This window comes from Chromobacterium sp. CCUG 30098 (genome assembly GCF_059916605.1).
The window spans coordinates 167,969-279,364 of the sequence record NZ_JAUCGS010000004.1 but is presented as its reverse complement, the minus strand read 5'-3'; the positions used below and the strand labels follow the sequence as shown (position 1 = coordinate 279,364).

Sequence of the window (111,396 nt, the reverse complement as noted above, 5' to 3'; positions counted from 1 at the left end):
TGAACAAGGCGAACACTTCGCCGGCGTCCAGGTCCGCCATGGCGAAGCCGGCCGGCTGGCCGTCCTGTTCCGCGATCCAGGCGCAGGGCGCGGCGGCGATGGTTTCGGCGATGGTCTCGGGCGTGATGCCCAGGTCGGCCAGTTGCTCGATGGAAAGATGGTTTTGCCGGACGCTGGTGCGGATGTCGAACAGCGCGGCGATGTCGGCGCGGACGGCCGGACGGATGGTGGAACTCATATGCTTCCTTGCGGGCCGCCGCCTCCCCGGATCGGCAGGCGGCTCTAAATTAAAGAACATAACCGGGCCGGGTGGGACCGCCCGCCGGCGGCATAGTTCACCCACCACGGCCCCGCGCCGGGAACCAGCGTCCGGCCAGCCGCTCCATATTGCTATTCCGTCCGCAAGCGCGGGCGGCCCTCTGCCAAGGAACCGTGTCGATGCGATTGATTGCGCTGCTGTTGTTTGCCCTGCTGGCCTACTGGCTGATCCGCCGGGCGCTGAGCCCGACGCGGCCGGACGCCCCGCCGTCCGGCGCCGTCTCCGAGACCGAGCGCGCCTGCCAGGTGCTGCAAGTCGCCTGGCCCTGCTCCGCGGAAGAACTGAAAGCCGCTTACCGGGCGCGGATGGCGGAATACCATCCGGACAAGGTCAGCGCTCTGGGCCTGGAACTGCGCGAACTGGCGGAACGCAAGAGCAAGGAGATCAACGCCGCCTATCAGCGGCTGCTGCCGCTGTGCGCCGACCGGCGCTAAGAACCTGTTTACGATCTCGCGAGCTAAAGCGAGACAAGGCGAAAACGGCTGAGAAAGCGGAATGTACAAATGCTACATGAGCATTTCGAAGGTGTGCTCACCGTGTAAGGCTCCACGACGCGCAGCAGATCGTAAACAGGTTCTAAGCGCGCCCCGCCAACGCCGGCCCCGGCCCGCCGGTTGACCCCGCAACAAAATCTTCATCAAACCCTCTCCTGGCCGAAACATGCGCCCACTATGCTGTGCCGGTTTTTTTCATGCCCGGAACATAACATCATGCGCATCCTCAGCCTGACCCTGGCCGTGACGGCCGCCATCGGCCTGGCCGCCTGCGGCAGCAGCGGCGGCACCGCCAGCGGCTCCGCCAACAACAACCAGGGCCTCCGTCCCGCCGCCAAGAACGTGATCTTCTTCCTGGGCGACGGCATGGGCATCAACACCACCACCGCCGCCCGCATCTACTCCGTGGGCGAAGACGGCGAGCTGACCATGGACACGCTGCCGGAGAGCGGCTTTGTCAAAACCTTCTCCAACGACGCCCAGGTCACCGACAGCGCGCCGTCCATGTCCGCCTACATGACCGGCGTGAAGATGAACAACGAAGTCATCTCCATGTCCACCGACACCCAGGCCAAATCCCCCACCGCGGACTTCACCTCCAACTGCGGCAGCGGCAACGGCCAGCCGGTCAGCACCCTGCTGGAGCTGGCCAAGGCCGGCGGCAAGGCCACCGGCGTGGTCACCACCACCCGCGTCACCCACGCCACCCCGGCGGCCACTTACTCCCACGTCTGCCACCGCGACGCCGAATCCGACATCGCCGCCCAATTGGTGCCGGGCGGCGCGCTCTTCAACGCCAAGCTGCAAGACGGCGTGGACGTGGTGTTTGGCGGCGGCCGCCAGTTCTTCCTGCCCAAGGCCGCCGGCGGCAAGCGCGCCGACGGCCGCGATCTGGTGGCGGAGCTCAAAGCCAAGGGCTACGGCTACGCCGCGGACAAAACCGGCTTCAACGCGCTGGACCCGGCCAAGACCACCCGCGCCGTGGGCCTGTTCACCAGCAGCCACATGAGCTACGACCTGGACCGCGACGCCTCCAAGGAACCCAGCCTGGCTGAGATGACCGCCAAGGCCATCTCCATGCTGGCGGACCGCAAGGACAAGCAAGGCTTCTTCCTGATGGTGGAAGGCGGCCGCATCGACCACGCGCTGCATGAAACCACCGCCAAGAAAGCGCTGCAGGACACCGTGGCCTTCGATCAGGCGATCAAGACCGCCATCGACGCGATGAAACAGCGCGATCCGGACCTGAAAAACACCCTGATCGTGGTGACCGCGGATCACGACCACACCCTGGTGCTCAACGGCTACGCCCAGCGCACCGGCAAGACCACGGCCGGCAACCCCGGCGTGCTGGGCCTGGTGAAGAACTACAGCAACGGCAGCCTGGCCACCGACGCCGACGGCATGCCCTATTCCATCATCGGCTTCGGCAACGGCGAAAACCGCGTCAACGGCAACCGCAACGCCGCCGCCGCGCTGACCGACGCCGTGGTCTCCGCCAACGACTACCACCAGGAAGCGGCGGTGCGCATGCCGGCCGGCGGCGAAACCCACGGCGGCACCGATGTCTACATCGGCGCCATCGGCCAGGGTTCGGACGCCTTCCACGGCTTCCTGGAAAACATCGACGTGTTTGGCCTGGTGAAGAAAGCGGCCGCGCTCTGAGAACCTGTTTACGATCTCGCGAGCAAGGGCGAGACAAGGCGAAAACGGCTGAAAAAGCGGAGTGTACACACGGTACACGAGCATTTTGAAGACATTTTCAACGCCGTATCGCTGACGCGCAGCAGACCGTAAACAGGTTCTGAGCCGCCGCCCCCCAAACGCTACACAAACCCATACAAGAGAACCGCAATGAAACCGATGATGAAACCGCTGCTCAGCGTCGCCGCGCTGGCCGCCGCCCTGCACGCGCTGCCGGCCCAGGCCGCGGGCGAAGCCAAGAACGTGATCTTCTTCCTGGGCGACGGCATGGGCCCCACCACCGTCACCGCCTCGCGCATCTACAAATACGGCGAAGCCGGCAAGCTGAACATGGAACAGCTGTCCCGCACCGCCCGCGTCAAGACCTTCTCCAACGACGCGCAAACCACCGACAGCGCGCCGTCCATGTCCGCCTATATGACCGGCGTGAAGATGAACAACGAAGTCATCTCCATGTCCGCCGACACCCGCGCCATCGACCCCAATAGCAACGGCACCGGCAACTGCGGCAGCGGCAACGGCCAGCCGGCGACCACCCTGCTGGAACTGGCCAAGGCCAAGGGCAAGGCCATCGGCGCGGTGACCACCACCCGCGTCACCCACGCCACCCCGGCCGCCACTTATTCTCACGTCTGCCACCGCGACGCCGAATCCGACATCGCCGCCCAGGCGGCGCCGGGCGGCGCCGGCTACAACGCCAAGCTGGGCGCCGGCCTGGACGTGCTGATGGGCGGCGGCAGCAAATTCTTCCTGCCCACCGCCTCCGGCGGCAAGCGCCCGGACGGCCGCAATCTGCTGACCGAAATGCAGGCCAAGGGCTACACCCTGGTGAGCAGCGGCAGCGAGCTGGCCGCCTTCAACCCGCAGTCCGGCAACAAACTGCTGGGCATCTTCAACAAGGACCATATGGACTATGAGCTGGACCGGGTGAAGAACAGCCTGAACCAGCCCAGCCTGGCCGACATGACCGCCAAGGCCATCGACACCCTGGCCCGCAACGGCAACGGCTATGTGCTGATGGTGGAAGGCGGCCGCATCGACCACGCGCTGCACGGCACCAACGCCAAGCGCGCGCTGGAAGACACCATCGCCTTCGACAACGCCATCAAGACCGCGCTGGCCAAGGTGGACCTGAACAACACCCTGATCGTGGTCACCGCGGACCATGACCACACCATGACCATCAACGGCTACGCCAAGCGCGGCAACCCCATCCACGACATCGTGCGCGGCTACGCCGACGGCAAGGAATCCAAGGACGCGGACGGCGCCACTTACACCGCGCTGGTGTTCGGCAACGGCCCCAACCGCAAGGCCAGCCGCGTGTCGGTGGACTCCGCCACCGCGATGGGCGACGACTACCAGCAGGAAACCGGCATCCGCCTGTCCAGCGAAACCCACGGCGGCGGCGACGTGATGCTGATGTCCGGCGGCGCCGGCTCCAAGGGCTTCAAGGGCGTGATGGACAACACCAAGGTGTTCGGCCTGGTGAAAAACGCACTGGGCCTCTAAGAACGTGTTTACGATCTCGCGAGCTAAGGCGAGACAAGGCGAAAACGGCTGAGAAAGCGGAATGTACTCGTGGTACATGAGCATTTCGAAGCGGGCACTCATCGCACAATGTCTCTACCGACACGCAGTAGATCGTAAACAGGCTCTAAGCCCCCGCCCCCGCGACGAGCTCCGCGCCGGCGCCGCTCCAGGCCCGGCGCGGCCGTCCCGGATGCCCCCCATTCGGCTTGCCCACGGGCAAGCCTACTTTTACGCATGAAGAAAGACCGCGATGAAAATCCTGCTGCCGCTGGCCCTGCTGGCCCTGTCCCCGGCGCTGCGCGCCGCCGCGCCGGATCTGGTGGCCACCATCCGCTACGAAACCGTCACCATCGGCAAGGACGGCGTGGAAAAAACCATACGCTATCGGGAAAAACTGACCCGCCAGGGCAAGCACGTCTGGCGCGAACGGCTGAACGCCCCCGCCGACGACCACGATCACGACGACGGCCACGGCCATGAGGACGGTCACGACCACATCGACTACGCCGCCGCCAGCCGCCACGTCTGGCTGGACGCCAAAGGCCAGCCACGGCTGGAGTTCGCCCTGCCGCAACAGCGGCTGCTGGTGCAGGTGGGGCAGCGCGAATGGAGCGACGTGGGCTTCGACGGCTCCTGGATCCTGGCCAGCCAGCTGGTGGACATTGAAAAACTGAAAGGCTTCACCGTCAGCCCCGGCGCGGACGGCAGCCGCTGGTATCGCAAAACCGCCAAGGGCCACAGCAAGCAATTGCAATGGAGCGCGCGCTGGGCGATGCCGCTGCGGGTGGAATCGCGTTCGCAGGACGGCCGCCATCGCGAAAGCATGCGCGTGGAGATCCGCCCGCTGGCCGCCGGCCAGCCGCTGCCCTGGGCGCAAACCGGGCGGCTGCGCGGCAAGGACTATATGGACACGCTGGACTGAGCCCTTGCCCGCGCCGTCCTTCCGGGCCAGGCATCCTGGCCTTGGAGTCCGTTCGCGGTCCGCTGCGCGCGGCGCAGCGCGCCATGCGAGCAAGCCGCTTTCCCAAGCGGCCTCGCCCTAGCTCGCGGGAGCGTGAACGCGCTCCAGCAGCTGGCAGGGCCAGCCGTCCACATCGAATGCGGCGATGCGTTCATAACCGCAGGACTCGTAAAAACGCGCCAGGGCCCCCGTGCCCCCGCCATAGCAATCCACGCGCAAGCGCTTGACGCCGGCCAGCCTCGCCTGTTCGTCCGCGAAAGCCATCAAACGCCGGCCGACGCCCCGCGCGCCGGAGCGGCGGGAGGCGACCAGCAAGCGCACGTAGATTTCGGGCTCCGTCGCGGCCGGCGCATAGGGCATGGCCTCCCCCAGCACCAGGGCGGCCAACACGGCGCCGCCTTCCTCCTCCGCCACCCACGCTCCCGGCAGCGAGCACGCCTCGACCACCCGCTCCACTTGTCGCGGCTGGCTTGACCACGGCTCGCTTCCCCATTGCTCCGCGTTGCCCATGGCGACGAACCAGGCGATGATTTCATCGAAAATTTTCAATACCGCGGGCGCGTCGGCCGCGCTCGCGCGGCGGAAGATCAGCCCGTTCCACTCCACATTCGCCATCTGGCCGTCCTTCACTGAATGCCCGTCAAGCGGGAGGCGGCTTCTCCGCCTCAAGCCCTTTTTTAAACGCCTGCTCAAAGCCTCGCGCACAAGGGCGAGACAAGGCGAAAACAAGCGGAAAAGCGAAGTGTACAAGAGGCAATGAGCATGTTGAGCTTGTTCTCAACGCCGTATCGCCGACGCGCAGCAGATCGTAAACAGGTTCTAAGGCAACACCCCCAGCAGGGACCACAGCCGCCGCGCCTCGGCGTCGCTGTCTATCAGCTCCGCCAGCAGCTCCCGCAAAGGCTTCTCCCCCCACTCCACCGCGCGGTAGATCAGATAGGGCACCGGGCTGTGCGGCTCGGTGCGCGCCAGATAATCGGCGATGCCGCGCAACTGGCGGTAAGCGTCCTCCCGCCCCTGCGGCTCGCGCTGGGCGAAAACGGGCGCGGACGCCGGCGGCGGCGCGCCGTGGCCGGCTTCGGCCAGGGCCGGCGGCGCGGCGGTTTCGGCCTGGTCGACGGCGGCGGCTTCCGGCTCCGGCGGCGGGCCGGGATGCAGGACGGCCAGCTCCTGCAAGGCTTGCGCCGCCTGCTCCAGCGTCTGGCTCAAGGGCGCGTAGGACGGCGCGTCCGCGCCCATGCGTTCGTCGCACCAGCTCTGCAGCCGCGCCAGCCATTGCCGGCTGCGCGCCAGCGCGCCGCGGCTCTCCTCCAGCGCGGCCGGCGGCAGCGCGCGCACCCAGTCGTTCAGCTTCTGCTGCTCGTGGCGCGCCTGTTCGCGCTCCAGCTTGCCCTCGTCGCCGCCGGCCAGCAGCCGGCGGTTGAGGTCCTGCCACTGCCACAGGGTCAGCGGCTGCCGCTCCTGCGGCGGCGGCGTGTTCAGCAAGGGCACCTGGGCCGCCAGCGTGGCGGCGTAGGTTTTGGCCAGCCATTCCAGCGGGCCGGTGCGAAAACTCAGATCGTCTTGCTGCGGCAAGGGGTGCAGGCTATCCCAGTACTGCTCGCAGCACTGCGCGCTCAACGCCAGCGCCGCTTCCAGGCCGGGCAGGCCCAGCAGGTGCAGCCAGGATTCCCCCAGCCAGCCGGCCACCATCAAATCCTTGCTGCGCTCGGCCAGCAGCGCGGAGGCGAGGCGCTCCACGCCGGACCAGTCCGCGCGCTTCAAATCGCTTTCCCAGATGCCGGCGGGCAGGCTGGGGTCGTCCTCGCGCCGCAGTTCGCGCAGTTGGTCGTATTCCGGCGCGTAGCGCAGCGGCTCGCCGCCGGGATTGTCCGCGGCGATGGGTTGCAACAGGGTTTCCAGACGCGACATGGCGCTCATGGCCGTTTCCTCAAGGTGTTCAAAGCGCGCATCAGCTGCCCTCTATCGCGGCCAGCCGCGGATTGGCGGCCGCGCGGAACGGCGACGGCGGCGCGGCGTACGGCAGGCTGGCCACGGCCAGGCCGCTCTTGCCGCCCGGCGCCTGCAAGGTCAGCCGCAAAAACATCTGCGCGTCGCCGTTGCCCAGCAAGGCCGGGTTGCGCACCGGCAGCGCCAGCATCAGGCCCACATCGTTGACGCCTTCCACGCTATTGGTGCGCAGCGGCGAATTGTTCTCGCGCAATAAGCGCAGCAAGCCCCATTGTCCGCCGTAGTTCCAGCTGGCCAGCCGGTCGAACACGGTCAGCCCGCTTTGCGTCGAATCCTCCACCGGCGCCTGTTGCGATTCCTTGGCCCAGCGCAGGGTCGCCGTCACCGGCTGGCCGATGTTCCAGTGCAGGCGCTGGCCGTCGCCGCCGGGGTAGCGCAGGCGCTGGCCGCCGCTGGCCAGCGTCCATTCGATCACCTGGTCCGCCGCCTGTTCGTGTTCGCGGTCGGTGCGCCAGCGCACTTCCACGTCCACGCCCTGCCACGGTCCGCCGCCCTCGCGGGCGAACATCGGGCCCAGCCAGGCGCGCGCCGCCTTGGCCGCGTCCAGGAAGCGCCGCGCCGCCTGGGCCTGGCCAGACTTGAGGTCCTGCAGGCCGGCGGCCGCCAGCCCGCCGCTGTCGTCCATCAGGCGCATGAATTCCGCCACCCGCTCCGGCGCGGCGTCCGGCGCCGCCAGCTTGGCGGCGAAGGGGAAGCGGTTGGCCAGGTATTGATTGAAGAAGGCGCTCAGCTTCTGGTAGGCGGCGGCGCCGGCCTGGGTGCGCAGCGCGCCGCAGCGGTCGCTGGCCAGGCTGACCAGGGTCTGGGCGCGGTCGGAGAAGACGTTGCCGGCGGCCGGCAGCTCCACCTGGTCCAGCACCGCGCGGCAATTGCCCACGTCCATCTCGTTGAAATCCTTGACGATCATGGTTTCCAGCACCGCCGGCGCGCTGTTGGCGGCCTTTTCCTTGTAGTGGCGCAGTTCGACGGCGGCGCTTTGCCAGCGTTGCTGCAATTGCTGGTCGCTGACCGGCAACGAGGATTTGTGCGAGGCCAGCCAGCTCAGCGCCGGCGCCTGGGCCTGGGTCAGATTGCCCACCAGCTCCAGCTGCGCGCCCAGGTATTGCTGCAGCTCGCGCGCGCCGCCGGCGCGGAAGGCGCGGGCACCGGCGTTGCGCGAGCCGTCCCACCAGCGGAAGCTGCCCTGCAGCGGCTGGTACAAGCCCAGCCCTTGCAGGCTGCGCTCCGCGTGGCGCAAGGATTGCAGCGCGCGCCGGTCCATCTCGCGCAGCACGCTGTCGCGGAAGGCGGGCTGGGCCAGTTCGTCCAGCGCCGCCAGCACCGGGGTGGCGGCCTTGGCCTGGGCGTCGAAGGCGTTGCCCTCGTCGATGGAACCGCCGTTCAGGCCAACCGACGGCTCGGCGCGGCGGCTGCTCAGGGCGGCCCACATCGCCCGCGCCGCGCTGTCCTGCAAGGCGCGCTCCAGGCCCTTGCGGTAGGCCGGCGGCATCTGGCCGGCGCTGCCGGCCAGGTATTTCTGGTAGCCGTCGTAATGACGCAGCGCCGCCGTCATCGCGTCGGCGTCCATATTCGCCAGCCCGCCCGCCGTCGGGCCGCTTTCGCCCTGCACCCGCGCGCTGGCGACGAAATCCTGCTTCAGCAGCGAGGCCAGGGTCACGTTCAGCTTGAGCACCTGGTCCTGCAGCTCCAGGCCGCCGGACGGCCCTTGCGCCAGCAGCGCCGAGCTGGCGCCCACGCCGCCCAGCCAGCGCTTGCGGAATTCCTGGCGCGCCACCGCGGAATGGTCCACCACCCGCGCCACCGCGTCCCGCCCTATCAGGCTGGAGCGGCGCGCGCCGTCCAGCATCGCGCTGTAGCCGGGCACCAGGTCCTGGCCGGCGGCGCGGCTCCAGGCGCTGTTGGTGGCGTTGACCAGGCTTTGCAGCAGGCCGATGTGGCCGGCCACGCTGTCCAGTTCCGGCAAGGAGTTGCCTTGGCCGGACTCCAGCATCAGCAGCTGTTTCTGCAATTGCTGGGCGGTGAGGTCAAAGGTCTGATTGGTGTAGAGCTGGCCGAGCCAGGCTTGCATCAGGCCGCTGAAGTGTTCGCCCACCTGCGGCCGGATCTTGGAGAGGTCGATCGGCGCGGCCACCAGTTGATCGCTGGACAGCAGGATGCGGCGCAGATTGTCGCGCTGGGCGTTCTGCGGCGCGCGCAGGCTGAGGCCGAACAGGCCGTTGGCCAGCTCCGCCGCCTCGTCCAGCGTGGTGTTGCCGTCGCGCACCGCGTGGTTGAACTGGTTGACGCGCTGTTCCAGCTTGACCGCGTCGCCGGCCAGTTGCCGCGCCAGCAGATAGGCCGGCCATTTCTCCGGCGCGGCGGTGTCGTCGCTGACGCTGTCCGCGCCGGCCTCGCCCAAGCGCCGCACTTGTTCGGCGTCGCGCAGCAGCCGCTGTTGCAAGGGCAGCATCACCGAGCGGCGCAGCGCGTATTCGATGGTGTCGTCGATGCGGCCGTCCACCGGGGACATCAGCGAGGTGGGCAGCAGCAAGGTGCCGAAACGGCGCGAGGGCGCGTCCTTGAGCGCGCGCCAGAAGGCGGCGACGCTTTGCCGCGCCGCCGCGTCGTTGCCCAGTTCCGGCCGCGGCCCGCCGCGGTCCAGTTGCAGAATGCGCAGCTGGCGGCCCAGCGCGTCGGCGTCGTCGGTGGCCGCGTGCCAGTACCAGCTGATGCCGGCCAGCCACAGGGCGGCGAACAAGCCCATGCCGGCCAGGGTCCAGCGGTGCCAGCGCTGGCGCAGCCGCAGGATGCGCGGCACCGGTTGGGCCAGGCCCTGCTCCGCCAGCACCCGCTGGCGCAGCAGCCGGCCGGCGAACAGGGGCAGCGCCGGCGGCGCGACGGTTTCTTCCAGATCGTCCTGCGGCGCGGCCTGGGCGCCGGTGAAGTAGATGCCGCGCAATTGCGGCGCCTCGCCCAGCGCGTTGCCGCGGAACACCGGATCGCACAACGCCTGCAGATTGGCGCGCACCGCCTCGAAGCTGCGCGGCAGCAGGTACAGATCCGTGGACACGCCGCCTTGCAGGGCGCCGAATTCGGCTATGGTTTCGCTCAGGGTCAGCCGCAGCCGCGTCAAGGCCTGTTCTATCCAGTCGGATTGATAGGCGGCGCTGGCGGCGTAGGGCGAGGACCAGCCCAGCATCGCGTCGCGCGCTTCGCGCGGCAGCGCCTGCGCCAGCTCCAGGAAGCCCGGCGCCTGCTCGGTCTCGGTCACCACCAGATAGATGGGCAGGCTCAGGCCCAGCCGTCTTTGCAGATCGGAAAACTTCTTGGCCGCGGCCAGACCGGCGCTGACCGCCAGGTGCTCGCTCCACAGCTGGCCGGCGGACACGGTCCAGATCAGCGCGTCCAGCGGCCGCGCGGCGCGGCTGCGCAAGAGCACGCCCAAGAGCCGCCGCCAGGCCGACAGCGGCGCCAGCGCGCCTTCCGGATGGCTGAACATATCGTCCGGTATCACCAGCACCGCGCCGTCCCCGCCGTACCACCAGCGGCCGAACCAATTGGCCTCGCCCTCGCTCTTCAGCTGCAGCGAGGCGCACAAGGCCTCCACATTGCGCACCCGGTCGCCCACCGCCAGCACCCAGGGGGTCTGGTAGCGGTCTTCCGCGCCGATCTCGCGCTCAAAGCGGCGCACCGAGCCGCGGAAGCTGCGCCGCGCCGGATCGGCCTCGCGCCGCAGCCACCAGATCAGCGCCGCCAGCGCCAGCAGGATCAACAGGGTCAGCAGCACAATGCCGGCTAGGGTCTGTATCGTCATTTGCTCTGCCCGTCCCCGTCCGCCCCGCGGTACAGCATGGGCTCCACCCGCGACACGATGTCGTGCCAGAAGGCGTGCCCCACCACCGACATGCCCACCAGGATGGCGGCCACGCCCACGGCCAGCCGGAAGCCGTCCGGCAGCATGCGCCGCACCGTCAGCCGCAGCGGCGGCACATTGCTGCTGCGCTCCAGCGCCGGCGCCAGGCTGCGGATGTCGGCGTCGCGCTGGTAGGCGAAGGCGAACAGCTCGCGCCGCCATTCCTCGTGCTGGGCCAGCCCGCCCGGCCCGCGCAGCCGGCCGTAGAAACCCAGGGTCAGCGTTTGCAGGCAGACATTGGCCAGATCGCGCCCGGCCGGATCGCGCTCGCGCAAGACCCGCTCGATCAGCGCCGGCACCTTGTCGCCGGCGGCGCGGCTGCCGAACAGCCGCTGCTCCAGCGGCGTGGCCTGCCACAGGCTCTGCCCCGGCCAGTCGTCGAACAACAGCCGCTCGTCTATCAGCGCGACGAACAGATACTGCAAGGCCTCGATCTGGCTCTGCCCGGCCGCGCCCACGCGCGCGCCGGCGGCGCGGCTCAAGCGCCGCGCCAGCAGCCCGCCCTGCTCGGCCGCCAGTTCGGCGGCGGCTTCGGCCTTGTGGCCGCCGCCGGCCAGTTCCCGGAACACTTGCAGCCATTCGGCGTAAGCGTCTTCGAAAGTGGCGCTCAGCGGCGCTTGCGCCAGCGCCCCCAGCGGCTGGGACAGCGCGCTATCCAGCATGGCGTTCTCCCTCGGCGTCCTCGCGCGGGTCCGCGACGAAGAGCAGCGCCTCCCACGGCTCCAGCGCCGCGCCGCCGGCCGGCAGCGTCATCCTCAGCGGCTGATCCGCTTGCAGCCAATCGCCGTTGGCCAGCACGGCGAACAGCCGGGTGTCGTCGCCCACGCTGTAAGCCACTTGTTCGGCGCGGTCCAGCGGCTGGAAGGACAAGCCGCGCATGCGCTGGCGCGCCAGCGTGGCCACATGGGATTCGGAGGCGATGATGGCCTGGCCCAGCCATTGCTGGGCGGCGGAATCCGGTGCGCCGCCGGGCATGCGCAGGCCCACGATCAAGCGCCCGCTATCGCGCGCGGCCTCCGGCAAGACGATCCAGAAACCTTCTTCGTCGCGGTTGAACGGCAGGCTGCGGTAACCGGCGCGCACCCGGTCCAGCGCGGCGGACAGCCAGTTCAGCAGCGGCTCGTAGCTGGCCAGCAGTTCCTGGTAATTGAAAGCCGGGAACACCGGCGCGCCGGCGCCCGGGTCCAGCGCGGTCAGCGAGCCGGCCATGCCGGCCAGCAGGCCGAACAGGGCGGCCGGATGGGCGGCGCGGCTGCCCAGCGCGGCTTCCGTCTCCGGCAGCCGCGCCCACAGCGCCGCCAGCTGGCGGCGGATTTCGTCGATATCGTCGTCCTTGCCGGCCTCCTTGGCCTGGCGCAGACGTCCGCTGAGGAAGACGCATTTTTCGCGCGCCTTGGCGCACAGCGCCGCCACCTTGCGCCCCAGCAGGCTGTCCGGCAGCAGCCGCGGCGACGGCGGCGCGTAGGCGCGGCGGGCAAAGCCGCCGCCTTGCTGGGCGATGCGCAACAGCGGCAGGCAGATCATGTCGGCGCGTTCGGCCTCGGTGACCAGGCGGATGTCCGGCCGCCACAGCGTCAGGCTGGCCGGGTTCTCCCCGCTGCTCAAATCCGGCACCGCCTCGCTGTTTTCCGAGCGGAAACGCCCGGCGGCCGGGTCCAGCCGGCCGGCGCGCCACAGGGGCGGCAAAGCCAGGTAAACCGTCACCGTGCGGCCCGGCGCCTCCGCCGCGGCCGCCGTCACGTCGCAGCTGAGCGCCGCGCCGTCGCCGGCGTCGAAGCGCAGCGGCAAGCCGTCCGGCAACACCGCCTCCAGCGCGGACACCCGCGCCACGCCGCCGGCCAGCGCCGCCTCGTCCAGCTCCAGCTCCAGCACGCCCCAATACAGCGGCTGGGCCGCCGCCGCCAGCGCCGCGGACACCCCGTCCGCCCTCAGCGCCTGCCATTGAAAATGCTGGGGCAGCAACTGCATCCCCTCGTACCAACACACCGCCTGTGGCACTGCTTTCAAACCGCTCTCCCCCCGCTACGGCTCCATCAGCCGCATATTCTTGCTTTCAAAGCGCAGCCAGACCTTCTTGCGCGCGTCCAGGCTCAGCCGGTGCATGCCCGGTCCGGCGTAGCTGGCGTACACCAGCAGGCCGGCCGCGGATTCGCCCCGTATCGGCACGTCCTCGGTTTCCAGATGCTGGCCCGGCACCAGCTCCAGCTCCCACACCTTGAGATCCGCCGGGTAGTCGCGCAGCAGCTGCTCGCGCTGCTCAAACCACTTGGCCGCCGGCAGCCCCAGCAGCAGCTTGTACAGCTCCGGGTCCTTGGCGGCGACGAAGTCCACCGCCAGCGGCGTGTCGTCGTTGGCCATGCTGACCACGTCCAGCGTGGCCGCCTGCAATTTGACCGAGGGGCCGAAGCCCAGCGACGAGCACCCGCCCAAGCCCAAAGCCAAAGCGCAGAACAGCCCAGCCAGATACCCGTTGCGCATCCGCATCACCCCGACGCCATTATCCATTGCAAATAATATTGGCAAAAAAACGCCGACAGTTCTATAGGAATTGTTAAGCCATGGTCATTGAAAAATGCAAGTTGCAAGCATTTGTCAGCAAAAAGGGCTTCCATGCGGCGGCTTGAGCCGGCTTCAATGGAAAAGAACGACCAGGCCCGGCCGGGCAACAATGGTCTGACAATCATGCAGTTTCGCCCAAGCGGACCGGATACGCGGCCCGCCGTCGGCGTCCCCAGCTTCCCAACCGATCGAGGTCTGTTATGGCAGAGAGCACACAGCACAAGCTGGACCGGATTCGTCCGCCCCGCGTGCAAATCACGTATGACGTGGAAATCGGCAACGCCCTGGAAAAACGGGAGCTGCCGCTGGTGGTAGGCATCATGGCGGACCTGGCCGGCAAGCAGGAGCAGCCGCTGCCCAAGCTCAGCGAGCGCCGCTTCGTGGAGATAGACCGCGACAACTTCAACGCCGTGCTGGCCTCGCTGACGCCGCGCGTCACCGCCCAGGTGGACAACGCGCTGTCCGACGACGGCAGCAAGCTCAATGTGGAGCTGAAGTTCAACCACTTCGACGACTTCGACCCGGTCAACATCGTCAAGCAAGTCACCCCGCTGCGCCGGCTGTACGAAGCGCGCCAGAAGCTGCGCGACCTGCTGACCAAGCTGGACGGCAACGACGAACTGGACAAGCTCTTGCAGGACGTGGTGGCCAACACCGAGGAACTGCAAAAGATCAAGAGCGCCCGCCCGGAGGCCCCGGCCGCCGCGGAAGCCGCGCCGGCGCCGGACGCGCCGCCGGCCGCCTGACGCCCCGCCCGACCCCCTGATACCGGAGACATCTCATGGCTAAGACCCAAGCCGAAGCGCCCAGCGGCGACGCCGCCTCGCTGTCGCTGCTGGACCGCATCATCCAGGAAGGCCGCATGGCCCACGACGACATCCAGCAGGAGTACGCCAAGGACCTGCTGTCCGAATTCGCCACCCAGGTGTTGGACGAAGGCATGGCCATCGACAAAGACACCGTGGCCATGATCAACCACCGCATCGCCATCATCGACCAATTGCTGAGCAAGCAGCTCAACAACATCCTGCACCACCCGGACGTGCAGAAGATGGAAGCCTCCTGGCGCGGCCTGCACTTCCTGGTGATGAACACTGAAACCAGCAGCCGCCTGAAGCTGCGCCTGCTCAACGCCACCAAGGACGAGCTGCAGAACGATCTGGAAAAAGCGGTGGAATTCGACCAGAGCGCGCTGTTCAAGAAGATTTACGAGGAAGAGTACGGCACCTTCGGCGGCCACCCCATCAGCCTGCTGATCGGCGATTACGAGTTTGGCCGCCATCCGCAGGACGTGGCGCTGCTGGAAAAGCTGTCCAATGTGGCCGCCGCCGCGCACGCGCCGCTGATCTCCGCCGCCAGCCCGCGCCTGTTCGACATGAGCAGCTTCACCGAACTGGCGGTGCCGCGCGACCTGTCCAAGGCTTTTGAAAGCGCCGAGCTGATCAAATGGCGCTCCTTCCGCGCCAGCGAGGACTCCCGCTACGTCAGCCTGGTGCTGCCGCACATCCTGCTGCGCCTGCCCTACGGCCCGGACACCAAGCCCACCGAGGGCATGAACTACGTGGAAGACGTCAACGGCACCGACCACGGCAAATACCTGTGGGGCAACGCCGCCTACGCGCTGGGCCAGCGCATCACCGACGCCTTCGCCAAATACGGCTGGTGCGCGGCCATCCGCGGCGTGGAAGGCGGCGGCGCGGTGGAAGGCCTGCCGGCCCACACCTTCGGCACCGTGTCCGGCGACATCGCGCTCAAATGCCCGACCGAGATCGCCATCACCGACCGCCGCGAGAAAGAACTGGACGGCCTGGGCTTCATCGCGCTGTGTCACAAGAAAAACACCGATCTGGCGGTGTTCTTCGGCGGCCAGAGCGCCAACCAGCCCAAGGTCTACAACACCAACGCCGCCAACGCCAACGCGCGCATCTCCGCGATGCTGCCCTATGTGCTGGCCGCCTCGCGCTTCGCCCACTACATCAAGGTGATCATGCGCGACAAGATCGGCAGCTTCCTGACCCGCGACAATGTGGAAACCTATCTGAACAACTGGATAGCGGACTACGTGCTGGTCAACGACAACGCGCCGCAGGAAGTGAAGGCCCAGTACCCGCTGCGCGAAGCGCGGGTGGACGTGACCGAAGTGCCGGGCAAGCCCGGCGCCTACCGCGCCACCGTCTTCCTGCGCCCGCACTTCCAGCTGGAAGAGCTGACCGCGTCCATCCGCCTGGTGGCGGAGCTGCCGCCGCCGGCCGCCGCCTGACGCCACACCAAGGGCCCGCCGCGCGGCGGGCCCAATACTTCTCATAACACGGAGAACACATAGCAATGGACGCCATCATTCTGGACCTGGGCAGCGACATCAAGGGCGAGTGCAAGCTGGAAGGCTACACCGACAAGATCGAAGTGCTGTCCTACAGCCACAACGTGGCCATGCAGGTGACCAACGACGTCAGCAACACCGAACGCACCTCCGGCAAGCCGCATATCGGCGAATTCAGCCTGACCAAGTTCACCGACAAATCCACGCCGGAACTCAACGCCTACTGCTGCCAGGGCAAGAACATCCCCGAGGTCAAGATCACCATCGGCCGCAACGCGGCGGACAGCAGCGGCAAGGTGCTGCCCTACATCGTCTACACCCTGACCAACGCCATCCTGTCCAACGTCAGCGTCAGCGGCGGCACCGGCGGCAAGCCGGTGGAAAACCTCTCGCTCAACTTCACCAAGATCAAGTGGGAGCTGACCACCCAGAAAGACACCGGCGCCAAGGACGGCAACGCCGCCGCGGTGTGGGACCTGGCCGCCAACAAGTACTCCAAATAAGTCGATTGAATCCGCCGCGGAAGCCCATAAGCACAGCGGGCGTTCCGGGGTCTTTTGGCCACGGCAGCACACGGAAGAACACGGACAAACCCAAAGGAAGCATCGGGCTTGCATGGACTTCATGACCACGGGTGTTGTCTTGTTCCGTGCTTTCCGTGCGCTTCCGTGGCAAAGAAGATTTTTTCGTGTCTTTAACGTGGGTTTTGTGGCTTAGCCACGGAAAAACACGGACAAACCCAAAGGCGGCGCCTGGCTTGCGTGAGCGATGACCACGGCTGTTGTCTTGTTCCGTGTTTTCCGTGCGCTTCCGTGGCAAGAAAGATTTCTTTCCTGTCTTTACGTGGGTTTCGGGGCCAAGCGTTTTTCCATGGCCCATGCACTTTTAGGATACCGCGATGCGCCAAGCCGCCCAGTTTCGCCCGGGTCTGTTCGAACTGCTGGCCGACGCCGAACCGCGCCAGCGGCTGGAGGCCGAGCCGCTGCTGCGGGTGGACCGCCGCCGGCTGCAAGAATCGGTGCGGGCGGAACTGGCGCGGCTGCTGTCCAGCCGCCGCGCGGCACAGCCCTACCTGGCCGAACTCAGCGTCATCGACTACGGCGTGGCGGACTGGAGCGCGCTGCACCCGGAGCGCGCCGAAGACCGCCAGCGGCTGGCGCGCGAGATCCGCCAGGCGATACGCAGCTTCGAACCCCGGCTGGCCGCGCCGCGCGTCAGCGTGGACACCGTGCCGGGCCGCGGCCTGCTCCTCAGCGTGCGCATAGACGGCGAACTCCAGGCCGAGGGCAGCCGCTGGCCGGCCGCCTTCGTCGCCGAGCTGGACCCGTCCGGCGCGCGGCTGACCGCCTGCGAGGACGCCGGCTGATGGAATCGCTGGACCCGCGCCTGCTGGACTACTACCAACGCGAACTCGCCTACCTGCGCCACGCCGGCGGCGAATTCGCCCAACGCTACCCCAAGGTGGCCCACCGCCTGCAACTGAGCGACGGCGAATGCCCGGACCCGCAAGTGGAACGGCTGCTGGAAGGCTTCGCCCTGCTGTGCGCTCGCCTGCAACGCCGGCTGGACGACGACTACTCCGAACTCACCGACGCGCTGCTGGAACAGCTCTACCCGCACGCGCTGCGGCCCATGCCCTCCTGCGCCATCGCCCGCTTCGAACCGGACCCGGACAAGGGCAAGCTGGACGCCGGCTACCGCATCGAGCGCGGCACCCCGCTGTTCGTGGCCACCACCGCCGGCGACAGCCTGCGCTTTCGCACCAGCGCCGCCGTCACCCTGTGGCCGCTGCGGCTCGCCGCCGCCAGCCTGCTGACCGAGGACGAAGCCCAGGCCGCCAGCGGCCTGGCCCAGGCGCGCGCCGCCCTGGTGCTGCGGCTGGAGAAACTGGGGCCGGAACCGCTGGGCGCGCTGCCGCTGAACAGCCTGCGCATCCACCTGGCCGGCTCCCCGCTCAACGCCGCCGCGCTCTACGACCTGCTGTCCGCCCACAGCCTGCAAATCAGCTGCCGGCTGCCGGAGCGGCCCGGCCTCGCGCCCTCCATCCGCCCCGGCGCGCTGCCGCGCGCCTGCGGCTTTGGCGCCGACGAAGCGCTGCTGCCGGCCGAAGACGGCGTGCATCCGGCACACGCGCTGCTGGCCGAATACTTCGCCTGCCCGGAAAAATTCGCCTTCTTCGACCTGCCGCTGAGCCTGCCGCGCCAGGCGGAACGGCAGCTGGAAATCGTCATCGCCTTTGAGCGCGCGCCGGCCGGCCGCCTGGGCATCCAGCACGGCGACATCGCGCTGGGCTGCGCGCCGGTGATCAATCTGTTTCCGCACACCTCGGAGCCGCTGCGCCCGGACGGCAGCCGCAGCGAATACCTGCTGGTGGCCGACGCCCACCGCGACCACAGCGTGGAAATCCACTCCATCCGCCAGCTGCGCGCCGCCGGCCCGGACGGCGCGCGCCGCATCGCCCCCTATTTCGCCTGCAGCCACGGCGAGGGCGGCGACGGCCGCTACTGGCACGCGCGCCGCGTGCGCGGCCTCAACCGCCTGCGCCCCGGCAGCGACATGCTGCTCACCCTGGTGGACGCCGATTTCGACCCGCTGGCCGCCAGCGAGCTCAGCCTCACCGCCGAGCTGCTGTGCACCAACCGCCACCTGGCCGAGCAACTGCCGGCCGGCGCGCCGCTGATGTTCGAACTGCCCGGCCCGGTGGGCCAGGCGCGGCTGCTGCGCCCGCCGCGGCCGCAAACCGAAGCCGCGCTGGACGGCGCCTCGCGCTGGAAACTGGTGTCCCAGCTCAGCCTCAACCACCTGTCGCTGAGCGAAGGCCCGCAAGCGCTGGCCGCGCTGCGCGAAATGCTGGCGCTGCACAATCTGGGCGAACAGCCGGCCGCGCGCCGCCAGATCGAAGGCATCGTCGCGCTTGGCAGCGAACGCATCGTCGACCACGTCGGCGCCGACGCCTGGCGCGGCTGGCGCAACGGCCTGCTGCTGACGCTGGAGCTGGACCCGGCCTGCTTCGCCGGCGGCAGCCGCGTGCTGTTCGCCGCCGTGCTCGCCCACTTCTTCGCCCTCTACGCCCACGCCAACCGCTTCGTGCGCACCCGACTCGTCCACCAGCAACAGGAGATCCAGACATGGCAGCCCCCGCCCGGCCCCAGCCTGGTTCTGTAGCCGAGCGGCTGCTGACGCGGCCGCAGGGCTTTGAATTCGCCCAGGCGGTGATGCTGCTGGAACGGCTAACGCCGCAAGCCGCGCCGCTGGGCCAGGGCGCGGACCCGGCGCGCGAGGCGCTGCGGCTGCGCGGCCCGCTGCTGCCCGCCTTCGCCGCCAGCGAACTGAGCGCGCTGGAACCGGGCGCGCTGGGCGGCGACGCGCAAGACGGCCAGCCGGCGCTCGATGTCGAATCCTTCGGCCTGGGCGGCCCGGACGGCCCGCTGCCCTACGCCTACCAGGAATGGCTGCAACAGCGCCGCCAGGACAAAGACCACGCGCCGGCGGAATTCCTGCAACTGTTCCAACACCGGCTGCTGGCCCTGCTCTACCGCGCCCAGCGCAAATACCGGCTGGCGCCCAGCTTCGCCGCGCCGCGGCTCAGCCCGGCGCGGCCGCTGCTGCTCAGCCTGTGCGGCCTGCTGCCCGCCGGCCTGCAACAACGCCAGGCGGTGCCGGACGCCGCGCTGCTGGCCCGCGCCGCCCTGCTGGCGGACCGCCGCCGCTCGCTGGCCGGCTTCGCCGCCTTGGCCAGCCGCCACCTGACCGCGCCGGTGCAAGCCAGCCCCTACGCCGGCGGCTGGCGCGAGATCCCGCCGGCCAGCCGCACCAGCATCGGCTCCCACGGCCGCAACGCCGCGCTGGGCCAGGGCGCGCTGGCCGGCCGCCGCGCCTGGGACGAACACGCCGGCATCCGCCTGACCGTGGGCCCGCTGGACCCGGCCGGCTACCGCGCCTTCCTGCCCGGCGGCGAACGCCACCGCGCGCTGGCCGCGCTGGCGGACTTCTACTTCGGCCCGGACCTGGACATCCAGCTCAGCCTGCTGTGGCAAGCGCCGGCCGCCGCGCTCAAACTGCAAGCCCGCGCCGCGCCGCGGCTGAGCTGGGACAGCTGGCTGGGCGGCCCCGGCGGAGCGCGACAGCTGGACACCCGGCTGCAACGGCCGCCCCCGGCCGGCGAGGACCCGGCATGAGCGCCGAACTGTCCGAACTGGTGGCCCGCCTCAACCCCAGCTGCCGCAAGGCGCTGGAGCTGGCCGCCCAGCGCTGCCTGCAACAAAGCCACTACTACGTGGAAATCGAACACGTGCTGCTGGAGCTGCTGGAACTGCCCAACGGCGACCTGCCGCTGCTGCTGCCCAAGCTGGGCCTGAGCACAGACCAACTGAGCGCGGAGCTGCGCCGCAGCCTGGACCAGTTCAAGCGCGGCGAAACCCGCGCCCCGGCCTTCTCCAGCCACACCGTGGCCTGGCTCAAGGAAGCGCTGCTGCTGGCCACGCTGCGCCAGCAGGCCAGCATCCGCTCCGGCCTGCTGCTGCTCACCCTGCTGGAGCGCGACGAGCTGCGCAATCTGCTGCTGATCGGCGCGCCCTGCCTGCTGCGCGCGCCGCGCCAGCCGCTGAGCGAACAACTGGACGCCTGGGCCGCCGCCTCGCGCGAAGCCCCGTCCGCCGCCGCGGCGGAACCGGCCGGCGCGCTGGCGCGCTTCACCCACGACCTGGTGGCCGACGCCCGCGCCGGCCGCATCGACCCCATCGTCGGCCGCGACGGCGAAATCCGCCAATGCCTGGACATCCTGCTGCGCCGCCGCCAGAACAACCCCATCCTGGTGGGCGCGCCCGGCGTGGGCAAAACCGCGGTGGCGGAAGGCCTGGCGCTGCGCATCGCCCACGAGGAAGTGCCGCCGGCGCTGGCCGGCGTCGGCCTGCTGGCGCTGGACCTGGGCCTGCTGCAAGCCGGCGCCGGGCTCAAAGGCGAGTTCGAACAAAGGCTGCAAAGCGTGATGGACGACATCCGCGCCGCCGCCCGGCCCATCATCCTGTTCATCGACGAAGCCCACACCCTGGTGGGCGCCGGCGCGGCCGAGGGCCACAGCGACGCCGCCAACCTGCTCAAGCCGGCGCTGGCGCGCGGCGAACTGCGCACCGTGGCCGCCACCACCTGGCAGGAATACAAGAAATACTTCGAACGCGACCCGGCGCTGGCGCGGCGCTTCCAGCCGGTGCAAGTGGAAGAACCGGACGAAGACCGCGCCGTGGCCATGCTGCGCGGCGTCGCCGCCCGGCTGGAACAACACCACGGCGTGCGCATCCTGGACGCCGCCATCCACGACGCGGTCAAGCTGTCCCACCGCTACATCTCCGGCCGCCAGCTGCCGGACAAGGCCATCAGCGTGCTGGACACCGCCTGCGCCCGCGTGGCGCTGGCCCAGCACGACCAGCCGCCGCAGCTGGAAAACCTGCGCCACCGCCAGGCCATGCTGGACGAGGAACTGGAGCGGCTGCTGAACGAACAGGCCACCGGCCTGGACCACGCCGCCCGCATCGCCGCGCTGCGCCAAGACAGCGCGCGCCAGCTGCAAGCCATGCGCGAACTGACCGTGCGCTGGCAGGACGAATTGCGCGCGGTGCGCGAAATCCTGCGCACCCGCCAGCAACTGCTGGACTTCCTGGCCAACGAACCCGAGCTGCCCGCCGGCGAACCGCCGCTGCTGCTGGAAGAAGCGGAAGACGAGACCGCGACCGCCGACGAGGACGAAGCCGCGGACCCGGCGCTGCGGCTGGCGGAACAACTGGCGCGGCTGGAAGCCGGCCTGGACGCGCTGCGCCAGGACGACCCCCTGGTGCCGGAGCATGTGGATTCCAAGGCCGTGGCCGCCGTCATCGCCGGCTGGACCGGCATCCCGGTGGGCAAGATGCTGGCCGACGAAGCCTACGCCATCCGCACCCTGGCCCAGCGCATGGGCCAGCGCGTGATCGGCCAGCAAGCCGCTCTGGGCAAGATCGCCCAACGCATCCAGGCCTACCGCGCCGGCCTGACCGACCCCGGCAAACCGGTGGGCGTGTTCCTGCTGCTCGGCCCCACCGGCGTGGGCAAAACCGAAACCGCCTACGCGCTGGCCGACGCCCTCTACGGCGGCGAACGCAATCTGATCGTGGTCAACCTGGCGGAATACCAGGAAGCCCACAGCGTCAGCCAACTCAAGGGCGCGCCGCCCGGCTACGTCGGCTACGGCCAGGGCGGCGTGCTGACTGAAGCGGTGCGGCGCAAGCCCTACAGCGTGGTGCTGCTGGACGAAGTCGAAAAAGCCCACCCGGACGTGCTGGAAGCCTTCTACAACGTGTTCGACAAAGGCCAGATGGAAGACGGCACCGGCCTGACGGTGGACTTCAACAACACCATCATCCTGGCCACCAGCAATGTGGGGGCGGAGCTATTGCAAACCACGCCAGGCGAACAACTCGCCACCCAGCAGTTCGACGAACGCCTGCGCAAAACGCTGTTACAAGCCTTCCGCCCCGCCTTCCTCGCCCGCATGACCGTGGTGCCCTATCCGCCATTGGCGGAACGCACATTGGAAAACATCGTGATCAATAAGCTGGAAAAACTGCAAGCCCGCTATAAGGCGGCGACAGGGAAACAATTCGACTTCGACCCGGCCATTGTGAAAGCGGTTTTGGCTAAATGCAGCTCTGCCGGCGCGCGGGATATCGAGAACGTGTTGATGGCGCAGGTGACGGGGAAGTTGGCGGAGTGGGTGTTGGAACCCTAGGAGATATGCACATGAACTTACTCAGAGGACTGAATAGTTACGCTGAAGCTGTGGCAATACTGACCTACAAAACTGCTGGCGGGTTCGCCCCCATACCCAATGAAGTTCCAGCCAAGCCGCCTAAGGACGCCTGTGATGTACAAAAAGGAACCGATGGCGAAACCCGTTACTCCCAAGACTCCGCCTGGATCTACTTTATGCAGAAGAATCACACAGGAGACAACGCGATAGTTGAATACACCACGAACCCAAACATGGCGAATCAGTTTAGTCGTCCGCTTACGATTGGCATCGAGATAGCAGATGCATGGTGCTATTCATGCGAAAAAGACTCATTTGAAAGTGGAGTAATGATTTTTCGAAGAGCCCCATTTATAAAAATACACGGCCTCATGATCAGCAAGCCCCAAATGCATGCTAGTCGTTCGGAAAAAGACACAATTTTCTTTACGTAGCTAGTGCAGTTGGCCTCGATGGCACAGATAGATATTTCTCACTTATGAGACAAACCAATGCCTCACCCTATCGACACTAAAGCTACCCTACCCGCCCCTTTGACTATCAAGAACAGGCTATTTAGATAGAAACAGCAAGGGCAATGAAGGCTTTTTATTTATCCACGAACACTGACCAGTGAAATACAATTCACCAACATTTTTCTAGAAAGAACAACATGGATGATGACTTCTTTTTTTCAGGCATAGGTAGTACGCGCGAAAAAAATTCTACACTTCTTAAGGCTAAGCAGTCACGCTACCATGCAATAAAAGAAGTGCCCATAAACAAAATACAACTACGAGGAGACTCCTACACAACCGGCGTTCATCATGAGCTAATGATTTTTCTAGAAAATTCAATAAATATAAGGGTATCAAGAACAAATGGGGAGGACACCCTTCAATTAGATGCTATAGATACAGGGAAATATGCAAAAAATGTACTACATGAAAAGAAAATAACCGACAAAAAAATAAACACAAAAACCGTTTTTATTGCATTTTCAGAAACAAAAAATGCTAGACCATACTACGACCAAGCAGATTGCCAAACCTTTGCGGCAGAAGTCTACAAAAAAATAACCGGAGAATCGCTCAACTCGAATTTAGGTGACGATGACTTCATTTAAGACGAGCCAACTATGCCAACTCAAATTAAGATAGAACACAAAAGAAGCTCCTGTGCTAGAGGCGGACATATACTCACCACCAAGAACCTGAAATACGCTCCACTCAATTTATTTATTTTTATAGCCTACGGAAATACTAAGGGCCGTAGGTTGGGCTAAATGCAATGAAGCCCAACGTTTACCATTCACCATCCAAAAGCGACATAACCTTGGGCTTTCCTATTCACGCATAAAATAAACGCAATCCACTAAACCACCATGCTCCGCCCCTCCGACAAAACCACCCCGCTCTCGCTCAGCGCCTCCGTGCTGAAAGAGCTCTACCCGGACAGCCTGTCCGGCGACGAGGCGCTGAACGCACTGGGTAGTTTCACCTTGGCCGGCTTCAGTTACAGCATGCTGACGCTAAACAAAGCTCTTCCACCCTAGTTAGCAAGATGGCAGAACAAATTTAGAACCGATGTGATGGTTTAAGCAGCACCCAGCTGAGTATTAGCTCATTGGAAGCAAACACAGGGAGGCCGCATGATTACTGTTATGACCCTCAGTGGTGGCTCGGGCACCATGTTTTGCAGTTGCAAGAATGGGGACTGCCAAGACCACAGCCTCATTTCCATTACCACTCAAAACCATGAGGTCTATCAGTTTCAATACTCCGCCGGCCATCAAACAATGCATCTCAGAACCGCCAAGGATAAGATCACCCAGTTTTGGGCCAACACCAAAGCCGCGCACATCCGGGTCCGGCATGTGATTTACATCCCCAGCAAGAATGAAGTGGCGCACATTCTAAGAAGCAAGCCGCCGGAAATCGGCATCCCGCCAACCAGCGCCATCAGCAGGCCGCCGCCAGCCCATCAGAGCATGGGTTCGGTAGTGGAGATGAAGCCGCCCACCATGACCATGCGTCGCGGCGATGATGTCTTGATTGACATTGGCGGCAGCCATGGCGATGAAAAGACCTTCTCGCATAAGCCGCTATTAAAAAAAACGCCAACGGCGCTGGGCTTGGATCAAGACAGAATGATCCAATTCATGACGGAGAATAATGGAAAAAACCTGGGCAACTGCGCGGAGGTGGTGGCGGCGGTGCTTGAGGCCGGCATCACCGACGCTCGGGATAGGCCGCTGACCACCGGCTACACGCTGCCCTTATGCGCTTGCATCTGCTGCTGCCATTCGCCTACCTCGGTGAGCAAACTGGCCTTTAACATCCAGAAAAACACCCTGGCGCAACTCAGCGAACAAGGCCTGCTGAGCACGGACTTGCTGGGCTACGCCCCCAATAAAATCTCCCAAGCCGGGAAAAGTCAACGTGACGAATTCGACTTATTCGATATCGACTTTGACTCGCTGTCTTACTACCAGAAAGATGACAATTGCTGTACCTCCCTGATTAAAATCATCTGGGACACTTTATCCATGTGCACCTTCAGCACCTACTCCAGAGCGCATGGCGGGGGCCAAGACAAGCAGCACTAACACCGCAGCATTAATTTGGAAGCTGTTTACCATCTGCTACGCGGTCAAGATCAAAGCGACTTGGCTTGCCAGCCGCACTGGAAACCGCGTATTCGATGCTCCCCAGGTCCCTTCAAGCCTGCCGTCGGGTGGCAGGCCCGAGGTCTTAAGCGGCTGCTTGTTCGAGCACCGCGACGTTAGCGCGGGGCGAGTTCAGCCGCGCCTCGGGCCTGACGGGGCCCGACGGGAAGCCGTAGGCCAGGCTTGCAGGGCGGCCTTTGGGGTGAAGGGGAATTTGGCCGAGCAAATTCCCCTTCCTGCCCGCCGGGCAGCCCCGGCAATGCAAACCATCATCCGCATAGCGGATTCAATGTATTGGGCAATACCTGAAAAGATCGTGAACAGACGTTTAGAGCCGTCAAGGAGCAACGATGCGCGTAGCCAGCTTCAATCTGGAAAAGAACGGCGAATCCTCGCCGCTGGATAAAAAGGCGCAGGTCGAGACCTTCATCCACCAATGCTGCTCCAACGACAGCTGGGACGTTGACGTGGTGTTTCTGTGCGAAGTGCACTCCGCCAGGCTGGACGACTATTACGATTATTTACGCGGCGTGTATCAAAACTATGATGTCCACGCCTTTGCCGGCGGCCACTCCAACGGCTACATCGTGATAACCAGAAAAGGGCCGCATCTCGAAGTTGTCAGCCAGGGGCACTTGAAAGGCCTGAACCGGGACTTGATCGCGGTCGTGGCCCAAGGCGTCAACGGCTACACCGGCCTCTTGTTTCTGGCTCACTTCAAATCCGGCCAGGGCGGGCTGACCAAGAGCCAGCTGCGGGACTGCACCAGCCTGGACGGACACTGGGTGGCCACCGGCGATCTGAACCTGGACTACACCCGAGTAGAGGAACTGGACACCCCCGGCGTGGCCTATGAATGCTGGCAAGGACAGGCCACCCACGCCAAAGGCGGCATCCTGGATTGGGTGCTGGCCTCGGTCGACGTCAAAGTCGCGCCTTTCGACATCAGCGGCTGGGCGGACGCGTTCGACATGAGCGGCCCGGACCATCGCCCCATCGTCTTCGACGTCCTCAGCTGAACGCCGCTGCCGCGAGATCCCATGCCCCGCCATCAGCCTGACTGATTATTCGACAAAGCAATACTAAGCCCACCTTTTAGGAGCATAGCGATGAGTCTAAGGTTGAGATTTGAATTGCTGAAGAGCCTGGTGAATGTCACATCGATAGAAGGCGACGGCAAGTTTCCCGGCAATGCCAACAGCAGCTGCACCGGTCAGGTGCTGACCTGGTTTCGCGCCTTGAGCGGCAACTTGAAAAGCGGCACCGGGCTCAGCGAATCGCTATTAAGCCCGCAACAACAGGCCACCCAATTGCATTTTGAACAGCTGAATAACGGCAACACCAGAATACTGGCGTCGATAGCGGAGAAAACCGTCAATATGCGCGGGCAAAACTCCGCGGAAAACATCAAAGACAAAACCCCATGGTCAGGCAAATACAAGCTCTACATCATCGCCAGCTCCAAAGGCAGCGGCCATGCGTTGGGCGTCTACTTTCCCTGGACGGGCAGAGTCCAGTTTTACGATCCCAACCTGCTAGTGTGCGAGATGAAGAAAGACGACGACATTTACCCTTTATTATCGCAATGGGTCAGGATGTACGACGGGCTGGACGCGCCGGACTCGATATGGGGGCACGAAGACCTGTACGTCATTCCCGAATCCAAATTAAAAACCACCTATATCGTATGACGCGGCAATCGCAAGCATCGATGCGCGCCAGCCCCCGAGCCGGGGCCAGAGGGAAAGTGCACATGAAACACCGCACCCCATTCACCGCCTCAAGCCGGCCTGGCCAGCGGCAAGCCGCCCTATTGGCCGTCTTGCCGCCAGAGACGCCCAGGCAGGAGCAGAGTCAATCCCGCCGCGCCGCTCATGCTCTATTTCCCAATATTTGAGAACCGTCATGCCCCGCCCCTCCGATAAAACCACCCCGCTCTCGCTCAGCGCCCCCGCGCTGAAAGAGTTGTACCCGGACAGCCTGTCCGGCGACGAGGCGCTGAACGCGCTGGGCAGCTTCACCCTGGCCGGCTTCAGCGACAGCGCGCTGACGCTGGACAAGGCGGTGGCCTCCCACCTGACGCTGAGCCTGCGCCGCGACGACAAGACCCGGCCGCTAGACGGCCTGTGCTCGGCGATACGCCAGCTGCCGGGCGACGCCACCGCGGACCGCTACAGCGTGACGCTGCGGCCCTGGCTGTGGTGGCTGAGCCTGGCCGGCAACAACCGCATCTTCCAGAACCAGAGCGTGCCGGACATCGTAAAAGCGGTATTCGCCGGCCACGGCTTCAGCGACTACCAGCTGAAGCTGGATGCGACTTATCCCAAGCGCGAGTACTGCGTGCAGTTTGGCGAGAGCAATCTCAATTTTGTGATGCGGCTGCTGGAAGACGCCGGCATCTTCTGGTTCTTCACCCACGCCGACGGCAAGCACACCCTGGTGCTGGCGGACGGCAACAGCCATTTCCCGGACTGCCCCAATAACGCCAAAATCCCCTACCTGGGCCAGGACCTGGGCGGGCGCGAGCTGGAAGGCGTGCGCAGCGCCGGCATCAGCCGCCAGGCGGTGGCCGGCGGCTACCGCGCCGGCGATTACGAATTCACCACCGCCAGCGCCTCGCTGTACGCGCAGGCGCTGGCCAAGTCCGATCTGCCCAATCTCTACCAATACCCGGGCGGCTACGCCAAGAAGGCGGACGGCGACGCGCTGGCCAAGCAGCGCAGCGACGGTCTGCGCGCCGAGGAAGTGGAACTGGTGGGCGACAGCGACTGCCGCTGGCTGATCCCCGGCCACTGCTTCACCCTGAGCGGCCACCCGGACCCGGCCTGCAATATCGCCTGGGTAATCACCCGCGTCAGCCACGAAGCCGGCCAGCAGCATTACCGCAACCGCTTCGCCGCCATCCCCAAGGCCACCCCCTACCGCCCGCCGCGGCTCACACCCAAGCCGGTGATGCACCCGCAGGTGGCCAAGGTGGTGGGCAAGGCCGGCGAGGAGATCTGGACCGATAAATACGGCCGCGTCAAAGTGCAATTCCCCTGGGACCGCGACGGCAAGGACGACGAATCCAGCTCCTGCTGGCTGCGGGTGATGCAGCCGTGGAGCGGCAAGGGCTTTGGCATGCAGTTCATCCCGCGCATCGGCCAGGAGGTGATTGTCAGCTTCATCGACGGCGACCCGGACAAGCCGCTGGTCAGCGGCTGCGTCTACAACGGCGACAACGCGCTGCCCTACGAACTGCCGGCCAAGCAGGCGCAGTCCGGCCTCAAGACCAACTCGACAAAAGGCGGCGGCGGCTTCAACGAACTGCGCTTCGACGACAGCAAGGACAAGGAAGAAGTGTTCTTCCAGGCGCAGAAGGACTACACGGTGAAAGTGCTCAACGACGCGGCCGCCGACGTGGGCCACGACGAAACCCTGGTGGTGAAGAACGAGCGCAAGCGCAGCGTCACCGAGGGCAACGACAGCCTCAGCGTGGACAAGGGCAACCGCACCGTGGAAGTGAAAACCGGCAATGAAACCCTCAACGTCAAGGGCAAGCGCACGGTCAAGGTGGAGGGCGACCAGAGCCACAGCACCGGCGGCAATCACGAACACAAGGTCAGCGGCAACTACACGCTGACCGTGGACGGCAACCTCACCATAAAGGTCAGCGGCACCCTCACCCTGCAAAGCGGCGGCGCCTTCAGCGCCAAGAGCGACGCCGCCTACACCGCCCAGGCCGGCACCAGCCTGACCAACAAGGCCGGCACCGGGCTCACCAACCAGGCGGGCACCGAGCTGACCAATAAAGCCGGCACCACCCTGACCAACGACGCCGGGGTGTCGCTGACCAACAAGGCCAGCGCCAGCCAGACCGTGGACGGCGGCGGCATGCTCACCCTCAAGGGCGGGCTGATCCAGCAGAACTGACGCGATGGCGGAACCGATAGACCTCCAGCAAGACCAGCAGCGCTTCGTCGGCCAGCTGGCCGACGGCAAGCTGCAAGGCCCGGCGCGCATCGACCAGGCCGGCGCGCCGCTGGCGCGCTTCCACTACCAGGACGGCCAGTTGCACGGCCCGGCCACCCTGCTGCACCCCGGCGGCCAGCCCTCGGCCCAGCTGCATTACCAGCGCGGCCAGCTGCACGGCGCCGCGCAGTACTGGTCGCCGGAGGGCGCGCTGCAACGCCAGGCCCATTACCGCCACGGCCTGCCGCACGGCGAAACCCGCACCCTGTTTCCCAACGGCCAAGCGGCGGAGCTGGCGGTCTACCGCAACGGCCTCAAGCACGGCCTGCAACAGCGCTACCACCCCAACGGCGCGCTGGCGGAACGGCAGAACTTCATCGAGGGCAAACCGCTGGGGCCGCCGGAACGCTTCGCCGACGACGGCCGGCCGCTAAACGCGGACGGCAAGCCGATGGCGCGCTGGCGCTGGTGGTGGAGAAAGATGATGGGGTGAGCGCGGGGCCTAAGAACCTGTTTACGATCTGCTGCGCGTCGGCGGGATGGATAGAAATGGGCGTTGAAACCAAGCTCAAAATGCTCATGTACCACGTGTACATTCCGCTTTTTCGCTCGTTTTCGCCTTGTCTCGCTCTTGCTCGCGAAATCGTAAACACGTTCTAAGAGCGGCTAATATTGTCAGTTTCACGTCTTTCGACAATCAGGACGGCTCTACATTTCTTGAACGAACATCACCGTGTTTCCGGCTGGATCGCTGACTTGCGCAAGCTTTATGAATCCTAGGTCCTGTGTTTCGCTGGCGGCAATACCAGCGTCTTGACAAACGACCCTCTGTGCTTCGATATCGTGGACACCGCATACCACAGATGATTTACCCGCAAGGCTAGGGTCAGGAGCCAGCGAAACTTGAATCCAAGCATTTTCCGCCAGTTGCCATTCGGCGACGCCCTCATAAGGGGTCACATCTGGCTTGCGCCCAAGCCATTTGGCGTACCATTCAATGGCTCCGTCGAAATCATTCACGTGAAGAACGGAAACTACACTCGTAAAGTTGTTATTCGACATTTCCTTATTCTCCTTATCAAATTAAAACATCCGTTTTTGAACTGGCAGGCTCATATTACGAATTGCAGTGCGTGAAGTGCTGCGTAGATACACAGGAAAACGCGCTCCGGGTCCCTTCAAGCCTGCCGACGGGTGACAGGCTCGAGGTGTTAGCGAGGCAGAAACTTCGCTACGCTCGGTCTTGGGCAGCCCCGGCAATCAAGACCGTCATCCGCGCAGCGGATTCAAGGCTTTGAACAAGACTTCCCGTCAGCAAAGACCATGAACAGGCGAGCGCTACACCTGCCGCCCCAGCCACACCACCCGTCCCAACACCGAGAAATCCGCCGGCGGCGCGGCCAGGTCCACCTCGAACGGCGGATAAGCCTCATTGGCGCTGGACAAGCCCAGCTTGCCGCCCGGCAGCCTCTGCGCCCGGCGCACCACCACCTCGCCGTTCAGCTCCAACGCGTACAAGCCGCTGCCCGGCTGCGTCTCCGCCCGGTTGACCAGGGCCAGATCGCCGTCGTTCAACACCCCGGCCATCGCGTCGCCGGCCACCGCCACCACCGCCAGCTGCTCGGCCGGCAGCTTGAGCCGGGACGCCAGCCAGCCCTGCGCCAGCGGCAAGGCCGCGCCGGCGCCGTAACACGGCACCTCCACATGCGCGCCCTGCGGCGCATAGCGCTCCGCCGTCTCGCCGGTCCGCGGACCGGCCTCGCCCGGCAAGGCCTCGCCCTCGCCGAACAGCAGCCAATCCGCCCGCACGCCGGTCAAACGCGAAAACTTGGCCACCAGCACGGCGGACGGCTGGCGCGCGCCGCCTTCGTAGTTTTGCAGCGACACCAGCGAGATGCCCAGTTTCTGCGCGGTGACGTCGCGCGCTTCTTTCAGCACCGTATCGCGGATAAACCTCAGTCGTTTGCCAAGAGATTCCACTGCCCACCCCCTCAGATTCAACAACGGACCCAGCTGATAGACGGAAAAACAACATTCGCGGTCCATGCAATGCATTGACTTTATTGAATATCTTTATTTTTCCGCATGACGGACCACGCTCGCATTTGCAATAAACCTCAATCGTGGTCAGATGTTTCCATGCCGATGACAAGAAGCGGCCGACGCCGTCAAGGCTGAGCCGGCCCAGGCCCGGCGGCCATCCGCCAGGCCGCGCTTGCGTCAAGGCCAAACCAGGCGCCGACACGATTCGTGCATTCTAAGCCCGCCCTCTGGAAAGCGCGAATCCGGCCGGTCCAGCCCCGGCCGGCGCGCCGGCGGCAAGCCGGCCGCGCCGCTGGCCCCCTTTAGGAGCAGCCATGCCGATACGCACCCTCCTCACCCGATTCGCCAAGCCGCCGCCGGCCAAGCCGCTCGCCCGCCTGATCAAGACCGTGCAGCAATTGCACGCGCAGCGCGCCGACAACCCCGCCCTCGCCGCCATCGATCTAGAGCTCGCCTATCTGTCCCGCTGCTGCGAGCATTACGACGACATCGCGGACGAGCTGCGCCAGTGCTGCGAGGCGCTGAGCGCGCTGCTGCTGATGCTGCGCCACACCGAGAACGCGCAACTGCGCGGCAAGGCGCTGTGGGCTTTGCTGGAGCCGCTGCAGCAACGTTTGCAGCTGGCGGCGGCCAAGCTGGAGGCGGTGACCTCCTGAGCGGCGGCGTGACCGTCGCGCCAGCCAGCGCGAGACTAGCGCTTGCGGCCGAGACGGCGGCCTGCGCAAGCGGCGCCCATGCGTTTTAGAAGCCGTGCTCGCCGCGCCGCGTTTCACGAATAGCGGCAGACTGCGAACAGGTCCTAAAGCGGCGCCGACTCGCCGCCGCCCTCTGCCCGCAGCCAATCGAACAGATTCGCCATCGCCTCGCTGCGCAGCGCGTCGCGCGGCCGGGACAACCACCATTGCGCGCCGGGCCGGCGCGGGTAGCCGGCCAGCTCGCGCAGCCTGCCCTCGGCCAGCGCCTCCTCCAAGGCCGGCGACGGCAGACAGGCGATGCCGTGGCCGCGCAGGGCCGCGTCCAGCGCCAGCTGCGGCGCGTCGTAAACGGCGGCGACGCCGAAACGCGGCGACAAGGCCCGCACCGCGGCCTCCGCCTCCTCCGGCATGCGCGTCTTTTCCAGGCAGATCAAACGCGCCAACTGCGGATGGCGCTCGGCCGGCAACGCCGCCAGCTGTTCCGCCAAGGCCGGCGCGGCGACGAAACGCCAGTCCTCGCGCAGCCAGGCCGCGTCCTCCCAGCCGGCCGTCGCCATCGGCTGCCGGCCGATGACGATGTCCACGTCGATCTCATCGGCCTGGCCCGGCTCCTCGTCTATGGACAACAAGGGCACGATGTCGGGATGGGCGGCGCGCAGCCGGTCCAAGCGTCCCTGCAGCCAGCCGTGCAGTAAAAAAGCCGGCCCCACCAGCACCACCAGGCCCGGGTCCGTGTAGACCGCGATGCGGTCCAGCCCGCGCCGCAGCGTGTCCAGCGCGCGCCGCACGCTTTGTTGCAGCATTTCGCCGGCAAAGGTCAGTTCGATGCCGCGGCCCACTCGCTGGAACAAAGGCTGGCCGACAAAGGCCTCCAGCTGTTGAATCTGATGACTGACCGCGGACTGCGACAGATGCAGCGCCTCGGCGGCGCGGGAAACGCTGCCCAGGCGCGCGGCGGCTTCGAAGCCGGTCAGCAGCCGCAGCGAGGGCAGGCGGCCAAGCGCGCCCGTCGCCGGGTCTTCCCGCTCGGCCGCCTGCGGCCCGCCGCTGTTATCGCCTCTCTCCATCCGAATATGTCCTCCTGATTTCCGGTCGGCGCGGACGCGCAGCGGGCTGTGAACGCATGCTCAAGCCGGTTGCTGCTGGGTCGCGCAATGAATGCCCCCGCCGCCTGCGGCGATGCCGTCGATGTTCAACTGCACCACCTCGCGTTGCGGGAAGAGCTCGCGCAAGGCCGCGCCCGCGTTGCGGTCCGCCTTGGCGTCGCCGAACTCCGGCGCGATCACCGCCCCGTTGCAGACGTAGAAATTGATATAGCCGGCCGCCATCTCGTGGCCCTCGTACTCCGGCCTCACCCGCTCCGGCCCCGGCAAGACCACCACCTCCAACTTGCGGCCGCGCGCGTCCCGCGCCTGGCGCAGCAGGCTCAGATGACGGCGCGTCACCTGGTAATCGTAAGACTGCGGATCCGTCTCCAGGCCGGCCACCACCACGCCGGGGCGGGCGAAACGGGCGTAAAAATCGGTATGGCCGTCGGTGATGTCGCGGCCGGCGATGCCGGGCAGCCAGATCACCTTGTCCACGCCCAGCAGCCGGCGCAGTTCGCGCTCGCACTGCGCCTTGCTCAGGCCCGGGTTGCGATTGGGGTTGAGCACGCAACTTTCGGTGATGATGGCGGTGCCCTCGCCGTCCACCTCGATGCCGCCGCCCTCCAGCACCAGCGAGGTCCGCACGACCGGCGCGCCGCTCTTGGCCGCCACCGCGGCCGCCACCTTGGCGTCCCTACGGTGCGCCTGCTTGCCGCCCCAGCCGTTGAAGTTGAAATCCACCGCCGCCGCCCCGCCCTTGCCCTTGACGAAGATCGGGCCGCTGTCGCGTATCCACAGATCGTCCAGCGGCTGCTCCACCAGTTCCACCTTGGGGCCGCACAGCTTGGCCGCCAACGCCATGTCCTCGGCGCGCGTCAGCATGCGCACCGGCTCGTGGGCGGCGATGGCCTGGGCCACTCGCGCCAGATCCCGCCGCACCACCGGCAGCAAACTCGTGCCCCACACCTCCAGGCTGGGACCGAAGGCCATCCAGGTGGCGGCGTGGCCCTCGCCCTCGTCCGGCATGCGGTAGCCGGCCGCGCTCGGCTCCGCGCTCCAAGCGCGGGCGGCCATCATGCCGCCCGCCGTCAACAGGCTTGCGCCCAGGAATTGTCGTCTAGTGCTCATCGCCGTGTCTCCAAGGCCGGTTTCCAGCCACATGGCCGTGCTTGGCATTGTGCAAGCGGACATGCATTTGAAAAAGCGATGAATTTTGCGGAAACCTATCTATTTCTATCATGTATTTGTCGCCGCCGCGCGCCGGCGGGAAGAATGACATAAGCTGAAGACGGAATACAGGAGGGGCCGGCATGCGTCTCGCGCTTTGCATCATCATCGCCGTCATCGCGGCCCAGGCCCGCCTGGCCCTGGCGCAGGATCCGGAACTGGTGATGGGCTACCGCACCAATGAACGGCGTCCCTATATCGACGACGACAACGACGAAGGCATCTATAAAACCCTGTACAGCCGCGCCTGCCAAAAAATCGGCTGCACGCTGAAAGTGGTGCGCCTGCCAAAGAAGCGCGTGCTGCAAGCGCTGGCGCAGGGCGAGGTGGACTTCTATCCCGGCTACACCTACAACGCGGAGCGCGAGCCCATCGCCCTGTTCCTGCCCAACGGCCTGCGCGAGCGCCATGTCGTCATTACCCGCGCCAGCCACCCCGCGGTACGCGGCTACGCCGATCTGGACAATAGCGTGGAACTACGCAGCCTGGGCAACCCGGACCTGATTCCCCTGCCGTGGCAAGCGCGCATCAAGGTGCTGCAAGTGCCGGAAATGGATGTGGAGCGCGCCTTTCGCCTGATCAGCGCCGGCAAGGCGGATTTCTACATCTACGACGAACTGACGCTGCGCTTCTACTGGGAGCGGCTGCGGCCGGCCGGACTGACGCTGCACCCGTCGCTGGAGCCCTGGCAAGCCATGCATATGGGCTTTTCCAAACACTCCCGCTTTTACCGCGCGCAGCCCAATCCGGATTACCGCGCCGACCAGCCCTTAAACCCGGACAACTACCCGCTGCGGCTGGACCCGGCCTCGCTGGCCGGCAGACTGACGGCCGCCTTGCAGGCGATGAAGCAATCCGGCGAAACCGAACGCATCGTCGAACACTTTCTCCAGACGCCGGCCCGGTAAATGGAAAGCCACCGGCTCCCACCCCCATAAACAAAACCCCTGACGCCGCCGTACGGCGCGTCAGGGGTCCCTGCGGCAGACTTTAAGAATCTGTTTACGATCTCGCGAGCAAGGGCAAGACAAGACGGAAACGAGTGAGAAAGCGGAATGTACAGGTGGTACATGAGCATTTCAAAACCATTTTCAACGCCGTATCGCCGACGCGCAGCAGATCGTAAACAGGTTCTAAGGCGTGACCCGCATATAGGGCGTGGTACTCAACGTCGCGCTGATGGAGCAACCGCCGGACAGCTGGGCCGCGTCCAGGCCGATCACGGTTTCGCTGCCGTTGTCGGCAACGCTGCCGACTATCTTGGTGGGCCCGCACAGGCCGCCGGCGATCGGCGATTTCACGTTCACCGCCACATTGTCCAAGGTCAGCTGGGTGGCGGTGTCCACATGGCCGGTCCACGGCGAGGCGAGCGAGGCGGAGGGCTTGATCACCTTGCACAGCGCGCCGCCGCTGAACGAGGCGCTGGTGATGGCCACATTGCCGTAGCCGTCCACGGTGCCGCTGAACACCGCCTTGCAGTCCAGATCGATGCCGAACTTGCCCACCTTGGCCGGCCCCACCGCGGAAAACGGCATAGGCGCGCCGCCGGGACCGGGCGGAGTGATGGTGACGGCGAAGGCGGAAGCGGCGGCCAGGCTGAGTGCCAGAGCGGCGCCATGAGAAAACAGTGCGAATCCTTGCATGAATGCCCTTTCAATATCGGCGTTGAAAACAACAGGCATTTTTCGTCAAACAAAAAATGACAAATTGATATTTATCAAATTCGCCATTGCCACATTACGGACAACTGACATTTAGGCTGATAAAAAATGCCTGCACACCTAAAGGCTTCCTTTATTTGCTACTGATTCTTAAAATCATCTCGCTCACCCGTCAATTAAAAGCCAGCGCTTTCCATTGGATAAATCAACCACAAAACTGTACTACAGCAAATATTCTTAGTAATCGCACGTAGTCATTTAAACTTGATCTAATTAGAACAATGTGACTATACCCAATAAGCCAAGCCGCCTCACGGTGCTGGCTCGGCAATCATCTCTTCTGTTAAAACACTCACCATGCGTCAAAAAAGTGCTTAGAATTTTCATCAAAACCATTTTTGAATTTTATAAATATCGAAACAATACACTATGAAATACCAAAAGATGGGAACGGCTCTTATTAAAAAACACCATGGCGATGCTATTTAACTTGTCATGTTTTGATTTTTACAGTCCCTTGTATTTTCCACCAGCCATAAGTCAGCCCGCACCGAAGCCCCCTTCACACCGTTCTATGGCAACGGAGCGCGCGTGTTTCTTTGGGAGAACACCATGAGCGACTCGATTTTCGTATCCAACGAACAGTATGAAGAAACCATGTCCATGCCGGCCGATAAAACCCGGTCACAAGTGGACTTAAAGCAGAACAACGTGTTTGAAATCGGCCTCTGTCTGGCCGGTGCGGTGTCGGCGGGCGCGTATACCGCCGGCGTGCTTGATTTTTTGCTGGAGGCGCTGGAGGCGTGGCAGCAGGCTAAAGCGGACCCTGCGCAAAACCCTCCCTCCCACAGCGTCAAACTCAGCGTGATGGCCGGCGCTTCCGCCGGCAGCGTCGTGGCCGCGCTGTTGGCCTGCTCCTTGCACAAGAATTTCGCTCACGGCCCTCGCTCCGACAACCCGCTGTACCACAATTGGGTGGAAGCCGTGGACATCCTGAATCTGCTCGGCACTCAGGACTTGCAAGACCAAAACTCCGGCTTTCCTTCTTTACTGGATTGCAGCCGACTGGATCAATTGGCCGAGGAGGCACGGTCTCAAACCACACTCGGTGCGCCGTATCGGCGCGATCATGTAGCCGACACCCTGCGACTGGCGTTTTGCCAAGCCAATCTGTCCGGCGTGCCTTACGACTTGGCCATGTCCAGTGACTCCGACGCGCCAGGAGCCCATGGCCTGGATATGACAGCGCACGCCGATCACATCCTGTTTGCGCTGAACACTCGGCCGGACAGCGCGCAGACGCCTCTGCAACCCGATGAATATCCGCTTTCCACGAACACGCCAGACCAGAACTGGCGCAAAATGCTGCAACACGCGCTAGGTTCCAGCGCCTTTCCTGGCGGCCTGCGCCACCGCTTGCTGGAACGACACGCCAGCGACTATTTATATCGCTTCATCCCTCACAATGGACGCTTGATTCGGCTGCGGCCTTCCTGCCAACTGACGGGCAATTACTCCTATCTATGCGTCGATGGCGGAACCATGAACAACGAACCGGTGGCGCTGACACATCAGTTGCTCTGCGGCCCGCTGGGGCATCTAGAAACCTCGGATGGCATCGCCACCCGCGCCATGATAATGATCGATCCCTTCCCGGAGAGCGCCGCCTATCACGCGCCGGAGAAAACCGACGATTTGTTCTCCGCCTTGCCCAAACTGCTGACGGCCTGGAAAGATCAGTGTCGCACCGACAGCGCTGAAAGCATGCTCGCCGATGATGACCATGTTTACAGCCGCTTCCTGATTTCGCCTAACCGGGGAGCAGCCTGGCAGCAGCAAGACCCCAAACTGCCACACCTCGCCTCCTCCAGCCTCGGCGCCTTCGGCGGCTTTCTGCACCAAGCTTATCGCCATCACGACTTCATGCTGGGCCGCCGCAATTGCCAGCAGTTTCTGAAGCAGCATTTCACCCTGCCGGCCGGCCACCCCTTGTTCCGCTCGGGTGAACAGCAGCAAGCCAGGGCGCAGCAAGGTCAAGGGCAGGAAGAATGGCGAATCCTTCCTTTGCTGGGATCCGTCGGTGAAGAGCTGCCGGCACCTCAGCCGGAGTGGCCGGTCGACGCGCTGGATCAAGCCCGGCTGGGGCAGATTCGCGATGGCGTCAAAACCAGGTTCAAGGCCCTGCTCCAAGCGGACAAGCTGCCCCTCTCCAATGCGCCCCGCTGGCTTTCATCTTTGCTGCCCATCCCGCGAGCGCTGTTTGGCTGGTTGGTCTACGACAAAGTAATGGATACCATCATCGCGGCTCAACACACAGCCGGCTTGCTTAGTCCAAATCAGTCAGCGCCAACCCGGCAGGCCGCTTCGCCGGTCCAGCCTTTAGGCCGAGCCACTCCGACCGCTTAAACCTGCTCAGGGAATCATCACCGTGAACTGACCGGGCGCGTTGATCTTGATCACCCCGCCCCAGTTGCACATCAGCATGCTGTTGCTGTCCAGCGCCGGCATATTGCCTATCAGCACCGTGGGCGCGCCCGGCGTCCACGGCGCGGCGGTGACCGGGATGCAGGGCATGGGCGTCAGCACGCCCATGGCGGCGGCGGTGGCGGCCGCCACCATCGGGTTGGCCGGGCTTTGGCACATGCCGAAGGGCATGACGTTGAGCATGGGCACGTTGTCCATGATGTTGGCGGCCGGCACGCCGCCGGCCATCACCCGGTTGGCGGGCAACACCACCAGGCTGCTGGGGGCGACGCCGAAGCTGCATTGCAGCATCGCGCCCATGCACACTTGCGGACATCCCATGCGCGTCTCCTCACTCCGGCGGGCCAAGACATGACATCGTCACGCCAAAGCAAACCGCAGTCAAGCGCGGCCGCGCCAGCCCTGCCCGCGCCGGCACAAGAGCCGTTCCAGCCCCAGCAGCAAGAGCGAAACCGCGGCCGAACTCAAGGCGATCAGCGTGGCCATCGCCGCCGCCGCCGCGGTGTCGCCGGCGTCGTCCATGGTGACGATGGCCACCGCGGCCAGGCTGTTGTCCGGACTGGCGATGAAGATCAGCGCCGACAGCGTGGTCATCGCGGACACGAAGAGATAGCGCATCACATCCAACAGCGCCGGCAGGCACACCGGCAAGCTCACCCGCCGCAGCGTCACCCAGAACGGCACTTTGAGCGAGGCGGCCACCGCTTCGAACTCCCCGTCCAGCTGCTTGAGCGCGGTGCTCATGGTCAGGTGGCCGGTGGTGTAGAAGTGGGCGATGGTGCAGGCGGCCATCAGCGTCATGCCGCCGTAAAGCGCATGCAGCGGATTGTCCGGATGGTTGAAGAAGAACACATAGCCCAGACCCAGCACCAAGCCGGGCACCGCCATCGGCAGCATGGCGAAGAAGCGCAGCAGCGCGCGGCCCAGCGGCGCGGCCGGCAGCTTCTCGCAGGCGTAAGCGCCGGCGAACACCAGCAGGCTGCCCGCGCCGGCGGTGAGGCAGGCCAGCTTCAGGCTGTTGAAATAGGCGCTCCAGCCGCCGCCGTCCACGCTGTCGAACTGATAATGCGCCAGCGTCAGGCTCAAGTCGTAAGGCCAGTATTTGATGAAGGAGGCGGCGACGCCGACGCCCAGCAAGGCCAGCAGCGGCAGCGAGATCGCCGCCAGCAACAGCCAGGCGGCCAGGTCGCGGCCCGGCGACGGCCCCGGCGAAAACGGCACCGCGCGCGCGCCGAGCGCCGCCTGCTGGCGACGCGCCATCCGCCGCTCGATGAAGAAGGAAAACACCGCCGGCAACAGCAGCATCAGGCCCACCACCGCGCCGCGCGGGAAGTTCTGCTGCCCCACCACCTGCTTGAAGGCTTCCACCGCCAGCACGTTGTAGTCCCCGCCCACGATCTTGGGCACGCCGAAGTCGGTGATCACCAGGGTGAACACCACCAGGCCCGCCGAGACCAGACCGTAGCGCGCGCCCGGCAGGGTGATGGTGAGAAAGCGACGCAAGGCGCCGGCGCCCAGCGCGCGGCCGGCCTCGTACAAACGCGCGTCCGACGCCGACAGCGCGGTCAGCAGGATCAGCAGCGCATGCGGAAAGGTATAGAAGGCTTCGCCCAAAACCATGCCCCAAAAGCCGTAGACGCTGCCGCCGGCCAGCCAGGATTTGAGCAGGCCCTGGTTGCCGAACAAATACACCAGAGAGATGGCCGGCATCAAGGACGGCGCCAACAGCGGCGACAAGGCGATCTGACGAAACACGCCGCGGCCCCAGACGCGGCTGCGGCTCAAGCCCCAGGCAAAGGCGAAGGCCAGCGGCAGCACCAGGGCGGTGACGGTCAGCGCCAGCCACAGGCTGTGGCGGGCGGCGCGCATCAGGCCCGGGCTGTCCAGCACCTGGACGAAGTTGGCCAGGCCGACGAAGCCCCCGTCCATGTCCAATACCGATTTGCCGAAGATGAACAGCAGCGGCAGGCCCAGCGCCAAGGCCAGCAAGGCCGTCAGCGTCCATACCAACGCGGCGGCGACGCGGCGCTCGCCGTCGGCCGGCGCCGCGCGCCGGCCTGGCAAGGCGCGGCTCAGCATGCGCCCTCTCCGGCATAGGCGCGCAGCAGCGCGGCCGGCAATTCCACCGGCACCACCTCGCCCGGCGTCAGCGGCTGGCGTTGCAGCATGGACGGGCAGATTTCAGCGTGCAGCAGTTGGCCGGGCATGCCTTCCGGCTGCAGGCGCAGCCGGGTCATCGCGCCGCCGAAGCTGATGTCGGCCACCCTCGCCAGCAAGGTGTTGGGCGCGCCGTCCCAGCGCGCCTTGACGATGATGTCTTCCGGCCGCAGGAACAGGGTCAGCGCCTCGGCCTGCGGCAAGGGCGCGTCCAGCCGCAGCAGGCAGTTGCCGACGGCGGCGCCGTGGGCGTCCCGCCGCCGCGCCGGCAGCCAGTTGGCGGCGCCGACGAATTCGGCGACGAAGCGGCTGGCCGGCCGGCGGTAGATTTCGGCCGGCGTGCCGATCTGCTCGATGCGGCCGGCGTTCATCACCACCACCCGGTCGGCGATGGCCAGCGCCTCGGCCTGATCGTGGGTCACCATCAGCGTGGTGACGCCCAGCCGTTTTTGCAGGCCCTTGAGTTCGTCGCGCAGCTTGTCGCGCACCCGCGCGTCCAGCGCGGACAGCGGTTCGTCCAGCAGCAGCAGGCCGGGCGAGGTGGCCAGCGCCCGCGCCAGCGCCACGCGCTGCTGCTGGCCGCCGGACAACTGGGCCGGGTATTTGTCCTCGGCGCCGGGCAGGCCCGCCAGGTCCAGGAGTTCGCGCACGCGGCGGGCGTGGCGCGCGCCGCCGCCGCGCGGCTTGAGGCCGTAGGCGATATTGTCGGCGACGCTGAGATTGGGGAATAGCGCGTAGCTCTGGAACACGATGCCGTAGTCGCGGCGCGCCGGCGGCTCGTCGGTAATATCGCGCTCCAGCAAATGGACGCTGCCGGCGTCCGGCCGTTCCAGCCCGGCGATCAGCCGCAGCAAGGTGGTCTTGCCGCAGCCGGACGGGCCCAGCAGGCAGACGAATTCGCCTTTGCGGATGGACAGCGATACGCCGTCCAAAGCGGTAAAGCCGCCAAAACGGCGGCTGAGGCCGCGGACGGACAGGTGTTCGGACAAGCCGTCCAGGCTATCGGCCGGTTTCATGCGCAACTCCAGGGTGTCTTAGAACCTGTTTACGATCTCGCGAGCAAGGGCGAGACAAGGCGTTGCGGCTGAAAAAGCCGAGCGCACACGGTATATGAGCATTTTGAAGACGCACTCACCGTGTAACGCTCCACGACGCGCAGCAGATCGTAAACAGGTTTTTAAAAAGAAACGACGCCGCCCGGCGGGCGGCGCAATGACGGAAGCCGGCTCAGCTCTTGGGTTCGGCCTTGCTTTCGTAGCGGCGCGACCATTCGCGCAGGATGGCCTCGCGCTGCTTGGCGGCCCAGGCGAAGTTGTTCTTGCTCAGACGCTGGGCGTAATCGGCGGGGATGAAGGGATTGGGCTTGGCCACGCCGGGCATGGCCAGCACCGCGTAGTTCTTTTCATACAGGCGCATCGCCGGCAGGCTGACCGAGAAATCCGCCAGCTTCTGCGCAGCGGCCAGCTTCTTGCTGCCCTTGATGATGGCGGTGGCTTCCAGATCCCAGCCCAGGCCCTCCTTCGGGTAGATCAGGTCGATGGGCGCGCCCTTCTCCTTGAGCTGAGCGCCGCGGTATTCGAAGGAAATGCCTATCGGATACTCGCCGGCGGCGGCCATCTTGCACGGCTTGGAGCCGGAGTGGACGTACTGGGCCATATTGGCGTGCAGCTTGTCCATATAATCCCAGCCCTTTTTCTCGCCCATCATCTGCAGCCAGGCGGACACGTCCAGATAACCGGTGCCGGAGGACGCCGGATGCGGCATCACAATCTGGCCCTTATAGACCGGCTTGGCGAGGTCGGCCCAGCTCTCCGGCTTGGGCAGGTTTTTCTTGGCGGCTTCCACGGTGTTGAAACAGAGGGCGGCGGCCCACACGTCCATGCCGGTCCACTTGGGCGGCTTAGCCTTGTCGACGAATTCCGGGCTCAGCTTTTCCACGCCCTTGGGCGCGTAAGGCTGCAGCATGCCCTGCTGGTCCAGAATCATCAGGCTGGTGGCGGCCAGGCCCCATACCGCGTCGGCTTGCGGATTGTTTTTCTCGGACAACAGCTTGGCGGTGATGATGCCGGTGGATTCGCGCACGAAACGGATTTCGATGTCCGGGTTGGCCTTCTCGAAAGCCTCTTTGTATTCCTTGACCTGGTCCGCCTCCAGCGCGGTGTACACGGTCAGGGTGGTGGCGGCCTGCGCCAGCGGGGCCGTCAGGCCGGACAGGGCCAGGCCGGCGGCCAGGACAATCAGCTGTTTCATCGACATCGCTCCAATGGGTTTAGACGTATAGACCTCATGGTCCATGCGCCGTCCGTCAATCAGCCGCCACCTTACGACGCGCCGATGACAGCGCGGTGACGGCCGGGTGAAGCTTGTCTTGCGCGGCTGGATGTCCTGCCCGCCGGCGCGGCGGCCTACCAGGCCAGCGGCCCTTTCTCGCCGTTGGCGTGCTCGCCGTAATACAGCGACGGCAAGAACCGCGCCAGGCAGCTGAACTCGTTGTAGCAATGGCGCATCAGCTCCAGGCCCAGGCGTTCCGGCACCGGTTCGCCGCTGCCGTCGGCCGCGCCCAGCAAGAAGCGGCTGCGCAGCACCGCGCCGTGGGCGGTGTCCCGCGTCAGGTGCACCATCTCGCCGTCCAGCGGGTCGCCGTCGGCGCTGAGCCGCGGTTCGTTGCCGAAAGCGATGCGCGCGCACACCGCGGCCGAGGCCTCGCCGCGCGCCAGCGCCGCGCTCAAGCGGCCGGCGCCGAAGAAGGTTTCCGGCGGGTGGAACTTCAACACCGCCGCCACCGGCGGAATCTCGCCCAGCGCCTCCACCGCGCGCACGGTGGAGCCGATATAGCCGCGGCCGGCGCGGCGGCGGCCGTCCCAGCCGCGCAGCTCCACATGGTCGTGCGGATGCCACCAGCGGATATGCCGGGTGGAATCGAAGAAGGTGAACCACCAGTCGAACATGCGGCCGGCGCAGCCGGGCATTTCGGTGCGCGCGGCCACCAGCAAGCGGCCGTCGTCCAGACGGCGCACGCCGGTTTCCAGCATCAGCGGGCCGGGCTGCAACAGCTCATCGTAAGATGTTTCATAGTGAGAATTCACAGTACACTCCTTGGCTTGAAGATCAGCGCGGCGCGACGCCGGCGCTGGTTAATTAAGAAACGCATTGCGTTTCCATATTGAGGAAACCTTACCCCGATGTCAAGCCAGGATCAGGCCTCGCCGCGCGCGCGCGGCCGCCCCGCCGCGCCGGAACACGCTTTGAAGCAACAGGTGCTGGACGCCGCCACCGAACTCTTGCTGAGCCAGGGCTACCAGGCCGCCACCATGGCGGCGGTGGCGCAGCGGGCCGGGGTGGCCAAGAAAACGGTGTACCGCTTCGCCGACAACAGCGAGCAGTTGCTGGGCGCGGTCATCCACGGCTGGACCGACGCCTTCGTCGCGCCGATGAGCGAGCCGCTGACGGAGGCCGCCGCGCTGCCGCAGGCCTTGGAAGCGCTGCTGAACACCGTGGCGGCCAAGGTGCTCACGCGCGAGGCGGTGGGATTGTTCCGCCTGCTGATAGGAGACTTTCCCGGCCGGGAACAGGCGCTGGCGCAGTACGCCGAGCACGGCGTGCAGCGCTGCGCCGCGCTCTTGGCCGGCTGGCTGGAACGCCAGGCGGAACAGGGCTTGATCCGCTGCCCGCAGCCGGCGCAAACCGCCGAACTGCTGCTGGCGATGACGATAGCGGAGCCGCTGCGCCGGATGGCGCTGGGCCTGACGCCGCCGCTGCCGGAGCACGACCCCGGCGAGCGCATCCGCGCCGCGGTGGCGCTGTGTTGCGCCGGTCTGCTGCCGCGCTGAGCCACCCCGCCGGGCCCGGGCATACAAGGCCCGAAACCTTGACTAAACTGTCTTGAAGACAACCTTATTTGCGACCATGAGCCTGCGCCGCGTCCTTGATAGCATCGTTACCCGCTTGCTGCTGCTGGCGCTGGGCATCGTGGTGGCCGGCGCAGTGGCGCGCTACTACGCGCTCAGCCAGTTTCTGCGCGAGGATTTGAGCAAGGTGGTGCAGAACCAGCAGATGGCGCTGGCCAGCTACGTCGCCCGCGACGTGGACTTCAAGATCCAGCAGCGCCAGGCCCTGCTTCAGCGGCTGGCCGCCAGCCTGCCCCAGGAGCTGCTGCAACGCCCGGCGGAGCTGCAAGCCTGGCTGCGCCTGCATTGCGACTTCCAATGCCCGTTCTCGCAAGGCCTGTACGTGGTGACGCCGGACGGGCGCGCCATCGCCGACTATCCATCCATGCCCGGCCGCGTGGGCCGGGACTATTCCGACCGGGACTATATCCGCGTCGCCCTGTCCAGCCCGCCCAATCTGGACCGCGTCGTCATCGGCCGCCCGCTTATCGGCCGCATCAGCAAAAAACCGGTGCTGCCGATGGCGGCGGCGCTGCCCTGGCGCGACGGCCGCCCGCAAGGCGCGCTGGCTGGCATTACCGCGCTGGCCGCGCCGGGCTTCATGGACTTGCTGCTGGCCTCCCACATCGGCGGGCCCAATAGCGGCTTTTTGCTGATCTCGCCGCAGGACAAGATCTTCGTCGCCTCCTCCCAGCCGGACATGGTGCTCAAACCCACGCCGCCGGCGGGGATCAATCCCTTGCACGACCGGGCGATGACGGGGTTTCGCGGCGTGGGCATCACCGTCAACGCCCAAGGGCGCGAGGAAGTCTCCGCCATCGCCTCGGTGCCCAGCACCGGCTGGTTCGTGGTGGCGCGGCTGCCCAGCAGCGAGGCCTTCGCCACCGTGGGACGGGCGCAAGCCTTTTTGCTGAAAAACGCGGTGATCGCCGTGCTGGTGTTCGCTCTGGCCGCGGGCGCGGGCCTGTATCTGCTGTTCCGCCCGCTGTTCCGCGCCGCCAGCCACGCGGACCGCATGACCCGCGGCGAACTGCCGCTGGAACCGCTGCCGGTCAAGCGCAACGACGAGGTGGGCTATCTGCTGGCCGCCTTCAACCGGCTGCTGAGCAAGCTGGACCAGCATCAGGCGGAACTGGCGCGCATGGCCCATCACGACACCCTGACCGGCTTGCCCAACCGCGCCTTGCTGGCCGACCGCCTGACCATGGCGCTGGCGCGCGCGCAGCGCAATGCAAGCCGGCTGGGCTTGTTGTTTCTGGATCTGGACGGCTTCAAGCAGATCAACGACGGCTACGGCCACAAGGCCGGCGACAAAGTGTTGTGGCAGGCGGCGCAGCGCCTGGGCGGCATCGTGCGCCAGACCGACACCCTGGCGCGCATCGGCGGCGACGAGTTCGTGCTGTTGATCGGCGATCTGGGCGAGGATGCGGAGGAAGCGGCCCGCATCGTGGCGGCCAAATGCATAGAGACGATGCAAACGCCTTTCGACATCGGCGGCGAACAACGCCAGCTGGGCATTTCCGTCGGCATCGCGCTGGGCAACGGCGACAGCAGCGCGGACAGCCTGCTGCAGGCGGCGGATCAGGCGATGTACCGGGCCAAGAAGTCCGGCCGCAGCGGCTGCGAAAGCATCACGCTGTAAAACCCGTTTACGATCCCGCAAGCCGTCCGGCGGCCCTGCCAGGCCGCCGTGACTGCCGCTGTCTATACAATTTCGGGGATGGGCTCGATATAAGCCACCCGCTCGTTATTGTGCAGCACTTCCACCGCCGTGTACTTGGGCGCGCCCGGCGGCAGCACCCTGTCGTAGTGGGCGTGCGCCACCGCCAACACCTGCGGCCACATGCCGGGCTTTTGCACCAGGTGCAAGTCCAGCATCAGGATGGCCGGGTTGATGCCTTGCGGCTCGCGCATGCACAGCAGCGCCTCCACGCCGGGGTTGGCCACCACCACGTCGCCTGCCACATGCAAGCTCTTGGGGTGACCCGGCATCACGTTCAGCCAGGCATGCCAGTTTCTCGATTGCAAAGCCATATCCATTCTCCTGCCAACGGCGGGACGACCATTGCATGCGCACCGCTCAGAACCTGTTTACGATCTGCTGCGCGTCGGCGATACCGCGTTGAAAACCACTTCGAAATGCTCATGTACCACCTGTACATTCCGCTTTCTCAGCCGTTTTCGCCTTGTCTCGCCTTAGCTCGCGAAATCGTAAACACGTTCTCCGGCGTCCCGCCAGCCGGAGACGGCGCGCGGCTCGCCGCCACGCGGCCGGCGAACTGCCCCGGTTATAGCAAGCGGCGGCGGCTTCGCCGGCGCGGTTTTCCAGGCATTAAGGACAGTCCGCCTCCCTGCCCCGCGTCAGCAGCCGCAGCAGCCGCTCGCCGGCCTCGGCCAGTTCGCCGTCGTTTTGCAGCACCGCCGCGTCCGGCGGCGGCGTCAGCGCGGCGGCCTCCTCCAGCCGCAGGACGACGCGCTCGGCCGATTCGCGGCCGCGGCCGGCCAGCCGCGCCGCCAGCGCCGCCGGGCTGGCGACGACCCACACCGGCCGCAGGCCGGGAAAACGCCGCGCCGCCAGCGGCAGCGCCGAGCGGGAGCCGTTGACCACCACGTCCAGCCCCTGTTCCAGCCACAGCGCCACTTCCATGCCCAGGCCATAGGCCAGACCATGCCGCCGCCAGCTCAGGGCGAAACAGCCGCTGCGCTCGCGCTGTTCAAACTCCTCCCGGCTCAAGGCCACGTGGTTCTCGCCGCCGGCGTCGGCCGGCCGGGTGATGTAGCGGTGGGCGAACACCAGCCGGCCGGAGGCCGGCAGCCGCGCCCGCGCATAAGCCAGCAGGCTGTCCTTGCCCGCGCCGGACGGGCCGATCACATACCACAGCGCGCCGGGCTCAGGCTTCATAGCGCGCCACCTGTCCGTCAAAGCCGCAATGCGCGAGGTAGCGGAAAGCCTCGCCCGCCGCCGGCTCGACAAACACCGCCACGCCGTCCACCCGCGCGCGGGAGAAAGCGGCGAAATGCCGGCGCGCCGCCTGTTCCAGTGCCCGCCCCGTCGCGCTGTCCAGCCTCAGCCGGCCGCTCAGCGTCAGGTGAAAGCGGTAGTGTTCGAACACATAGGGATAGCCCCAGCGCAAGCTTAGCTGCTCCTGGCGCGGGTCCAGCCCGGCGCGCGTTTTCCGCGGCGATTCGCGATCGGCCAAGGGCTCCAGCTCCACCACGCAGGCGGCGGCCAGCTCGGCCAGCTCCGGCGGCGGCGCCGGCGGCCGCAGCGCCAGAAAATCTGCCAGCCAGGCCACCTCCAGCGCCAGCTCGAAGGGCTGGAAGCGTTGCGCCAAGGCCGCGGTCCGCGCCAGCAGCGCCGCCTCGTCCGCGCCGGCGCGCAAGGCGAACGGCGCTTTCAGCGTGGCGTGCCATCCGTAACGGGCCGGCGCCGCGGTCAGCTCCGCCCAGACTTCGGCGTCCAGGCCCGGCGCGTGCGGCGGCAACACTTGCAGGCCGCTGTGCGCGTCCTGGCCCAGCCAGCCGCTGCCGGCGCGCCAGAAGGCGCTGTCCGGCCGCGGCGCGTAATACAGCGCGTAACGCATCAGGCCTCCTCCATCACCAGTTGCACCAGATCGCCGTTGAAACAGGTGATCCCGTATTGCACCGGCCGCCCCTGCGGGTCCACGTTCAAGGACTTCACATGCAGCACCGGCCGGTTCTTGGGCAGCCCCAGATAGTCCACCGTCTCGCTGTCCGGCAGCCGCGCGCTGACGCGGGTGAAGCGCCGGGTGTAATCGTCTACGCCGAAATGCGCCAGCGCGCGCGTCACCGAGCGCTCGCGCCGGTAAATCTCCGGCAGGCCGGGAAAACGCGCCGCCGGAAAGAACAAGATCGCCCAGTCCACCACCCGCAACTCCACCCGGCTCAGGGTCTTGATGCGCAGCAGCGGCTCGCCCACCGCCACTTGCAGCAAATCGGCCAGTTCGGCGTTGGCCGGCACCGTGTCGCTGGCCAGGACGTCGATGTCCGAGTTCAGGTTCTGACTGGCCATGTTCTGGGAAAAACGGGTGCGCTTGCTGATCGCGTAGTCGATCGCATTGTCCTGGACGAAGGTGCCGCGCCCCTGTTCCACCCGCAACAGGCCGCGCTCCACCAGCGTGGCCACCGCGCGCCGTATGGTGTGGCGGTTGACGCGAAAGCGCTGGGCCAGTTGCAGCTCGGTGGCCAATTGCTCGCCGGCGCGGATCGCGCCGCTGGCGATCTCCTCCGCCAGGCTGTTTTCTATCTGCCGCCAGACGGCGACCCCGGAACCGCGTTCAATCATCGTTCACGCCCTCTCGTTCCCATGGCGGCCAAGGTCTAGCCCCGCCACCCAATCGTCACAAAACCTTCATCGCCGCATGCTGTTTGCGCCTTATCGCCGGCCATTATCATGGATACGTCTATACGTTTATATGAATTTTTGTTGAAACCGCACAGGGGAATACCCAATATGGAAACCTCGACCCGACAAGACTGGCTCAGCGTGCTGGCCCACACCCCGCCGCCGCGGCTGCGCCGGCTGCTGGGCCCGCAATTACCGCCGGCGCCGCAAGTGGAATGGCTGCGCCGCGCCGAAACCGGCCTTGTCATGCTGCAGGGCCGCGCCGGCGGCGGCGGCGCCCGCTTCAATCTGGGCGAAGCCAGCGTCAGCCGCGCCAGTTGCCGGATCAACGGCCGCCTGGGCCACGGCTGGGCGCTGGGCAGCAACGGCGAACACGCCGAATTGATCGCCCAGGCCGACGCGCTGCTGCAAGACCCGGCGCGGCGGGACGGTTTGCTCGCGCAATGGATAACGCCCTTGCGCGCCGAACGCGCCGCGCGCCGCGAACAGGCGGCGCGCGAAGCCGCCGCCAGCAAGGTGGAATTCTTCACCCTGGTCAGGGGGGAATGAGATGAATGAAATGCGCGCCGCCTTCTCCGACCCGGTTCACGACAGTCAGCGCTGCTTCCGCGCCGCGCTGGCCGCGCTGGCCGAACCCTTGCTGCCGCAAACGCTGCCGGCGCTGCCGGCCGAGCTGCCCGGCCTGATGCCGGCCACCGCCGCCCTGCTCTATGCCCTGTTGGACCAGGACGTCAGCGTCTGGCTGCCGCCGCTGCCGGCGGACACCCTGGCCAGCCTGCGCTTTCATACCGGCCTGCGCCTGGCCGCCGCGCCGGAACAGGCCGACTTCGTGGTGCTGCCGCTGGGCGCGCCGCCGCCGCCGCTGGCCGCGCTCAAGGCCGGCGAGCCCGAATACCCGGACCGCTCCGCCACCGTGCTGCTGGAAACCGCCGGCTTCAACGCCGAACAGGTGGAAGCCGACGGCCCGGGCTTCGCCGCGCCGCGCCGTTTCGGCGTGAACGGCGCGCCGGACGATTTCTGGCGGCAATGGCGGGACAATCACGCCCGTTTTCCGCTGGGCGTGGACATTTTTCTGATCTGCGGCGAGCGCGTGGCCGGCCTGCCGCGCAGCACCCGCGTCAAGGAGGGTTGAGATGTACGTAGCCGTCAAAGGCGGAGAAACCGCCATCGCCCGCTCCTGGGACTTGCTGGCCGCCAAGCGCCGCGGCGACGCGGCGACGCCGGAACTGAGCCTCGCCCAGATCCGCGGCCAATTGCGGCTGGCGCTGGCCAGGACGATGCAGGAAGGTTCGCTGTACGACGAGGAGCTGGCGGCGCTGGCGCTGAAACAGGCGGCCGGCGACTGCGTGGAGGCGGCCTTCCTGCTGCGCGCCTTCCGCACCACCCTGCCGCGCTTCGCCGCCAGCCGGCCGCTGGACACCGCGGCGATGCGGGTGCGCCGACGCGTGTCCGGCACCTTCAAGGACGTGCCCGGCGGCCAGGTGCTGGGCCCCACCGCAGATTACACCCAGCGGCTGCTGGACTTCGGCCTGGCCCAGGCCGGCGAGCCGCCGCTGCCGACGCTGGCGGACGCGCCGCTGCCGGAACGGCTGCCCTGCGTGCTGGACACCCTGGCCCAGGAAGGGCTGATCGAACCGGAAACGCCGCCGCCGGGCGATCCGGAACCGGCCGACCTGACCCGCGAGCCGCTGCTGTTCCCGGCCGGCCGCGCCGCCCGGCTGCAAAACCTGGCGCGCGGCGACGAGGGCTGGCTGCTGGGCCTGGCCTACTCCACCCAGCGCGGCTACGCCGAAAGCCACCCCTTCGCCGGCGAAATCCGCATGGGCGAAGTCAGCGTCGTGGTCTGCCCGGAAGAACTGGGCTTCGACGTCGACATCGGCGAAATCACCCTGACCGAATGCCAGATGATCAACCAGTTCGCCGGCAGCCGCAGCGCGCCGCCGCAGTTCACCCGCGGCTACGGTCTGAGCTTCGGCGAGGCCGAACGCAAGGCGATGGCGATGGCCTTGGTGGACCGCAGCCTGCGCGCCGCCGAGCTGGGCGAAACGGCGCACGCGCCGGCGCAGCAGCCGGAATTCGCGCTGTGCCACAGCGACAACGTCGAAGCCTCCGGCTTCGTCCAGCATCTCAAGCTGCCGCACTACGTCGACTTCCAGGCCGAGCTGTCGCTGATACGCCAGCTGCGCCGCGAACACGCCGCCAAGGAGACACAAGCATGAGCACCGCCGCGCCATGGGCGTACAACTTCGGCTTCCTCGACGAAAACACCAAGCGCATGCTGCGTCGCGCCCTGCTCAAGGCCGTGGCCGTGCCCGGCTATCAAGTGCCCTTCGGCGGCCGCGAAATGCCGCTGCCCTACGGCTGGGGCACCGGCGGCATCCAGGTGACGGCCAGCGTGATCGGCCGCGACGACGTGCTCAAGGTCATAGACCAGGGCGCGGACGACACCACCAACGCGGTCAATATCCGCCGCTTCTTCGCCCGCGTCGCCGGCGTGGCCACCACCACCCGCAGCGCCGAAGCCAGCCTGATCCAGACCCGGCACCGCGTCCCGGAAACCCCGCTGCGCGCCGGCCAGGTGCTGGTGTTTCAGGTGCCGGAGCCGGAGCCTCTGCGCACGCTGGAGACCAGCGAACAGGAAACCCGCAAGCTGCACGCCCACCAGGATTACGGCCTGATGCACGTCAAGCTGTACGAGGACATCGCCCGCTACGGCCACATCGCCGCCAGCTACGACTACCCGGTGCTGGTCAACGGCCGCTACCTGGCTTCGCCCTCGCCCATTCCCAAGTTCGACAATCCCAAGCTGGACATGAACCCGGCGCTGCTGCTGTTCGGCGCCGGCCGCGAAAAACGGCTGTACGCGATCCCGCCCCACACCCGGGTGGAAAGCCTGGCCTTCGACGACCATCCGTTCCAGGTGCAGCGCTGGGAACAGGCCTGCGCGCTGTGCGGCGCCGGCGACAGCTATCTGGACGAAATCATCACCGACGACGCCGGCGCGCGCCAATACGTCTGCTCCGACAGCGACCACTGCCGGCAGCGCCGCGACACACAGGAAAGCCCGCAATGAACCCGCCCCTACTCAGCGTCCGCGGCCTCGGCAAGGACTACGGCAACGGCAACGGCTGCTTCGGCGTCGATTTCGACCTCTACGCCGGCGAAGTGCTGTGCGTGGTCGGCGAATCCGGCTCCGGCAAATCCACGCTGCTGGCCGCGCTGGCCGGCAAGCTGGCCGCCGGCGCCGGCAGCGCGCGCTTTCGCGAACGCGACGGCCGCGAGCACGAACTCACCGCCATCGCCGAATCCGAGCGCCGCCGGCTGGCGCGCAGCGAATGGGGCTTCGTGTCCCAGCACGCCCGCGACGGCCTGCGCATGAACGTCTCCGCCGGCGCCAATATCGGCGAGCGGCTGATGGCGCTGGGCCAGCGCCATTACGGCCGGCTGCGCCAGACCGCCGGCGACTGGCTGGAACGGGTGGAAATCGGCCGCTCGCGGCTGGACGATCCGCCCAGCGCCTTCTCCGGCGGCATGCAGCAGCGGCTGCAGATCGCCCGCAGCCTGGCCACCCATCCGCGGCTGGTCTTCATGGACGAACCCACCGGCGGCCTGGACGTCTCGGTGCAGGCCCGCTTCCTGGACCTGACCCGAAGACTGGTGCGCGACAGCGGCATCGCCGTCATCATGGTCACCCACGACCTGGCCGTGGCCCGTCTGCTGGCGCAACGCACGCTGGTGATGCAAGGCGGCCGCGTGGTGGAAGCCGGCCTCACCGATCAAATCCTGGACGATCCGCAGCATCCGTACACCCAGCTGCTGGTATCCTCCATCCTGCAGGCCTGAAGCCATGAAGCTATTGATAGACGCAAGGCAAGTGAGCAAGACTTTCACCCTGCACCAACAAGGCGGCCTGACGCTGCCGGTGCTCGACGAGGTCTCCCTGCAGGCCGCCGCCGGCGAATGCGTGGCGCTGGCCGGCCCTTCCGGCGCCGGCAAGAGCACGCTGCTCAAGGCGCTGTACGCCAATTACCTGGTGGAGCGCGGCAGCATACGCATCCGCCACCGCGACGCCTGGCTGGACATGGCCGCCGCCTTGCCGCACGAGATCGCAGACGCCCGCCGCCACACCCTGGGCTACGTCAGCCAGTTCCTGCGCGCCATCCCGCGGGTGCCGGCGCTGGACATCGTCGCCGAGCCGCTGCGCGAATGGGGCGTGGACGCCGACGCGGCGCGACGCGAGGCCGGCGCTTTGCTCGCGCGGCTGAACATCCCGGAACGGCTGTGGCGGCTGCCGCCGGCCACTTTTTCCGGCGGCGAACAGCAGCGGGTCAATATCGCGCGCGGCATGATCGCGCCGCGGCCCATCCTGCTGCTGGACGAGCCCACCGCCTCGCTGGACGCCGCCAACCGCGCGGTGGTGATTGAACTGATGCGCGAAGCGCTGGCGCGCGGCGCGGCGCTGGTGGGCATCTTCCACGACGAACCCACCCGCGACGCCGTCGCCGACCGCGTGTTTGAAGTCCCGCTGGCAAACAAATCGGAACACCTAGCATGAAACGGATATTGAACAATGCCCGGCTGATCCTGGCCGACGGCGTCGTCGAACGCGGCGCGCTGGAAATAGACAACGGCGTGATCGCCGCCGTCCATGCCCAAGCGCTGAGCGCCCCCCCGCCCCACAGCGAAGACCTGGACGGCGACGACCTGCTGCCCGGCCTGGTGGAAGTGCACACCGACAATCTGGAAAAACACCTGATGCCGCGCAACGGCGTGCTGTGGCCGACGCTGCCGGCCGTGGTCACCCACGACGCGCAATGCGTGGCCGCCGGCATCACCACCGTGCTGGACGCGCTGTCGGTGGGCGATCTGGAAGGCGACAGCGTGCGGCTGGACACCCTGCAAAGCGCCTTCGAGGCGATAGACGCCGGCATGCGCCGCCGCGTGTTCCGCGCCGAGCACCTGTTCCACCTGCGTTGCGAACTGGCCTATCCCACGCTGCTGGACGCGCTGTCCCCCTTGATCGGCCATCCGGCGGTGCGTCTGGTGTCGCTGATGGACCACACCCCCGGCCAGCGCCAATACCGCGACCTGGCGCAGTACAAAAAGTACTACGCCAAGAAAAACGTCAGCTGGAACGACGACACCTTCCTCGCCGCGGTGGAGCAACGCAAGCTCAAGCAAGACCGCTACGCCGAAAGCCACCGCCAGGCGGTGGTGGAACTGGCGCGCGCGCGCGGCATCGCCCTGGCCAGCCACGACGACACCGAGCTCAGCCATATCGACGAGGCGGTGCGCGACGGCGTGGCCATGTCCGAATTCCCCACCACCCTGACCGCCGCGCGCGCCGCGCGCGAACAGGGGCTGATGACGGTGATGGGCGCGCCCAACATCGTCCGCGGCGGCTCCCACTCCGGCAATGTCGCCGCCCTGGAACTGGCCGGCCACGGCCTGCTGGACATCCTGTCCTCGGACTACGTGCCGGCCAGCCTCTTGCACGCCGCCTACCTGCTGGGCCGCCAGCCGGGCTGGGACCCAAGCCGCGCCGTCGCCACCGTCACGCGCAACCCGGCCCGGGCGGTGGGATTGGCGGACCGCGGCGCCATCGCCGTCGGCCAGCGCGCGGACCTGGTCCAGGCGCGCGAGCGGGACGGCATTCCGCTGGTGCGCCAAGTGTGGAGCGCCGGCCTGCGCGTATTCTGATAAACAGCGTCCACGCCAAAAGGGCCGCGTTATCGCAACGCGGCCCCATTTCATTTCAATCCGACAATCCTCATTTCGCCCGCTCCGGCGGGGCGAGGAGAAGCCCGCGCCTGACTTTGCTGCCACAAACCAGGCGCAGGCGCTCACTCGCGCCGCAAGGGCGCATTCAAAGCCTTCTCCTTGCCAATATGCAAGAGCAGCATCAAAACGCCTATGCCCAGCGCCTTCATCCCGCACCAGAACAAAGCGATGCTAAATACGCGACAACATACAAAACCGATCAGCGACACAATTGATTTCCCAATCCAAAAATAAACGCCACTACTGACCAATAATCAAATGGAAAACGCTTCCGACTTCACCGCCCAGTAAATATCCAAACGCTCCTTGCGCGTCAGATACACCTTGCCGCCCACGCCGCCGCCTTTCAGGGCGACGCTGCATATTCTCAAAGCGCGATAGAGTCCAGGCACCACCGCGCCCATGGCGGAGGTTTTTCTAATCAGGTTTTCGATATAAACCGTCAAACTCTCCAAATCCTGCCGCCAAATCATCTCCCGCTCTTGGGCCAAGCCTTCCAATACTTTTTCATTTCCCGCCATTAACACGGCCACTGCCTCCAAAAAACATCAGCGGCCAGCTTAACCCTGTTGATACTAAATGTCTTTATCCAAACCAGTACAATTTATTATCAGCCATTAGAAATGATTATCGTTTTGGCCGCCGCCCCAGGTCCGATATCGGCCCGAATAGGGCCAACAACGGCCGCAACAATCATTATCATTCCTTACCACCCCTGGCAAAAAGCTTAATTCTCAAGGCTTGCGCCCCCGCTCACCCAAACTGCATGCTATGATCTCCGCTCTGTTCCGTGGGCGCGAAATCCACTTTCGACTGCCTAAATGTATTGAATAACAACACACATCATTCAGCATGCAATATAAAAACAAAGACCACGCCAACGCCGGCAATCCTTTAATGGAGCAACTCGCCAACAGCGCCAAACTCTCCGCACTGATCCTATGTCTGGATCAGGCGCAATTGCTGAGCGAGCAACTGTTAAACGAACTTAACAGCAGAGATAAAAGAATTAATGCGATAGAGCAGGAGCTGCTGCGAGCGCAACAAGAAATCACACAGCTTAAATCCACGCATTAAGCCAAAAGCGCCGCTGGTTTTAACAAGCGGCCGCAGCCATTTGCCAGAGCCGTCAATTCCACTCAGTCCTCAATAGCAAGCGACAGGCCATCTTATTGGCGGCTCCCTTATCCCGGTTTTTCATGCGCGCTTCGCGCCGGACTCGCCTCGGCGGGCGTTTCGGCTCCGTTCCGGCGCCGGCGCGCTGTAATCGCGTCGCTACAATTCCGTAGTCATCGCCGGCCGCTCCGGCCTTTCGCCAAATCCATGGTTTTCGTTGCGGGCCGGTCACGCCGAATACGCCGGACTCCCCGACGCCGCCATCCCGGCGGCAATGCCCTACAGGCCTGAGTTCCAGCGGACTTCGCCGTCCGCTCGCGCATGCGGTCCGCGCGGCGAACGCGGCCATCCTCTTGAAAAGAAGCGGATTCTGTTGGAAAATATTTGACGTCAAATCAAGAGCGCACCCGGCGCTCTTGTCATTTCCGCTTACCTTTCGGCTCCCCCGCAACATCACTTGGCAAGGCCAGCTTGGCAGTTGGGTATTGCTACCTATAATCGATTTAGAGCAAATTACCTATGGGGTAATTTAAAATATCGCCGAACCCGTCCTGGCCGTAATATCAAATGCCGCAAGGCGTTTCCAATACCGGCCGCGGCGTGGGAAGAAAGATTATAAAAATGAGATTCCATATTGAAGACAAAGTCGTCTTCGACCCTGACGAGGGCAGCCTGCTGCCCGGGGATCAAGACAAGATCATCCTGAAATACAATGAAGCGCTGCTGCTCAAGCTCTTGCTCTCCGGACTGTTCGAAAAAAACGAGCTGATTGAAAACGTATGGGGGAAAACCATCGTCACCGACTCCAGCTACCACAAGCTGGTATTCGATCTGCGCGCGCAGCTTGAGAAAAGCGGGCTGGATCCCAAGATCATCAAGACCATTCCGAGGCGCGGCTGCCAATTCGTCGGCGCCTTCGCCACGCTGGAGCCGCGGGAGGACGCCGACGGCGCCCTGCCCGCGCCGGAAAGCCCCCCGCCCGCGGCCGGAGCCGCGCCGGCGCCCAAGCGGCGCATGGCGCGCTGGTGGCTGCCGGTCCGTGTCGATCGCCGCCAGGCGCTGGCCCTGCTGGCCATCACCGCCGCGGGTCTGCTCTTGGGCTGGCACGCCTCTTGGTGGATTCCGCAAATGAACATTCATAAAATGCGCGACGGCGCGCGCAGCCTGTTCGTGGTGGGCAATGTCTACCGCGACGCGCCCAAGCTGCCGGAAAGCGGCGGCGACGCCTTCTACATCAAGAGCGGCAAATGCACGGCGAGTTATCTGTGCGACAAGAAATACGGGAGCGATCTCAATTGCAAAAACAAAATCGTGTTCTGATCGCTCTCGGACTGTTTCTGATCGCGCTCTATCTGGGCTATGCCGGCCACAACTACATCATGGACAGCCGCACCATCTGCACCGCCCGCATCTCCGAACTCAAATTCCCGCGCAATAGCGGCGAGACGGCGATCACCAGCGGCTTCATCGATCTGGACATGAAGAACGAGACCATCCACTTCTTCCTGCATTCGCCCACCGGCGACTACATCAACCGCCTGCTGCAGTTCAACACCAGCTACGGCTGGAACGGCGAGGCCAACGCGGTCACCATCGTCAAAAAGACCAAGTCGCCGTCCGAGTACGGCAGCCTGGCCAGCGAATACCATATCTTCGACATCGGCACCCGCCACCTGATCAATATGGTGCCGGTCACCAACCATGTCACCCAGGTCAATTTCGACTCGATCAGCTTCTTCTGCGAAAACCAGGAAATCCTGTAAGCCCGGCCCGGCGCGTCCACGCCGCCGGGCCTTGAGCCAGGTTCTCAGAACCTGTTCACGATCTCAGAAATACGCCATCGCGTAAGTCATCGCCCCCACCAGGCTGCAAAAGATCAGGCTGTGCTTGAGGGTGAAGCGGAACAGGTCCGCCTCCTTGCCCACCAGGCCCACCGCCGCGCAGGCCACGGCGATGGACTGCGGCGAAATCATCTTGCCGGTCACGCCGCCGGTGGTGTTGGCCGCCACCAGCAGAATGTCCGACACGCCCAACTGATGCGCGGTGGACGCCTGCAAGGCCGAGAACAAGGCGTTGGACGAGGTGTCGGAACCGGTCAGGAACACCCCCAGCCAGCCCAGGAAGGGCGAGAAAAAGGGAAAGGCCTTGCCCGTATTGGCCAGGCACAAGGCCAGCGTGCTGGACATGCCGGAATAATTGGCGACAAAGGCGAAGGCCAGCACCATGCCGATGGACAGGATGGGCCGCTTCAGTTCCAGCAGGGTTTCGCCGAAAGCGGCGGCGGCCTGCGCCGGACGGAAACGCAGCAGCGCGATGGACAGCAAGGCCGCGACGAAAATGGCGGTGCCCACGGCGGACAGCAGGTCCAGCTTGTACAGCGCCTCGTAAGGCTTGTCCGCGGCCACGATGGGCGCGGTCTTGATCACCAGATTGTCCAGATACGGCACATGGAACTTCAGCACCCAGTGCTCCAGCGCGCCGCCCTTGGCGAACAAGGCCTTGAACGGTTTCAGGCTCCACAGCGTCACCAGCGCGGTCAGGATCAGGAACGGCCCCCAGGCGCGGGCGATCCGGCCCAGGCCGAAGCCGGATGGCTGGCGCGGGCTGGGCGCGCGCCGGCCGGCGAAGGTGAAGATCTCGCGCGGCTGCCACACTTTCAGGAACAGCGTCAGACACACCAGGCTGACCAGGGCCGAAGTGATGTCCGGCAGCTCCGGCCCGATGTAGTTGGAGGTGAAATACTGGGTAACGGCGAAGGAGCCGCCGGCCACCAGCACCGCCGGCCAGGTCTGACGCACGCCCTTGAGGCCGTCCATCATCATCACCAGCCAGAACGGCACCAGCACCGACAGAAACGGCAGTTGATGTCCGGCCTTGGCGCCGATGACGAAGGGGTCCAGCCCGGTGACCTGACCGGCGACGATGATGGGGATGCCCATGGCGCCGAAAGCCACCGGCGCGGTATTGGCGATCAGGCACAGGCCGGCCGCGTACAGCGGATTGAAGCCCAGGCCCACCAGCAGCGCGGCGGTGATGGCCACCGGCGCGCCGAAGCCGGCGGCGCCCTCCAGGAAGGCGCCGAAGGAGAAGCCGACCAGCAGCATCTGCAGGCGTTGATCCTCGGTCACCGACAACACCGAGGCGCGGATGATGTCGAACTGTCCGGTCTTGACGGTGATCTTGTACAGAAACACCGCGGCGATGATGATCCAGGCGATGGGCCACAGGCCGTAGGCGAAGCCGAAACCGGCGGCGGCCAGCGCCATGTCCGCCGGCATGCCGTAGAACAGCGTGGCCACCAGCAGCGCCAGCAGCACGGTCAGGCTGCCGGCGACATGGCCCTTGAGCCGGAACACCGCCAGCGCCAGGAAAAAGAAAATAATCGGCAAGGCCGCCATCAGCGCCGACAGCGCCATGCCGCCGGACGGAAAGTAGTTTTGGGTCCAGATCATGATGTCTCCTCTGTAGTCTCTCCTTCTTCTTGCGCGCACAAACATCCGCGCGGCGGCGGGCTAGCCGCGGCCGTGTGGACGGAATGCGTTCAGGGAAGGATGTTTACCGGCGTTTCAACTCGGCGCCGGCCGCCCGGGCGGCGGCGCCAACGATGCGGCCTTCATAGCGGGCCGCTTTTAGAGCCTGTTTACGATCTGCTGCGCGTCAGCGATACGGCGTTGAAAACACCTTCGAAATGCTCATGTACCATCTGTACATTCCGCTTTCTCAGCCGTTTTCGCCTCGTCTCGCCTTAGCTCGCTAGATCGTAAACACGCTCCAGGGGTGGTGCAAAAATCCAGCAGCGCTTCGATGCTGCGGTATTCAAAGCCGGCGTGCTCGCTCAGGCCGATCTGACAAGTGCGGCTCATCGACACGCCGTGGCGGCAGCCCTGGGGCAAGGCCGGCGGCAGCCGTCGCAAGCTGTGCGCGTTCAGTTCCGGCACGGTGAAGCCCTTGTCGCCGGCGAAGCCGCAGCAGGCGATGTCCGGCACCGTCAGCCGCTCGGCGCAGCGGCCGGCCAGCCGCTTGAGCGCGTCCGCCGCGCCCATCTCGGCGGCGCTGCAAGGGATGTGCAGCGCCAGTTGCGCCAGCTTGCGCGTCACCGCCAGCCGCGGCGCGACGAAGGCGTCCAGGAAGCGGGCCGCGTCGAACAGACGCAAGCGCGCGTCCAGCCGGCCTTGGCGCTGGGCGGACAGAATGCGCGCCGCGCACGGCCCGTTGTCCAGGTAAACCGGATGGCGACCGTCTTCGCTAGCGGCCAGCAAGGCCAGGTTCAGCGCGTTCTGACTGATGTCCAGCGCCTCCGCGGCATTGGCCGAGGCGAAGGGCTGGCCGCAGCACAGGCCATCCTGGCCGGACGGATAGCGAGGGCTGAAACCGGCGCGACGCAGCAAGGCCAGCGTGGGCGCGGCGGCGTTGCCGCCGGCGGCGTCCGCGGCCAGCGCGCGGTTGACGCAGCTGAGGAAGAGCACCACCGGCTCGCCGTCGCCGCCGGCGGCGGGCAGACGGCCGGCCGGCCGCGGCAGATGCGCGGGCAGCAAGGGAATCACCTTGTGGCGGCGGCGCAGCCGCAAGCTGATGCGGTGTAGCCGCTCCGGCCCGAATAGATGCGCCAGCGCCAGGCCGGCGCGGACGGCGGACGCGGCGGCGCCGATATGGCGGGCGGCGAAGCGCGCGGCGCGCGGCCGCGGCGACGGGCCTTGCAAGCGCTTCATCAGATCGCCGGTATTGATGCCCACCGGACAGCGCGTCGCGCACATGCCGGTGGCGGCGCAGGTGTCGATGGCGCGGTAGCGGAAATCGGCGCGCAGCGCGGCCAGCTCTTCCGCCGCGCCGCCGTCGCGGCTCAGTTGCTGGATGCGGCGCCAGGCGACGATGCGCTGGCGCGGGCTCAGCGTCAGCCCGTGCGACGGACAGGCCGCCTCGCAAAAGCCGCATTCGATGCAGCGGTCGACGATGGGATCGGCCGCCGGCAAGGGCTTGAGGTTTTCCAGGTGCAGCCGCTCGTTGTCGGTGATGATCACGCCGGGATTGAGCAGGCCGTCCGGGTCGAACAAGGCCTTGATGCGGCGCATGATGTTCCAGGCGGCGTCGCCCCACTCCTGGCGCACAAAGGGCGCGACATTGCGGCCGGTGCCGTGCTCGGCCTTCAGCGAGCCGTCGTATTCGCCGGCCACCAGCGCGCTGACGTCCTGCATGAAGGCGTCGTAACGCGCCACCTCGCGCTCGCTGTCGAAGCTGGGCGCGAACACGAAATGCAGATTGCCGTCCAAGGCATGGCCGAACAACAAGGCCTCGTCATAGCCGTGGCGGTCGAACAAGGCCGTCAGCCTGGCCACGCCGTCGGCCAGCTGCGGAATCGGAAACGCCACGTCCTCGATCACCACGGTGCTGCCCAGCGGCCGTACCGCGCCCACCGCCGGAAACAAGCCCTTGCGCAAGGCCCAATAGCTGTCGCAGACCGCGGCCTCGCGGCTGAAGCCGCTGGACAGACGCGGCGCGAAACCGGCCAGCAGCTGGTCTATCGCCGCGCAATGGCGCTCCAGCTCCGCCTCGGAACCGGCGCGCGCCTCGATCAGCAAACAGGCCTCCTCCGGACCGAACGGCCGCGCCAGGAAATCCGGCAGCCCCGGCTTGCCGTGCAAGGCGCGCAGGCTGCGGCTGTCTATCAGCTCCACCGCCGCCACGCCGTGGGCGTTTGCGGCCGCGCTCAGCGCCGACACCGCGCGGCAGCACGGCTCCAGCGCGTCGAACAGCAGCAAGGCCGAGGCCTTGTGCGGATGCTCGACCACGCTGTGGAAGGTGATCTCGCTGATGAAGCCCAGCGTGCCCTCGGAGCCGATCAACACATGGCTGAGCATGTCCACCGGGTCGTCGAAATCCAGCAAGGCGTTGATGCCGTAGCCCGTGGTGTTCTTCAGCCGGTATTTGCGGCGCACCCGCTCGGCCAGCGCCGCGTCGGCGCGCAATTCGGCCGCCAGGCCGGACAAGCCGGCCAGCAGCGCGGCGTGGGACTGGCGGAAAGCCGCCACGCTGGCGGCGTCGCCGGTGTCCAGCGCGGCGCCGTCCAGCAGCAGCAGGCGCATCGCCGCCAGCGTGTGATAGCTGTTGTCGCGGGTGCCGCAGCACATGCCGCTGGAGTTGTTGGCGGCGATGCCGCCGATCTTGGCGCTATTGATCGACGCCGGGTCCGGGCCGATCTTGCGGCCGTAAGGCGCCAGCAGGGCGTTAGCGTGGCTGCCTATCATCGCCGGCCCCAGCCGGACGCGCGCGCCGTCGTCCAAGACCTGGCCATGGTTGAAGCCATCGCCCAGCAAGACCAGCACCGAATCGCTGACCGCCTGGCCGGACAAGCTGGTGCCGGCGGCGCGGAAGGTCAGCGCCACCCGGTGGCGGCGCGCCAGCGCCAGGATGGCCGCCACTTCCGCCTCGCTGTCGACGCGGGCGACGATTTGCGGCCGCAGCCGGTAGAAGCTGGCGTCGGTGCCGTAAGCCAATGTGGACAGCGGGTCGGTGTAAATGCGCGCCGCCGGCATCGCCGTCAGCAAATCGCTATGGAAAGCCTGATGCGCCGGGCTCATGCTCATGGCCGCTCCCCGGCGGCGCGGCGCGCTTCGCGTTCGCGCACCAGTTCGTGCAGGGTCTTGGGCGCCGGCGTCAGCGGCGCGTGGTTCTGGGTCCAGCCCAACTGGCCGCCAAGCGCGAGCTTGCGCAGCCGGGTGGCGCCCCAGCCAAACCAGCGGTACAGCCGCGGCGAGGCGTGGACCTGGCGCCAGCCCTTCCAGGCCAGCCGCTCCGCCGCGCTCGCCGCCGCGCCCTGGCCGCGCAGCGGATGGCTGACCGCCTCCCCGGCCGGACGCTGGCTTTCCTCGCGCAGCCGCATCAGCATCTCGGGGATGGGGATCTTCACCGGGCAGACCTCGCCGCAAGCGCCGCACAGGCTGGAGGCGGTGGGCAGATCGCGGGTGTTTTCCAGGCCCAGCAGATGCGGCGAGATGATCTCGCCTATCGGCCCCGGATAGGTGGTGCCGTAAGCGTGGCCGCCGATGCGGGCGTAGACCGGGCAATGGTTCATGCAGGCGCCGCAGCGTATGCATTGCAGGGTCTTGCGCAATTGCGCGTCGGCGTAGGCCTGGCTGCGGCCGTTGTCCAGCAGCACCAGGTGCACCTCGCGCGGGCCGTCTTTTTCGCCGGCGCGGCGCGGGCCGCTGATCATATTGAAATAAGTGGTGATGGGCTGGCCGATGGCGGAGCGGGTCAGCAGGCTGTACAAGGGCGGCACGTCGGCCAGCTTCTCCACCACTTTCTCTATGCCGGTGATGGCGATGTGCAGGTCCGGCACCGTGGTGCACATGCGGCCGTTGCCTTCGTTCTCCACCAGGCACAGCGTGCCGGTTTCCGCCACCGCGAAGTTGACGCCGGACAGGCCGACGTCGGCGTCCAGATAGAGCCGGCGCAGCGCGCCGCGGCCTATCTGTATCAACTCGTCCACGTCCTCGGTGTAGGGCGTGCCCGGCAGCTTGTCGTGGAACAGCCGCGCGATGTCGGCCTTGGTCTTGTGTATCGCCGGCATGATGATGTGGGTGGGCTTTTCGCCGGCCAGCTGCACGATGTACTCGCCCATATCGCTTTCCACCGCGGCGACGCCGCGCGCTTCCAGATAATGGTTGAGTTCGATTTCCTCGCTGACCATGGACTTGCCCTTGACCATCAGCCGGCCGGCGCGCGCCGTCACCAGACCGTGGATGATGCGATTGGCCTCGTCCGCGGTCTCGGCCCAATGCACTTGCACGCCGTTGGCGCTCAGCCGCGCCTCCAACTGCTCCAGCAAGTCCGGCAGCCGCGACAGGCAACGCTGGCGGATGGCTTCTCCCAGCGCGCGCAAGGCGTCCAGTTCCGCCGGATCGTCGAAGGCCGACAAACGCTTGGCCATCAGGAAGTCCATTGCCCCGCGCAGGCTGTGGCGCAGTTCGCCGTCGGCCAATGCCGCGCGCGCTTGCTGCTTGAATTGGCGCGAGGGATAAAGCTCGATCTTGTGCTCGCTCATGGTCGGGCCTCCTCCGCCTGCTCCAGCTGCGCCGGATTGATGTGCTCGGGCAGCTGCGCCAGCACCAGCAGTTCGCGCGGGCCGTGCGCGCCGTAGGCCAGCGTCAGCTGGATGTCGGCGGTCTTGGACGGGCCGGAAATCAGCAAGGCGTTGGTAGGCATGCCGTCCTGCCAGTTTTCGCAACGCATCGCGCTGTAGAAGTCCGGATAGAGCGTGGCGGTGTCGAACAGGACGATGTGCAGCGGCGGCACCAGGCTCATGGTGCGCGGCTCCTGCGCGTCCGGCCACAGCACCAGGGTGCCGGTGGCGGCGATGCCGCAGCGCGCCGCGGTGAACGCCGCCTCGATCTCGAACAGCTCGGCCTTCCAGTCGTCGACGGCGCGGTCGAAGAAACGCAGCGCCGGCGGCGTCGGCAAGCCTTGCAGCACCGCCTCGGCGCGGCGGCCGTGCGCGGTGTCGGACAGCAGCAAGGAAGCCGGCCGCCGCTGCGCGATCCACACCGCCAGCCGCGTGTGCCAGTCGTCGGCGCGCACCCATAGCACCTCGGTCTTCACCGCCCGCATCGCCCGCGCCCAACCGCGCAAGGCGTCCAGGCTGTGCTGTGGCGGCGTAAAACGCCGGAAATGCGCGTCCAGCTCCGGCCGCGGCAGCTCCTCGCGCGGCGCGGCGCGCAGCTTGGCCAGAATGGCGTCGCGGGCGCTCATGCCTTGCCTCCCACGCGCTCCAGCAGAAAGCTGGCCAGATGCCGGCCCCGAAACGCCCCGCCCTCCTTGGCCAGCTTACCGTTGATATTGAGCAGACAGCCGCCGTCCGCGGTGATGAACTCCACCGCGCCGCTGTCCCGCAGCGCGGCGGCCTTGTCCGTCACCATCGCCCCGGCGATGTCAGGATGCTTGATCGAAAAAGTGCCGCCGAAACCGCAGCACTCGGATTCATGGTCGTGCACCACCCGTTCCACATTGGCCAGCCGCTCCAGCAAGGCCCAAGAGGACAGATGCACATTCATTTCGCGGCGGGCGGAACAGGAGGTGTGCACCGCCACCTTCACCTTGGGGCCCTGATCTTGCGGCCGCCAGTCCAGATGGTTGAGCAGAAAATCGCTGAACTCCACCACCCGCGCGGCCGCCGCGCAGGCGCGCGCCTCGTCCGGCTGGCCGGCGAACAGCTTGGGCCAATGGTGCTTGATCATGCCGCCGCAGGAACCGGACGGCACCACGATGGGCCAATCCTCGGCAAAACAGTCCAGCTGCGCCCGCGCCACCGCCAGCGCTTCCGCCGGATGGCCGCTGGTATAGGCCGGCTGGCCGCAGCAGCTCTGTTGCTGCGGAAAGTGCACTCGCAAGCCCAGGCCTTCCAGCAAGGCGATGGCATCCACGCCGGCCTGCGGCAAAAACAGGTCCAGCAGACAGGTGCCGAACAGATACACGTTGGCAGGCTTCATCCGGTTTCCTTTGTAAATTGGTAAGACCAATTATTTTTATTAAAACAACTCTAGAGTGATTACTTGAGTCCGTCAATATGACGACGCGGATTCCCGCACCGGCTGTGGTAAGCTGCACTCACTCTGGTCTGACCAATTTTTCCGAACCGACAAGCCCGGCGCCATGGCCTACCCCAAACTGAACATCCCCAAACTCTCCGACGTCATCGTCGAACAACTGGAAAAGCGCATTCTGGACGGCGTGCTCAAACCGGGAGACCGCCTGCCGCCGGAACGGCAGCTGGCCGAGGAGTTCGGCGTGTCCCGGCCCTCGCTGCGCGAGGCGATCCAGCAACTGGCGTCGCGCGGCCTGCTCAGCAGCCGCCAGGGCGGCGGCACCTGGGTGACGGACCGGCTGGAAACCGCGTTTTCCGACCCCTGGGAAAAGCTGCTGAACCAGCATCAGGACTTGCACGGTGACTTATTGGAATTCAGGCGGGTGCTGGAAGGCGCGGCGGCGCGCAGCGCGGCCAACCGCGCCACGCCGGCCGATCTACAGCGTCTGGAACATTGCGTGAACCAATTGCAGAACGCCTACGATGGCGGAGATCTGGCCCAACAGGCGCAGGCCGACGTGCGCTTTCACCAGGCGGTGGCCGAGGCCTCGCACAATGTCTTGTTCGCCCATCTGAGCGGCAGCCTGCTGGCCATGCTGCATCGGCACGTCAAGGACAATATCGCCGATTTGTTCGCGGTGGGAGAAGTGGCGGACGCGCTGCGCGCGCAGCATCTGGCCATCTGGGAAGCTATCCGCGACAAGCAGCCGGACGCCGCGCAGCAAGCGGTGGAACAACATCTGGACTTTGTCGCCACCACGCTGCAAAGCAGGCAGCGACAAGCGGAGCGCGATGCGCGAGCGCGCATGCGCCTGGAACATCAGGACCCTTGAAACGCGCCTGAGCCGGCCGCCGCGGCGCCAGCATCCATTCAAGGTCTCGCGGGCCTGCGCGAGACAAAGTGAAAACAGCGGAAGAAGCGGAACGCGCTCGCGGCGCATGAGCATTTCGAAGCGGTGCTCGCCATGCCAGGCTTCACAAGGCGCGGCAGATGGTGAATGCTTCTAGACCTGCCCCAATCTTTTCTGACTCTTGATCACAAAGCGCTCGCGGTCCTCTCCCCTGGCCTCCGCCTCCACCAGCCACACCGGCGGCCTGCCGCGGCCGGACCAGGTCTGGTGCGGCATCGCCGGGTTCTGATATTTGGGCGTCACGCCGTTTTTGGCGTAGAGCTTGGGCAGAATCAGGCCGTAAGCCATGGCCAGCCGCTCAATTTCTTCTATCCCTTTCTGCTGACGCAACTGAACGCGGTCCGTCAGGGTGTTCAGCAGGAAAACCGCGGCTTCTTTCAAAGCCTGGTCCGAGGAGGAGTCCAGCAAGTCCTCGTTGATCAACTGTTTTTTATTCATGCACACCTCCTAAGCTTTGCCGGACTGTCGCGTCCCTTCCCACCCCGGCCAATCCGCGCCCGGCATTCTCATGTCTATGCCATCCATCGTTAGCCGTCGATTTGAGCCAGGCTTTAACCTTGTCCGGCATTAACTCTTTGCGCTAATGCCGGACGTGAATTGTTTTTCCGCGGATATTCTATCCCCGCCACCCCAATGGCTTGGAATAGGAATAAACTGATTTTTCCCAGAAAATCACGGCTTTGCGTCCAGCGGCGTCAAAAGTCGCCGCCGCCGCCCCTTAAACCCTCTTTCTCACCCGGCGTCCGCCAAGGGAAATATTTTGAGAAAAGCCTTGCGCGGCCTGAAAAGCCTAGGTATAGTTCGCTTCCTGTCGAGACCGACCGGGCGAAAGCCGGGAAGGACGAAACACTCCGTGGGGGTATAGCTCAGCTGGGAGAGCGCTTGCATGGCATGCAAGAGGTCAGCGGTTCGATCCCGCTTATCTCCACCACAATTCAGTCCCCATCGTCTAGAGGCCTAGGACATCGCCCTTTCACGGCGGTAACCGGGGTTCGAATCCCCGTGGGGACGCCAGCAATACCGGGGGTATAGCTCAGCTGGGAGAGCGCTTGCATGGCATGCAAGAGGTCAGCGGTTCGATCCCGCTTATCTCCACCAAATATAAAAGCCGAAATCTCGCGATTTCGGCTTTTATTCTTTCCCGCGCGGATTTTATTCCGCCGCCATCCTGAATTCGTTCTTACCCGCCCTCTTGGCCTGGTACATCGCCCGGTCGGCCGCATGCAGCAAACCACCCAGATCGCCGCCGTTTTCCGGAAAGAACGCCACCCCTATGCTGGCCGACACCGCGCACTCGTCGTCACCCAAAGCCACCGGCTGCGCCAACACCGTCAAAAGCCGACCCACCATCACGCTGCAGGACTCTCCGCGATCCAAGCCCGGCGCCACCACCAGAAATTCGTCCCCGCCCAGGCGCACCACCAAATCCTCGCCGCGCACATGCTGACGCAGACGCTCGGCCATCGCCACCAGCAGCGCGTCGCCCGCCTCGTGCCCCCAGCCGTCGTTCACCGCCTTGAAGCCGTCCAGATCGATGAACAAGAGCGCGATGCGCTCATTGCGGCGCTTGGCCCTGGCAATCTCCTTATCCAGTTCCACCTGCAGAAAATGGCGATTGCCCAAGCCGGTCAGTTGATCATGGTAGGCCAGGAAATGAATATGCGCTTCCGCCGCGCGTATCGCCGAAATATCGGAGATGGCCAGCACGTAATGACTGACCGCCCCCCCCCCGTCCCGCACCACCGACGCATGCTGCCAGCAAGGAAAGGTTTCACCCCGGCGGCGACACACCACCTCGCCCTGCCAAAAATGCCGCTCTCCCTCCAGCCGGCGGTAAAAACTCTCGCCATGCGGCTCCACGTGCAGGCAATCGTCCGGATCGCTGCCCAACGATTCTTCCGCGCTCAAGCCCGTCAATCGGTAAAAGGACTCGTTCGCCGACACGATGCAACGCCGATGATCCAATACCAGAATCCCCTCCGCGCTAGCCTGAAACACCACGCTGGCTTGCCGCAGGCTGGCCTCGCTCAAATGCGCGTCGGTCACGTCTCGCGCCACCCCCACCCAACGCGCCGGCTCGCCCTGCGCGGCGAAATTGCGCCCGCACAGCTCAAGCCAGCGCTCCGCGCCCTCCGCGTCCAGCTTCACTGTTTTCTGCAAGACCCGCTCGGACTCCAAGATCCGCGTCAACTCGGCGGCGTCGGCCTCGGCCATGCCGAGCAAACCGGGCAACCCGTCCTCGGCGACGGCGCACGGGAACGCGTCCAGAAATTCCTGCTCCCACGCCATCTCGCCGCGCCGGCCGCCCCATTCCCACACCCCCAGCCGGGCCGCCTCCACCGCCATGCGCAAGCGACGGCGCTGACGCTGCTCCTCCACCTCCGCCCTGCGCCGCGCCAGCCCCATGCGCACCGAGGCGTTCAGCTCCCGCAACTGATACGGCTTGAGCAGATAGCCGTAGGGCGCGCTGCCTTCCGCGTTGCGCAGCATATCGTCCTCGGCGTAGGCGGTCAGAAAGATGGACGGGATCTGGAAACGCTCGCGTATCACGCGCGCCGCCTCGGTGCCCGGCACGTCGCCGTCCAGATGAATATCCATCAACACCAGATCCGGCCGATCCGCCCCCGCCCGCCGCACCGCGTCGTCCGCATTGGCGCAGACGCCGAGAACCCGGTAGCCCAAAGACTCCAGACTGGTCTGCAAGTCCAGCGCCACCACCCCTTCGTCTTCCACGATCAACAAACCGTTGTCCATATTCATTCCGCGCTCTCCGGCTCATCGCTGAACGCGATCTCCACGCAGGCCCCGCCCGCCTCAGGCCGCAGCAAGCGAGCCTCCCCCTTCAACTGACCCACCAGGGTGGGAATCAGGCGAAACCCCAAGGAACTGACCTCGCCCAGCTTCACCGACTCCGGAATGCCGACGCCGTCGTCCGACACCAGAATCCGGCAACGCCCGCCGTCCTCCCGCTCCAGCGCCACCTCCACCGTGCCGCGCCGATCGGGAAACGCATGCTTGAGCGCATTGGTCACCAACTCGTTCACCAGCAAGCCGCAGGGAATCGCCCGCTGCATGCCCAGATACACCGCGGCGCCCATGCCGCGGCAGCGCAAGCGCACCCCGACGTCCGACACGCTGCCGCTGAGCAACTGAGTCAGCCGCTCCAGGTAAACCCCCACGTGAATCCGGGAAAAGTCGCCGTGCTCGTACAAGAGCTGATGGATCAGCGCCATCGCGCGCACATGATTCTGACACTCGGTCAGCACCGCCACCGCCTCCGGCGGCGCCGAGCGCGTTTGCAGATTGAGCAGACTGGAAATGACTTGCAGATTGTTTTTGACCCGGTGGTGCACCTCGTTGAGCAAGGCGGTCTTTTCCTTCAAGGCCAGCTCCAGACTGGCCTGCGCCGCCTTGCGCGCGCTGATGTCGGTAATGGTGGCCAGCACTTGCAACTCCCCGCCGTCGCGCACCGGCGTCAGGCCGATTTCGGCCGGGAACTCGCCGCCGTCGCGCCGCACCCCGAAGATTTCCTGCTGGCGCGCCATCTCCCGCGCCTCCGGGCGGCGCATATAATTTTCGATCAGCCGCCCATGGCCGTCGCGGAAGCGCTCCGGCACCAGGCCGGAAATCATCAGACCCTCCATGCCGACGCCCAGATAATCGAACATCACCTCCGCCCGATGATTCGCCATCCGGATGCGCCCGCTCTGGTCTATCATCACCAAGCCGTCCAGCGCGGAATCCACCACCATGCGCAAGCGGGCCTCGCCCTCGCCGCGCAGACGCTCGGCCCGCCGCTCCGCCGCCACGTCCCTGACCACCGCCAACACCCCCGCCACCTCGTCCGCCGAGGCGCAATACGGCAGATAGCTGATCTGCCACTCCCTGAGCGCGCCCTTGTCGCCGGCGCCCACCCTGGAATTGACGCAAACATCCAGCACCGGCTCGCCGCTCTCCATCACCTGCCGCATCAGCGATTCCAGATATTCGCCGATCTGCGGCAGCGTTTCCGCCACGCCGCGCCCCAGATGGGCCGAATGCGGCAGGCCGTTGGCCTCCGCCAGACGTTGGTTGAGCAATCGATAACGCATCTGGCCGTCAATCAGCGCCAGTCCCACCGGAACCGCCTCCAGCACATCGGACAACACCTGTTCGGCGCAATCCAAGGCGCTGCTTTCGCCCTTCAGGGATCCAGCCACCCGGCCTCCTCACGCCGCCCCCAGCTCACCGCGCTGCGCAGCCGGAAACGGCCGCGCTCAAGCGCGCGCAAACGAGGCGGTCAAGTTGTCACCAGCTTGTGTTATATGACGTATGGAATGGGAAGCAAACTGTTAAAATTGCTTAGCGCAATCAATTGGGACAGGCGCGCCAGGGCGCCGAGAACTCGACGGGAAGCCGCGACGAACGCGCGGAAACGCAAAAAGGCCACGCGATGCGTGGCCTTTTGAATTCTGGCTCCCCGAGCAGGGCTCGAACCTGCGACCTGCGGATTAACAGTCCGTCGCTCTACCAACTGAGCTATCAGGGAACATCTCTTGCGAGAGAGGGGTATATTAACCAAACCCCTGAGCGGCGTCAACACCCGGAGCGCTAAATAGCAGCGCTCCGGGCCTCAGACTACGTTCAAGGATTGCGGGTTTCCACCTGCACCAGGTCAGCCGGAGCGGCGCCCTGCTGAGCCTGACGAGTCACGTCGCGACGACGCGGCCCCGCCGGCAATACCGGCTCCTGCGCCGCGGGCGCCTCGACTACCGACTTGGTGGACACCATGACCAAGCCGCCCAGGCTTGCCGGCTCCGCCGCGGCAACGGCGCGGGTCTCAACCACGGCCGGCGCCTCGACTGCCGGCTCGACCGGATCGGCCTGTTCCGGCTCGCTCTGCGCAGCGGCAACTTCCGGCGCAGGCGCGGGTTCCGCCGCGACAAACGCCTCGACAGCCTCCAGCACCGAAACCACTTCAACCGCCGGAGCCGCCTCAAACACCGGAGCCGCTTCCACGACCGGGGCCAGCTCAATCGCCGGAGCCGCGTCAACCGCCGGCTGTTCCAGCTCAACCGCCGCAACAGGCTCGAACGCTTCCCGCGCCGGCTGGACCGCTTCGACTGCCGCGGACTCAACCGCCGCCGCTTCCTCACGCTGCTCAGCCGCTGCCGCCGGCGCTTCAGCCGGCGCCTCGGCCACCGCCTCGACGACGGCTTCCACCGCTACCGCGCCGACAACGGCCGCGACCGCGATCGGCGCCGCTTCCGCCGCCGGCAGGGCAAGACCCTCTTCCTGCGGCGCTGCGGCCGGATCATCGCGACGACGGTCGCGACGGCTGCGACGACGACGACGCTCATTGCGCTCCTGCTGCTCGGCGTCGCCTTCGGCGCGAGCCTCGTCGACAACCGGCTTGCTCAGCTCCAAAGCCTGCTCTTCCGCCTGCGGCGCCTGACGACGACGCGGCTCCTGCTGCGGACGCTCCTGCTTCTCCAGCTTTTCCGGACGCTCCTGCGGCGCTTCCTCGCGCGCCGGCTGTTGACGCTGCGCGTCCTTCAGCTCGCGCGGTTCGCGGCCTTCGCGAGTCTCGCGACCGTTGTCGCGCTCGCGGCGGCGGCCGTTGCGCGGCTGCTCGCCGCGCTCCTGGCGCTCCTCGCGTTGCGGCTGCTCTTTGCGCTCCGGACGCTCCTGGCGTTCCTGACGCTCGCCGTCCTGGCGCTCGCCGCGTTCGGCGCGCTCCGGACGACGCGGTTTCTCATCGGAACCTTGACGACGCTGCTCGTGTTCGCGACGCGCCTGACCGCCCGGACGGCGGTCGCCGTTGCGCTGGCGGTTGCCGCGTTGCTGAGACTGGGCCGCCGGCTTTTTCTTCTCGGCCGGCTGGGCCGCTTGCTCCGGCTCGGCGAACAGGCTCTTGACCCAAGCGCCCAGCTTGCCGAACAGACCCGGCTCCGGCTCCGCCGCCTTGGCCGCCACCGTCGGCGCCGGCTGCTGAGGCGTAATGCCCTTGACCGCGGCTTCCTGACGCTCCAGCTTCGGCTTTTCATGGCCGAAGTTGGTGATCACGTCTTCTTCCTGCACTTCCACCCGCTTGTAGCTCGGCGCTTCGCCGGCTTCGGCCAGGTCGTCGTGGCGCACGCGCACGATCTTGTAATGCGGGGTTTCCAGATGGATGTTCGGGATCAGCACCACGTCCACGTCCAGACGCTCTTCGATCGAATGGATCTCGGAACGCTTTTCGTTGAGCAGGAAGGTGGCCACGTCCACCGGCACCTGCGCGTGAACCGCGCCGGTGTTTTCCTTCATCGCCTCTTCCTGAATGATGCGCAGGATGTGCAGCGCGGAGGACTCGGTGCCGCGGATGAAACCGATGCCGTGACAGCGCGGGCAGGTCTCATGACTGGTCTCGCCCAGGCTGGGCTGCAGACGCTGACGCGACAATTCCAGCAGGCCGAACCGGGACAGCTTGCCCATTTGGACGCGAGCGCGGTCGTGCTTGAGCACGTCGCGCAGGCGGTTTTCCACGTCGCGCTGGTTCTTGGCGCTTTCCATGTCGATGAAGTCGATCACCACCAGGCCGCCCAGGTCGCGCAAGCGCAGTTGGCGGGCGATTTCCTCGGCCGCCTCCAGGTTGGTCTTGACCGCGGTGTCTTCGATGTCGGCGCCCTTGGTGGCGCGCGCGGAGTTGACGTCGATGGACACCAGCGCTTCGGTGTGGTCGATCACGATGGCGCCGCCGGACGGCAGCTGCACGCTGCGCGCGAAGGCGGTTTCGATCTGGTGTTCGATCTGGAAACGGGAGAACAGCGGCACATGATCCTTGTACAGCTTCACACGCGACAGCATGTTGGGCATCACATGGCTCATGAACTGACGGGCCTGATCGTAGATTTCCTCGGTGTCGATCAGCACTTCGCCGATGTCCGGATGGAAGTAATCGCGGATCGCGCGGATCACCAGGCTGCCTTCCTGCAGAATCAGGAACGGCGCGTTCTGAGCGCCGGCCGCGCCTTCAATCGCGCGCCACAGCTGCATCAGGTAACCCAGATCCCACTGCAGTTCTTCCAGATTGCGGCCGATGCCGGCGGTACGGGCGATCAGGCTCATGCCGTGCGGCACTTCCAGCTGAGACAAGAGGTCCTTCAGCTCCTGACGCTCCTCGCCCTCGATGCGGCGGGATACGCCGCCGCCGCGCGGGTTGTTGGGCATCAGCACCAGATAACGACCGGCCAGGCTGATATAGGTGGTCAGCGCGGCGCCTTTGTTGCCGCGCTCGTCCTTCTCCACCTGCACGATGACTTCCATGCCTTCGCGCAGCACATCCTGAATGCGCGGACGGCCGCCGTCATAGCCCTGGAAATAGGAACGGGACACCTCTTTGAACGGCAGGAAGCCGTGGCGTTCGGTGCCGTAATCGACAAAACAAGCCTCAAGGGAGGGCTCGATACGGGTAATCACACCCTTATAGATATTCCCCTTGCGCTGCTCCTTGCCTACAGTCTCGATATCGAGGTCGACGAGCTTTTGTCCGTCGACGATAGCAACGCGCAGCTCTTCAGCTTGCGTTGCGTTGAACAACATGCGTTTCATTTACATTCCTTGCGCGGCACTCACGCAAGGGATGCAGCCAGTATTTGACGGCCCAGTGACTATTGATGGGCGCTTTCCGAAAGAAGTGTCGATGTAAAGATCGAAAAAAACAGTTTTGACAAGCCTACTTCCTGAAAATCGATCACACGCAGACCTGACTCATGTGCGCAATTGGCGCTCCGGGATCGCCGGCCTGCCTCAAAGGGCAGGACATACAGTGCAGGGGGGCTAGCATGCCGGGTCAAACTTCGCTGCAAAATTTCCTGACTGGCTTAGCATCAGGAAATGGAATACTCGTGAGTGCGTTATGCGTACAAATGCATTACCATCGCTGCTTTTCGGTGAGCGAGTTAACCTTGGCTGCAAACGTCGCGAGCGGCATCAGGTCAGGGTCTGTAAATCCCTGCCGGCCGTCTCCAACCTCTTGCAGCAGCGCCACGCAACATGCCGTGACCTTGGCTTGACATTTCGCCGTCATCTTGGTGCAACACACCTTGGGACAGCGCCAGAAGTATAAGCAATATGACAGACATTCGCAAAGATTCCGTCTCCTTCGTCCAAGTGGACGACGGCGACGCCGGCCAACGCATCGACAACTACCTGGTGCGTTTGCTCAAGGGCGTGCCCAAGAGCCACATCTACCGCATCCTGCGCTCTGGCGAGGTGAGGGTGAACAAGGGCCGCATCGACGCCGCCTACCGCGTGCAGGCGGGCGACGAGCTGCGCATTCCGCCCATACGCGTGGCCGAGCGCGCGGAAAAGAACGTGCCGGCCGCCACCTTCCCGGTGGTGTACGAAGACAACGCGCTGCTGGTGATAGACAAACCGGCCGGCGTGGCGGTACACGGCGGCAGCGGCGTGTCCTTCGGCGTGATCGAACAACTGCGCCAGGCGCATCCGGACTGGCGCTATCTTGAGCTGGTTCACCGGCTGGACCGCGAAACCTCCGGCCTCCTGATGCTGGCCAAGAAGCGCTCGGCGCTGACCAAGCTGCACGACATGATGCGCGCCAATGTGCCGGACAAGCGCTATCTGGCGCTGGGCCTAGGCCAGTGGCCGGACGACGCGCGCCAGGTCAAACTGCCGCTGTTCAAGTTCCACACCCCGGACGGCGAGCGCCGCGTGAAAGTCAGCGACGCCGAAAACGGCCAGTACGCGCACACCAATTTCGCGGTCAAGGAACGTTTTGCCGAGTTCACGCTGGTGGAAGCCCACCTGCGCACCGGCCGCACCCACCAGATCCGCGTGCACATGCAGGCCAACGACTGCGCGATCGCCGGCGACGAGAAATACGGCGACTTCGCGCTGAACAAGGAACTGGCCAAACGCGGTCTGAAACGCATGTTCCTGCACGCGCGCAGCCTGTCCCTGCCCCATCCGCTGACCGGCGAGCCGCTGAAACTGGAAGCGCCGCTGCCGCCGGAGCTGGAGCGCTTCCTGAAAAGCCTGAGGTCTTGAGATGAACACTCGCTTCGATCTGGTCGTTTTCGACTGGGACGGCACCCTGATGGACTCCACCGCCCATATCAGCCAGTCCATCCAGCAGGCTTGCGCCGACCTGTCCCTACCCGTCCCCAGCCGCGAGCAGGCCAGCCACGTCATCGGCCTGCGCCTGGCCGAGGCGCTGCAACAGGCCTGTCCGGCCGCCACCCCGGAGCAACTGCCGCGGCTGACCGAAGCCTTCCGCCATCATTACCACGCCAACCAGCATCAGGTGACCCTGTTCGACGGCGCCGTGGACTGCCTGAACGCCATCGCCGCCAGCGGCGTTTTCCTGGCGGTGGCCACCGGCAACAGCCGCGCCGGCCTCAACCGCTTGCTGGAGCATACCGGGCTCGGCCCGCTGTTCCACGCCACCCGCACCGTGGACGAATGCCATTCCAAGCCTCATCCGGACATGCTGTTGTCGCTGACCGAGATGCTGGGCGCGGACCCGCGCCGCACGCTGATGATAGGCGACACCAGCCACGACCTGCTGATGGCCGGCAACGCCGGCTGCCACGGCGTAGGCGTCGGCTTCGGCGCCCACGACAGCGAGCATCTGGAAAGCTGCGGACCGCTGGCCTTGTTCCATTCCTACCCCGAGCTGCAGACATGGCTGCTGCCGAAACTCGGATAATCTGCGCCGCGGCCGAGCTGCAGGACGGCGGCCGCGCCTGGCGCTTCGAGATCGCACAGGCGGACGGCGCGCCGCCGCTGCCCGCCTTCGCCGTGCGCTACCGCGGCAAGGTCTACGCCTACGTCAACGCCTGCCGCCACATCCCGGTGGAACTGGATTTGCGCGACGGCGAAGTCTTCGACCTCAGCGGCCATTATCTGGTGTGCAGCATGCACGGCGCCTGCTACGAAGCGCATACCGGCTATTGCGTCTCCGGACCCTGCCGCGGCCAGCGGCTGATCGCCGTGCCCGTCTTCGAACAGGACGGCAATATCTGCATCAATGTCATGCCGTCGTGAACTTTGCTAGACTCCTGGAATTATTCAGGGAGCACCCACACATGAGCGACACCTCCAACCATTGGGAACGCCAATTGCTGGAAAAACTGGCCAGCGCCGCGTTGGTGGAACAACGCCGCGCCCGCCAGTGGAAAATTTTCTTCCGCATGATCTGGCTGATCATCATCGGCTTCATCCTGTTCAGCCTGTTCATGCGCAACGAGGACAAGGCCACCGCCGGCATCGTCGGCTCCGGGCACACCGCCGTCATCACGCTGGAAGGCGTGATCGACAGCCAGAGCGACACCGCCAACAAGCTGAGCCAGGCCCTGACCGACGCCTACGGCGACAAGAGCACCAAGGGCATCATCATCGACGCCAACAGCCCGGGCGGCAGCCCGGCGCTGTCCGGCATGGCCTATGACGAAATCCGCCGCCAGAAGAAGCAGCACCCGTCTGTGCCGGTTTACGTGGTGGTCAGCGAGGTCTGCGCGTCCGGCTGCTATTACATCGCCTCCGCCGCCGACAAGATCTTCGTCGACAAGGCCAGCATCATCGGCTCCATCGGCGTGCTGTCCGACGGCTTCGGCTTCACCGGCGCCATGGAAAAACTGGGCGTGGACCGCCGCCTGCGCACCTCCGGCGAAAACAAGGCGATGGGCGATCCCTTCTCCCCGGTCAACCCCAAGCAAGAAGCCATCCGCCAGCAATTGCTGGACGACATCCACCAGCAATTCATCGCGGCGGTCCAGGCTGGCCGCGGCCAGCGCCTGGCCAAGGACCCGCAACTGTTCTCCGGCATGGTGTGGCTGGGCGACAAGAGCATCCCGCTGGGCCTGGCCGACGGCCTGGGCACGGTGCGCTCGGTGGCGCGCGACGTGATCAAGGCGGAGAAAACCGTCGACTATACTCAGCAAGACGATCTGTCCAGCCGCGTGGCGCGCAAGATCGGCGTGGAGTTCGCCGGCGGCGTGAAGAGTCTGTTCGACACCAAGCTGTTCTGACCAACCGGCAAGGCACACCATGGCGCGCAGAAGAAAACGACAGGAAGAAGAACACGAGAACCATGAACGTTGGCTGGTTTCCTACGCCGACTTCATCACCCTGCTGTTCGCCTTCTTCGTGGTGATGTACGCGATCTCCTCGGTCAACGAGGGCAAGTACCGCGTGCTCTCCTCCGCCATCGTGGACGCCTTCCGCTCCGGCTCCACCATCAGCGTCAACACCACCCCGCCCAGCGGCGGGGCCAACACCATGATAGAGATCCCCGAGACCAAACCCATCGCCAAGGCGGTCAAGGGAGAACACCAGGCCGAGAAAAAAGCCAACACCGGCTCCGCCCAGGGCGACGAAAAAACCCGGCTCGCCAACCTGACCCAGGATCTGGCCAAAGTGATGGACCCGCTGGTCAAGAGCGGCCAGGTCACCATCACCCACAGCAGCAAGGGCGTCACCATCGACATCCGCGACACCGCGCTCTTCCCCACCGGACAGGCGCAGCCCAACGAACAGTCGCGCCAGCTGATGGCCAATATGGCGCTGCAGCTGGCCAAGGTGGACAATCCGATCCGGGTGGAAGGCTTCACCGACACCGTGCCCATCCGCAATTCCTACTTCCCGTCCAACTGGGAACTGTCCGCCTCGCGCGCCGGCAGCGTGGTGCGCCTGTTCCAGGAAAACGGCATCAAGCCGGAACGGCTGGTGGCGGTGGGCCGAGGCGCCAACCTGCCAGTGGGCGACAACGCCACCGCCGACGGCCGCGCCAGCAACCGCCGCGTCGCCATCACCGTGCTGGCGAGCGGGCTGAGCGACGCCGAAGTGCTGTCGCCGCAAGACGCATCCATGGCCAATGGCCGCTAACACCCCTGTTTCTCAAGAGGAGCACGATATGAGCACCCCGATTCATCATTCCGCGCTGGAACAGCTGTTCCTCAACGCCCGCACCCACAGCCACTGGCAGGACCGCCCGGTCAGCGCCGAAACGCTGCACCAGCTGTTCGACCTGCTGAAAATGGCGCCCACCAGCGCCAACTGCTCGCCGGCGCGCTTCATCTTCGTGCAAAGCGACGCCGCCAAGGCCAAGCTCAAGCCCTGCCTGGCCGAAGGCAACGTCGAAAAAACCATGGCCGCGCCGGTCTGCGTGATCGTGGCCCAGGACATGCGCTTCTACGAGCACCTGCCCAAGCTCTACCCGCACGCCGACGCCAGAAGCTGGTTCGAAGGCAACGACGCGGCGATCCAGGCCACCGCCTCGCGCAACAGCAGCCTGCAAGGCGGCTACCTGTTGCTGGCCGCGCGCTCGCTGGGGCTGGACTGCGGTCCGATGTCCGGCTTCGACAACGCCGCGGTGGACCAGGCCTTCTTCCCGGACGGCCGCTTCAAATCCAACTTCCTGGTCAACCTGGGCTACGGCGCCGCGGACAAGCTCTACCCGCGCTCGCCGCGCTTCGAGTTTGACGACGCCTGCCAGATTCTTTAATCCCCCCGCCCGATGCCCGGTTATAATGCCGGGCATTTTGCTGCCTGGAGAAACAAGATGCTCTATTCGCTTCTGCGCCCGCTGCTGTTCCGCTTTGACGCAGAGACCGCCCACGAACAGACGCTGGCCATGCTGGACCAGGCGCACAAGCTGCGCCTGAGCACGCTGACCTGCCACAGCGCCGCGCGCAAGCCGGTGCAAGCCATGGGCCTGACCTTCCCCAACGCGGTGGGACTCGCCGCCGGGCTGGACAAGAATGGAGCGCATATCGACGCCTTGGCCGCGCTGGGTTTCGGCTTCATCGAAATCGGCACCGTCACCCCGCGGCCCCAGCCGGGCAATCCCAAGCCGCGGCTGTTCCGCCTGCCGGAGCACCAGGCCATCATCAACCGCATGGGCTTCAACAATCTGGGCGTGGACACCCTGCTGGACAATGTCCGCCGCTGCAAATTCCAGGGCGTGCTCGGCATCAATATCGGCAAGAACGCCGCCACCCCGATAGAAAACGCCGCCGACGACTACCTGGCCTGCCTGGACAAGGTCTACGCCTACGCCAGCTACGTCGCCGTCAACATTTCCTCGCCCAACACCAAGAACCTGCGCCAGTTGCAGGAGGGCGACGAACTGGGCCGCCTGTTGGCGCAATTGAAGCAGCGCCAGCAGGCGCTGGCCGACAAGCACGGTCGCCACGTGCCGCTGGCGCTGAAGATCGCGCCGGATCTGGACGACGATCAGATCGTCGCCATCGCCCGCCTGCTGACCGAACACCGCATCGACGGCGTCATCGCCACCAACACCACGCTCTCTCGCGAGGCGGTGGCCGGCCACCCGTTGGCGGAGCAGGCCGGCGGCCTGTCCGGCGCGCCGGTCAAAGACCGTTCCACAACAGTTATTCGCAAATTAGCCAAGGAACTTGACGGCGCTCTGCCTATCATAGGAGTTGGCGGCATCCTGTCCGGGCGGGACGCCGTGGAAAAACTGGACGCCGGCGCCAGCCTGGTGCAAGTCTACAGCGGCCTGATCTACCGAGGCCCGGCGCTGGTGGCCGAATGCGCGAATGCGATCGCAGCGCGCGCCAAACCCTGAACAACAGCACGCGCGGCCGCGCACGGGCCCTCCCTCAGGAAGCCCGGCGACAGGCCCGCGGCGACCATCCCGGGGCAAACCGGCTCGCTTATATAACATGGGACTCACTCATATGAACGCAAAACAACTGATTCGTCTTTCCGCCGTCGCGCTGCTGAGCGCCGGCGTGCTCACCGGCTGCGCCACCTCCGACTCCGCCGCCGTCTACTCCAAAGGCCAGATGCGCCAGGCGCAGACCGTGCAGCTGGGCACCGTGGTGTCGGTGCAGAACGTGAAAATGGAAGGCAGCAACAATGAGCTGCTGACCCTGGGCGGCGCCGCGCTGGGTGGCCTGGCCGGCAGCAATATCGGCGGCGGCAAGGGCCAGATCGCCGGCGGCATCGTAGGCGCGCTGGCCGGCGGCTTCGGCGCCCAGGCCGCTCAACGCGGCCTGAGCAAGAACGCGCTGGAAATCACCGTCAAGCTGGATGGTTCCGGCCGCATGATCTCCATCGTGCAGGAAGCCGACATTCCGTTCTCCGCCAACCAGCGCGTGCGCGTGCTGACCGGCGGCGGCAACGACCGCGTGGTGCCGTTCTAAGCATCCGCTCAAGGCCCGCCGTCGCACGTCTTCGACTCGCAGGCCTTGAACAGGCTCTGACGCGGACCGCGTCAGCAATGAAAAAGCCGGCGCTCGCGCCGGCTTTTTCATTGGGTGCCGCTCACTCGTCCCGCGGCCTGGACAGCTCCACCCAACGCCCGTCCATCAAGGCCTGCAGGGGCTGATACATCGCCTTGTAGGACATCTTCTGGCATTCGCGTATCCAATAGCCCAGATACAGGTGCGGCAGCCCCAGCCGCCGCGTCAGCTCCGCCTGCCACAACACATTGAACACGCCCAGGCTGGATTTGGCGTCTTCCGGATCGTAAAAGGTGTACACCGCGGACAGGCCGTCGGCCAGGCGGTCGATCAGACTGACCATCTTCAATTCGCCGTCCAGGCGGAACTCCGCCAGCATGCTGTCCACCCCGCTTTTCAGGATGAACTCCGAATACTGCTGCGGATCGTCGTCCGACATGCCGCCGCCGGCGTGCCGCGACTGCTGATACCAGCGGTACAGCGCATAGTGTTCGGCGTCGAACTCCAGCGGCAGCAGGCGCACCTGCATCGCCTCCAGCCGACGCGCCACCTTGCGCTGAGTGCGGCTGGGCGCGAAGCGCTCCACCGGAATCCGCACCGGCACGCAAGCCTGGCAACTGTCGCAATACGGCCGGTAGGTATACAGGCCGCTGCGGCGGAAGCCCAGCTTCACCAACTGGCTGTAAACCTCGCCATCGATCGCCTCCGCCGGGATCGCCACCTGCGAACGCGCCTGACGCCCGGCCAGATAACTGCAGGGATAGGGCGCGGTGGCGTAGAAATGGATGGCCACTGTCGGGCCGGGATCACGATGGCTCATTGGTATACCGGTAGTTCCACATCGCGGCGGGCTGCGCCCGTCGGGCATTCTCTTTCAGAGTAGCAAGAAATGTCTGACGCGAAACCAACTTGGCGCCCAAGCTCTGCAAATGGCGGGTGTGCATCTGACAATCTATCATCGTCACCCCCTGCGTCCGCAAATGGCGCACCATGTGGATGAAAGCCAGCTTGGACGCGTTGCTGCGCCGGGAAAACATGGATTCGCCGTAGAACATCAAGCCCAGACCGATGCCGTAAAGGCCGCCGACCAGCTCGCCGTCCATCCAGGTCTCGAAAGAGTGCGCGTAGCCCAGCCGGTGCAGACGGCAATAGGCGTCCACCATCTCCGGCACGATCCAGGTGCCCTGCTGCTGCGCCCTTGGTTCGGCGCAGGCCGACATCACTTCGCGGAAGGCGGTGTCCACGCGGATTTCGTAATGTTGATTGCGCAGCAGCTTGTCCATGGAACGGCTGACTTTCAGCTCGTCCGGACTCAGCACCATGCGCGGCGCCGGCGACCACCACAGAATGGGCTCGCCTTCGGAAAACCAGGGGAAAATGCCTTGGGAGTAAGCAGCCAGGATGCGCTGCGGGGACAAATCGCCTCCGGCGGCCAGCAAACCATTGGGTTCGCGCAGAGCCAGCCGCACCGGAGGGAAGACCGGCTCAGGACCGAGCCAGGGAATCATGCCTTCTTGGCGTTAAGGCAGTCCGGGCACTCGCCGTACATGTACAGCGCGTGATCGACGATGCGGAAACCGTGCTGCTCGGCGATGCGGTCTTGCAAAGCCTCGATCTCCGGATCGAAGAACTCGACCACCTTGCCGCAGCTGACGCACACCATGTGATCGTGATGACCGCCCTGGTTCAGCTCGTACACCGCTTTGCCGGTTTCGAAATGGTGGCGCACCAGAATGCCCGCCTGCTCGAACTGCGTCAGCACGCGGTAAATGGTGGCAAGGCCGATGTCGATATTTTCCGCGAGCAGCTTGCGGTAGACATCTTCCGCCGACATGTGGCCGGCGTGCTCCTCCTCGAACAGATCGAGGATTTTCAAACGCGGGCCGGTGGCCTTGAGGCCGATATCTTTAAGGTGACTGGCTTTGCTCATCGTGATATAAAGTGGGTCGATTTCAGATCATGATAAAGCCTTTTCACGGCTTTGCCTAATTACCGCCTCATAACTTTTAGGTCACGGAGTATCATGCGCGCCCTGATTTTTGTCGCCGTCCTTGCCCTCTCCGGCTGCAGCTCAATGAATCCTCTGAACTGGCTCAGCCCGCACAAGATGGAAATCCAGCAGGGCAATTATGTCACAGAGGATGCCGTCGCCAAACTTAAACCGGGCATGACACGCTCGCAAGTGCGTTTCCTGTTGGGTTCTCCGCTACTGGCCGACGCGTTTCACGCCAATCGCTGGGATTACACCTATAGCGACATCAAGCAGGGCAAGCTGGATAAAAACAGCAACCGCCTGTTGACCGTCCACTTCAACGGCGACGTGCTGGAGCGCGTGGAAGGCCAGGCGCAGCCGGCCGAACGCCCGCCGCTGACCGCCTCCGCGCCGGCCCAGGAAGCCAAGCCATGAGCGCCACCCCGCTGAAACTGGTGGTCGTCGGCGCCGGCGGCCGCATGGGCAAGGCCCTGATTGAAGCGGCGCTGGCCGCGCCCGGCGTGGCTCTGCACGCCGCGGTGGACCGCCCCGGCTCGGAATTCATCGGCCAGGACGCCGGCCTGTTCATCGGCAAACACACCGGCGTCAAGATAGGCGGCGACTTCCTCCAGGCGCTGGAAGGCGCCGACGCCGTCATCGACTTCACCCGCCCGGAAGGCACGCTGGAACACCTGGCCGCCTGCGCCGAGCGCGGCGTGCAGATGATCATCGGCACCACCGGCTTCGACGAGGCCGGCAAGGCGGCGATCCGCGCCGCCGGCGACCGGATCGGCATCGTGTTCGCCTCCAATTTCAGCGTTGGCGTCAACCTCACCTTCAAGCTGCTGGACATGGCGGCGCGTGTGCTGGACGACGGCTACGACATCGAAATCATCGAAGCCCACCACCGTCATAAAGTGGACGCGCCGTCCGGCACCGCGCTGCGCATGGGCGAAGTCATCGCCGACGCGCTGGGCCGCGACTTGAAAGAATGCGCGGTTTACGGCCGCGAAGGCGTGACCGGCGAGCGCGATCCGCAAACCATAGGCTTCGCCACCGTGCGCGGCGGCGACGTGGTCGGCGACCACACCGCCTTGTTCGCCGCCATCGGCGAACGCGTGGAAATCAGCCACAAGGCCTCCAGCCGCGCCACCTTCGCCAACGGCGCGGTGCGCGCCGCGCGCTGGCTGGCCGGCAAACCGCGCGGCCTGTTCGATATGCAGGACGTGCTGGGCCTGCGCTAAGCGCCGGCGGGGAGCCTCCTTCCATGCGCCTCTTCCCGCTGACCCTGGCCCTCGCGGCCGGCCTGATTCTCCTCTCTCTCGCCTCGCTGCTGCACGGCAGCGGCATGGACGCGTCCCGTTTGCTGGCCGGCCAGCCCTTGCCGGAACTGGAATGGCAATTGCTGTGGCAGCTGCGGCTGCCGCGCCTGCTGGCCAGCGCCAGCGCCGGCGCCTTGCTGGCCAGCGCCGGCGCGGCGGTGCAGGCGCGTTTCCGCAACCCGCTGGCCGAACCCGGCCTGATCGGCATCAACAGCGGCGCGGCGCTGGCCGCCGCCGCCGCGCTGAGCCTGGGCGCCGGCCTTTACGCGGTGTCCGCGTCCGCCTTCGCCGGCGGCCTGTTCTCCTTATTGCTGATCCGCCTGCTGGGCCAGACCCAACAAGGCGGCAGCCGGCTGATCCTCAGCGGTCTCGCCATCAGCTCCTTGCTGGGCAGCCTGCTGACCCTGCTGATCACCACCCTGCCAGACGGCTCCTTGCGCGTGGTGATTTTCTGGCTGATGGGCAGCTTCGCCAGCGTGGACTGGCCGCAAACCGTCTTGCTGTGCGCGGCCGCGCCGCTGGTCTGGCTGGCGCTGCACCGGCAATGGCGCTTTCTCAACGCGCTGCAATTGGGCGAAACCGCCGCCTTTCACCTGGGCTTTGAAGTGCGTCGCCGCGAATGGCAGGTGGTGATCCTGGCGGCCCTGGCCGCCGGCCTGGTGGTGTCCGCCTGCGGCATGATCGGTTTCATCGGCCTGATGGGCCCGCACCTGGCGCGCCAACTGGTGGGCGGCAACGCGCGCCGGCTGCTGTGGATCGCGCCCATGCTGGGCGCGCTGCTGGCCATCGCCTCGGACTGGCTGGCGCGCAGCCTGCTGGCGCCCAGCGAACTGCCGGTGGGCGTGATCACCAGCCTGATAGGCGCGCCCTTCTTCCTGTGGCTGCTGCGGCAAAGCGCGGAAAAGGACGCCCATGCTTGAAGCGCGCGCCCTCAGCCTTTCCCGCCAGGGCCGCCTCTTGGTGGAGGCGGTGTCCCTGCGCGTGGCGCCGGGCGAACTCAATATCGTGCTAGGCCCCAACGGGGCCGGCAAAAGCAGCTTGCTGGGCATGCTGGCCGGTCTGCACGTGCCCAGCGCCGGCGAGGCGTGGATGGCCGGACGGCCGCTGCGCGGCCAATCCGCCGCGCAACTGGCGCGCCAGCGCGCGGTGGTGGAGCAAAATCCGCTGACGCCGGCCGGCTGGAGCACGATGGAGCTGATCCAGTCCGGCGCCTATCTGCTGGGCGACGCCGGCGAGGCCTGCCGCCAGGCGATGGAGCTCACCTGCACCGCGGAGCTGGCGCGACGCCAGGCGCGCACCCTGTCCGGCGGCGAACAGCAACGCGTCCACCTGGCGCGCGCGCTGTGCCAGTTGCTGGCCTCGACGGACGCGGAACGCTATCTATTGCTGGACGAACCCACTGCCGCGCTGGACTTCGCCATGGCCGACGCGCTGCTGGCGCAGGTGGCCCGCATCTGCCGCGAGCTGAACATCGGCGCGCTGGCCGTGGTGCACGATCTGAACCTGGCGCTGCGCCACGCCGACAATGTGCTGCTGCTGAACGAAGGACGCGCCGCCGGCTTCGGACCCACGCCCGAAATCATGCGGCGGGAAACGCTGGAGGCGGTTTACGGCGTGCGGCTGGCGGAGCTGAGCAGCCGGGAGCACGCCTTGCGCGCTTTCGTGCCCTTGCCCCACCCGCACCAAGAGTAAACGCTCAGCGGTGCGAGGCCTGCTTGCACTCGCTGAGGAAACGCGCGCGGTCCGCCTCGCCCACTTCTCCGGCGAAGCCCTGGGTGATCACCGCCTCCGCGCCGCGCCGGTTTTCCCCCAGTTGCAAACACATCTGCTTGGCCTGGATCACACAGGCCGCGCCCTTGGCCATGCCGTGCCGCACCAGCGCGTCCGCCACTTCCTGACAAATCCATTCCTGGTAATTCAAGCGGTGCGAGATCACGTCGATCAGCCGCGCGATGCGGCCGAAGCCGTGCAGCCGTCCGCCCGGAATGTAGGCGACGTGGGCGATGCCTTCGAAGGGCACCAGATGGTGCGGACACAGGCTGTGGATGGAGATATTACTGATGATGACCATCTCGCGGGAATCGTCTTCAAAACCGCAGCCCAGCACCTCGCTCGGATCGGCGGCGTAGCCGTCCAGCAAGCGGTCGCGCCAGAACGCGCCGACGCGTTCCGCGGTCCTGCCCAGATGCGGATCGCCTTGCGGCTGAAAGCCGCAGGCGGTCAGCAAATCGGTCACCGCGCGCTCAAACGCCTCCTTGTCGAAGGGCCGCAAGCGTTCCACGCCCACCTTGGGCGCGCGCTCCGGCGCTGGATGATCGCAATGCTGGTGGTCCATATCGTCTCCCTTGTGAGCGCTGATTCAAAGTCCGCCGCGCGCCGGCGAGGCAGAGCGCGGCCGGGGCCGCTTCGCGTGAAGCGAAACAGGCTTTGCGGCGGCGACGCGCAATCGAAATAGGAATTCGAGAGCGGCCCGAAGGGAAAGTTGCATCCGCCGACGGCATGAAAAACCCGGGGGCGACGACCGCCGGCCCCGGGTTTTCGACTATATCACAGGCCGCCGCGGCTACACGCGCGCGCCATCCAGGTTGGATTTCATCTCGTAGCTCTGCTTGACGTCGCCATTGCCGTCCACGCTTTCCAGCCTCACGTCGAAGCCCCACAGCCGACACACGTGCTTGAGCACCTCGTTGGCGCTGTTGTCGTCCAGCGGCCGCCTGTTGTGCATGGTGTGGCGCAGCACCAGGCTGCGGTCGCCGCGCACATTGACCGACCACACCTGGATATTGGGCTCGCGCGAACCCAGGTTGTACTGCTCCGCCAGCTTGCCGCGGATATCGCGGTAGCCCATATCGTCGTGGATGGCGGACACTTCCAGCTTGTCGTCGTGGTCGTCGTCGCGGATGGAGAACAGGCGGAAATCGCGGATCAGCTTGGGCGACAGATACTGCGAGATAAAGCTCTCGTCCTTGAAGTTCTTCATCGCGAACTCCAGGGACTCCCGCCACGGTGTGCCGGCCAGGTCCGGGAACCAGGCGCGGTCCTCGTCAGTGGGGGCTTCGCAAATGCGCTTGATGTCCTGATACATGGAGAAGCCCAGCGCGTACGGGTTGATGCCGTTGTACCAACGCGCCGTCACCGGCGGCTGGTACACCACATTGGTGTGGCTCTGCAAAAACTCCATCATGAAGCCGTCGGTGACCATGCCCTTGTCGTACAGGCGATTGAGGATGGTGTAGTGCCAGAACGTGGCCCAGCCCTCGTTCATCACCTGGGTCTGCCGCTGCGGGTAGAAATACTGCGCCACCTTGCGCACGATGCGCACCACTTCGCGCTGCCAAGGCTCCAGCAGCGGCGCGGATTTCTCGATGAAATACAGCAGGTTTTCCTGCGGCTCCGGCGGAAAACGCGGCGGCGCCTTGTCGCTGCCGTCCTTGTCGCGCTTGGGAATGGTGCGCCACAGGTCGTTGACCTGGGTTTGCAGGTATTGCTCGCGCTCTTCCTGGCGCGCCTGCTCCTTGGCCAGCGACAGCTTCTGCGGCCGCTTGTAGCGGTCCACGCCGTAATTCATCAGCGCGTGGCAGCTGTCCAGCAAGTCCTCCACCGCGTCTATGCCGTAGCGCTCCTCGCACTTGGTGATGTAGCTCTTGGCGAACACCAGATAGTCGATGATGGCCGAGGCGTCGGTCCAGGCGCGGAACAGGTAGTTGCCCTTGAAAAAGCTGTTGTGACCGTAAGCGGCGTGGGCGATCACCAGCGCCTGCATCGTCATGGAGTTTTCCTCCATCAGATAGGCGATGCAGGGGTTGGAGTTGATTACAATCTCATAGGCCAGCCCCATCTGGCCGCGCTTATAGCTCTTTTCGGTGGCGACGAAATGCTTGCCGTAGCTCCAGTGATGGTAGTTGACCGGCATGCCCACCGAGGCGTAGGCGTCCATCATCTGCTCGGCGGTGATGACTTCCAGCTGATTGGGATAGACATCCAGCTTGAATTCATCCACCGCGATGGTGCGTATCTGCCGGTCGTACTCGTCGACCAGGTCGAAGGTCCATTCGGACCCGGTAGAAATCGGTGTCATGTTGCTCCCCCCTTGGCAAGACCGCTCAGAACCTGTTTACGATCTGCTGCGCGTCGGCGATACGGCGTCGAAACCGAGCTCAAAATGCTCATGTACCACGTGTACATTCCGCTTTTTCGCTCGTTTCCGCCTTGTCTCGCGAGATCATAAACACGTTCTCAGGCGGTGGCGGCGCGGCCATTGGCCGGCTGGCGCTTGAACAGTTCCCGGAAGACCGGGTAGATGTCGGAAGCCGAACGAATTTTCTGCATGGCGAACTGGCGGTTGCGTTCCTGCACCTTCAAGTATTCGTACCAGAGGTTTTGCGGCTCTCCTTCGGTGATCTCGATGTAGGCGAAGTACTGGCAGTAAGGCAGCAGGTCCTCCTCCATGATGCGGCCGCAGTTGGCGGAATCGCTGTCCCAGTTGTCGCCGTCGGACGCCTGGGCGGCGTAGATATTCCATTCGCTGCCGGCGTAGCGTTTCTTGACGATCTCCGCCATCAGATTGAGCGCCGAGGACACCACGGTGCCGCCGGATTCGCGCGAGTGGAAGAAATCCTCCTCGCTCACCTCCACCGCACTGGTGTGGTGGCGGATGAACACCACCTCGATCTTCTCGTAATTGCGCTGCAGGAACAGGTACAGCAGGATGAAGAAGCGCTTGGCCATGTCCTTTTTCTGCTCATCCATGGAGCCGGACACGTCCATGATGCAGAACATCACCGCCTGACTGGTGGGCTTGGGCTGCTTGACCCGGTTGTTGTAGCGCAGGTCGAACGGGTCTATCCACGGAATGCTGGCGATGCGTTCGCGCAGCCGGTGAATGCTTTGCCGTTTTTCGCGGATTTCCGAGGTGTTGTCCTCGTCATCCTCCATCAGGGTGTCGAGTTCCTCCTCCGCGTCGTCCAGCGTGGCCATGGTGGGCGCGGCCATCGCCACCCGCCGCGCCAGCGCGCCGCGCAGCGAACGCACGATATTGATGTTGGCCGGCGTGCCGTCGTTGGTGTAACCGGCGCGCACCGTCTTCATCTCCTCAATGCCCATCAGCTGGGTCTTGATCAGATTGGGCAGGGCCAAGTCGTCGAAGAACACGTTCATGAACTCTTCGCGCGACAGCTGGAACACGAAATCGTCCTCGCCCTCGCCGTCCTGGCTGGCCTTGCTGCCGCCTCCGCCCCCGCCGCCCTGCGGCCGCGGCAGGCGGTCGCCCTTGACGAACTCCTCATTGCCCGGGTGCACGTTTTCCGTCATGCCACCCTTGCCGTGATGAAACACGGGTTCGGAAATATCCTTTACCGGAATCGAGACCTTCTCCCCGCTCTCGATATCGGTAATGCTGCGCCCCTTGACCGCCTTGGCGACGGCCTCCTTGATTTGGGCCTTGAAACGGCGCAGAAACCGTTCGCGGTTGACCGCGGACTTGTTCTTGCCGTTGAGGCGCCGATCGATGATGTGGGACATAAGCACCTCGCTTTGCCTGTGCCGGCGGCGGCCGCCCGCGGGCGGCCATCGCCTGGCTTGCTGTTGTTATATTCTTCACCGCCCGGCGGCGACAGCGGCCACGCGGGCGATTTCCGGCGCCGCCCCAGGCGGCGCCGGATCAGCGACGGCTTACGAGGACTTGCGCACTCGCAGATACCATTCGCACAACAGACGCACTTGCTTGGCGGTGTAGCCTTTTTCCACCATGCGGTTGACGAAGTCCTCGTGCTTCTTCGCATCCTCGGCGCTGGCCTTGGCGTTGAAGGAGATCACCGGCAACAGCTCCTCGGTGTTGGAGAACATCTTCTTCTCTATGACCGTGCGCAGCTTCTCGTAGCTGGTCCAGGTGGGATTCTTGCCGCCGTTGTTGGCCCGCGCCCGCAACACGAAGTTGACGATCTCGTTGCGGAAGTCTTTGGGATTGGAAATCCCGGCCGGCTTCTCTATCTTCTCCAGCTCCGCGTTCAAGGAGGTTCGGTCGAAGATCTCGCCGGTGTCCTGATCGCGGTACTCCTGATCCTGAATCCAGAAGTCCGCGAAGCTGACGTAGCGGTCGAAGATGTTCTGGCCGTATTCGGAGTAGCTTTCCAGATAAGCGGTTTGAATCTCCTTGCCGATGAACTCCACGTACTTGGGCGCCAGGTACTCCTTCAGGAAGGTCAGATACTTCTGCTCGATTTCCGCCGGGAACTGCTCGCGCTCAACCTGCTGCTCGATCACGTACAGCAAGTGCACCGGGTTGGCCGCCACTTCGCTGTGATCGAAGTTGAACACCTTGGACAGAATCTTGTAGGCGAAGCGCGTGGACAAGCCGCTCATGCCCTCGTCCACCCCGGCGTAATCGCGGTATTCCTGGATGGATTTGGCCTTGGGATCCGTATCCTTCAGATTGTCCCCGTCGTAGACCTGCATCTTGCTGAACAGGCTGGAGTTTTCCGGCTCTTTCAGCCGCGACAACACCGCGAACTGCGACATCATCTTCAGCGTGCCCGGCGCGCACGGCGCGCGGCCCAGCGAAGAGTTGCGGATCAGCTTGTCGTAGATCTTGATCTCGTCGGACACGCGCAGGCAATACGGCACCTTGACGATGTAGATCCGATCCAGGAAAGCCTCGTTGTTCTTGTTGTTGCGGAACTGCTTCCACTCGGATTCGTTGGAGTGGGCCAGGATCACGCCTTCAAACGGAATCGCGCCAAAGCCCTCGGTGCCCTTGAAGTTGCCTTCCTGGGTGGCCGTCAGCAGCGGGTGCAAGACCTTGATCGGCGCCTTGAACATCTCCACGAATTCCAGCAAGCCCTGGTTGGCCAGGCACAAGCCGCCGGAGTAGCTGTAAGCGTCCGGGTCGTCCTGCGCGTATTTCTCCAGCTTGCGGATATCCACCTTGCCCACCAGCGACGAAATATCCTGATTGTTCTCGTCGCCCGGCTCGGTCTTGGCCACCGCGATCTGCTTGAGTACGGACGGATAGCGTTTGACCACGCGGAACTGGCCGATGTCGCCGTTGAACTCATGCAGCCGCTTCACCGCCCACGGGCTGGGGATGCTCTTCAGATAACGGCGCGGAATGCCGTATTCCTCTTCCAGCAGCGCCCCGTCCTCGTCGTAGTTGAACAGCGCCAGCGGAGACTCGTTGACCGGGCTGCCTTTCAGGCAATAGAACGGCACCAGCTCCATCAGCTCTTTCAGCTTCTCGGCAATGGACGATTTGCCGCCGCCCACCGGACCCAGCAAATAGAGGATCTGCTTCTTCTCTTCCAGGCCTTGCGCGGCGTGGCGGAAGTAGGACACCACCTGTTCGATCACCTCCTCGGTGCCGTAAAAATCACGGAACGCGGGATAGACCTTGATGACTTTGTTGGAAAAGATGCGGGACAGACGCGAATCGTGCCGAGTGTCCACCAGCTCCGGCTCGCCTATGGCGGCCAGCATGCGCTCTGCGGCGGTGGCATAAGCGCCGGGGTCTTTCTTGCAGAGCTCCAGGTACTCCTGGATGGTGTACTCCTCCTCACGAGTCTTGTCGTAACGAGCAGCGTAGTGACTGAAGATATCCGGGTGCATGGCTCTCTCCTGGCAGGTAGCAGAGGCGCAAACGATATGCACGCGGCATCCGCTGCTCCCCTTGCTGAATTAGAGTATTCACATTGTTTCCGGCTTTCTTTTTCTGGGTATAGCATAACGCACAGCCTGGCAGGGCAAAACCGCGCCTGCACACAAAATATGAGATCGTGAGCCAGATTCAATACAAGTATTTGAAATGGATGGTGAATTCCGCCAGCTTTTTTTTGTAACGGAAGACGAGCGGCGTGTAAGCGGGAGTAAACGGAAATCGGCCCTAAAAAAACGCTTTGAGAATCAAACGTTTCCATCGCGGCGATTGAAACATTCACGCCGCGCAGCGCGGCGGAAAAAGAGAAGGGAATATAAAGAATGCGCCGCGTCCGCGCGGACTGCGGCGCTCAGCCTTTGCGCTGCACAATGCGCACGCCGATTTCATAGATGCGGCCGCGCTGCACCTCATTGCAGCGCTTCACCTCCACCACCGCCTCTAAGGGCTTGCCCGGCATGCCGCCCACGCCCGGGGCCAGCACGATCACGGACAGACGCTCGCCGAACTGCGGCACAAAGGACGAGCGCAAGGCCATGCCGTCCACCGACAGATCCACGCACTCGCCGTAATGGGTTTCGCCGCTGATCAAAGAACGGATGCGAGCCTTGCAGCCCATGCTGATGCGGCGCCCGCGCCGTCGATCCCGGTAAGGATCAAACGGCGACACCCGGCATCCTCCCGGCCTGGTGCGCCGCCAGCCAGTGCAGGCCCACAATGGACTTGCTGTCGCAGATCGCCCCGCTCAGCGTCATCTCCATCGCCTGGGCCAGCGGCACCGTCAGCACCTCCAGGAATTCGCCCTCGTCCAGCCGGCTGCCCTGCTGGCTCAGCCCTTCCGCCAGGTAATAACTGATGCGCTCGTTGGAATAGCCAATGCAGGGATAAGCGGTGCCCAGATACGTCCAGCGCTCCGCCGCGTAGCCGGTTTCCTCCAACAGCTCCCGCCTGGCCGTGGCCGCCGGGTCCTCGTCCGGGTCTATCTTGCCGGCGGGAATCTCCACGAACTCGCGGCCGGTCGGATAACGGTACTGGCGCTCCAGCACCAGCTTGCCGTCCGGCGTCAGCGCCAGCACCGCCACCGCGCCGGGGTGCAGAATGTATTCGCGCGTGGACGCCGCGCCGTCCGGCAGCGCCACCTCGTCTTTATGAACCTTGAGAAAACCGCCCTGATACACCAGCTCCGACGACAACTGCTTTTCAACCAGATCCACAATCACCCCTTAAAGTGTTCTGCAATGCCTGCTTTTCCAGGCGCTGATCACCGCCCAGCGCCACAGCAGCCGCGTCAACGCGTAGCCGATCACGGCAAAGGTCAGGCCCAGCGCCGGTAATCCCACCAGCAAGGGCCAGCCCAGCTCCGCCAGCCAATTCAGGCAGGCGTGCCACCAATCCGGCAAGCTCATCCGGTCCCAATTGGGCGGCGGCGTCATTGTACCCGCAGCCGGATTGCCCAGTAAAAGCTTGCCATAAGCATAAGCCAGAAAGTACAGCGGCAATACGGTCAAAGGGTTAGTGTACAGCGTGAACAACACCGCCACCGGCAGATTCACCCGCATCAGCAAAGCCAGCGCCACCGCCGTCACCTTTTGCGTGGGGCCGGGCATCAGGCCGGCGAACAAGCCCACCCCCACCCCCATCGCCACCTTGCGGCGGTTCAGCGACCAATACGCCGGCCGGTCCAGATAGGGCGCCAGCCGGCGCAGGCCCGGCTTCTGAAACCAATGGTGCCGGTAGGCAACCCATTTGCGTACCTTGCGTCTAAACCAAGTCATCTGGAATGTTTTGATCCTTGTGCGCGCGCGTTGCCGTTAAACCACACTCGGCGACGGGTAAAACGCGAAAAGCTTGTCAAAGCCACGTCGATAATTTAAACAAGCGTTTGAATTATTCGCCCAAGCGCAGGGCGAACCCAAACACGACAGACCTGGGCCGGATCGTCCAGGCCGCGCAAACCAACAGGAGAGACCCATGCCTGCATACCAAGCCCCGCTGCGGGATTTCGATTTCGTGCTCCACGAGCTGATCAAGGTACAGGACATCATCCCCACCCTGCCCGGCTACGAAGAAGCCACCCAGGACATTTTCCGCTCTTATCTGGAGGCCGCCGCCCAGTTCTGTGAAAGCGAACTGGCGCCGCTGAACCGCCAGGGCGACGAAGAAGGCTGTCACTACGACAGCACCACCAAATCCGTCACCACCCCGCCCGGCTTCAAGGAAGCCTACCAGCAATACTGTGAACTGGGCTTCCCGGCGCTGGACTGCGACCCGGCCTACGGCGGCCAGGGCATGCCCAAGGCACTGGGCTTCCCCATCATGGAAATGCAGTGCTCCAGCAACGTGGCCTGGTCCATGTACCCCGGCCTGTCCCACGGCGCGTATTCTGCCATTCATGCCCACGGAACCGAAGCGCAAAAAGCGGCCTACCTGCCCAAACTGGTGGACGGCAGCTGGACCGGCACCATGTGCCTGACCGAACCGCACTGCGGCACCGACCTGGGCCTGCTCAAAACCCGCGCCGAACCCAACGGCGACGGCAGCTACAGCATTACCGGCACCAAGATTTTCATCTCCGCCGGTGAACATGATATGTCCGACAACATTATCCACCTGGTGCTGGCCCGCCTGCCGGACTCGCCCAAGGACGTGAAAGGCATCTCCCTGTTCATCGTGCCCAAATTTCATGACGACGGCAGCCGCAACCCCGTGGCCTGCGGCAGCCTGGAACACAAGATGGGCATCAAGGCCAACGCCACCGCGGTGATCAACCTGGACGGCGCCAAAGGCTATTTGATTGGCGAAGTCAACAAGGGCCTGTCCTGCATGTTCACCATGATGAACGCCGCCCGCCTGGGCTGCGGCATGCAAGGCCTGGGCATAGGCGAAGCCTCCTTCCAGGGCGCGCTGGCCTATGCGCGCGAACGCCTGCAAATGCGCTCGCTCTCCGGCGACAAATGCCCGGACAAGCCGGCGGACCCCATCATCGTCCACCCGGACGTGCGCCGCATGCTGCTCACCCAGAAAGCCTACACTGAGGCCGGCCGCGCGCTGACCAGCCTGCTGGCGCTGCAACTGGACATTGAAGACAAACACCCGGACGCCGACGCCCGCCAGGACGCCGCCGACCTCGTGGCCCTGCTCACCCCGGTGGCGAAAGCCTTCATGACCGACAACGGCTACGAAGCCGCCAACCTGGGCATGCAAGTGTTCGGCGGCCACGGCTACATCCGCGAATGGGGCATGGAGCAACTGGTGCGCGACTGCCGCATCTCCCAAATCTACGAAGGCACCAACGGCATCCAGGCCATCGACCTCTTGGGCCGCAAAGTGCTGATGGACCAGGGCCAGAAGCTGCGCAAGTTCACCAAGCAAATCCACAAGTTCTGCCAGGCCAATGAAGGCAACGACAAGCTGGCCGACTACGTGGCCCCGCTGTCCAAGCTGTTGAAAGACGTGGGCGAAGTGACCATGGGCATCGGCATGGCCGGCATGCAGAACCGCGACGAAGCCGGCGCGGCCGCCACCGACTACCTGCGCCTGATCGGCCACCTCAGCTACGCCTGGCTGTGGGCGCGGATGGCGGAAGTGGCTCATTCCAAGCTGGGCGGCGGCGAAGACGGCTTCTACCAGGCCAAGATCCTGACCGGCCGCTTCTATATGAGCAAGCTGTTCCCGGAAGTACACAGCCTGCTGGCCAAGCTCAAGGCTGGCGCCAAGCCGTTGATGGAGTTGCAGGACGAGCACTTCGCGTTCTAAGAACCTGTTCAATGTCTGCTGCGCTTCAGCGATACGGCGTTGAAAACCAGCTCAAAATGCTCATGTACCACGAGTACATTCCGCTTTTTCGCTTGTTTTCGCCTTGTCTCGCCCTTGCTCGCGAGACTTTGAACAGGCTCTAAGCCACTTACGATAGTGAAACGGAAACGGCCCCTCGGGGCCGTTTTTCTTTTGCCGCCGTCCGCCCCTCACCCAGCCGGGCCTTGAGCCATCACGACATTTAATTCATAAAAAACGAATACAAAGCTAATTATATTTCACTTTTAACGAACAACAGGGCTTCGTAAAATGGCCGCCATGGATACACCGCGCCAATGGCAGCGGAACATTCGCATTCATTCACCCAAGACCAGAGGCCCTCTCATGATTACCCTGAACGTATTCTTCAACGTCAAAGCCGAAAGCCAACAAGACTTCCTCACCCTGCTCAACACCATGGTGCGGGAATCCAATAAGGAAACCGGCTGCAACTACTACCAGCTTTGGCAGCAAGCCGGCGAGCCGCTGCGCTACGCGCTGATTGAACTGTGGGACAGCAAGGAGCGTCTGGCCGAACACCAGAAAACGCCGCACTGGATCGCCTTCAACGACCGCGTCAATGACTATCTGGACGGACAGTATGATGAGCACCATTACTCCGAACTCGCCCGCTAAAGACCTGTTTACGATCTGCTGCGCGTCGTGAAGTCTTGCACGGTGAGTACAAGCTCAAAATGCTCATGTGCCACTTGTACATTCCGCTGTCTCAGCGGTTTCCGCCTTGTCTCGCTCTTGCGCGCGAGATTTTGAACAGGCTCTAATACACACAGCACAAAACCAAACGGCCCCGAAGGGCCGTTTTTTCATGGCGAACGCGTCAGCGCCGACGGCCCCGGCCGCGCTTCTTGCGCCGCTGTTGCTGTTGCGCCTCCGCCAACTGCTCCAGGCACAGATAAAGCTGCTGCACCGCCTCAACATGCTGCGCCAGATGCACGCGCTCCACCGCCAGGTTCAGCAGCATCTCCAGATAATTGAAGAAGCCCTTGCACAGACCGATGCGGTAACTCTTGTCGGCAAAATCCATATCGCTGGCGATACGGAACAACAGCCCGCGCGCCGCATGCTGGCGGTTGTTCTTCAACAACTGAGCCATGTGCGCCGCGTACTGGCGGCCGATGGCGCAGGCCTCGAAATAATCCTGAGGCTCCGCCGGCTGCCAGTAGTGCGGATAAGTACGGCCCGGCACGCGGCGGACAAAGGGCAGACGGAGGTCTTTGGCTTCGCTAGAGGGAAAGCGGTAACGGGAACGGCGGGGGTTGGGGAAGTCGGCAAGGTCAAACAAGGAAACAGGAATCGGAGAGAGCTTCTTTGACATGACATTTCTCCTGCAGTCTGTGGAAGTACCGCCACCCCCTTCTCACTGGGGAAGGCAGACCGAACAGAGCGTGAGAAACCAGCGACTGCGAGCTGGCCAACCAGAAGGTTACCCCATCCGGTCCGCCATACAGACGCAACAGGACGCACGAAATGCGCGGATAGCCGCATTTCGCCCGCAGTCGATAAAACAAGGATGGGTTCTCACGCCCAGTGCCGAGATAGAGCGGCACGGGGGGATTGTTGCTGAGTGAGGAGCTAGGGTCAAGCCTTGGTAGTTTTGGGGATAATGGATTTTATGTCGTTTTTTACACACCTTCATTTTATGGAGTGGGGCACCTAGCTTTCGGTCTGACCTACCACCCAACGTAATATATGCTCATAAAAAATTCGATCAATTACTTAGCCAAAAGTTACTGGCCAGCCACTTAGTTTCATGAGTCTTTTTGCTTTATCAATTCCGAAGAGCTACTATCGACCAGCAGGAGCATTTTCAGCAAGTTAGCGAGCTCAGAAAACTATGGTAACCCACCACTACTTCCTAACAAATTCCACATAGAACATACAACACCCATCCAGTTTAAACAAAAACAAATTGCGAGAGAACTATCTATGCAATTTCGGCTAATACCCGCACTTCTTGTTTTTCTAGGGTCTTACTTTCCTCTTGCACTGATACTTGCATTGCAAGACATAAGCCATCAAACATGGGCAGCTGGCCTATGTACCGACTGGACAGCATGTACAACTCCAAAATTTGACCATCCCTTATTATCCATTTCTGGAATAACCACCACCGGATTATGTCTGTTACTAACATTTCGAGTGGTTTCTAAACTTCGATATAAATATCCAATTACAGTCACCGACTCAAAGCCGATCCCTAGCGAGCTAATAAGTTATAGTTTTCCATACATTGTTTCTTTCATGGGTGTAGACTATGGCTCCTTAGGAAAGATCGCGGGCCTCATTGCTTTTCTTGCCTGGCTCTTCCTAATCACTTACAAAGCCGGACAGATTATAATGAACCCAATTCTCATTGTGTTTGGCTGGAATCTCTATGAAGCGAGAATCATTGTCAACAAGCATGAACGCACCTCAAAATTCCTAAGTAAAAATGCATTACGCCCTGGCGAATATCTGTGCCAAGAAATTCAGGGGAACTACATTACGGACGGTAAAATTCACAATGACTGATTTTATAACGTGGCGAAACTTAACCTATGACACTGCAACGGTACAGTTATGGGTCTTCAAGAAAAGTACAACCGCAACAAAATTCAGAGCATGGCACGTCAGAACTGATGAGACCATTGAGCAATTGTTTCGCAATGCAGTCCAAAGGGAAGTTACAGCAACAACTGAAGAGATAGCATATAGCCCAATCTCTCAGAATAATGAAAGCAGTTGTCTTACCCATGCACTAGAAGAAAGTGAGGGGCTTATTGCCCTTCTAAACATAGTCGATACTCCTGAAGCTGAGAATGTCGATGCAGAACTTAAGCATCTTAAAGGAGCTGCTGTTTATCTTGTAAAATTCCAATCCAACGGGCATACCGTATACGCAATTCGTAGAACCGCACCTACATGGCGTCCAAAAATAAGAAGCTGTCTAATTAATGCGATATTTCAAAATGGCGAACTTTCAGTCACTCCAGAAGAAAGCTTTTCATTTGACTCTTTCTTTGATTTTTATTGCATAAACGAAACCATATTTGTAAAAGCAAAACGTGCTTATGAAAGCACCATGTCTGAAAAAAAGGTTTACCAAAAAAGCTTTGACGATCTTTCGGCAGACCCTCAATTTGCATCTATTTTTGTAGATATGCAGCCCCTAAAGGATTACGTAGGCACTAACGCAATGCAGCTTCGCCGCATAACTGTAATCCAACAAAAAGCTCTTTACTTACGCCCCGATTTTTCAGAAAAAGTACAGGTGGTTAATAGCTCACGAGAATTTGGATTAAACTTCGATACTGATGGAAAAATTATTGTCTGTCAAAACACGGCCAAGACAATCATGCAAGTACTATTGGACCATCGTCTACTGAGCGAGATCACCGACACAATTTACGACGTTCCTGGCGCAGAAGCGATTTGAGTAGTCAATGCAATCAGTCAACACCTCAACCCATTTATTCTCTGTATAAATCGCAAAAAGCCACACTCTCTCAATCTGGGAAAAGAATACAAAGAAAACCATTACAAAACTATCGATTTCACAAAAAACTGCATCACGAATTCACCTAGCTCACTCACAAGACTAAAAAAGTCACACATCAATTTATCCGCACACCAACACCACCAAGTAGCAATAAAAACTTAATTCACATATAGAGCCAACCTAACTAGGGAGGATATCTACTTGAAACAATCAAGTTATCTACTGCTTGCGCTGACAATGGCGAATTCTTGGGTATGTGCGGAGACATTCCCAATGGAAGTAGCCGCAAAAACGGTATACATCGTGTACCCGCCGGGCATTAACTGGGAAAAAAGATCTACCAGCCAAGAGATCGCTTGCGCCAACTTCAACTCAACCTTCTTACCACCCGACAGATGCCGCCAACCCAACCTCCCTGATTATATGGCCTTATCACTGATGACTTCAGCTGAGTGCCCTCCAGGAACTGGTTACTACAAAAGCACGCATACGTGTGTCTATTCTCAATGTCCAGATATTTCATGGACACCTTCTGCGGATGGAAAATCCTGCACCCGCCCGGATGGCATTCGACTGCCGACATCAGGTGAAAAGCAGATGGTGCAGTCCATATTTAAGAATGGCATTGATTTTGATAAAGTCAGAGTGTCCTGCGGCAAGTATCCTTTTGGGATTGAATCACTACCTGTGCCTAGTGATGATGTTGCTGTTGCACCTGACAACACCATTCATTTCTCAAAAAAACATTGCCTCGCCGACTTCTCAAAAGGTACAGAAGGTCATCAAGCATGGTTCATCCATGAAATGGCTCATGTCTGGCAATATCAGTTAAATTATCCAACAATGGAATACGGTATAAAATGGGCAATCAGAGGCACGATCTCAAATGTCTATGGGTACAGCCTAAGCAAAAACGATTTTTCAGAATATAATATGGAACAACAAGGTGACATACTTAGAGACTACTATCTTGTGAAGTACAAACAACAAGTTACTCCACAAGGAACAGCTCAAGACTACGAAAGAATTTTATCTAACTTTCTTAAGGATCCCAAAAATGCGCGCAATCTCCCTCACGTCACTCCTTAGTGGCATACTTATTTACGCTATCACACTTACTGCTACAGCATCCTCCCTTTATCAAGGTGTTATTACGGCAAGGAATGCCGGTGCAGGAAAAGTCTGCTTCTCAACAGATAGCTACAGATCAGCAAACAAATCCATTGCCATCCCTGCCAAGGGGCTGGTTTTGACCTCAATCACGGTTTACACGGAAACGGCTAACGGTTCGCAAGCCATCTGGAAAATTAATGCAGCATCCCGAAACGAAGCAGAACTCTACAAAGTCAAGTCTGGTGAATGTTTGATTTACGGAGAAGTCATTGCTGGCAAATACACAGTGAGCCAAGCCCCGAAGCCACTACCGGCCTCAACGCCGTTAGAGGTTGTAGCAACGTATTGGTACCCAGCAGAATTTAATAATATTTTGTCCATGGGAGGAAAATTTTGCTCAATGGCAAATGGAATCATCGACGCCTCCGAAGACGGCAACTGCCCTGGCCAAAGTGCTCCCAAGAAATAAAGCCAAGTCCTTATCAGTTTTTAATCGACCCCACCTTCAGGGCGATGAACCCCCTTCTCGTCCGCGACGGTCACAACGCCATAAACACAACAGCCTCTCAAACGAGAGGCTGTTTCCTATTCAAACACCAGCTTAGATGGGTTTCAGCTCCCGCAACGCTTCCGGATGCTGCACGGCGACCCGCAGCAAGGTTTGCGCCGCGCCGGAGGGCATGCGCCGGCCTTGTTCCCACTCCTGCAACGTGCGCTTGCTGACATCCAACAATGCCGCGAACTCCGCCTGGGACATATCCATCTGCAAACGTGCCTGCGCGGCCAGCGTGGGCGTGACCTGGGTGCGCCTAGCGGCCTGATCCGCCTTCATCTGGCGTACCGATTCCAACAACTCCGCCCCCAGATCGCGCTGGGCGTCCCGAGCGGCCAGTTCTTTGTCAGTCGGCATCAATAGTCTCCTTGATCGCTTTGAGAATGTAGGCCGGGATATCCTCCCTCACATTCTTGCCATAGATGGTAAGCAGCCAAATCGTGCCATCATCCAATAAGTTGTAATGGATCACTCGCACCCCGCCACGCTTCCCCTGCCCCTCCGAAAACCAACGTACCTTGCGGCAACCACCGGAGCCGGGGATCACCGCACCGGCGGTGGGATTGTTGACTAGCCAGACAAAGAAAGCGCTACGCTCTTCTTCACTCCAGTAATCAGCAACATACCTGGTAAAAATGGAGGTTTCCGCTAGGGTGTACATGGCTTAATTGTACGTCAATGACGTACTCCCCACAAGAAAGAACAGACCTAGGTAAACACAAGCCACCGCATGAATCCATAGCTCAAGCTCCCCGCAAATCAACACTAACACCTGATCCGCCCCTCACTCTCCCTTAAACGCCTCAAAAAACCCCAGCGCCCGCGCATCGCCGGCATAAGCAACATTGATCCGCAGCCAGTCGTTATCCTCGCCGCCGGGCATGAAACCGCTGCCCGGCGATAGCAGCACGCCGCGCTTGGCGGCTTCCGCCTGCATCTCCTCGAAGCTGTGGCGGCCGGTTCGCACCCAGACGAACATGCCGCCCTGCGGCTCGGCGAACACTTGCCAGCCGTTGGCTTCCAGCGTTTGCAGCGTGGCGGCCATTTGCCGGTTCAGCCGCAGCCGCAGCCTTTGCGTCAGCTTGCGGTAAGCGCCGCTAGACAAGAGCTGAGCCGCCACACATTCGGCAAAGCGCTGGGTACCGATGCCGGTGTACATCTTGATATTGGCCAGCTGGCGGATCAGCTCCGGCTGGGCCAGCACATAGCCGACGCGCAGCGAGCAGCTGAGGGTTTTGGAGAAGCTGGACAGATAGATCACCCGCCGCAGCGAATCCAGCGCTGCCAGCCGCACGCCGGGGTGGTTCTGGAAATCCGCGTAGATGTCGTCTTCCACGATCAGGAAGTCATGGGCCTCCGCCAGTTGCAGCAGGCGGTGCGCTACCGCCGGCGTCACGCAGGTGCCGGTTGGGTTGTGAAACAGGCTGTTGATGAATAGGCATTTGGGCCGATGTCGGGCCAGGATGGCTTCCAGCGCCGCCAGGTCCGGCCCGTTGCCGGCGCGCGGCACCGCCAGCATTTCTATGCCGTGGAATTTCAGCAGGTTGAATAGATTGTAGTAGCCGGGGCTTTCCACCAGCACGGTGTCGCCGGGCTTGAGCAGCGCGCGCGCCAGCAGGTCCAGCGCGTGGCTGCCGCCATTGGTGGTGAGGATTTGCTCCTGTTCCACATGGATGTCGATCTGGCGCAGCCGCTGCTGCAGTTGTCGGCGCAAGGCCGGCAGGCCCAGCGGGGTGCTGTAGTCGAACAGGTCCGCCGGCTGGCAGCGGGTGATGTGGCGGATGGCGTAGCCCAGTTCTTCCTGGTCGCGCCAGCTGTCCGGCACCCAGCCGCAGCCCAGCTTCAGCAGCTCGCCGCTGTCGCTGAACTGACCCCAGGCCGGCTCCATGGTTTCCCGCCACTCGTTTTCCTCGCGGCCCGGCGGTGCGGCCACGAAGAAGCCGGCGCCGTGGCGCGACTCCAGCAGGCCCAGCGCCACCAGCCGGTCGTAGGCGTCGATCACGCAGGATTGGCTGAGCTGCTGCTCCTTGGCCAGTTGGCGGATGGAGGGCAGCCGGGTGCCGGGGCGAACGCGGCTGCGCCGTATCCAGGCGCGTAGTTGATCGGCGATTTGCTGCGCCAGCGGCTGCCGGCTAGCGCGGTCGAGTTCTAGCCGCATGGCGGGCTCACTGTTTGCTGATAATGAGCAAACAGTTAAGCGCAAATGGCCGCTGCTGTCACTTGTTGCCGTCATAGGCCGACCGGATAGTGGTGTGTACGCGGCCCGCCGCGCTCCATTCTCAGAACCTATTTACGATCTACTGCGCGTCAGCGATACGGCGTTGAAACCGTCTTCGAAATGCTCATGTACCAAACGTACATTCCGCTTTCTCAGCCGTTTTCGCCTTGTCTCGCCCTAGCTCGCAAGATCGTAAACAAGGCTCATACCAGGCCATAGCTTATGACTGTTCCACTGTTCGCCCGCACTGTGTGCTCCGCCACCTCCCTTTCATACCAGGAGGCCGCATGAGCACGCGTCACCCTGCCCGGCTGGCCTTCGGCCTGTGCCTGATCACTTGCGCGGTGAACCTGCAAGCGCCGCTGTACACCGCTTACGCGCAGCTGGCCGGCCAGGGCGCGGCGGCCACCGCCACCGCGTTTTCCGCCTATGTGCTGGGAGTGTTGCCAGTGCTGCTGGCGCTGGGCGGCCTGCCGGACCGGCTGGGGCGCAAGCCCTTGATCCTGGCGGCGCTGGCGCTGGCGATGCTGGCCACCGCCGTCATGGCGCTGTGGCCGCGGCTGGAGGCCTTGGCCGTGGCGCGCTTTCTGCTGGGCTGCGGCACCGCGCTGGCTTCCGCCGCCGGCGTCGCTTATATGGGGGAATTGATGGCGGAGCCGGACGGCCGCCGCGCCACTTTGTGGGTGACGGCCAGCACCTCGCTGGGCTTTGGCCTGGGCGCGGCGCTGACCAGCGTATGCCTGCTGTGGCAGAGCACGCTGACGCCGGCCAGCTTTTGGCTGCATCTGGCGCTGGCCGGCGCGGCGCTGCTGGCGGTGGCGGGCTTGCCGGACCCAGCCCCGCGCGGCCGCCATACGGCGATGCTGCGCCCGCCCTATTTCCCCGCCGGCAGCTTGCCCTTCGGCTTGGCCATTCTGCTGGCCTGGGCGGCGGTGGGGCTGGTGATCGCGCTACTGCCCTCGGTGCTGGCCGCGCATGGGCTGGCGCGCTGGTCCGGGTTTTCCACTTTCACCGTGATCAGTTGCGGCCTGCTGTTCCAGCCGCTGGCCCGCGCGATACCGCCCAGCCGCGCCGCCCGCCTGGGCATGTTGGTGCTGCCGCCCAGTTACGCGCTGCTGGCCTGGGGCGCGACCCAGGGTTCGCTGGCGGCGGTGTTGTTGGGCGCGCTGGGCGCGAGCAGCTCCTGCTACGGCTTCACTTATCTGGGCGGTTTGTCCGCGGTGAACGCGCTGGCCGGCGCGGAGAAGCCGCGCGCCAGCGCCGGTTTCTTTCTATTGGCCTATATCGGCTTCAGCCTGCCGGTGATCTTCACCGGCCTGCTGGTGGACCGCCTGGGCGCGCCCGCCGCCCTGCTGCTGTTCGGGCTGGCGCTGGCCGCTGGCGCGGCCCTGGTTGCCCGGGCGATTGGGCGGAGCGCGGCGGCAAACGCCATGCTTCCCGCCATGGCGACGGCCGGCCGGCGCGATTAACTCGGCCGAGCCGCCATGCTCGGTTCGCGGCATAGGCAGCCAACAAGCTCCCGCTCTTTCATTACTCCGAAACCCAGCCGCATATTGGTGAATTGCGAGCGGGTCTACTCGATATGTGTACCCATCCCATGCATCCGAGAGACTTTGCCATGCCGCCTGCGGCCAAAGTCTCCGGCTCCCTCGCCCGGCCTTCCATGAGCAAGCACTCGCAGACGGTTTGATCTAGCCCAATCCGGCAACTATGTTTCATCAAGAGGCCGCGGCTCTGGCAGGGCGCGTCGCGGCACTATAGGCACAATATCTGTCCGGGGGAGCGCTCCATGCTGCACCAGTTGACCGTCAAGCAAAAACTGTTGGCCGGCTTTGGCCTGCTGATCATTCTGATCGCCATCATCGTGGCGGTGGCGATGATGAAATTGAACACCATTGGGGACAAGATCCGCGATGTGACCGAGGACCGTTATCCCAAGATCGTGTTGGCCAACAAGATCAGCGTCACCACGCTGGACGTGGGCCGCTCCATCCGCAACGCCATCATTGTGCAGACGCCGGAGGAGACCGAGACCCATATCAAGAAGGTGGAGGAGTTCCGCGCCGCCAACGCCGTCAATATGGATCAGATGGAAAAGCTGTTGTCCACGCCCAAAGGGAAGGAGCTGTTCGACAAGCTCAAGACGGCCAGCGCCAATCTGGGCGGTCAGTTCGAGCCCTTGTACGCCTTGGCTCGCGCCAACAAGAACGAGGAAGCCAAAACCTTTCTGATGAAAACTTTTGCGCCGGCCAACAACGCGTTTTTAAAGGCGCTGAAAGAGATGTCTGACTTTCAGGAAGACTTGATGCAAAAGTCTATCGAGGGCAGCAAGGCCGCGCAGAGCGAGGCGGTGACAGTGTTGATCACCGTGGCGGTGATCGCCCTGATCGCCGCGGTGGCGATTGCGATGTTCATCGCCAATCTGGTGACGGTGCCGCTGAAGAAATCCGCGCAGCTGGTGCGCAATATCAAGCAGGGCGATTTGTCCGGCCACGATGAGCCGATTCCGGAGGCGCGCGACGAGGCCATCGCCATGGCCAAGGATATTCAGGAGATGCGCCAGGGCCTGCGCGATGTGGTGGCCAGCATCCAGAAAAACGCCAACGAGGTGTCGGACTCCGCCCATGAGCTGGCCAGCATGTCCGAACAGGTGGCCCACGGCGCTCAGCGCCAGTCCGAGGCCACCTCGGAGGCCGCCGCCACCATTGAGGAGCTGACGGTCAGCATCAACCACGTGGCGGACAACTCCAACGAGGCTTCCCGCCAGGCGGCGATGGCCGGCGATCTGGCCAGCCGCGGCGGCCATGCGGTGAAGGCGTCGGTGGGCAATATCGAATCGGTGTCGTCTTCGGTGGCGGCCACTTCAGACCAGATGAAGGGCCTAACTCAGGAAGTGCAGAAGATAGGCAATATCGTCACGGTGATCCGCGACGTGGCGGACCAGACCAACCTGCTGGCCTTGAACGCGGCGATTGAGGCGGCGCGCGCCGGCGAGATGGGCCGCGGCTTCGCCGTGGTGGCGGACGAAGTGCGCAAGCTGGCGGAACGCACCGCCAGTTCCGCTCAGGAAATCACTCAGATGATCGGTTCCATCCAGGGCAGCGCCAACCGGGTGGTGGGCAGCATGGAGCAGAGCCTGACCAGCGTGGGCACGGTGTCCGACGGCGCAGGCCAGGCCACCGATTCCATGCAGGAGATCGAAGGCAGCACTCACTCCATCGTGCAGTCCATCGGCAACATCACCAGCGCGCTGAGCGAGCAGCGCACCGCCAGCCTGAACCTGGCGCAGAGCATGGAGCGGGTATCGCAGATGGCGGAGGAAAACAGCGCCACGGTGGAAGAACTGGCCACCACCTCCAGCCAGCTCAATGCGCTGGCGCAGAACCTGCAGGGCGTGACCGCGCGCTTCCGTCTCTAAAAAACGGGTTTCCAACGAGGCGGGTCCGGCAAGCGCGGGCCCGCCCTTCCCCGCGCTCAGTCGTACTGGGTGCCCTTCTGGATCAATTCCACCTTGTAGCCGTCCGGGTCCTGCAAAAAGGCGATCACGGTGCGGCCGTGCTTCATCGGCCCCGCTTCACGCGCCACGGTGTAGCCCAGCGCGCGCACCTGCTCGCAGACGGCGGCGGCGGCGTCCACTTCTATCGCCACATGGCCATAGCCGTTGCCCAGCTGGTAATCGCCCTGATCCCAGTTATGGGTGAGCTCGATGGCGGCGGCCTCGGTTTCGTCTCGATAGCCGACAAAGGCCAGGGTGAAGCGGCCGTCCGGGAAGTCGTTGCGGCGCAGCAGGCGCATGCCCAGCGCCCGGGTGTAGAAGGCCAGCGCGGCGTCCAGATCGGCCACGCGCAACATGGTGTGCAGAATTCTCATGCGCTTTTTCCTGATGGTTGAGATGAAGAGCCTGTTCAATGTCTCGCGAGCCAGAACGAGACTAGGCGAAAGCGGCTGAGAAAGCGGAATGTACCGGTGGTACATGAGCATTCCAAAGCGGGTTTCAACGCCGTATCGCTGAAGCGCAGCAGACTTTGAACAGCTTCTTAGATCGCGGTCATCTTAGCCGCGCCCATCACCCACAAAAAGCGACTTATAATGTACGGATCAATCATAAAAAGCGAAACATGAAACTCTCGCAACTGAATTTCTTCTGCGCGGTGGTGGAGCAAGGCAGCATCGCCGCCGCCGCCGAGCAATTGCACCGGGTGCCGTCCAATCTCACCGCCCGCTTGCAGGAATTGGAGGCGGAACTGGGCGTCAAGCTGTTCAGCCGCGAAAACCGTCGCCTGCTGACCACGCCGGAAGGCCATCTGCTCTACCGCCACGCCCGCGGCCTGCTGCAACAGGCCGATGAGGTGCGCGGCCTGTTCGACGGCGCGCCCGCGCGCGGCCTGCTGAGAGTGGGCGCGCTGGACGGCGCTCTGGCCACCCATCTGCCCGCCCGCATCGCCCGCTACCGCCGCCAGCACGCCGAGGTGGAGCTGCATCTGCGCGCCGGCCATTCGCTGGAACTGGAGCGCCAGCTGCAGGATGGTGAGCTGGATCTGATTCTCAGCGACGGACCGGTGGAGCATCCGCTGCTGACCAGCCGGCTGGCTTTCCGGGAGAAGCTGACGCTGATCGCGCCGCCGGACACCGCCGCGGCGACGGCGGAGGCCTTGGCCGGGCTGGAGCTGTACACCTTCGGCGCGGCCTGCCATTACCGCCGGCTGGTGGATCAATGGCTGCAAGCCTCCGGCGTGCGGCCGCGCGCGGTGCTGGAGATCGAATCCTATCCGGCCATCTTCGCCTGCGTCGCCGCCGGCGCGGGCTTTTCCTGCGTGCCGGAAAGCCTGTGCCGGCCGCAAGACGGCTACCGCGGCTTCGCGCTGCCGGATTTGGCGATCAGCGACATCCACTTCATCTGGCGCAAGCAGCAGGACTCCGCATTGGTTGACGGTTTCGTCCAGTCCGTCGCCGCGGACTGAAGGCCGGCGCCGCGCAGCGCGAGCTCACTCAAGGCAGAAGGTTTCCTGCAAATGCCGCCAGCGCGGCGCGCCGGCCGCGTCGCGCTCAAACACCACGGTGGCCAGCCGCAGGCTGCTCGGCCGGCCGCCCAGGTATTGCGCTTCGCGATAAGCCACCGTCGCGCCGCCGGCGTGTTCATCCAGCAAGGCCAGTTGATCCACGGCGATCTCCAAACCCGGCTTGCCGCCGCCGGTCCGGGCGAACAGCTGCCGCAGCCCGTCCAGATCCAGCTGCGCGCCGCTGGGCGCCACCATGGTGAAGCGCGGCGAGAAGCGCGCCATCAGGGCCTCCAGCGCGGCGGCGTCCGCCGGGCCGGCGAACCATTGCCGGATGGCGATATGCGCGGAGATCACTTCGTCGAAATAGGGATTGGGCTTGGTCATCGGACTTTCTCTCTGTTAGTGGCTGGGCCGCAGCAGGGCCAGCACCGTCGGGGTGTGGATGCGCAGCACGAAAACCGCCGGCGCCAGGGTCAGGCCGGCGGCGATGAAGAAACAGGCTTGGTAGACCTGGGCGCCGGCCGCCGGCGCGCCGCTGTAATGAGTCAGCGCGTTCAGCAACAGGCTGATCACGGCCACGCCCAGGCCGAAACTGAACTGGCGGTTGATGTTCCACAGCGCGCTGGCCTGCCGCAGTTCCGGTTCCGCGACATCCAGAAAGGCCGCGCTCTGCGCCGCGCTGCTGCACAGGCTGCCGCCGAAGCCCATCAGGGCGTAAGCGGCGATCAGCGGCCCCGGCGCGCTGGCGCCCAGGGCCAGCGCAACGATGCCGGCGCTCTGGAACAGCATGCCCAGCAGCAGCAGGGGCTTGGGGCCGCCATGGTTGAAGCGGCCGCGGGTCAGGCTGATCGCCAGCGCGGAGGCCAGCGCCCAGGGCAGCATCAGGCCGCCGGCGGCGGCGGCGCTCAGCTTGAGCACCTCTTGCAGATAGAGCATGGCCGCCAGGCTGACACCCATGAACACGCCGGGGACGAACAGATACACCAACATGGCGGTACGCAGCAGGCGCCCGCGCAACAGCGTCAGCTTCAGCGCCGGCTCGGCCTTGCCGGCGGCCGCCCGCGCGTAGCCGGCCAGCGCGGCGGCGGCCAATAACAGCGCGGCGAGTCCCCACGCCAGATGGCCGCTTTCGCCCAGCCAGGTCAAGCCCAGCAGCAGCGAAGCCATGCCGACGGCCAGCAAAGCCAGGCCGGACAGGTCCAGCGCGCCGCGCCGCGCCGGGGTCCGGTCTTCCGGCAGCCAGCGCGCCGCCAGCCACAACGTCAGCAGGGCCAGCGGCACGCTGGCCAGCAAGACCCAACGCCAGGACAAGACGTCCACGATCAGCCCGCCCAGCGCCGGCGACAACGCCGGCACGATCAGCGCCACGCCCATGATCAGGGCGGTGAGCCGGGCGCGGAGCGCCGGCGGATAATGCCGGTAAACCATGGCCTGGCCCACCGGGATCAGCAGGCCGCCGCCCAGGCCCTGCAGCGCGCGCCAGCCTATCAGGGCTTCGATGGACGGGGCCGCGCCCGCCAGCGCGGCCCCGGCGAGAAACAGCGCCAGCGATCCCAGCAGCACCCGCCGCTCGCCGTAAGCGCCGGCCAGCCACGCGCTGAGCGGGATCACCAGAGTCAGGCCCAGCATATAGGCGTTGCCCACCCAGGCCAGCTGCGCCAGCGACGCGCCCAGGCCGCGGCCGATGTCCGGATAGGCGACGCTGGCGATGAACATATTGATCAGGTCCAGCGCAAAGCCGAGCAGGTACACCAGGGTCAGTTTCGAACGAAGCGACATCGGCGCTCTCCACGGTAAAGCGGCCGAGTATAGACAGGGGGCGGCGCTGGAAATAGCGGCCGCCGCCGGCTAAACTGTCAAAATATTTTTGACAATAACAGGCGGTGCCGTGGTCAGTCTGGATCGTTTTGAAACCTTCAAGGCCGTGGCGGACGCCGGCTCCTTCACCGCCGCCGCCGCCGCTCTGGGGCAGACCCGCGCGGTGGTCAGCTTCAACATCAAGCGCCTGGAGCAGGAAATCGGCGTCGCGCTCTTGATCCGCAATACCCGCAGCCTGGCGCTGACGGACGCCGGCGCGCGTTTTTACCAGCGCTGCGCCGACATGCTGGAGCAGGCGCGGCTGGCGATAGACGACGCCCGCGCCGAACACGGCGAGCTCAGCGGCGCGCTGCGCGTCACCGCCACGCTGGAATACGGCCTGGCCAGGATAGCCCCGGCGATCGAGCGCTTCGCCCTGCGCCACCCGGCGCTGCAACTGCAGTTGTCCACCTCCTCGCTGCACGCCGACCTGATCGCCGAACGCTTCGACGTCGCCATTCGCCTGGGCCGCCTGCCGGAAACCGATCTGCACGCGGTGCCGCTGGCTCAGTTCGATATTTTCCCGGTGGCGGCGCCGGCCCTGCTGGCGCAGCGGCCGGACGGAGACGTCCGCGACCTGGCCGCGCTGAGCCGGCTGCCCTGGCTGGGACACAGCCGGCTCAAGCACGCCCAGCCCTGGCTGGTGGACACGCCGGACGGCGGCCAAGAAGCCTGGCGCCAGCATGGCCAGCCGCGGCTGAGTTCGGACAGCGCGTCCATTCTGCGCGCCTACGCGCTGGCCGGCCTAGGCGTGGCCCTGCTGCCGGACTGGCTGGCCAAGGCCGATCTGCAAGCCGGCCGGCTTTGCCGGCTGCTGCCCGATCACGGCTTCCCGCAGCAAGGCATCCACGCGCTCTACCCGCGCACCCGCCATGTGCCGGCCAAGGTGCGGGCCTTCATCGATTTTTTGCGCGAGCGCGAGACGACGGACTAGCGGGCCGCCCGCGATTGTCCCGGTCATTGCCACCGGCGCGGGCGCCGCGTCCATGCAGGCCTGCGCTGAACGGTGGGCAAAGCCGCGGCCTTGATGCAAAATGTGCGCTTCGCCCCCAAGAAGCCACTCGAACGTCCTACCTCCGCGCCGCCTCGCTCCTCCCCGTCCTCTTGCTCTTGTCCGAATGTTGTCTGGCCGACGTGGGCAGCATGGGCGAAAACATGCTCAATATGGCGCTGTTCGCCATCGCATTCTGGCTGGCGCTGACTTGCTTGGTGTTCTGGAAGCTGCGCCGGCACACGGCCGGAGCCCAGTTCGGCTTCACCCTATTGTTTCTGCTGCTTCCCCTTTTGTGGGTGGTGAGCATGGGGCGCTGATCCGTCTGCTACGGGCAAAGAAAGGACGGAGCCGCAAAGCGCCGTCCAACCCTATCGTTTCGCTCCCGACCACAAGCCGTTCAGAAGCCCACCGCCAACAACAGCCCCGCCGCCAGCGTGCCCAGCGCCGCCGCCCCATAGGTGCAGGCCTTGGCCAGCGGCCCGCCGCGGACGCCGACATCGTGCAGGCTGTGGTAGATGCGGTGCGCCGCGTGCCACAGCAGCAGGGCGATCAGGCCGAACAGCAGCGCCTTGCCGATCAGGCTTTGCGCCAGCGCCTGCAGCGTGGCGTAATCGGCGGCGCCGTCCGGCAGCCAGCCCAGCGGCGCGGCGATGCCGGTGATGAACACCAGCATCGGGCCGAACAAGGCGGCCAGCATGCCGCCTGCGCCGAACAAGCCCCAGAAGATGGGCGCGTGAGAGCGTTTCAGTCCTGGTTTCATGCCGTCATCCCCCATACCAGCATCAATAAGGCGGCGCTGCACACCACGGCGGCGGCCAAGCCGCCGGCGGTGACGGCCAGCGCGGACACCCGCCGCCCGGCCAGCGTCAGCGGCGGCAGCGTTCGCGGCATGATCTTGAACCAGGTGTAGCTGTGGTAGACGATCATGACCAGCGCCGCCGCGTGCAGCAGCAAGGCCGGCGCGCTTTGCAAGGCGGCGATGAAGCCGTTCCAGGCCGCCTCGCCCTGGCTCAGCCGCCACAGCCCGCACAGCAGGGTCAGCGCGTAGCCGGCGACGAACAGCGCCGTGCCTTCGTGC

Annotated in this window: 109 protein-coding genes and 4 tRNA genes (2 of these 113 only partly in view); 61 read left to right on the top strand and 52 right to left on the bottom strand. The window is 64.5% G+C overall.

What is annotated here, in order from left to right; translation table 11 throughout:
- Window positions 1-238: the 5' portion of a GNAT family N-acetyltransferase gene (locus QUG03_RS11695; RefSeq protein WP_500820053.1), read on the bottom strand. 209 nt of this gene lie to the left of the window's left edge; the window shows 238 of its 447 coding nt (coding positions 1-238); the start codon lies at window positions 236-238; its stop codon lies beyond the left edge, outside the window.
- A 200-nt stretch (window positions 239-438) separates the two neighbouring features.
- Here QUG03_RS11695 and QUG03_RS11690 point away from each other — a divergent pair, with 200 nt between their 5' ends.
- The 4 genes from QUG03_RS11690 to QUG03_RS11675 all read left to right on the top strand — a co-directional run bounded on the left by QUG03_RS11690 (window position 439) and on the right by QUG03_RS11675 (window position 4,972).
- The gene (locus QUG03_RS11690) at window positions 439-753 is read left to right on the top strand and encodes a DnaJ domain-containing protein (protein ID WP_500820052.1); all 315 of its coding nucleotides are present in this window, start codon (window positions 439-441) and stop codon (window positions 751-753) included.
- A 276-nt stretch (window positions 754-1,029) separates the two neighbouring features.
- On the top strand, window positions 1,030-2,478 hold the full coding sequence (locus QUG03_RS11685; protein ID WP_235087671.1) for an alkaline phosphatase: 1,449 nt from the start codon (window positions 1,030-1,032) through the stop codon (window positions 2,476-2,478).
- A gap of 189 nt (window positions 2,479-2,667) precedes the next feature.
- Window positions 2,668-4,029 (top strand): alkaline phosphatase, encoded by a 1,362-nt coding sequence (locus QUG03_RS11680; protein ID WP_500820051.1) that lies wholly within the window; start codon window positions 2,668-2,670, stop codon window positions 4,027-4,029.
- A 271-nt stretch (window positions 4,030-4,300) separates the two neighbouring features.
- Complete coding sequence (locus QUG03_RS11675) at window positions 4,301-4,972, top strand: hypothetical protein (RefSeq protein WP_107799783.1); 672 nt, start codon at window positions 4,301-4,303, stop codon at window positions 4,970-4,972.
- A 117-nt stretch (window positions 4,973-5,089) separates the two neighbouring features.
- Here the strand turns inward: QUG03_RS11675 and QUG03_RS11670 are convergent, their stop codons facing one another.
- The 6 genes from QUG03_RS11670 to QUG03_RS11645 form a co-directional block, all read right to left on the bottom strand.
- On the bottom strand, window positions 5,090-5,626 hold the full coding sequence (locus QUG03_RS11670) for a GNAT family N-acetyltransferase (RefSeq protein WP_500820050.1): 537 nt from the start codon (window positions 5,624-5,626) through the stop codon (window positions 5,090-5,092).
- A 204-nt stretch (window positions 5,627-5,830) separates the two neighbouring features.
- A complete protein-coding gene (tssA, locus tag QUG03_RS11665) occupies window positions 5,831-6,931 on the bottom strand; it encodes a type VI secretion system protein TssA (protein ID WP_500820049.1) in 1,101 nt (366 codons plus the stop codon).
- A gap of 31 nt (window positions 6,932-6,962) precedes the next feature.
- Window positions 6,963-10,814 carry a type VI secretion protein IcmF/TssM N-terminal domain-containing protein gene (locus QUG03_RS11660; RefSeq protein ID WP_500820048.1) on the bottom strand — a complete coding sequence of 1,284 codons (3,852 nt, stop codon included), beginning with the start codon at window positions 10,812-10,814 and terminating at the stop codon, window positions 6,963-6,965.
- Entirely contained in the window at window positions 10,811-11,575 is a 765-nt protein-coding gene (locus tag QUG03_RS11655) for a DotU family type IV/VI secretion system protein (protein ID WP_500820047.1), read from the bottom strand. The genes QUG03_RS11660 and QUG03_RS11655 overlap by 4 nt, the downstream gene beginning before the upstream one ends.
- Window positions 11,565-12,911: a type VI secretion system baseplate subunit TssK gene (gene tssK / locus QUG03_RS11650; RefSeq protein WP_500820130.1), complete on the bottom strand. Its 1,347-nt coding sequence runs from the start codon at window positions 12,909-12,911 to the stop codon at window positions 11,565-11,567. The genes QUG03_RS11655 and tssK overlap by 11 nt, the downstream gene beginning before the upstream one ends.
- 24 nt (window positions 12,912-12,935) lie before the next feature.
- On the bottom strand, window positions 12,936-13,391 hold the full coding sequence (locus tag QUG03_RS11645; protein WP_227104085.1) for a hypothetical protein: 456 nt from the start codon (window positions 13,389-13,391) through the stop codon (window positions 12,936-12,938).
- A gap of 281 nt (window positions 13,392-13,672) precedes the next feature.
- Between QUG03_RS11645 and tssB the strand changes: the two genes are divergently transcribed.
- The 15 genes from tssB to QUG03_RS11570 all read left to right on the top strand — a co-directional run bounded on the left by tssB (window position 13,673) and on the right by QUG03_RS11570 (window position 29,661).
- Complete coding sequence (tssB, locus tag QUG03_RS11640) at window positions 13,673-14,218, top strand: type VI secretion system contractile sheath small subunit (RefSeq protein WP_081545015.1); 546 nt, start codon at window positions 13,673-13,675, stop codon at window positions 14,216-14,218.
- A 35-nt stretch (window positions 14,219-14,253) separates the two neighbouring features.
- Window positions 14,254-15,732, top strand: a complete 1,479-nt coding sequence (tssC, locus tag QUG03_RS11635; protein ID WP_081545014.1) for a type VI secretion system contractile sheath large subunit — start codon at window positions 14,254-14,256, stop codon at window positions 15,730-15,732.
- 65 nt (window positions 15,733-15,797) lie between these two features.
- Complete coding sequence (locus tag QUG03_RS11630) at window positions 15,798-16,295, top strand: Hcp family type VI secretion system effector (protein ID WP_048409970.1); 498 nt, start codon at window positions 15,798-15,800, stop codon at window positions 16,293-16,295.
- Between the two features lie 395 nt (window positions 16,296-16,690).
- Window positions 16,691-17,158, top strand: coding sequence for a type VI secretion system baseplate subunit TssE (gene tssE, locus QUG03_RS11625; protein WP_107801837.1), 468 nt, complete (start codon window positions 16,691-16,693; stop codon window positions 17,156-17,158).
- Window positions 17,158-18,957 carry a type VI secretion system baseplate subunit TssF gene (gene tssF, locus QUG03_RS11620; protein ID WP_253315697.1) on the top strand — a complete coding sequence of 600 codons (1,800 nt, stop codon included), beginning with the start codon at window positions 17,158-17,160 and terminating at the stop codon, window positions 18,955-18,957. The genes tssE and tssF overlap by 1 nt, the downstream gene beginning before the upstream one ends.
- On the top strand, window positions 18,921-19,970 hold the full coding sequence (gene tssG / locus QUG03_RS11615; protein ID WP_500820046.1) for a type VI secretion system baseplate subunit TssG: 1,050 nt from the start codon (window positions 18,921-18,923) through the stop codon (window positions 19,968-19,970). Before tssF ends, tssG begins: the two co-directional genes overlap by 37 nt.
- A complete protein-coding gene (gene tssH / locus QUG03_RS11610) occupies window positions 19,967-22,549 on the top strand; it encodes a type VI secretion system ATPase TssH (RefSeq protein ID WP_500820045.1) in 2,583 nt (860 codons plus the stop codon). The genes tssG and tssH overlap by 4 nt, the downstream gene beginning before the upstream one ends.
- 11 nt (window positions 22,550-22,560) lie before the next feature.
- The gene (locus QUG03_RS11605) at window positions 22,561-23,004 is read left to right on the top strand and encodes a hypothetical protein (protein WP_486635505.1); all 444 of its coding nucleotides are present in this window, start codon (window positions 22,561-22,563) and stop codon (window positions 23,002-23,004) included.
- A gap of 218 nt (window positions 23,005-23,222) precedes the next feature.
- On the top strand, window positions 23,223-23,675 hold the full coding sequence (locus tag QUG03_RS11600; RefSeq protein WP_486635506.1) for a hypothetical protein: 453 nt from the start codon (window positions 23,223-23,225) through the stop codon (window positions 23,673-23,675).
- A 258-nt stretch (window positions 23,676-23,933) separates the two neighbouring features.
- Entirely contained in the window at window positions 23,934-24,104 is a 171-nt protein-coding gene (locus QUG03_RS11595) for a hypothetical protein (RefSeq protein WP_500820044.1), read from the top strand.
- A 96-nt stretch (window positions 24,105-24,200) separates the two neighbouring features.
- Window positions 24,201-25,157 (top strand): hypothetical protein, encoded by a 957-nt coding sequence (locus QUG03_RS11590; protein ID WP_500820043.1) that lies wholly within the window; start codon window positions 24,201-24,203, stop codon window positions 25,155-25,157.
- 410 nt (window positions 25,158-25,567) lie between these two features.
- Entirely contained in the window at window positions 25,568-26,236 is a 669-nt protein-coding gene (locus tag QUG03_RS11585) for an endonuclease/exonuclease/phosphatase family protein (RefSeq protein WP_235087645.1), read from the top strand.
- A gap of 114 nt (window positions 26,237-26,350) precedes the next feature.
- Window positions 26,351-26,908 (top strand): hypothetical protein, encoded by a 558-nt coding sequence (locus tag QUG03_RS11580; protein WP_048409977.1) that lies wholly within the window; start codon window positions 26,351-26,353, stop codon window positions 26,906-26,908.
- Window positions 26,909-27,122: 214 nt separating this feature from the next.
- Window positions 27,123-29,129: a type VI secretion system Vgr family protein gene (locus QUG03_RS11575; RefSeq protein WP_500820042.1), complete on the top strand. Its 2,007-nt coding sequence runs from the start codon at window positions 27,123-27,125 to the stop codon at window positions 29,127-29,129.
- Between the two features lie 4 nt (window positions 29,130-29,133).
- Window positions 29,134-29,661, top strand: a complete 528-nt coding sequence (locus QUG03_RS11570; protein WP_500820041.1) for a toxin-antitoxin system YwqK family antitoxin — start codon at window positions 29,134-29,136, stop codon at window positions 29,659-29,661.
- A gap of 215 nt (window positions 29,662-29,876) precedes the next feature.
- On the opposite strand, the gene QUG03_RS11565 is transcribed toward QUG03_RS11570, so the two are convergent.
- Window positions 29,877-30,230, bottom strand: coding sequence for a VOC family protein (locus QUG03_RS11565; protein ID WP_500820040.1), 354 nt, complete (start codon window positions 30,228-30,230; stop codon window positions 29,877-29,879).
- Window positions 30,231-30,506: 276 nt separating this feature from the next.
- Window positions 30,507-31,148, bottom strand: a complete 642-nt coding sequence (locus QUG03_RS11560) for a S24 family peptidase (protein ID WP_235087642.1) — start codon at window positions 31,146-31,148, stop codon at window positions 30,507-30,509.
- A 377-nt stretch (window positions 31,149-31,525) separates the two neighbouring features.
- Here QUG03_RS11560 and QUG03_RS11555 point away from each other — a divergent pair, with 377 nt between their 5' ends.
- Window positions 31,526-31,867 (top strand): hypothetical protein, encoded by a 342-nt coding sequence (locus tag QUG03_RS11555; protein WP_500820039.1) that lies wholly within the window; start codon window positions 31,526-31,528, stop codon window positions 31,865-31,867.
- A 143-nt stretch (window positions 31,868-32,010) separates the two neighbouring features.
- Here QUG03_RS11555 and QUG03_RS11550 read toward each other — a convergent pair whose 3' ends face one another.
- Complete coding sequence (locus tag QUG03_RS11550) at window positions 32,011-32,973, bottom strand: LysR family transcriptional regulator (protein WP_253314509.1); 963 nt, start codon at window positions 32,971-32,973, stop codon at window positions 32,011-32,013.
- 60 nt (window positions 32,974-33,033) lie between these two features.
- Window positions 33,034-34,122 carry an agmatine deiminase family protein gene (locus tag QUG03_RS11545; protein WP_500820038.1) on the bottom strand — a complete coding sequence of 363 codons (1,089 nt, stop codon included), beginning with the start codon at window positions 34,120-34,122 and terminating at the stop codon, window positions 33,034-33,036.
- A 182-nt stretch (window positions 34,123-34,304) separates the two neighbouring features.
- On the opposite strand from QUG03_RS11545, the gene QUG03_RS11540 reads away from it, so the two are divergent.
- Window positions 34,305-35,129 carry a substrate-binding periplasmic protein gene (locus QUG03_RS11540; RefSeq protein ID WP_500820037.1) on the top strand — a complete coding sequence of 275 codons (825 nt, stop codon included), beginning with the start codon at window positions 34,305-34,307 and terminating at the stop codon, window positions 35,127-35,129.
- A 225-nt stretch (window positions 35,130-35,354) separates the two neighbouring features.
- Here the strand turns inward: QUG03_RS11540 and QUG03_RS11535 are convergent, their stop codons facing one another.
- A complete protein-coding gene (locus tag QUG03_RS11535) occupies window positions 35,355-35,864 on the bottom strand; it encodes a PraA/PraB family alkane oxidation protein activator (protein WP_227104121.1) in 510 nt (169 codons plus the stop codon).
- 630 nt (window positions 35,865-36,494) lie between these two features.
- On the opposite strand from QUG03_RS11535, the gene QUG03_RS11530 reads away from it, so the two are divergent.
- A complete protein-coding gene (locus QUG03_RS11530) occupies window positions 36,495-38,288 on the top strand; it encodes a patatin-like phospholipase family protein (protein ID WP_227104122.1) in 1,794 nt (597 codons plus the stop codon).
- Between the two features lie 6 nt (window positions 38,289-38,294).
- Here the strand turns inward: QUG03_RS11530 and QUG03_RS11525 are convergent, their stop codons facing one another.
- The 5 genes from QUG03_RS11525 to QUG03_RS11505 all read right to left on the bottom strand — a co-directional run bounded on the left by QUG03_RS11525 (window position 38,295) and on the right by QUG03_RS11505 (window position 43,609).
- Entirely contained in the window at window positions 38,295-38,687 is a 393-nt protein-coding gene (locus QUG03_RS11525) for a DUF4280 domain-containing protein (protein ID WP_081545670.1), read from the bottom strand.
- A 60-nt stretch (window positions 38,688-38,747) separates the two neighbouring features.
- Window positions 38,748-40,445, bottom strand: a complete 1,698-nt coding sequence (locus QUG03_RS11520) for a putative 2-aminoethylphosphonate ABC transporter permease subunit (protein WP_107799813.1) — start codon at window positions 40,443-40,445, stop codon at window positions 38,748-38,750.
- Entirely contained in the window at window positions 40,439-41,539 is a 1,101-nt protein-coding gene (locus tag QUG03_RS11515) for a putative 2-aminoethylphosphonate ABC transporter ATP-binding protein (protein ID WP_227104124.1), read from the bottom strand. Before QUG03_RS11515 ends, QUG03_RS11520 begins: the two co-directional genes overlap by 7 nt.
- 211 nt (window positions 41,540-41,750) lie before the next feature.
- Window positions 41,751-42,773, bottom strand: coding sequence for a putative 2-aminoethylphosphonate ABC transporter substrate-binding protein (locus QUG03_RS11510; protein WP_227104125.1), 1,023 nt, complete (start codon window positions 42,771-42,773; stop codon window positions 41,751-41,753).
- Between the two features lie 155 nt (window positions 42,774-42,928).
- On the bottom strand, window positions 42,929-43,609 hold the full coding sequence (locus tag QUG03_RS11505) for a DAPG hydrolase family protein (RefSeq protein ID WP_107799816.1): 681 nt from the start codon (window positions 43,607-43,609) through the stop codon (window positions 42,929-42,931).
- 96 nt (window positions 43,610-43,705) lie between these two features.
- Here QUG03_RS11505 and QUG03_RS11500 point away from each other — a divergent pair, with 96 nt between their 5' ends.
- Entirely contained in the window at window positions 43,706-44,353 is a 648-nt protein-coding gene (locus tag QUG03_RS11500) for a TetR/AcrR family transcriptional regulator (RefSeq protein WP_253314513.1), read from the top strand.
- Between the two features lie 76 nt (window positions 44,354-44,429).
- Window positions 44,430-46,052, top strand: coding sequence for a sensor domain-containing diguanylate cyclase (locus QUG03_RS11495; protein WP_500820036.1), 1,623 nt, complete (start codon window positions 44,430-44,432; stop codon window positions 46,050-46,052).
- Window positions 46,053-46,114: 62 nt separating this feature from the next.
- Here QUG03_RS11495 and QUG03_RS11490 read toward each other — a convergent pair whose 3' ends face one another.
- From QUG03_RS11490 to phnF, 4 genes are all read right to left on the bottom strand, one after another.
- Complete coding sequence (locus QUG03_RS11490; RefSeq protein ID WP_107799819.1) at window positions 46,115-46,444, bottom strand: hypothetical protein; 330 nt, start codon at window positions 46,442-46,444, stop codon at window positions 46,115-46,117.
- A 298-nt stretch (window positions 46,445-46,742) separates the two neighbouring features.
- Window positions 46,743-47,312: a phosphonate metabolism protein/1,5-bisphosphokinase (PRPP-forming) PhnN gene (gene phnN / locus QUG03_RS11485; RefSeq protein ID WP_500820035.1), complete on the bottom strand. Its 570-nt coding sequence runs from the start codon at window positions 47,310-47,312 to the stop codon at window positions 46,743-46,745.
- Window positions 47,302-47,994, bottom strand: coding sequence for a DUF1045 domain-containing protein (locus tag QUG03_RS11480; RefSeq protein WP_500820034.1), 693 nt, complete (start codon window positions 47,992-47,994; stop codon window positions 47,302-47,304). Before QUG03_RS11480 ends, phnN begins: the two co-directional genes overlap by 11 nt.
- On the bottom strand, window positions 47,994-48,716 hold the full coding sequence (phnF, locus tag QUG03_RS11475; RefSeq protein WP_500820033.1) for a phosphonate metabolism transcriptional regulator PhnF: 723 nt from the start codon (window positions 48,714-48,716) through the stop codon (window positions 47,994-47,996). Before phnF ends, QUG03_RS11480 begins: the two co-directional genes overlap by 1 nt.
- Window positions 48,717-48,884: 168 nt before the next feature.
- Here phnF and phnG point away from each other — a divergent pair, with 168 nt between their 5' ends.
- The 7 genes from phnG to QUG03_RS11440 are packed head-to-tail and all read left to right on the top strand — an operon-like array spanning window position 48,885 to window position 54,476.
- Window positions 48,885-49,325, top strand: coding sequence for a phosphonate C-P lyase system protein PhnG (gene phnG / locus QUG03_RS11470; RefSeq protein WP_107799823.1), 441 nt, complete (start codon window positions 48,885-48,887; stop codon window positions 49,323-49,325).
- A gap of 1 nt (window position 49,326) precedes the next feature.
- Window positions 49,327-49,908 (top strand): phosphonate C-P lyase system protein PhnH, encoded by a 582-nt coding sequence (gene phnH / locus QUG03_RS11465; protein WP_488905855.1) that lies wholly within the window; start codon window positions 49,327-49,329, stop codon window positions 49,906-49,908.
- 1 nt (window position 49,909) lies between these two features.
- Entirely contained in the window at window positions 49,910-50,995 is a 1,086-nt protein-coding gene (locus tag QUG03_RS11460; protein WP_107799825.1) for a carbon-phosphorus lyase complex subunit, read from the top strand.
- Window positions 50,992-51,849, top strand: a complete 858-nt coding sequence (locus tag QUG03_RS11455; protein WP_500820032.1) for an alpha-D-ribose 1-methylphosphonate 5-phosphate C-P-lyase PhnJ — start codon at window positions 50,992-50,994, stop codon at window positions 51,847-51,849. Before QUG03_RS11460 ends, QUG03_RS11455 begins: the two co-directional genes overlap by 4 nt.
- A complete protein-coding gene (phnK, locus tag QUG03_RS11450) occupies window positions 51,846-52,619 on the top strand; it encodes a phosphonate C-P lyase system protein PhnK (protein ID WP_500820031.1) in 774 nt (257 codons plus the stop codon). Before QUG03_RS11455 ends, phnK begins: the two co-directional genes overlap by 4 nt.
- A gap of 4 nt (window positions 52,620-52,623) precedes the next feature.
- Window positions 52,624-53,331 carry a phosphonate C-P lyase system protein PhnL gene (gene phnL, locus QUG03_RS11445; RefSeq protein ID WP_227104137.1) on the top strand — a complete coding sequence of 236 codons (708 nt, stop codon included), beginning with the start codon at window positions 52,624-52,626 and terminating at the stop codon, window positions 53,329-53,331.
- A complete protein-coding gene (locus QUG03_RS11440; protein WP_227104139.1) occupies window positions 53,328-54,476 on the top strand; it encodes an alpha-D-ribose 1-methylphosphonate 5-triphosphate diphosphatase in 1,149 nt (382 codons plus the stop codon). Before phnL ends, QUG03_RS11440 begins: the two co-directional genes overlap by 4 nt.
- Before the next feature lie 143 nt (window positions 54,477-54,619).
- Here QUG03_RS11440 and QUG03_RS11435 read toward each other — a convergent pair whose 3' ends face one another.
- Together QUG03_RS11435 and QUG03_RS11430 are read right to left on the bottom strand one after the other, a co-directional pair.
- Window positions 54,620-54,766 carry a hypothetical protein gene (locus QUG03_RS11435; protein ID WP_157222177.1) on the bottom strand — a complete coding sequence of 49 codons (147 nt, stop codon included), beginning with the start codon at window positions 54,764-54,766 and terminating at the stop codon, window positions 54,620-54,622.
- A 45-nt stretch (window positions 54,767-54,811) separates the two neighbouring features.
- The gene (locus tag QUG03_RS11430; RefSeq protein WP_146176662.1) at window positions 54,812-55,078 is read right to left on the bottom strand and encodes a hypothetical protein; all 267 of its coding nucleotides are present in this window, start codon (window positions 55,076-55,078) and stop codon (window positions 54,812-54,814) included.
- A gap of 331 nt (window positions 55,079-55,409) precedes the next feature.
- On the opposite strand from QUG03_RS11430, the gene QUG03_RS11425 reads away from it, so the two are divergent.
- The 3 genes from QUG03_RS11425 (at window position 55,410) to QUG03_RS11415 (ending at window position 57,436) form a co-directional block, all read left to right on the top strand.
- Window positions 55,410-55,634: a hypothetical protein gene (locus QUG03_RS11425; RefSeq protein ID WP_107799831.1), complete on the top strand. Its 225-nt coding sequence runs from the start codon at window positions 55,410-55,412 to the stop codon at window positions 55,632-55,634.
- A 660-nt stretch (window positions 55,635-56,294) separates the two neighbouring features.
- Window positions 56,295-56,993 (top strand): winged helix-turn-helix domain-containing protein, encoded by a 699-nt coding sequence (locus QUG03_RS11420; RefSeq protein WP_500820030.1) that lies wholly within the window; start codon window positions 56,295-56,297, stop codon window positions 56,991-56,993.
- Window positions 56,969-57,436 carry a hypothetical protein gene (locus tag QUG03_RS11415; protein ID WP_107799833.1) on the top strand — a complete coding sequence of 156 codons (468 nt, stop codon included), beginning with the start codon at window positions 56,969-56,971 and terminating at the stop codon, window positions 57,434-57,436. Before QUG03_RS11420 ends, QUG03_RS11415 begins: the two co-directional genes overlap by 25 nt.
- 63 nt (window positions 57,437-57,499) lie before the next feature.
- On the opposite strand, the gene QUG03_RS11410 is transcribed toward QUG03_RS11415, so the two are convergent.
- The 5 genes from QUG03_RS11410 to QUG03_RS11390 form a co-directional block, all read right to left on the bottom strand.
- Window positions 57,500-59,128, bottom strand: coding sequence for a lactate permease LctP family transporter (locus QUG03_RS11410; RefSeq protein ID WP_500820129.1), 1,629 nt, complete (start codon window positions 59,126-59,128; stop codon window positions 57,500-57,502).
- A gap of 237 nt (window positions 59,129-59,365) precedes the next feature.
- The gene (locus QUG03_RS11405; RefSeq protein ID WP_500820029.1) at window positions 59,366-62,254 is read right to left on the bottom strand and encodes an FAD-binding and (Fe-S)-binding domain-containing protein; all 2,889 of its coding nucleotides are present in this window, start codon (window positions 62,252-62,254) and stop codon (window positions 59,366-59,368) included.
- Entirely contained in the window at window positions 62,251-63,714 is a 1,464-nt protein-coding gene (locus tag QUG03_RS11400; RefSeq protein WP_500820028.1) for a LutB/LldF family L-lactate oxidation iron-sulfur protein, read from the bottom strand. Before QUG03_RS11400 ends, QUG03_RS11405 begins: the two co-directional genes overlap by 4 nt.
- Window positions 63,711-64,418, bottom strand: coding sequence for a LutC/YkgG family protein (locus QUG03_RS11395; protein ID WP_500820027.1), 708 nt, complete (start codon window positions 64,416-64,418; stop codon window positions 63,711-63,713). The genes QUG03_RS11400 and QUG03_RS11395 overlap by 4 nt, the downstream gene beginning before the upstream one ends.
- Window positions 64,415-65,155, bottom strand: coding sequence for a (Fe-S)-binding protein (locus QUG03_RS11390; RefSeq protein WP_107799837.1), 741 nt, complete (start codon window positions 65,153-65,155; stop codon window positions 64,415-64,417). Before QUG03_RS11390 ends, QUG03_RS11395 begins: the two co-directional genes overlap by 4 nt.
- 163 nt (window positions 65,156-65,318) lie before the next feature.
- Between QUG03_RS11390 and QUG03_RS11385 the strand changes: the two genes are divergently transcribed.
- Entirely contained in the window at window positions 65,319-66,083 is a 765-nt protein-coding gene (locus QUG03_RS11385; protein ID WP_235087612.1) for an FCD domain-containing protein, read from the top strand.
- A gap of 171 nt (window positions 66,084-66,254) precedes the next feature.
- Here the strand turns inward: QUG03_RS11385 and QUG03_RS11380 are convergent, their stop codons facing one another.
- On the bottom strand, window positions 66,255-66,599 hold the full coding sequence (locus tag QUG03_RS11380; RefSeq protein ID WP_107799839.1) for an H-NS histone family protein: 345 nt from the start codon (window positions 66,597-66,599) through the stop codon (window positions 66,255-66,257).
- A gap of 417 nt (window positions 66,600-67,016) precedes the next feature.
- Here QUG03_RS11380 and QUG03_RS11375 point away from each other — a divergent pair.
- From QUG03_RS11375 to QUG03_RS11365, 3 genes are all read left to right on the top strand, one after another.
- Window positions 67,017-67,092 (top strand) — tRNA-Ala (locus QUG03_RS11375).
- A gap of 7 nt (window positions 67,093-67,099) precedes the next feature.
- Window positions 67,100-67,175, top strand: a tRNA-Glu gene (locus QUG03_RS11370).
- 8 nt (window positions 67,176-67,183) lie between these two features.
- Window positions 67,184-67,259: transfer RNA gene (locus QUG03_RS11365), tRNA-Ala, on the top strand.
- A 54-nt stretch (window positions 67,260-67,313) separates the two neighbouring features.
- Here QUG03_RS11365 and QUG03_RS11360 read toward each other — a convergent pair.
- The 4 genes from QUG03_RS11360 to QUG03_RS11345 all read right to left on the bottom strand — a co-directional run bounded on the left by QUG03_RS11360 (window position 67,314) and on the right by QUG03_RS11345 (window position 73,730).
- Window positions 67,314-68,921, bottom strand: coding sequence for a diguanylate cyclase domain-containing protein (locus tag QUG03_RS11360; RefSeq protein ID WP_500820026.1), 1,608 nt, complete (start codon window positions 68,919-68,921; stop codon window positions 67,314-67,316).
- The gene (locus QUG03_RS11355; RefSeq protein ID WP_500820025.1) at window positions 68,918-70,360 is read right to left on the bottom strand and encodes a sensor histidine kinase; all 1,443 of its coding nucleotides are present in this window, start codon (window positions 70,358-70,360) and stop codon (window positions 68,918-68,920) included. The genes QUG03_RS11360 and QUG03_RS11355 overlap by 4 nt, the downstream gene beginning before the upstream one ends.
- Before the next feature lie 253 nt (window positions 70,361-70,613).
- A tRNA-Asn gene (locus tag QUG03_RS11350) sits at window positions 70,614-70,689 on the bottom strand.
- A gap of 95 nt (window positions 70,690-70,784) precedes the next feature.
- On the bottom strand, window positions 70,785-73,730 hold the full coding sequence (locus QUG03_RS11345) for an Rne/Rng family ribonuclease (RefSeq protein ID WP_500820024.1): 2,946 nt from the start codon (window positions 73,728-73,730) through the stop codon (window positions 70,785-70,787).
- Between the two features lie 522 nt (window positions 73,731-74,252).
- Between QUG03_RS11345 and QUG03_RS11340 the strand changes: the two genes are divergently transcribed.
- From QUG03_RS11340 to QUG03_RS11305, 8 genes are all read left to right on the top strand, one after another.
- On the top strand, window positions 74,253-75,188 hold the full coding sequence (locus tag QUG03_RS11340; protein WP_500820023.1) for an RluA family pseudouridine synthase: 936 nt from the start codon (window positions 74,253-74,255) through the stop codon (window positions 75,186-75,188).
- Between the two features lies 1 nt (window position 75,189).
- The gene (locus QUG03_RS11335) at window positions 75,190-75,849 is read left to right on the top strand and encodes an HAD-IA family hydrolase (RefSeq protein WP_500820022.1); all 660 of its coding nucleotides are present in this window, start codon (window positions 75,190-75,192) and stop codon (window positions 75,847-75,849) included.
- The gene (locus tag QUG03_RS11330; protein ID WP_235087601.1) at window positions 75,825-76,187 is read left to right on the top strand and encodes a Rieske (2Fe-2S) protein; all 363 of its coding nucleotides are present in this window, start codon (window positions 75,825-75,827) and stop codon (window positions 76,185-76,187) included. The genes QUG03_RS11335 and QUG03_RS11330 overlap by 25 nt, the downstream gene beginning before the upstream one ends.
- 41 nt (window positions 76,188-76,228) lie before the next feature.
- Complete coding sequence (locus QUG03_RS11325; RefSeq protein WP_500820021.1) at window positions 76,229-77,170, top strand: S49 family peptidase; 942 nt, start codon at window positions 76,229-76,231, stop codon at window positions 77,168-77,170.
- A 19-nt stretch (window positions 77,171-77,189) separates the two neighbouring features.
- Window positions 77,190-78,026, top strand: coding sequence for a flagellar motor protein MotD (gene motD, locus QUG03_RS11320; RefSeq protein ID WP_019101524.1), 837 nt, complete (start codon window positions 77,190-77,192; stop codon window positions 78,024-78,026).
- Window positions 78,027-78,054: 28 nt separating this feature from the next.
- A complete protein-coding gene (locus QUG03_RS11315; RefSeq protein WP_235087599.1) occupies window positions 78,055-78,645 on the top strand; it encodes a malonic semialdehyde reductase in 591 nt (196 codons plus the stop codon).
- Between the two features lie 57 nt (window positions 78,646-78,702).
- Window positions 78,703-79,731, top strand: coding sequence for a quinone-dependent dihydroorotate dehydrogenase (locus QUG03_RS11310; RefSeq protein WP_227104168.1), 1,029 nt, complete (start codon window positions 78,703-78,705; stop codon window positions 79,729-79,731).
- Between the two features lie 112 nt (window positions 79,732-79,843).
- On the top strand, window positions 79,844-80,311 hold the full coding sequence (locus tag QUG03_RS11305; protein WP_048415794.1) for an outer membrane lipoprotein: 468 nt from the start codon (window positions 79,844-79,846) through the stop codon (window positions 80,309-80,311).
- Window positions 80,312-80,432: 121 nt separating this feature from the next.
- Here QUG03_RS11305 and QUG03_RS11300 read toward each other — a convergent pair whose 3' ends face one another.
- From QUG03_RS11300 to fur, 3 genes are read right to left on the bottom strand one after another with little or no spacing between them, the layout of a single operon-like run.
- Window positions 80,433-81,170 carry an arginyltransferase gene (locus QUG03_RS11300; RefSeq protein WP_107799849.1) on the bottom strand — a complete coding sequence of 246 codons (738 nt, stop codon included), beginning with the start codon at window positions 81,168-81,170 and terminating at the stop codon, window positions 80,433-80,435.
- Window positions 81,157-81,858: a leucyl/phenylalanyl-tRNA--protein transferase gene (gene aat, locus QUG03_RS11295; RefSeq protein ID WP_235087594.1), complete on the bottom strand. Its 702-nt coding sequence runs from the start codon at window positions 81,856-81,858 to the stop codon at window positions 81,157-81,159. Before aat ends, QUG03_RS11300 begins: the two co-directional genes overlap by 14 nt.
- Complete coding sequence (gene fur, locus QUG03_RS11290; RefSeq protein ID WP_019101530.1) at window positions 81,855-82,280, bottom strand: ferric iron uptake transcriptional regulator; 426 nt, start codon at window positions 82,278-82,280, stop codon at window positions 81,855-81,857. The genes aat and fur overlap by 4 nt, the downstream gene beginning before the upstream one ends.
- A gap of 144 nt (window positions 82,281-82,424) precedes the next feature.
- On the opposite strand from fur, the gene QUG03_RS11285 reads away from it, so the two are divergent.
- Genes QUG03_RS11285 through QUG03_RS11270 form a run of 4 tightly spaced genes read left to right on the top strand, consistent with a single transcriptional unit; the run spans window position 82,425 to window position 85,336 of the window.
- Window positions 82,425-82,757: an outer membrane protein assembly factor BamE gene (locus QUG03_RS11285; protein WP_233246701.1), complete on the top strand. Its 333-nt coding sequence runs from the start codon at window positions 82,425-82,427 to the stop codon at window positions 82,755-82,757.
- On the top strand, window positions 82,754-83,566 hold the full coding sequence (dapB, locus tag QUG03_RS11280) for a 4-hydroxy-tetrahydrodipicolinate reductase (protein ID WP_500820020.1): 813 nt from the start codon (window positions 82,754-82,756) through the stop codon (window positions 83,564-83,566). The genes QUG03_RS11285 and dapB overlap by 4 nt, the downstream gene beginning before the upstream one ends.
- A gap of 23 nt (window positions 83,567-83,589) precedes the next feature.
- Window positions 83,590-84,564: a FecCD family ABC transporter permease gene (locus QUG03_RS11275; RefSeq protein ID WP_107799853.1), complete on the top strand. Its 975-nt coding sequence runs from the start codon at window positions 83,590-83,592 to the stop codon at window positions 84,562-84,564.
- Window positions 84,557-85,336 carry an ATP-binding cassette domain-containing protein gene (locus QUG03_RS11270; RefSeq protein ID WP_500820019.1) on the top strand — a complete coding sequence of 260 codons (780 nt, stop codon included), beginning with the start codon at window positions 84,557-84,559 and terminating at the stop codon, window positions 85,334-85,336. The genes QUG03_RS11275 and QUG03_RS11270 overlap by 8 nt, the downstream gene beginning before the upstream one ends.
- A gap of 4 nt (window positions 85,337-85,340) precedes the next feature.
- On the opposite strand, the gene folE is transcribed toward QUG03_RS11270, so the two are convergent.
- From folE to QUG03_RS11235, 7 genes are all read right to left on the bottom strand, one after another.
- Window positions 85,341-85,979 (bottom strand): GTP cyclohydrolase I FolE, encoded by a 639-nt coding sequence (gene folE, locus QUG03_RS11265; protein WP_107799855.1) that lies wholly within the window; start codon window positions 85,977-85,979, stop codon window positions 85,341-85,343.
- Between the two features lie 228 nt (window positions 85,980-86,207).
- Window positions 86,208-87,722, bottom strand: a complete 1,515-nt coding sequence (locus QUG03_RS11260) for a SpoVR family protein (protein WP_107799856.1) — start codon at window positions 87,720-87,722, stop codon at window positions 86,208-86,210.
- Window positions 87,723-87,880: 158 nt separating this feature from the next.
- Window positions 87,881-89,164, bottom strand: a complete 1,284-nt coding sequence (locus tag QUG03_RS11255) for a YeaH/YhbH family protein (protein WP_500820018.1) — start codon at window positions 89,162-89,164, stop codon at window positions 87,881-87,883.
- 150 nt (window positions 89,165-89,314) lie between these two features.
- Complete coding sequence (locus QUG03_RS11250; RefSeq protein ID WP_081545718.1) at window positions 89,315-91,243, bottom strand: PrkA family serine protein kinase; 1,929 nt, start codon at window positions 91,241-91,243, stop codon at window positions 89,315-89,317.
- Window positions 91,244-91,641: 398 nt separating this feature from the next.
- Window positions 91,642-91,959, bottom strand: a complete 318-nt coding sequence (locus tag QUG03_RS11245) for a PilZ domain-containing protein (RefSeq protein ID WP_081545720.1) — start codon at window positions 91,957-91,959, stop codon at window positions 91,642-91,644.
- A complete protein-coding gene (locus tag QUG03_RS11240; RefSeq protein ID WP_500820017.1) occupies window positions 91,946-92,503 on the bottom strand; it encodes an NUDIX domain-containing protein in 558 nt (185 codons plus the stop codon). The genes QUG03_RS11245 and QUG03_RS11240 overlap by 14 nt, the downstream gene beginning before the upstream one ends.
- 9 nt (window positions 92,504-92,512) lie before the next feature.
- Window positions 92,513-93,064 (bottom strand): DUF2062 domain-containing protein, encoded by a 552-nt coding sequence (locus QUG03_RS11235; protein WP_019100393.1) that lies wholly within the window; start codon window positions 93,062-93,064, stop codon window positions 92,513-92,515.
- 196 nt (window positions 93,065-93,260) lie between these two features.
- Here QUG03_RS11235 and QUG03_RS11230 point away from each other — a divergent pair, with 196 nt between their 5' ends.
- Window positions 93,261-95,045, top strand: a complete 1,785-nt coding sequence (locus QUG03_RS11230; protein WP_227104176.1) for an acyl-CoA dehydrogenase C-terminal domain-containing protein — start codon at window positions 93,261-93,263, stop codon at window positions 95,043-95,045.
- A 384-nt stretch (window positions 95,046-95,429) separates the two neighbouring features.
- Window positions 95,430-95,720 carry a putative quinol monooxygenase gene (locus QUG03_RS11225; RefSeq protein WP_107799859.1) on the top strand — a complete coding sequence of 97 codons (291 nt, stop codon included), beginning with the start codon at window positions 95,430-95,432 and terminating at the stop codon, window positions 95,718-95,720.
- Window positions 95,721-95,922: 202 nt separating this feature from the next.
- On the opposite strand, the gene QUG03_RS11220 is transcribed toward QUG03_RS11225, so the two are convergent.
- Window positions 95,923-96,420 (bottom strand): hypothetical protein, encoded by a 498-nt coding sequence (locus tag QUG03_RS11220; protein WP_500820016.1) that lies wholly within the window; start codon window positions 96,418-96,420, stop codon window positions 95,923-95,925.
- Between the two features lie 611 nt (window positions 96,421-97,031).
- Here QUG03_RS11220 and QUG03_RS11215 point away from each other — a divergent pair.
- The 4 genes from QUG03_RS11215 to QUG03_RS11200 all read left to right on the top strand — a co-directional run bounded on the left by QUG03_RS11215 (window position 97,032) and on the right by QUG03_RS11200 (window position 100,165).
- A complete protein-coding gene (locus QUG03_RS11215) occupies window positions 97,032-97,616 on the top strand; it encodes a KwaA family protein (protein WP_500820015.1) in 585 nt (194 codons plus the stop codon).
- Window positions 97,609-98,520, top strand: coding sequence for a Kiwa anti-phage protein KwaB-like domain-containing protein (locus QUG03_RS11210; RefSeq protein WP_500820014.1), 912 nt, complete (start codon window positions 97,609-97,611; stop codon window positions 98,518-98,520). The genes QUG03_RS11215 and QUG03_RS11210 overlap by 8 nt, the downstream gene beginning before the upstream one ends.
- Before the next feature lie 336 nt (window positions 98,521-98,856).
- The gene (locus tag QUG03_RS11205; protein WP_500820013.1) at window positions 98,857-99,672 is read left to right on the top strand and encodes a hypothetical protein; all 816 of its coding nucleotides are present in this window, start codon (window positions 98,857-98,859) and stop codon (window positions 99,670-99,672) included.
- Window positions 99,641-100,165 (top strand): hypothetical protein, encoded by a 525-nt coding sequence (locus QUG03_RS11200; RefSeq protein ID WP_500820012.1) that lies wholly within the window; start codon window positions 99,641-99,643, stop codon window positions 100,163-100,165. The genes QUG03_RS11205 and QUG03_RS11200 overlap by 32 nt, the downstream gene beginning before the upstream one ends.
- Before the next feature lie 132 nt (window positions 100,166-100,297).
- Here QUG03_RS11200 and QUG03_RS11195 read toward each other — a convergent pair whose 3' ends face one another.
- The 3 genes from QUG03_RS11195 to QUG03_RS11185 form a co-directional block, all read right to left on the bottom strand.
- Window positions 100,298-100,606, bottom strand: coding sequence for a helix-turn-helix domain-containing protein (locus tag QUG03_RS11195; protein WP_500820011.1), 309 nt, complete (start codon window positions 100,604-100,606; stop codon window positions 100,298-100,300).
- The gene (locus QUG03_RS11190; protein WP_500820010.1) at window positions 100,596-100,910 is read right to left on the bottom strand and encodes a type II toxin-antitoxin system RelE/ParE family toxin; all 315 of its coding nucleotides are present in this window, start codon (window positions 100,908-100,910) and stop codon (window positions 100,596-100,598) included. Before QUG03_RS11190 ends, QUG03_RS11195 begins: the two co-directional genes overlap by 11 nt.
- Window positions 100,911-101,033: 123 nt before the next feature.
- Entirely contained in the window at window positions 101,034-102,407 is a 1,374-nt protein-coding gene (locus QUG03_RS11185) for an aminotransferase-like domain-containing protein (protein WP_500820009.1), read from the bottom strand.
- A 347-nt stretch (window positions 102,408-102,754) separates the two neighbouring features.
- Here QUG03_RS11185 and QUG03_RS11180 point away from each other — a divergent pair, with 347 nt between their 5' ends.
- Window positions 102,755-103,936, top strand: coding sequence for an MFS transporter (locus tag QUG03_RS11180; RefSeq protein WP_500820008.1), 1,182 nt, complete (start codon window positions 102,755-102,757; stop codon window positions 103,934-103,936).
- 320 nt (window positions 103,937-104,256) lie between these two features.
- Complete coding sequence (locus tag QUG03_RS11175) at window positions 104,257-105,885, top strand: methyl-accepting chemotaxis protein (RefSeq protein WP_488905533.1); 1,629 nt, start codon at window positions 104,257-104,259, stop codon at window positions 105,883-105,885.
- 56 nt (window positions 105,886-105,941) lie between these two features.
- Here the strand turns inward: QUG03_RS11175 and gloA are convergent, their stop codons facing one another.
- Complete coding sequence (gene gloA, locus QUG03_RS11170; protein ID WP_500820007.1) at window positions 105,942-106,337, bottom strand: lactoylglutathione lyase; 396 nt, start codon at window positions 106,335-106,337, stop codon at window positions 105,942-105,944.
- A 248-nt stretch (window positions 106,338-106,585) separates the two neighbouring features.
- Between gloA and QUG03_RS11165 the strand changes: the two genes are divergently transcribed.
- Entirely contained in the window at window positions 106,586-107,428 is an 843-nt protein-coding gene (locus QUG03_RS11165; RefSeq protein ID WP_500820006.1) for a LysR family transcriptional regulator, read from the top strand.
- 24 nt (window positions 107,429-107,452) lie between these two features.
- Here QUG03_RS11165 and QUG03_RS11160 read toward each other — a convergent pair whose 3' ends face one another.
- Together QUG03_RS11160 and QUG03_RS11155 are read right to left on the bottom strand one after the other, a co-directional pair.
- Window positions 107,453-107,851, bottom strand: coding sequence for a hypothetical protein (locus tag QUG03_RS11160; protein ID WP_235087558.1), 399 nt, complete (start codon window positions 107,849-107,851; stop codon window positions 107,453-107,455).
- Between the two features lie 15 nt (window positions 107,852-107,866).
- Entirely contained in the window at window positions 107,867-109,246 is a 1,380-nt protein-coding gene (locus QUG03_RS11155; protein WP_500820004.1) for an MFS transporter, read from the bottom strand.
- Window positions 109,247-109,355: 109 nt separating this feature from the next.
- Here QUG03_RS11155 and QUG03_RS11150 point away from each other — a divergent pair, with 109 nt between their 5' ends.
- On the top strand, window positions 109,356-110,258 hold the full coding sequence (locus tag QUG03_RS11150) for a LysR family transcriptional regulator (RefSeq protein WP_500820003.1): 903 nt from the start codon (window positions 109,356-109,358) through the stop codon (window positions 110,256-110,258).
- Between the two features lie 209 nt (window positions 110,259-110,467).
- Window positions 110,468-110,635, top strand: coding sequence for a hypothetical protein (locus tag QUG03_RS11145; protein WP_500820002.1), 168 nt, complete (start codon window positions 110,468-110,470; stop codon window positions 110,633-110,635).
- 80 nt (window positions 110,636-110,715) lie between these two features.
- On the opposite strand, the gene frdD is transcribed toward QUG03_RS11145, so the two are convergent.
- Together frdD and QUG03_RS11135 are read right to left on the bottom strand one after the other, a co-directional pair.
- Window positions 110,716-111,078 (bottom strand): fumarate reductase subunit FrdD, encoded by a 363-nt coding sequence (frdD, locus tag QUG03_RS11140; protein WP_500820001.1) that lies wholly within the window; start codon window positions 111,076-111,078, stop codon window positions 110,716-110,718.
- Window positions 111,075-111,396, bottom strand: the 3' portion of a protein-coding gene (locus QUG03_RS11135) for a fumarate reductase subunit C (protein WP_500820000.1). 77 nt of this gene lie beyond the right edge of the window; the window shows 322 of its 399 coding nt (coding positions 78-399); its start codon lies beyond the right edge, outside the window; it ends in the stop codon at window positions 111,075-111,077. Before QUG03_RS11135 ends, frdD begins: the two co-directional genes overlap by 4 nt.

Excerpts from the sequence above, each read along its gene's own strand:
- phnH (WP_488905855.1), top strand. The coding sequence starts at position 49,327 with ATGAATGAAATGCGCGCCGCCTTCTCCGACCCGGTTCACGACAGTCAG.
- QUG03_RS11535 (WP_227104121.1), bottom strand. The coding sequence starts at position 35,864 with ATGCAAGGATTCGCACTGTTTTCTCATGGCGCCGCTCTGGCACTCAGC.
- QUG03_RS11395 (WP_500820027.1), bottom strand. The coding sequence starts at position 64,418 with ATGAGCGCCCGCGACGCCATTCTGGCCAAGCTGCGCGCCGCGCCGCGC.
- tssE (WP_107801837.1), top strand. The coding sequence starts at position 16,691 with ATGCGCCAAGCCGCCCAGTTTCGCCCGGGTCTGTTCGAACTGCTGGCC.
- QUG03_RS11270 (WP_500820019.1), top strand. The coding sequence starts at position 84,557 with ATGCTTGAAGCGCGCGCCCTCAGCCTTTCCCGCCAGGGCCGCCTCTTG.
- QUG03_RS11670 (WP_500820050.1), bottom strand. The coding sequence starts at position 5,626 with ATGGCGAATGTGGAGTGGAACGGGCTGATCTTCCGCCGCGCGAGCGCG.
- QUG03_RS11340 (WP_500820023.1), top strand. The coding sequence starts at position 74,253 with ATGACAGACATTCGCAAAGATTCCGTCTCCTTCGTCCAAGTGGACGAC.
- QUG03_RS11530 (WP_227104122.1), top strand. The coding sequence starts at position 36,495 with ATGAGCGACTCGATTTTCGTATCCAACGAACAGTATGAAGAAACCATG.
- QUG03_RS11545 (WP_500820038.1), bottom strand. The coding sequence starts at position 34,122 with ATGAGCACTAGACGACAATTCCTGGGCGCAAGCCTGTTGACGGCGGGC.
- QUG03_RS11500 (WP_253314513.1), top strand. The coding sequence starts at position 43,706 with ATGTCAAGCCAGGATCAGGCCTCGCCGCGCGCGCGCGGCCGCCCCGCC.
- QUG03_RS11250 (WP_081545718.1), bottom strand. The coding sequence starts at position 91,243 with ATGCACCCGGATATCTTCAGTCACTACGCTGCTCGTTACGACAAGACT.
- QUG03_RS11285 (WP_233246701.1), top strand. The coding sequence starts at position 82,425 with ATGAATCCTCTGAACTGGCTCAGCCCGCACAAGATGGAAATCCAGCAG.
- QUG03_RS11595 (WP_500820044.1), top strand. The coding sequence starts at position 23,934 with ATGCTCCGCCCCTCCGACAAAACCACCCCGCTCTCGCTCAGCGCCTCC.
- dapB (WP_500820020.1), top strand. The coding sequence starts at position 82,754 with ATGAGCGCCACCCCGCTGAAACTGGTGGTCGTCGGCGCCGGCGGCCGC.
- QUG03_RS11190 (WP_500820010.1), bottom strand. The coding sequence starts at position 100,910 with ATGTACACCCTAGCGGAAACCTCCATTTTTACCAGGTATGTTGCTGAT.
- QUG03_RS11680 (WP_500820051.1), top strand. The coding sequence starts at position 2,668 with ATGAAACCGATGATGAAACCGCTGCTCAGCGTCGCCGCGCTGGCCGCC.
- QUG03_RS11405 (WP_500820029.1), bottom strand. The coding sequence starts at position 62,254 with ATGAGCATGAGCCCGGCGCATCAGGCTTTCCATAGCGATTTGCTGACG.
- phnK (WP_500820031.1), top strand. The coding sequence starts at position 51,846 with ATGAACCCGCCCCTACTCAGCGTCCGCGGCCTCGGCAAGGACTACGGC.
- QUG03_RS11655 (WP_500820047.1), bottom strand. The coding sequence starts at position 11,575 with ATGCTGGATAGCGCGCTGTCCCAGCCGCTGGGGGCGCTGGCGCAAGCG.
- QUG03_RS11180 (WP_500820008.1), top strand. The coding sequence starts at position 102,755 with ATGAGCACGCGTCACCCTGCCCGGCTGGCCTTCGGCCTGTGCCTGATC.
- QUG03_RS11495 (WP_500820036.1), top strand. The coding sequence starts at position 44,430 with ATGAGCCTGCGCCGCGTCCTTGATAGCATCGTTACCCGCTTGCTGCTG.
- QUG03_RS11520 (WP_107799813.1), bottom strand. The coding sequence starts at position 40,445 with ATGCTGAGCCGCGCCTTGCCAGGCCGGCGCGCGGCGCCGGCCGACGGC.
- QUG03_RS11510 (WP_227104125.1), bottom strand. The coding sequence starts at position 42,773 with ATGAAACAGCTGATTGTCCTGGCCGCCGGCCTGGCCCTGTCCGGCCTG.
- gloA (WP_500820007.1), bottom strand. The coding sequence starts at position 106,337 with ATGAGAATTCTGCACACCATGTTGCGCGTGGCCGATCTGGACGCCGCG.
- QUG03_RS11260 (WP_107799856.1), bottom strand. The coding sequence starts at position 87,722 with ATGACACCGATTTCTACCGGGTCCGAATGGACCTTCGACCTGGTCGAC.
- QUG03_RS11160 (WP_235087558.1), bottom strand. The coding sequence starts at position 107,851 with ATGACCAAGCCCAATCCCTATTTCGACGAAGTGATCTCCGCGCATATC.
- QUG03_RS11225 (WP_107799859.1), top strand. The coding sequence starts at position 95,430 with ATGATTACCCTGAACGTATTCTTCAACGTCAAAGCCGAAAGCCAACAA.
- phnG (WP_107799823.1), top strand. The coding sequence starts at position 48,885 with ATGGAAACCTCGACCCGACAAGACTGGCTCAGCGTGCTGGCCCACACC.
- frdD (WP_500820001.1), bottom strand. The coding sequence starts at position 111,078 with ATGAAACCAGGACTGAAACGCTCTCACGCGCCCATCTTCTGGGGCTTG.
- QUG03_RS11540 (WP_500820037.1), top strand. The coding sequence starts at position 34,305 with ATGCGTCTCGCGCTTTGCATCATCATCGCCGTCATCGCGGCCCAGGCC.
- QUG03_RS11305 (WP_048415794.1), top strand. The coding sequence starts at position 79,844 with ATGAACGCAAAACAACTGATTCGTCTTTCCGCCGTCGCGCTGCTGAGC.
- QUG03_RS11165 (WP_500820006.1), top strand. The coding sequence starts at position 106,586 with ATGAAACTCTCGCAACTGAATTTCTTCTGCGCGGTGGTGGAGCAAGGC.
- QUG03_RS11195 (WP_500820011.1), bottom strand. The coding sequence starts at position 100,606 with ATGCCGACTGACAAAGAACTGGCCGCTCGGGACGCCCAGCGCGATCTG.
- QUG03_RS11300 (WP_107799849.1), bottom strand. The coding sequence starts at position 81,170 with ATGAGCCATCGTGATCCCGGCCCGACAGTGGCCATCCATTTCTACGCC.
- QUG03_RS11310 (WP_227104168.1), top strand. The coding sequence starts at position 78,703 with ATGCTCTATTCGCTTCTGCGCCCGCTGCTGTTCCGCTTTGACGCAGAG.
- QUG03_RS11645 (WP_227104085.1), bottom strand. The coding sequence starts at position 13,391 with ATGCGCAACGGGTATCTGGCTGGGCTGTTCTGCGCTTTGGCTTTGGGC.
- QUG03_RS11525 (WP_081545670.1), bottom strand. The coding sequence starts at position 38,687 with ATGGGATGTCCGCAAGTGTGCATGGGCGCGATGCTGCAATGCAGCTTC.
- QUG03_RS11685 (WP_235087671.1), top strand. The coding sequence starts at position 1,030 with ATGCGCATCCTCAGCCTGACCCTGGCCGTGACGGCCGCCATCGGCCTG.
- QUG03_RS11515 (WP_227104124.1), bottom strand. The coding sequence starts at position 41,539 with ATGAAACCGGCCGATAGCCTGGACGGCTTGTCCGAACACCTGTCCGTC.
- QUG03_RS11480 (WP_500820034.1), bottom strand. The coding sequence starts at position 47,994 with ATGCGTTACGCGCTGTATTACGCGCCGCGGCCGGACAGCGCCTTCTGG.
- QUG03_RS11630 (WP_048409970.1), top strand. The coding sequence starts at position 15,798 with ATGGACGCCATCATTCTGGACCTGGGCAGCGACATCAAGGGCGAGTGC.
- QUG03_RS11605 (WP_486635505.1), top strand. The coding sequence starts at position 22,561 with ATGAACTTACTCAGAGGACTGAATAGTTACGCTGAAGCTGTGGCAATA.
- tssA (WP_500820049.1), bottom strand. The coding sequence starts at position 6,931 with ATGAGCGCCATGTCGCGTCTGGAAACCCTGTTGCAACCCATCGCCGCG.
- QUG03_RS11210 (WP_500820014.1), top strand. The coding sequence starts at position 97,609 with ATGACTGATTTTATAACGTGGCGAAACTTAACCTATGACACTGCAACG.
- aat (WP_235087594.1), bottom strand. The coding sequence starts at position 81,858 with ATGATTCCCTGGCTCGGTCCTGAGCCGGTCTTCCCTCCGGTGCGGCTG.
- QUG03_RS11330 (WP_235087601.1), top strand. The coding sequence starts at position 75,825 with ATGGCTGCTGCCGAAACTCGGATAATCTGCGCCGCGGCCGAGCTGCAG.
- phnF (WP_500820033.1), bottom strand. The coding sequence starts at position 48,716 with ATGATTGAACGCGGTTCCGGGGTCGCCGTCTGGCGGCAGATAGAAAAC.
- QUG03_RS11325 (WP_500820021.1), top strand. The coding sequence starts at position 76,229 with ATGAGCGACACCTCCAACCATTGGGAACGCCAATTGCTGGAAAAACTG.
- tssG (WP_500820046.1), top strand. The coding sequence starts at position 18,921 with ATGGCAGCCCCCGCCCGGCCCCAGCCTGGTTCTGTAGCCGAGCGGCTG.
- QUG03_RS11425 (WP_107799831.1), top strand. The coding sequence starts at position 55,410 with ATGCAATATAAAAACAAAGACCACGCCAACGCCGGCAATCCTTTAATG.
- QUG03_RS11315 (WP_235087599.1), top strand. The coding sequence starts at position 78,055 with ATGAGCACCCCGATTCATCATTCCGCGCTGGAACAGCTGTTCCTCAAC.
- QUG03_RS11575 (WP_500820042.1), top strand. The coding sequence starts at position 27,123 with ATGCCCCGCCCCTCCGATAAAACCACCCCGCTCTCGCTCAGCGCCCCC.
- tssF (WP_253315697.1), top strand. The coding sequence starts at position 17,158 with ATGGAATCGCTGGACCCGCGCCTGCTGGACTACTACCAACGCGAACTC.
- QUG03_RS11460 (WP_107799825.1), top strand. The coding sequence starts at position 49,910 with ATGTACGTAGCCGTCAAAGGCGGAGAAACCGCCATCGCCCGCTCCTGG.
- QUG03_RS11145 (WP_500820002.1), top strand. The coding sequence starts at position 110,468 with ATGGGCGAAAACATGCTCAATATGGCGCTGTTCGCCATCGCATTCTGG.
- QUG03_RS11360 (WP_500820026.1), bottom strand. The coding sequence starts at position 68,921 with ATGAATATGGACAACGGTTTGTTGATCGTGGAAGACGAAGGGGTGGTG.
- QUG03_RS11255 (WP_500820018.1), bottom strand. The coding sequence starts at position 89,164 with ATGTCCCACATCATCGATCGGCGCCTCAACGGCAAGAACAAGTCCGCG.
- QUG03_RS11200 (WP_500820012.1), top strand. The coding sequence starts at position 99,641 with ATGCGCGCAATCTCCCTCACGTCACTCCTTAGTGGCATACTTATTTAC.
- QUG03_RS11570 (WP_500820041.1), top strand. The coding sequence starts at position 29,134 with ATGGCGGAACCGATAGACCTCCAGCAAGACCAGCAGCGCTTCGTCGGC.
- QUG03_RS11220 (WP_500820016.1), bottom strand. The coding sequence starts at position 96,420 with ATGTCAAAGAAGCTCTCTCCGATTCCTGTTTCCTTGTTTGACCTTGCC.
- QUG03_RS11420 (WP_500820030.1), top strand. The coding sequence starts at position 56,295 with ATGAGATTCCATATTGAAGACAAAGTCGTCTTCGACCCTGACGAGGGC.
- tssH (WP_500820045.1), top strand. The coding sequence starts at position 19,967 with ATGAGCGCCGAACTGTCCGAACTGGTGGCCCGCCTCAACCCCAGCTGC.
- QUG03_RS11155 (WP_500820004.1), bottom strand. The coding sequence starts at position 109,246 with ATGTCGCTTCGTTCGAAACTGACCCTGGTGTACCTGCTCGGCTTTGCG.
- phnL (WP_227104137.1), top strand. The coding sequence starts at position 52,624 with ATGAAGCTATTGATAGACGCAAGGCAAGTGAGCAAGACTTTCACCCTG.
- QUG03_RS11600 (WP_486635506.1), top strand. The coding sequence starts at position 23,223 with ATGGATGATGACTTCTTTTTTTCAGGCATAGGTAGTACGCGCGAAAAA.
- QUG03_RS11345 (WP_500820024.1), bottom strand. The coding sequence starts at position 73,730 with ATGAAACGCATGTTGTTCAACGCAACGCAAGCTGAAGAGCTGCGCGTT.
- QUG03_RS11400 (WP_500820028.1), bottom strand. The coding sequence starts at position 63,714 with ATGAGCGAGCACAAGATCGAGCTTTATCCCTCGCGCCAATTCAAGCAG.
- QUG03_RS11550 (WP_253314509.1), bottom strand. The coding sequence starts at position 32,973 with ATGGAGAGAGGCGATAACAGCGGCGGGCCGCAGGCGGCCGAGCGGGAA.
- QUG03_RS11380 (WP_107799839.1), bottom strand. The coding sequence starts at position 66,599 with ATGAATAAAAAACAGTTGATCAACGAGGACTTGCTGGACTCCTCCTCG.
- QUG03_RS11430 (WP_146176662.1), bottom strand. The coding sequence starts at position 55,078 with ATGGCGGGAAATGAAAAAGTATTGGAAGGCTTGGCCCAAGAGCGGGAG.
- QUG03_RS11660 (WP_500820048.1), bottom strand. The coding sequence starts at position 10,814 with ATGACGATACAGACCCTAGCCGGCATTGTGCTGCTGACCCTGTTGATC.
- QUG03_RS11235 (WP_019100393.1), bottom strand. The coding sequence starts at position 93,064 with ATGACTTGGTTTAGACGCAAGGTACGCAAATGGGTTGCCTACCGGCAC.
- QUG03_RS11585 (WP_235087645.1), top strand. The coding sequence starts at position 25,568 with ATGCGCGTAGCCAGCTTCAATCTGGAAAAGAACGGCGAATCCTCGCCG.
- fur (WP_019101530.1), bottom strand. The coding sequence starts at position 82,280 with ATGAGCAAAGCCAGTCACCTTAAAGATATCGGCCTCAAGGCCACCGGC.
- folE (WP_107799855.1), bottom strand. The coding sequence starts at position 85,979 with ATGGACCACCAGCATTGCGATCATCCAGCGCCGGAGCGCGCGCCCAAG.
- QUG03_RS11390 (WP_107799837.1), bottom strand. The coding sequence starts at position 65,155 with ATGAAGCCTGCCAACGTGTATCTGTTCGGCACCTGTCTGCTGGACCTG.
- QUG03_RS11215 (WP_500820015.1), top strand. The coding sequence starts at position 97,032 with ATGCAATTTCGGCTAATACCCGCACTTCTTGTTTTTCTAGGGTCTTAC.
- QUG03_RS11675 (WP_107799783.1), top strand. The coding sequence starts at position 4,301 with ATGAAAATCCTGCTGCCGCTGGCCCTGCTGGCCCTGTCCCCGGCGCTG.
- tssB (WP_081545015.1), top strand. The coding sequence starts at position 13,673 with ATGGCAGAGAGCACACAGCACAAGCTGGACCGGATTCGTCCGCCCCGC.
- QUG03_RS11455 (WP_500820032.1), top strand. The coding sequence starts at position 50,992 with ATGAGCACCGCCGCGCCATGGGCGTACAACTTCGGCTTCCTCGACGAA.
- QUG03_RS11440 (WP_227104139.1), top strand. The coding sequence starts at position 53,328 with ATGAAACGGATATTGAACAATGCCCGGCTGATCCTGGCCGACGGCGTC.
- QUG03_RS11555 (WP_500820039.1), top strand. The coding sequence starts at position 31,526 with ATGCCGATACGCACCCTCCTCACCCGATTCGCCAAGCCGCCGCCGGCC.
- QUG03_RS11690 (WP_500820052.1), top strand. The coding sequence starts at position 439 with ATGCGATTGATTGCGCTGCTGTTGTTTGCCCTGCTGGCCTACTGGCTG.
- tssC (WP_081545014.1), top strand. The coding sequence starts at position 14,254 with ATGGCTAAGACCCAAGCCGAAGCGCCCAGCGGCGACGCCGCCTCGCTG.
- QUG03_RS11385 (WP_235087612.1), top strand. The coding sequence starts at position 65,319 with ATGGCCTACCCCAAACTGAACATCCCCAAACTCTCCGACGTCATCGTC.
- QUG03_RS11205 (WP_500820013.1), top strand. The coding sequence starts at position 98,857 with ATGGAAGTAGCCGCAAAAACGGTATACATCGTGTACCCGCCGGGCATT.
- QUG03_RS11590 (WP_500820043.1), top strand. The coding sequence starts at position 24,201 with ATGATTACTGTTATGACCCTCAGTGGTGGCTCGGGCACCATGTTTTGC.
- QUG03_RS11335 (WP_500820022.1), top strand. The coding sequence starts at position 75,190 with ATGAACACTCGCTTCGATCTGGTCGTTTTCGACTGGGACGGCACCCTG.
- QUG03_RS11230 (WP_227104176.1), top strand. The coding sequence starts at position 93,261 with ATGCCTGCATACCAAGCCCCGCTGCGGGATTTCGATTTCGTGCTCCAC.
- QUG03_RS11175 (WP_488905533.1), top strand. The coding sequence starts at position 104,257 with ATGCTGCACCAGTTGACCGTCAAGCAAAAACTGTTGGCCGGCTTTGGC.
- motD (WP_019101524.1), top strand. The coding sequence starts at position 77,190 with ATGGCGCGCAGAAGAAAACGACAGGAAGAAGAACACGAGAACCATGAA.
- QUG03_RS11185 (WP_500820009.1), bottom strand. The coding sequence starts at position 102,407 with ATGCGGCTAGAACTCGACCGCGCTAGCCGGCAGCCGCTGGCGCAGCAA.
- QUG03_RS11275 (WP_107799853.1), top strand. The coding sequence starts at position 83,590 with ATGCGCCTCTTCCCGCTGACCCTGGCCCTCGCGGCCGGCCTGATTCTC.
- phnN (WP_500820035.1), bottom strand. The coding sequence starts at position 47,312 with ATGAAGCCTGAGCCCGGCGCGCTGTGGTATGTGATCGGCCCGTCCGGC.
- QUG03_RS11565 (WP_500820040.1), bottom strand. The coding sequence starts at position 30,230 with ATGTCGAATAACAACTTTACGAGTGTAGTTTCCGTTCTTCACGTGAAT.
- QUG03_RS11490 (WP_107799819.1), bottom strand. The coding sequence starts at position 46,444 with ATGGCTTTGCAATCGAGAAACTGGCATGCCTGGCTGAACGTGATGCCG.